At 40.8% G+C, this 115,343-nt stretch carries 98 protein-coding genes and 1 riboswitch (1 of these 99 running past the window's edge); of the genes, 39 read left to right on the plus strand and 59 right to left on the minus strand.

The features are described 5' to 3' along the window. Positions 1-677 precede the first annotated feature (677 nt). Positions 678-1,472, plus strand: coding sequence for a phage tail protein (locus tag Xvie_RS10385; protein ID WP_086109253.1), 795 nt, complete (start codon positions 678-680; stop codon positions 1,470-1,472). Between the two features lie 45 nt (positions 1,473-1,517). Here Xvie_RS10385 and Xvie_RS10390 read toward each other — a convergent pair whose 3' ends face one another. The 5 genes from Xvie_RS10390 to guaB all read right to left on the minus strand — a co-directional run bounded on the left by Xvie_RS10390 (position 1,518) and on the right by guaB (position 7,907). Continuing rightward, complete coding sequence (locus tag Xvie_RS10390) at positions 1,518-2,054, minus strand: phage tail fiber protein (RefSeq protein ID WP_244175575.1); 537 nt, start codon at positions 2,052-2,054, stop codon at positions 1,518-1,520. A gap of 38 nt (positions 2,055-2,092) precedes the next feature. Further along, entirely contained in the window at positions 2,093-2,701 is a 609-nt protein-coding gene (gene uhpA, locus Xvie_RS10395) for a response regulator transcription factor UhpA (protein WP_086109374.1), read from the minus strand. A gap of 177 nt (positions 2,702-2,878) precedes the next feature. Then, on the minus strand, positions 2,879-4,255 hold the full coding sequence (gene uhpT, locus Xvie_RS10400; protein WP_086109254.1) for a hexose-6-phosphate:phosphate antiporter: 1,377 nt from the start codon (positions 4,253-4,255) through the stop codon (positions 2,879-2,881). Positions 4,256-4,783: 528 nt separating this feature from the next. Then, positions 4,784-6,361 (minus strand): glutamine-hydrolyzing GMP synthase, encoded by a 1,578-nt coding sequence (gene guaA, locus Xvie_RS10405; RefSeq protein WP_086109255.1) that lies wholly within the window; start codon positions 6,359-6,361, stop codon positions 4,784-4,786. 79 nt (positions 6,362-6,440) lie between these two features. Next, positions 6,441-7,907 carry an IMP dehydrogenase gene (gene guaB / locus Xvie_RS10410; protein WP_086109256.1) on the minus strand — a complete coding sequence of 489 codons (1,467 nt, stop codon included), beginning with the start codon at positions 7,905-7,907 and terminating at the stop codon, positions 6,441-6,443. A gap of 172 nt (positions 7,908-8,079) precedes the next feature. On the opposite strand from guaB, the gene xseA reads away from it, so the two are divergent. Further along, the gene (gene xseA / locus Xvie_RS10415) at positions 8,080-9,447 is read left to right on the plus strand and encodes an exodeoxyribonuclease VII large subunit (protein ID WP_086109257.1); all 1,368 of its coding nucleotides are present in this window, start codon (positions 8,080-8,082) and stop codon (positions 9,445-9,447) included. 65 nt (positions 9,448-9,512) lie between these two features. On the opposite strand, the gene Xvie_RS10420 is transcribed toward xseA, so the two are convergent. The 5 genes from Xvie_RS10420 to maeB all read right to left on the minus strand — a co-directional run bounded on the left by Xvie_RS10420 (position 9,513) and on the right by maeB (position 18,371). Next, positions 9,513-11,780, minus strand: coding sequence for a TonB-dependent receptor domain-containing protein (locus Xvie_RS10420; RefSeq protein WP_086109258.1), 2,268 nt, complete (start codon positions 11,778-11,780; stop codon positions 9,513-9,515). A gap of 125 nt (positions 11,781-11,905) precedes the next feature. Continuing rightward, a complete protein-coding gene (locus Xvie_RS10425) occupies positions 11,906-13,975 on the minus strand; it encodes a S9 family peptidase (RefSeq protein WP_244175582.1) in 2,070 nt (689 codons plus the stop codon). Positions 13,976-14,122: 147 nt separating this feature from the next. Next, on the minus strand, positions 14,123-14,926 hold the full coding sequence (locus Xvie_RS10430) for an energy transducer TonB family protein (RefSeq protein WP_086109259.1): 804 nt from the start codon (positions 14,924-14,926) through the stop codon (positions 14,123-14,125). 111 nt (positions 14,927-15,037) lie between these two features. Beyond that, positions 15,038-15,940, minus strand: a complete 903-nt coding sequence (locus Xvie_RS10435) for a ChaN family lipoprotein (protein ID WP_086109260.1) — start codon at positions 15,938-15,940, stop codon at positions 15,038-15,040. A gap of 151 nt (positions 15,941-16,091) precedes the next feature. Next, a complete protein-coding gene (maeB, locus tag Xvie_RS10440) occupies positions 16,092-18,371 on the minus strand; it encodes an NADP-dependent oxaloacetate-decarboxylating malate dehydrogenase (protein WP_086109261.1) in 2,280 nt (759 codons plus the stop codon). Between the two features lie 553 nt (positions 18,372-18,924). Between maeB and Xvie_RS10445 the strand changes: the two genes are divergently transcribed. The 5 genes from Xvie_RS10445 to Xvie_RS10465 all read left to right on the plus strand — a co-directional run bounded on the left by Xvie_RS10445 (position 18,925) and on the right by Xvie_RS10465 (position 22,458). After that, positions 18,925-19,560: a response regulator gene (locus Xvie_RS10445; protein ID WP_086109262.1), complete on the plus strand. Its 636-nt coding sequence runs from the start codon at positions 18,925-18,927 to the stop codon at positions 19,558-19,560. A 326-nt stretch (positions 19,561-19,886) separates the two neighbouring features. Beyond that, positions 19,887-20,297 (plus strand): ArsC family reductase, encoded by a 411-nt coding sequence (locus Xvie_RS10450; RefSeq protein ID WP_086109376.1) that lies wholly within the window; start codon positions 19,887-19,889, stop codon positions 20,295-20,297. Between the two features lie 14 nt (positions 20,298-20,311). After that, positions 20,312-21,439 (plus strand): succinyl-diaminopimelate desuccinylase, encoded by a 1,128-nt coding sequence (gene dapE / locus Xvie_RS10455; protein ID WP_086109263.1) that lies wholly within the window; start codon positions 20,312-20,314, stop codon positions 21,437-21,439. Next, positions 21,436-22,104 (plus strand): M15 family metallopeptidase, encoded by a 669-nt coding sequence (locus Xvie_RS10460; RefSeq protein ID WP_086109264.1) that lies wholly within the window; start codon positions 21,436-21,438, stop codon positions 22,102-22,104. Before dapE ends, Xvie_RS10460 begins: the two co-directional genes overlap by 4 nt. A 159-nt stretch (positions 22,105-22,263) precedes the next feature. After that, a complete protein-coding gene (locus Xvie_RS10465) occupies positions 22,264-22,458 on the plus strand; it encodes a YpfN family protein (protein WP_086109265.1) in 195 nt (64 codons plus the stop codon). Here Xvie_RS10465 and Xvie_RS10470 read toward each other — a convergent pair. Continuing rightward, positions 22,403-24,595: a tRNA(Met) cytidine acetyltransferase TmcA gene (locus Xvie_RS10470; protein ID WP_086109377.1), complete on the minus strand. Its 2,193-nt coding sequence runs from the start codon at positions 24,593-24,595 to the stop codon at positions 22,403-22,405. The genes Xvie_RS10465 and Xvie_RS10470 overlap by 56 nt on opposite strands. 20 nt (positions 24,596-24,615) lie before the next feature. Beyond that, entirely contained in the window at positions 24,616-25,068 is a 453-nt protein-coding gene (locus tag Xvie_RS10475; protein WP_086109266.1) for a DUF441 domain-containing protein, read from the minus strand. Positions 25,069-25,518: 450 nt separating this feature from the next. On the opposite strand from Xvie_RS10475, the gene Xvie_RS10480 reads away from it, so the two are divergent. Further along, positions 25,519-25,914: a hypothetical protein gene (locus Xvie_RS10480; RefSeq protein WP_139838846.1), complete on the plus strand. Its 396-nt coding sequence runs from the start codon at positions 25,519-25,521 to the stop codon at positions 25,912-25,914. 93 nt (positions 25,915-26,007) lie between these two features. On the opposite strand, the gene purC is transcribed toward Xvie_RS10480, so the two are convergent. From purC to dapA, 3 genes are all read right to left on the minus strand, one after another. Continuing rightward, positions 26,008-26,721: a phosphoribosylaminoimidazolesuccinocarboxamide synthase gene (gene purC / locus Xvie_RS10485; RefSeq protein WP_086109268.1), complete on the minus strand. Its 714-nt coding sequence runs from the start codon at positions 26,719-26,721 to the stop codon at positions 26,008-26,010. A gap of 92 nt (positions 26,722-26,813) precedes the next feature. Further along, the gene (bamC, locus tag Xvie_RS10490; RefSeq protein WP_086109269.1) at positions 26,814-27,860 is read right to left on the minus strand and encodes an outer membrane protein assembly factor BamC; all 1,047 of its coding nucleotides are present in this window, start codon (positions 27,858-27,860) and stop codon (positions 26,814-26,816) included. A gap of 17 nt (positions 27,861-27,877) precedes the next feature. After that, entirely contained in the window at positions 27,878-28,777 is a 900-nt protein-coding gene (dapA, locus tag Xvie_RS10495) for a 4-hydroxy-tetrahydrodipicolinate synthase (protein ID WP_086109270.1), read from the minus strand. 254 nt (positions 28,778-29,031) lie between these two features. Here dapA and Xvie_RS10500 point away from each other — a divergent pair, with 254 nt between their 5' ends. After that, entirely contained in the window at positions 29,032-29,595 is a 564-nt protein-coding gene (locus Xvie_RS10500; RefSeq protein WP_086109271.1) for a glycine cleavage system transcriptional repressor, read from the plus strand. 151 nt (positions 29,596-29,746) lie between these two features. On the opposite strand, the gene Xvie_RS10505 is transcribed toward Xvie_RS10500, so the two are convergent. Continuing rightward, on the minus strand, positions 29,747-30,475 hold the full coding sequence (locus Xvie_RS10505) for a Thoeris anti-defense Tad2 family protein (protein ID WP_086109272.1): 729 nt from the start codon (positions 30,473-30,475) through the stop codon (positions 29,747-29,749). A gap of 502 nt (positions 30,476-30,977) precedes the next feature. On the opposite strand from Xvie_RS10505, the gene bcp reads away from it, so the two are divergent. Next, on the plus strand, positions 30,978-31,445 hold the full coding sequence (gene bcp, locus Xvie_RS10510; RefSeq protein ID WP_086109273.1) for a thioredoxin-dependent thiol peroxidase: 468 nt from the start codon (positions 30,978-30,980) through the stop codon (positions 31,443-31,445). A 126-nt stretch (positions 31,446-31,571) separates the two neighbouring features. On the opposite strand, the gene Xvie_RS10515 is transcribed toward bcp, so the two are convergent. Next, entirely contained in the window at positions 31,572-32,642 is a 1,071-nt protein-coding gene (locus tag Xvie_RS10515) for an AI-2E family transporter (protein WP_086109274.1), read from the minus strand. 146 nt (positions 32,643-32,788) lie between these two features. On the opposite strand from Xvie_RS10515, the gene bepA reads away from it, so the two are divergent. After that, the gene (bepA, locus tag Xvie_RS10520; protein WP_086109275.1) at positions 32,789-34,252 is read left to right on the plus strand and encodes a beta-barrel assembly-enhancing protease; all 1,464 of its coding nucleotides are present in this window, start codon (positions 32,789-32,791) and stop codon (positions 34,250-34,252) included. 12 nt (positions 34,253-34,264) lie between these two features. Continuing rightward, complete coding sequence (gene arsC, locus Xvie_RS10525; protein WP_086109276.1) at positions 34,265-34,621, plus strand: arsenate reductase (glutaredoxin); 357 nt, start codon at positions 34,265-34,267, stop codon at positions 34,619-34,621. 89 nt (positions 34,622-34,710) lie between these two features. Here arsC and hda read toward each other — a convergent pair whose 3' ends face one another. The 3 genes from hda to upp form a co-directional block, all read right to left on the minus strand. Next, the gene (hda, locus tag Xvie_RS10530; protein WP_167376264.1) at positions 34,711-35,418 is read right to left on the minus strand and encodes a DnaA inactivator Hda; all 708 of its coding nucleotides are present in this window, start codon (positions 35,416-35,418) and stop codon (positions 34,711-34,713) included. Between the two features lie 826 nt (positions 35,419-36,244). After that, positions 36,245-37,555, minus strand: a complete 1,311-nt coding sequence (uraA, locus tag Xvie_RS10535; RefSeq protein ID WP_086109278.1) for a uracil permease — start codon at positions 37,553-37,555, stop codon at positions 36,245-36,247. A gap of 69 nt (positions 37,556-37,624) precedes the next feature. Then, positions 37,625-38,251 carry a uracil phosphoribosyltransferase gene (gene upp / locus Xvie_RS10540; protein ID WP_086109279.1) on the minus strand — a complete coding sequence of 209 codons (627 nt, stop codon included), beginning with the start codon at positions 38,249-38,251 and terminating at the stop codon, positions 37,625-37,627. A 225-nt stretch (positions 38,252-38,476) separates the two neighbouring features. Here upp and purM point away from each other — a divergent pair, with 225 nt between their 5' ends. The 6 genes from purM to mgtE all read left to right on the plus strand — a co-directional run bounded on the left by purM (position 38,477) and on the right by mgtE (position 46,587). Continuing rightward, positions 38,477-39,520: a phosphoribosylformylglycinamidine cyclo-ligase gene (purM, locus tag Xvie_RS10545; protein WP_086109280.1), complete on the plus strand. Its 1,044-nt coding sequence runs from the start codon at positions 38,477-38,479 to the stop codon at positions 39,518-39,520. A 171-nt stretch (positions 39,521-39,691) separates the two neighbouring features. Next, on the plus strand, positions 39,692-40,330 hold the full coding sequence (purN, locus tag Xvie_RS10550) for a phosphoribosylglycinamide formyltransferase (protein ID WP_086109281.1): 639 nt from the start codon (positions 39,692-39,694) through the stop codon (positions 40,328-40,330). A gap of 410 nt (positions 40,331-40,740) precedes the next feature. After that, a complete protein-coding gene (gene speG, locus Xvie_RS10555; RefSeq protein ID WP_086109282.1) occupies positions 40,741-41,304 on the plus strand; it encodes a spermidine N1-acetyltransferase in 564 nt (187 codons plus the stop codon). A 52-nt stretch (positions 41,305-41,356) separates the two neighbouring features. Beyond that, positions 41,357-43,426, plus strand: coding sequence for a polyphosphate kinase 1 (gene ppk1 / locus Xvie_RS10560; protein ID WP_086109283.1), 2,070 nt, complete (start codon positions 41,357-41,359; stop codon positions 43,424-43,426). Between the two features lie 3 nt (positions 43,427-43,429). Beyond that, positions 43,430-44,962: an exopolyphosphatase gene (gene ppx / locus Xvie_RS10565; protein WP_086109284.1), complete on the plus strand. Its 1,533-nt coding sequence runs from the start codon at positions 43,430-43,432 to the stop codon at positions 44,960-44,962. Between the two features lie 161 nt (positions 44,963-45,123). Beyond that, positions 45,124-46,587 carry a magnesium transporter gene (gene mgtE, locus Xvie_RS10570; RefSeq protein ID WP_086109285.1) on the plus strand — a complete coding sequence of 488 codons (1,464 nt, stop codon included), beginning with the start codon at positions 45,124-45,126 and terminating at the stop codon, positions 46,585-46,587. Between the two features lie 66 nt (positions 46,588-46,653). On the opposite strand, the gene Xvie_RS10575 is transcribed toward mgtE, so the two are convergent. From Xvie_RS10575 to Xvie_RS10585, 3 genes are all read right to left on the minus strand, one after another. Beyond that, a complete protein-coding gene (locus tag Xvie_RS10575) occupies positions 46,654-47,133 on the minus strand; it encodes an Hcp family type VI secretion system effector (RefSeq protein WP_086109286.1) in 480 nt (159 codons plus the stop codon). Between the two features lie 179 nt (positions 47,134-47,312). Further along, positions 47,313-47,600 (minus strand): hypothetical protein, encoded by a 288-nt coding sequence (locus Xvie_RS10580; RefSeq protein WP_086109287.1) that lies wholly within the window; start codon positions 47,598-47,600, stop codon positions 47,313-47,315. Position 47,601: 1 nt separating this feature from the next. Then, complete coding sequence (locus Xvie_RS10585) at positions 47,602-48,162, minus strand: peptidoglycan-binding domain-containing protein (protein ID WP_086109288.1); 561 nt, start codon at positions 48,160-48,162, stop codon at positions 47,602-47,604. Positions 48,163-48,564: 402 nt separating this feature from the next. Here Xvie_RS10585 and Xvie_RS10590 point away from each other — a divergent pair, with 402 nt between their 5' ends. From Xvie_RS10590 to baeR, 5 genes are read left to right on the plus strand one after another with little or no spacing between them, the layout of a single operon-like run. Beyond that, positions 48,565-49,803 carry an MdtA/MuxA family multidrug efflux RND transporter periplasmic adaptor subunit gene (locus Xvie_RS10590; protein ID WP_086109289.1) on the plus strand — a complete coding sequence of 413 codons (1,239 nt, stop codon included), beginning with the start codon at positions 48,565-48,567 and terminating at the stop codon, positions 49,801-49,803. Next, on the plus strand, positions 49,803-52,973 hold the full coding sequence (locus Xvie_RS10595) for an MdtB/MuxB family multidrug efflux RND transporter permease subunit (protein WP_086109290.1): 3,171 nt from the start codon (positions 49,803-49,805) through the stop codon (positions 52,971-52,973). The genes Xvie_RS10590 and Xvie_RS10595 overlap by 1 nt, the downstream gene beginning before the upstream one ends. Next, positions 52,970-56,077, plus strand: a complete 3,108-nt coding sequence (mdtC, locus tag Xvie_RS10600; protein ID WP_086109291.1) for a multidrug efflux RND transporter permease subunit MdtC — start codon at positions 52,970-52,972, stop codon at positions 56,075-56,077. Before Xvie_RS10595 ends, mdtC begins: the two co-directional genes overlap by 4 nt. A gap of 8 nt (positions 56,078-56,085) precedes the next feature. Continuing rightward, positions 56,086-57,474, plus strand: coding sequence for an envelope stress sensor histidine kinase BaeS (baeS, locus tag Xvie_RS10605; RefSeq protein WP_208612555.1), 1,389 nt, complete (start codon positions 56,086-56,088; stop codon positions 57,472-57,474). Further along, positions 57,471-58,178 carry an envelope stress response regulator BaeR gene (gene baeR, locus Xvie_RS10610; protein WP_086109293.1) on the plus strand — a complete coding sequence of 236 codons (708 nt, stop codon included), beginning with the start codon at positions 57,471-57,473 and terminating at the stop codon, positions 58,176-58,178. The genes baeS and baeR overlap by 4 nt, the downstream gene beginning before the upstream one ends. Before the next feature lie 175 nt (positions 58,179-58,353). On the opposite strand, the gene Xvie_RS10615 is transcribed toward baeR, so the two are convergent. After that, on the minus strand, positions 58,354-59,520 hold the full coding sequence (locus Xvie_RS10615; protein WP_086109294.1) for an MFS transporter: 1,167 nt from the start codon (positions 59,518-59,520) through the stop codon (positions 58,354-58,356). A 372-nt stretch (positions 59,521-59,892) separates the two neighbouring features. On the opposite strand from Xvie_RS10615, the gene trhP reads away from it, so the two are divergent. After that, positions 59,893-61,269, plus strand: coding sequence for a prephenate-dependent tRNA uridine(34) hydroxylase TrhP (trhP, locus tag Xvie_RS10620; RefSeq protein ID WP_086109295.1), 1,377 nt, complete (start codon positions 59,893-59,895; stop codon positions 61,267-61,269). A 604-nt stretch (positions 61,270-61,873) separates the two neighbouring features. Next, complete coding sequence (gene fbaB / locus Xvie_RS10625; RefSeq protein WP_086109296.1) at positions 61,874-62,923, plus strand: class I fructose-bisphosphate aldolase; 1,050 nt, start codon at positions 61,874-61,876, stop codon at positions 62,921-62,923. A gap of 70 nt (positions 62,924-62,993) precedes the next feature. On the opposite strand, the gene thiD is transcribed toward fbaB, so the two are convergent. Both thiD and cspE read right to left on the minus strand, forming a co-directional pair. Beyond that, entirely contained in the window at positions 62,994-63,794 is an 801-nt protein-coding gene (gene thiD / locus Xvie_RS10630; protein ID WP_208612556.1) for a bifunctional hydroxymethylpyrimidine kinase/phosphomethylpyrimidine kinase, read from the minus strand. Positions 63,795-63,835: 41 nt separating this feature from the next. After that, positions 63,836-63,928: riboswitch (TPP riboswitch) on the minus strand. A gap of 124 nt (positions 63,929-64,052) precedes the next feature. After that, on the minus strand, positions 64,053-64,262 hold the full coding sequence (gene cspE / locus Xvie_RS10635) for a transcription antiterminator/RNA stability regulator CspE (RefSeq protein WP_047962061.1): 210 nt from the start codon (positions 64,260-64,262) through the stop codon (positions 64,053-64,055). Between the two features lie 583 nt (positions 64,263-64,845). On the opposite strand from cspE, the gene pagP reads away from it, so the two are divergent. Then, a complete protein-coding gene (gene pagP, locus Xvie_RS10640; protein WP_086109298.1) occupies positions 64,846-65,286 on the plus strand; it encodes a lipid IV(A) palmitoyltransferase PagP in 441 nt (146 codons plus the stop codon). A 68-nt stretch (positions 65,287-65,354) separates the two neighbouring features. Here the strand turns inward: pagP and Xvie_RS10645 are convergent, their stop codons facing one another. Beyond that, entirely contained in the window at positions 65,355-66,719 is a 1,365-nt protein-coding gene (locus tag Xvie_RS10645; protein ID WP_086109299.1) for an amino acid permease, read from the minus strand. Between the two features lie 308 nt (positions 66,720-67,027). Then, positions 67,028-67,153: a PhoP/PhoQ regulatory lipoprotein MgrB gene (gene mgrB, locus Xvie_RS24130; RefSeq protein ID WP_279625679.1), complete on the minus strand. Its 126-nt coding sequence runs from the start codon at positions 67,151-67,153 to the stop codon at positions 67,028-67,030. Between the two features lie 208 nt (positions 67,154-67,361). Here mgrB and Xvie_RS10655 point away from each other — a divergent pair, with 208 nt between their 5' ends. Then, positions 67,362-67,748 (plus strand): helix-turn-helix domain-containing protein, encoded by a 387-nt coding sequence (locus Xvie_RS10655; RefSeq protein WP_086109300.1) that lies wholly within the window; start codon positions 67,362-67,364, stop codon positions 67,746-67,748. A gap of 112 nt (positions 67,749-67,860) precedes the next feature. Here Xvie_RS10655 and Xvie_RS10660 read toward each other — a convergent pair whose 3' ends face one another. Next, the gene (locus Xvie_RS10660; protein WP_208612557.1) at positions 67,861-68,691 is read right to left on the minus strand and encodes an N-acetylmuramoyl-L-alanine amidase; all 831 of its coding nucleotides are present in this window, start codon (positions 68,689-68,691) and stop codon (positions 67,861-67,863) included. Between the two features lie 186 nt (positions 68,692-68,877). After that, complete coding sequence (locus tag Xvie_RS10665) at positions 68,878-70,332, minus strand: alanine/glycine:cation symporter family protein (RefSeq protein ID WP_086109302.1); 1,455 nt, start codon at positions 70,330-70,332, stop codon at positions 68,878-68,880. Between the two features lie 1,296 nt (positions 70,333-71,628). On the opposite strand from Xvie_RS10665, the gene Xvie_RS10670 reads away from it, so the two are divergent. Continuing rightward, a complete protein-coding gene (locus Xvie_RS10670) occupies positions 71,629-72,111 on the plus strand; it encodes a PliI family lysozyme inhibitor of I-type lysozyme (RefSeq protein WP_244175577.1) in 483 nt (160 codons plus the stop codon). A 133-nt stretch (positions 72,112-72,244) separates the two neighbouring features. Next, positions 72,245-72,616, plus strand: a complete 372-nt coding sequence (locus tag Xvie_RS10675; protein ID WP_086109303.1) for a hypothetical protein — start codon at positions 72,245-72,247, stop codon at positions 72,614-72,616. 123 nt (positions 72,617-72,739) lie between these two features. On the opposite strand, the gene prfH is transcribed toward Xvie_RS10675, so the two are convergent. The 6 genes from prfH to icd form a co-directional block, all read right to left on the minus strand. Next, complete coding sequence (gene prfH, locus Xvie_RS10680) at positions 72,740-73,357, minus strand: peptide chain release factor H (protein ID WP_086109304.1); 618 nt, start codon at positions 73,355-73,357, stop codon at positions 72,740-72,742. Then, positions 73,354-74,475 (minus strand): RNA ligase RtcB family protein, encoded by a 1,122-nt coding sequence (locus tag Xvie_RS10685; protein WP_086109305.1) that lies wholly within the window; start codon positions 74,473-74,475, stop codon positions 73,354-73,356. The genes prfH and Xvie_RS10685 overlap by 4 nt, the downstream gene beginning before the upstream one ends. Positions 74,476-74,853: 378 nt before the next feature. After that, positions 74,854-75,237, minus strand: a complete 384-nt coding sequence (locus tag Xvie_RS10690) for a putative signal transducing protein (RefSeq protein WP_086109306.1) — start codon at positions 75,235-75,237, stop codon at positions 74,854-74,856. 222 nt (positions 75,238-75,459) lie between these two features. Next, positions 75,460-76,194 (minus strand): ankyrin repeat domain-containing protein, encoded by a 735-nt coding sequence (locus Xvie_RS10695; protein WP_086109307.1) that lies wholly within the window; start codon positions 76,192-76,194, stop codon positions 75,460-75,462. A gap of 264 nt (positions 76,195-76,458) precedes the next feature. Continuing rightward, positions 76,459-76,803 carry a hypothetical protein gene (locus Xvie_RS10700; RefSeq protein ID WP_086109308.1) on the minus strand — a complete coding sequence of 115 codons (345 nt, stop codon included), beginning with the start codon at positions 76,801-76,803 and terminating at the stop codon, positions 76,459-76,461. Between the two features lie 319 nt (positions 76,804-77,122). After that, complete coding sequence (gene icd / locus Xvie_RS10705) at positions 77,123-78,376, minus strand: NADP-dependent isocitrate dehydrogenase (protein WP_086109309.1); 1,254 nt, start codon at positions 78,374-78,376, stop codon at positions 77,123-77,125. Positions 78,377-78,515: 139 nt separating this feature from the next. On the opposite strand from icd, the gene rluE reads away from it, so the two are divergent. The 8 genes from rluE (at position 78,516) to Xvie_RS10745 (ending at position 87,024) form a co-directional block, all read left to right on the plus strand. Next, on the plus strand, positions 78,516-79,145 hold the full coding sequence (rluE, locus tag Xvie_RS10710) for a 23S rRNA pseudouridine(2457) synthase RluE (RefSeq protein ID WP_086109310.1): 630 nt from the start codon (positions 78,516-78,518) through the stop codon (positions 79,143-79,145). Further along, a complete protein-coding gene (locus Xvie_RS10715; RefSeq protein ID WP_086109311.1) occupies positions 79,138-79,590 on the plus strand; it encodes an NUDIX hydrolase in 453 nt (150 codons plus the stop codon). The genes rluE and Xvie_RS10715 overlap by 8 nt, the downstream gene beginning before the upstream one ends. A 156-nt stretch (positions 79,591-79,746) precedes the next feature. Next, positions 79,747-80,850 carry a tRNA 2-thiouridine(34) synthase MnmA gene (gene mnmA / locus Xvie_RS10720; RefSeq protein ID WP_086109312.1) on the plus strand — a complete coding sequence of 368 codons (1,104 nt, stop codon included), beginning with the start codon at positions 79,747-79,749 and terminating at the stop codon, positions 80,848-80,850. A gap of 2 nt (positions 80,851-80,852) precedes the next feature. After that, entirely contained in the window at positions 80,853-81,479 is a 627-nt protein-coding gene (gene hflD / locus Xvie_RS10725; protein ID WP_086109313.1) for a high frequency lysogenization protein HflD, read from the plus strand. Positions 81,480-81,558: 79 nt separating this feature from the next. Then, positions 81,559-82,929, plus strand: a complete 1,371-nt coding sequence (gene purB / locus Xvie_RS10730; protein WP_086109314.1) for an adenylosuccinate lyase — start codon at positions 81,559-81,561, stop codon at positions 82,927-82,929. A 735-nt stretch (positions 82,930-83,664) separates the two neighbouring features. After that, entirely contained in the window at positions 83,665-84,363 is a 699-nt protein-coding gene (gene phoP, locus Xvie_RS10735) for a two-component system response regulator PhoP (RefSeq protein ID WP_086109315.1), read from the plus strand. Continuing rightward, a complete protein-coding gene (phoQ, locus tag Xvie_RS10740; protein WP_086109316.1) occupies positions 84,347-85,792 on the plus strand; it encodes a two-component system sensor histidine kinase PhoQ in 1,446 nt (481 codons plus the stop codon). The genes phoP and phoQ overlap by 17 nt, the downstream gene beginning before the upstream one ends. Before the next feature lie 110 nt (positions 85,793-85,902). Continuing rightward, positions 85,903-87,024, plus strand: coding sequence for a ribosomal protein uL16 3-hydroxylase (locus Xvie_RS10745; protein ID WP_086109317.1), 1,122 nt, complete (start codon positions 85,903-85,905; stop codon positions 87,022-87,024). A gap of 38 nt (positions 87,025-87,062) precedes the next feature. On the opposite strand, the gene pepT is transcribed toward Xvie_RS10745, so the two are convergent. The 5 genes from pepT to lolC form a co-directional block, all read right to left on the minus strand. After that, complete coding sequence (gene pepT, locus Xvie_RS10750) at positions 87,063-88,307, minus strand: peptidase T (RefSeq protein WP_086109318.1); 1,245 nt, start codon at positions 88,305-88,307, stop codon at positions 87,063-87,065. Positions 88,308-88,372: 65 nt separating this feature from the next. Next, the gene (gene cobB / locus Xvie_RS10755) at positions 88,373-89,152 is read right to left on the minus strand and encodes a Sir2 family NAD+-dependent deacetylase (protein WP_422645926.1); all 780 of its coding nucleotides are present in this window, start codon (positions 89,150-89,152) and stop codon (positions 88,373-88,375) included. Between the two features lie 92 nt (positions 89,153-89,244). Then, on the minus strand, positions 89,245-90,492 hold the full coding sequence (lolE, locus tag Xvie_RS10760; RefSeq protein ID WP_086109320.1) for a lipoprotein-releasing ABC transporter permease subunit LolE: 1,248 nt from the start codon (positions 90,490-90,492) through the stop codon (positions 89,245-89,247). Further along, entirely contained in the window at positions 90,492-91,193 is a 702-nt protein-coding gene (gene lolD / locus Xvie_RS10765; RefSeq protein WP_086109321.1) for a lipoprotein-releasing ABC transporter ATP-binding protein LolD, read from the minus strand. The genes lolE and lolD overlap by 1 nt, the downstream gene beginning before the upstream one ends. Next, the gene (gene lolC, locus Xvie_RS10770) at positions 91,186-92,388 is read right to left on the minus strand and encodes a lipoprotein-releasing ABC transporter permease subunit LolC (protein WP_086109322.1); all 1,203 of its coding nucleotides are present in this window, start codon (positions 92,386-92,388) and stop codon (positions 91,186-91,188) included. The genes lolD and lolC overlap by 8 nt, the downstream gene beginning before the upstream one ends. A 1,152-nt stretch (positions 92,389-93,540) precedes the next feature. Between lolC and Xvie_RS10775 the strand changes: the two genes are divergently transcribed. Together Xvie_RS10775 and mfd are read left to right on the plus strand one after the other, a co-directional pair. Next, complete coding sequence (locus Xvie_RS10775; protein WP_086109323.1) at positions 93,541-95,064, plus strand: adenosine deaminase family protein; 1,524 nt, start codon at positions 93,541-93,543, stop codon at positions 95,062-95,064. Positions 95,065-95,547: 483 nt separating this feature from the next. Further along, positions 95,548-98,994, plus strand: a complete 3,447-nt coding sequence (mfd, locus tag Xvie_RS10780; protein WP_086109324.1) for a transcription-repair coupling factor — start codon at positions 95,548-95,550, stop codon at positions 98,992-98,994. A 141-nt stretch (positions 98,995-99,135) separates the two neighbouring features. Here mfd and umoD read toward each other — a convergent pair whose 3' ends face one another. The 18 genes from umoD to rpmF all read right to left on the minus strand — a co-directional run. Further along, entirely contained in the window at positions 99,136-99,609 is a 474-nt protein-coding gene (gene umoD, locus Xvie_RS10785; protein ID WP_086109325.1) for a UmoD family flagellar biogenesis regulator, read from the minus strand. Positions 99,610-100,435: 826 nt separating this feature from the next. After that, complete coding sequence (locus Xvie_RS10790) at positions 100,436-101,740, minus strand: NAD(P)/FAD-dependent oxidoreductase (RefSeq protein ID WP_086109326.1); 1,305 nt, start codon at positions 101,738-101,740, stop codon at positions 100,436-100,438. Positions 101,741-102,202: 462 nt separating this feature from the next. Further along, positions 102,203-103,222, minus strand: coding sequence for a beta-N-acetylhexosaminidase (gene nagZ / locus Xvie_RS10795; protein WP_086109327.1), 1,020 nt, complete (start codon positions 103,220-103,222; stop codon positions 102,203-102,205). A 95-nt stretch (positions 103,223-103,317) separates the two neighbouring features. Beyond that, a complete protein-coding gene (locus Xvie_RS10800) occupies positions 103,318-104,196 on the minus strand; it encodes a phosphotransferase (protein WP_086109328.1) in 879 nt (292 codons plus the stop codon). Further along, positions 104,183-104,752 (minus strand): penicillin-binding protein activator LpoB, encoded by a 570-nt coding sequence (gene lpoB / locus Xvie_RS10805; RefSeq protein WP_086109329.1) that lies wholly within the window; start codon positions 104,750-104,752, stop codon positions 104,183-104,185. Before lpoB ends, Xvie_RS10800 begins: the two co-directional genes overlap by 14 nt. Positions 104,753-104,822: 70 nt before the next feature. Then, positions 104,823-105,173: a purine nucleoside phosphoramidase gene (hinT, locus tag Xvie_RS10810; protein WP_086109330.1), complete on the minus strand. Its 351-nt coding sequence runs from the start codon at positions 105,171-105,173 to the stop codon at positions 104,823-104,825. Positions 105,174-105,290: 117 nt separating this feature from the next. Further along, entirely contained in the window at positions 105,291-106,076 is a 786-nt protein-coding gene (locus Xvie_RS10815) for a metal-dependent hydrolase (protein ID WP_086109331.1), read from the minus strand. A 22-nt stretch (positions 106,077-106,098) separates the two neighbouring features. After that, positions 106,099-107,088, minus strand: a complete 990-nt coding sequence (holB, locus tag Xvie_RS10820) for a DNA polymerase III subunit delta' (RefSeq protein WP_086109332.1) — start codon at positions 107,086-107,088, stop codon at positions 106,099-106,101. After that, on the minus strand, positions 107,085-107,726 hold the full coding sequence (gene tmk, locus Xvie_RS10825; RefSeq protein ID WP_086109333.1) for a dTMP kinase: 642 nt from the start codon (positions 107,724-107,726) through the stop codon (positions 107,085-107,087). The genes holB and tmk overlap by 4 nt, the downstream gene beginning before the upstream one ends. Continuing rightward, positions 107,723-108,748, minus strand: coding sequence for an endolytic transglycosylase MltG (gene mltG / locus Xvie_RS10830; protein ID WP_086109334.1), 1,026 nt, complete (start codon positions 108,746-108,748; stop codon positions 107,723-107,725). The genes tmk and mltG overlap by 4 nt, the downstream gene beginning before the upstream one ends. A gap of 45 nt (positions 108,749-108,793) precedes the next feature. Next, positions 108,794-109,621 (minus strand): aminodeoxychorismate lyase, encoded by an 828-nt coding sequence (pabC, locus tag Xvie_RS10835; protein ID WP_086109335.1) that lies wholly within the window; start codon positions 109,619-109,621, stop codon positions 108,794-108,796. 170 nt (positions 109,622-109,791) lie between these two features. Continuing rightward, a complete protein-coding gene (gene fabF / locus Xvie_RS10840; protein ID WP_086109336.1) occupies positions 109,792-111,033 on the minus strand; it encodes a beta-ketoacyl-ACP synthase II in 1,242 nt (413 codons plus the stop codon). A gap of 74 nt (positions 111,034-111,107) precedes the next feature. Then, positions 111,108-111,344, minus strand: a complete 237-nt coding sequence (acpP, locus tag Xvie_RS10845; RefSeq protein WP_012989255.1) for an acyl carrier protein — start codon at positions 111,342-111,344, stop codon at positions 111,108-111,110. Between the two features lie 151 nt (positions 111,345-111,495). Continuing rightward, positions 111,496-112,230 (minus strand): 3-oxoacyl-ACP reductase FabG, encoded by a 735-nt coding sequence (gene fabG, locus Xvie_RS10850; RefSeq protein WP_086109379.1) that lies wholly within the window; start codon positions 112,228-112,230, stop codon positions 111,496-111,498. Positions 112,231-112,241: 11 nt separating this feature from the next. Next, complete coding sequence (fabD, locus tag Xvie_RS10855) at positions 112,242-113,171, minus strand: ACP S-malonyltransferase (protein WP_086109337.1); 930 nt, start codon at positions 113,169-113,171, stop codon at positions 112,242-112,244. Positions 113,172-113,189: 18 nt separating this feature from the next. After that, complete coding sequence (locus Xvie_RS10860) at positions 113,190-114,143, minus strand: beta-ketoacyl-ACP synthase III (protein WP_086109338.1); 954 nt, start codon at positions 114,141-114,143, stop codon at positions 113,190-113,192. A gap of 6 nt (positions 114,144-114,149) precedes the next feature. Continuing rightward, positions 114,150-115,202, minus strand: coding sequence for a phosphate acyltransferase PlsX (plsX, locus tag Xvie_RS10865; protein ID WP_086109339.1), 1,053 nt, complete (start codon positions 115,200-115,202; stop codon positions 114,150-114,152). A 29-nt stretch (positions 115,203-115,231) separates the two neighbouring features. Continuing rightward, positions 115,232-115,343, minus strand: the 3' portion of a protein-coding gene (gene rpmF, locus Xvie_RS10870; RefSeq protein WP_004247080.1) for a 50S ribosomal protein L32. Its footprint extends 59 nt past the window's final position; only the last 112 of its 171 coding nucleotides appear in the window; its start codon lies beyond the right edge, outside the window; the stop codon is at positions 115,232-115,234.

A 115,343-nucleotide genomic window follows, 5' to 3' on the forward strand; every position in this document is an offset into this window, starting at 1 on the left:
TTCATTATTGATTGCACCTAAAACTCACATATATTATGACAATAGAATTCCTATAAAGATTAATTTTTTAAAAAACACTCTCCCTCAAAATCAACATCAACCAAGTCGACTTATATAACAAACGAATTTATTCTAATAAGTAAAAAATTGGCCATAACAAATAACTTTATTAAAATATTTTTTAAAACTAGCAGAAAAATAAAACACTTTAATATAAGCACATGGATTGTTGTAATTTCGGAGTAAAAATATCAAATGACGGGAAGATAAACATTTATCATTATGAAATGATACGATTCGTCTTTTTAATATGTAGGATGAACCTGCATCATGCAGGAGTTAAAGGTGAGAAATCCCACCTTTTTCTAACTTGTTGATTTTGCCTATTTCCGTCAAAAGAGAAGAAATTAATAAAATCAATTGGTTAAGTTAAATCGACATCTTCTTTGGCGCATTATGTTTTGTCAGTAAAGGAGCTGATTTTATTGATCCCCCATTTGTTATTCTATGCCATCCTGTCATCAAAACATGCAGCTCACTTAAACGTTAAATCGAGCTTAGTCAAAACGCATTCTCCAGTATTGATGAACTTATTTTATTGATGTTCACTGGCGGAGAAATAACCCGCCTTCATGTTATTTAGCAATACACATTGTTGATTAAATGAGGGATTAAGTATGAGTATTCAAAATAATAAGCCTGATACACCATGCCCTTGTGACTGTGATCTTTTCGTGGTACCCAGTCGTAATTATGTAAAAGAATCTATTGAAGAACACGCCCAAAGCCGTAATCACCCCAATGCAACACTGCAAGATAAGGGATTTGTTGTCCTGAGCAATGATGTCGGTAGTGATAGTGAGACTATGGCGGCAACACCAAAAGCAGTGAAAGTGACGTATAATTTGGCTAATACAGCTAATCAGAATGCCAGTAATGCAAATGACAATGCCAATACTCGTTTAGCAAAAGATCGGAATGGAGCTGATATACCTGATAAAAAAGAGTTTGTTAAGAACCTTGGAATAGAGCCATTAATGGAAGGATTGTCCTTACCTGTCGGCGTTCCTGTTCCTTGGCCTACAGAAACACCGCCAGAAGGCTGGCTGATATGTAATGGTAACTCGTTTGATACAGTAAGATATCCGAAACTTGCTCTTGCTTATCCCTCTGGTGTGCTACCCGATTTGCGAGGGGAGTTTATTCGCGGTTGGGATAATGGACGAGGTATAGATCCCAGTCGACAGATTTTATCATGGCAAACTGATGCATTTGCAAGACATAACCACAACATCAAAACCACGCACAGTAATATAACTTCTAATGATGATGCTGATCCTGCTCGTGGCAGCATACCCGGTTCAGTCAATAATCTAGGTAACATCGGTGAAGGAAAATCTATTGGTATGACTGGTGATAATGAAACCCGCCCCCGCAACATAGCATTCAATTACATAGTAAAAGCAGCCTAATGAATTATAAGCCCTCCCCGCGAGGGCCTCTTATCTATCACAACCCTAACCTCCCCCTCCCTGCCCCAAATTCCACACCGAATCTGCCGGCATCTGGACACGGACATCTAGGCGGGTACCTGCGGGTAAGTCACACGGTTCATCATCCGCGAAAAACGTTTGTTCCTCCACGAACTTGATGCGCCGGTTCTGTAGTCTCGCGGGCATATGGGTATTCTGTCGGTAGATGATTTTGATGTCGATAGCCCCGTCCGGCAGCACTTTATCTTCGACATACACTAACTCATTACCGTTACTGTCACGGGGCACACTGAGTTTCCCATGCACTCCCCATGTGCCATCGGCGTTATAGCCCAGTACACCAGCGACCTGATAATGACCCGTGCCGAATTTGGAGACCGTCGCGCCTTCGGATTCGTCGTTCGTGGTAAATGAGCCGCCGGGGTGAATGATGATAATGAGCGAGGCTTTTTCAACATAACCATTGCCGTTGAAAGTGACCTTTCTTAATCCCGTAAACGCATCTGCCTTAATCAGACAAGACCACGAGGAAGTGACCCCACTTTTTTTATAATTCCTCACAAACGTATCGCTACTGTGTCCTGTCAGATATCAGCGCATTAGAGATCACTAGTGGCAAAATAATTCGCTAAACCAACGTTATTCGTTACCCCTAATTTACTCATCGCATTGGCTCGATGGACATGTACTGTTTTATGGCTTAATCCTAGTTCAGCCGCTACAGCTTTAACATCCATACCACTGGCCAGCATCTCTCCAACTTGTCGTTCTCTTTTAGTTAGCTGTTCCGATAAAGCCGGATGACTCTTTGATGACGTTAAATTAAGCATAATGTCCGGTGTGAGATAACAACCATTATTGGCTGTAGTGCGCACTGCTTGAACCAATTCATCCGGGCTACAACGTTTACTGAGATAACCACGTGCACCAGCCTTCAGAGCATTTTCCACCATAGTGGCAGAATCATGAACACTCAGCATAATGCAGGTAATACCTGAAGGGATATCTTTCAGTAGAGACAACCCACTTTCATCTTTCATCGAAATATCGAGAATGCAAACCGTTGCGCCCGATCTTGGTAATCCTTGCCTTGCTTCAGCGCATGAACTGAACTCACCCACAACTTCAATATCGGGTTCTAAATTCAGCAATTGAGCAAATCCCGAACGCACAACAACATGATCATCAACTAATGCTACTTTAATCATCATTATTTATTATCGAATTAAGAATCGACCTAAACTACTCTTATTGATACAACTTCGCAATAGTTCGAAATAGTCAATAGATTACGATAAATAGAAAGTGAGGCATCAGGGTAAAAAGTGACAGAAAGATGCTGCTGTGGATATACAGCAACATCAATACATTTTTTCATGTATGGCTTAGTATGCTTTTTTCGCTTTTCGAATTTTTCTCTCTTCCGCAATAGCTACGCAAGCAAGCAGGCTAAGACATATAAATGCTGAAGTATCAAGGGCAACAAACGTTCCTTTCCAACCAGTCAAACCAAAAATAGGCACTCCATCAGCAATCATCCCTAAACCAAGCTTGGCAAAGCTGTCACCGATTAAGTAGGCAAAAGTTCCTTTGACACCATCAGCCACACTGATTGCTTTTTTCGGGACAAAACCAACAGCAGCCACACCGATCAGCAATTGTGGGCCAAATACCAGAAAACCAAGTACAAATAGAGATCCCAAGTACATGTATTCACTGGTTGCGTGTTGATAGAATTCAAGACAGACAATAATCAAACTTAACGAAACACAGGCAACCAGAGCACGGCGACCATTCGCTAAATCTGACAAATACCCCCACATTAACGTACCTACCAACGCCCCTATTTCGAACATGGTAAAACCCGTTATGGCGGTTTCTTTTGACTGCCCCAATACCTGATACGCATACACCGTTGACCACTGGTCGATACCAATACGCACGATATAAAGGAAGATATTGGCAAAACAAAGGAGCCAAATAACTTTGTTTTTCAATATATATTCAACAAAGATTTCTCGTTTGGTCATCTGATTTTCTTCTGCCGCGAGATCTTCTTCGCTGACAACTTCATCAAATAATTCTTCTACCTTACCCAAGCCATAACTTTCCGGAGAATCGCTACCATAACGCAATCCAATAAAACCAATGATCAGCGCGATAATAGAAGGAAAAATAAACATCCCTATCACATGACCATTAAAGAAATATTGAGCACCAAAGAGAGCAACCCCAGCCGCAGCAGCGCCACCTACATTATGTGACATATTCCACAAGCCCAGATAGGTTCCACGCTTATTACGGGGAGTCCACTTCGTAATGGTAGAATAACTGGCAGGCCCACCTATACTTTGGAAAAAGCCACTTAACGCATAAAATGCCACCATCAGGAAAACACTAATGCTGGAACCTCCCATACTCATGCTAAACCCTAACATGGCAAGGCCAGATAGGATCAACATAAATGGCAGAAATTGCTTGGTATTTTTACCATCAGCATAGTAAGCAACGACAGTTTTACCAATACCGTAAGTAATAGAAAAACCTAGTCCTATCAACCCCAACTGCGTCATCGACAGACCATAAGTTGAGATCATATCATTTTGAGCTATGTTGAAGTTTTTACGCACCAAATACATAGCCATATAGCCGATAAAAACCACCAAATACGACTGCATAAAGGGTTTGAACCACATTTTACGGCGTACTTCCACTGGAAGATCCAGTGTTGGCTTACGAATTTGTTCTAAAATCTTAAGCATTTTAAATCCTTAGGTGACCACGAGAAAAAAGCCTTTTTGAAGCAGATAAAAATAAAAAGGCAAATCGCAAGAAAGCGAAAGTTTTCGTAGATATAGTTTTTGTGAATATAGTTTTTATAGATGCAATTTTTATAGGTATGGTTATTACCAAGCAGTTTAAAAAACTAGAGAAAGGTTGGCTTGAGCTATGGTCTTAATTGAATTAGGAATATTTCCTAGTTTTACCCTATTCGAGCATAAAGCGTGAAAGCAATCACACTCTTTACTTTTGTTAAGTAAAGAATTATTCCACATACTGATAATTTCAATCAAATGCTTTAATAAAAAGTGTTAATCAAAGAATAAGGTATTCAATTCTTATCCGGCCATCACCAGGCAGGTTCATCCAAAAAATACCGTCAAAAATACCGTCAGAAATTGTATGCTGATATGGTGTGATTTGGTGAGATATGGAAAGAAAAAGACCCTTAAATCAGGGTCTTAATAAGAAAATCATGATGATTTGGTGAGGCTTGGGAAGGCTCTAAATCATTCCCATTCAATTGTTGCTGGTGGCTTACCGCTAATGTCATAAACTACCCGCGAAATACCATCCACTTCATTAATGATTCTGTTTGATACACGTCCCAAGAAATCATATGGCAGATGCGCCCAATGAGCGGTCATAAAGTCGATAGTTTCTACCGCACGCAGAGACACAACCCAATCATATTTACGGCCATCGCCCATAACACCAACAGAACGAACTGGCAGGAATACGGTAAATGCCTGACTGACTTTATGGTACAGATCCGCTTTATGCAGTTCTTCAATAAAGATAGCATCAGCGCGGCGCAGCAAGTCACAATACTCTTTCTTCACTTCACCCAATACGCGAACACCAAGGCCCGGGCCTGGGAATGGATGGCGATACAGCATGTCATACGGCAGACCCAGTTCCAAACCGATACGACGAACTTCGTCTTTGAACAACTCTTTCAGCGGTTCAACCAGACCCAGTTTCATCTCTTCTGGCAAGCCACCCACATTGTGGTGAGATTTAATGACGTGAGCATTACCAGTCGCAGATGCCGCAGATTCGATAACATCCGGGTAAATCGTACCCTGTGCCAGCCACTTAACCTGAGTCTGTTTTGATGCTTCTTCATCAAATACATCAATAAAGGCATGACCAATAGCTTTACGTTTAGCTTCTGGATCATCAATTCCTGCCAGTGCAGACAAGAAGCGATCTTCCGCTTTAACATGGATGATATTCAGGTCAAATTTACCTGCAAACATCTCCATCACCTGATCCGCTTCGTTCAAACGCAGCAAGCCATTATCCACGAAAACGCAAGTCAGACGCTTACCAATCGCACGATTCAACAACAGTGCAGTAACAGAAGAATCTACACCGCCAGACAATGCCAGAATAACGTGATCATCACCAATCTGCGCACGCAAACGTTCGACGATATCGCCGATGATAGAAGCAGGTGTCCACAATGCTTCACATTGACAAATGTCCAATACGAAGCGTTTCAGGATATTTAAGCCTTGATGAGTATGAGTTACTTCCGGGTGGAATTGCACACCATAGAAACGTTTTTCATCGTTAGCCATGATAGCAAACGGACAAGTATCCGTGCTGGCAACAGTTGTGAAATCAGCTGGAATAGCTGTCACTTTATCACCATGACTCATCCATACATCCAGCAACGGTTTGCCGGCTTCGCTCAGAGCATCTTGAATATCACGGAACAGTTCACAATCATTCTTGATTTCAACCTGTGCATAGCCAAATTCACGCTCATCAGAGTTGGAAACTTGACCACCCAATTGCGTAGACATGGTTTGCATGCCATAGCAGATACCCAACACTGGCACACCTGCATTGAAAACATATTCCGGCGCACGTGGGCTATTGTGTTCAGTCGTGCTTTCTGGCCCACCAGAAAGGATAATACCATTCGGGTTAAATTCACGAATTTGCTCTTCAGTGACATTCCATGTCCAAAGTTCACAATAAACACCAATTTCACGAATGCGGCGAGCAATAAGCTGAGTATATTGCGAGCCAAAATCAAGGATTAAAATGCGATGCTGATGGATATTAGTTGTCATTTGAGGTGAGTTCCAAAAACAAGTGGCAATTAAAAAAATAAAAAAGTCAGTGGCCCGATTATGGGCCACCCTAAATAAATTACAGACCTAAACGATAGTTTGGTGATTCTTTAGTGATCGTCACATCATGAACGTGGCTTTCCTGAATACCTGCACCACTGATACGGACGAATTCTGCTTTAGTTCTCAGTTCATCAATGGTTGCACAACCAGTCAGCCCCATGCAGGAACGCAAACCGCCCATTTGCTGATGAACGATGCTTTTCAGCAGGCCTTTGTAAGCCACACGGCCTTCGATACCTTCAGGAACCAGTTTGTCAGCCGCATTATCAGTCTGGAAATAACGATCAGAAGAGCCTTTGGACATCGCGCCCAAAGAACCCATACCGCGGTAAGATTTGAATGAACGGCCTTGATAAAGTTCGATTTCACCCGGAGATTCCTCTGTCCCTGCCAACATGGAACCAACCATCACACATGATGCACCTGCGGCAATCGCTTTAGCGATGTCACCAGAGAAACGGATACCACCGTCCGCAATAACAGGAATGCCAGTCCCTTCCAATGCTTCAACCGCATCTGCAATGGCAGTTATTTGTGGAACACCCACACCAGTGACGATACGGGTAGTACAAATAGAACCAGGGCCGATACCCACTTTAACTGCGTTCACACCTGCTTCCATCAGTGCCTTGGCGCCTTCACCCGTCGCTACGTTACCACCGATGATTTGCAGATCAGGATATTTAGCACGGGTTTCACGAATACGCTGCAAAACACCTTCAGAATGACCATGGGAAGAATCAATCAGTAATACATCTACACCCGCAGCAACCAATGCATCAACACGTTCTTCATTGCCAGCACCAGCACCAACCGCAGCACCAACACGCAGACGGCCTTGTTCGTCTTTACATGCGTTTGGTTTGCGCTCTGCTTTCTGAAAATCTTTTACCGTAATCATGCCAAGCAGATGAAAATTATCATCAACAACCAGTGCTTTTTCTACACGTTGTTCGTGCATTTTCTGCAAAACGACTTCACGGGCTTCGCCTTCTTTTACCGTCACCAGACGTTCTTTAGGCGTCATTACCGCAGTTACAGGCTGATCCAAATCAGTAACGAAACGTACATCACGGCCAGTAATAATACCCACCAATTCATTCGCTTCTGTTACCACTGGGTAACCTGCAAAACCATTACGTTCTGTCAGTTCATGGACTTCGCGCAGAGTCGTCTGTGGCGTTACAGTAACAGGATCAGTCACGACACCGCTTTCATGCTTCTTCACGCGGCTGACTTCTTCAGCCTGACGTTCAATCGACATATTTTTATGAATGAAACCAACGCCCCCTTCCTGTGCCAGTGCAATTGCCAGTGAAGATTCTGTCACGGTATCCATAGCTGCGGAAAGCATAGGTACGTTCAAGCGAATGGTGGAAGTTAATTGGGTGGACAGATCAGCGGTGTTAGGCAGGACTGTTGAGTGGGCAGGAACCAACAATACATCGTCAAAAGTTAATGCTTCTTTTTTAATTCTTAACATGGGCAATATCTCACCAGGCTATGGGCAATAAGAGGGATAAAATATTGCCGCGGCATTATACAGGCCGAAATCGGTTGCCTCCAGCATTTTTTGAAAAAAATTCTTGATTAGTAATGCAATGCGATTAATATCGGTCAATTAAGTCATTGTTTTAAAATTTGATCTAGCTCACATGTTAATACCAACCAATACCGGAATTTTTTCTGTTAGCCGCCTGAATCAGACTGTTCGTCAGCTATTGGAGCTGGAAATGGGCAGAATTTGGTTATCCGCTGAAATGTCCAATTTTTCTCAGCCATCGTCAGGGCATTGGTATTTCACATTAAAAGATGAACGAGCACAAATCCGCGCCGCCATGTTTCGAAGCCACAATCTGAGGGCAACATTTCGTCCACAAAATGGTCAACAGGTATTGGTTCGGGCACAGATTACATTATATGAACCTCGGGGTGACTATCAGCTGGTTGTGGAAAGTATCCAACCTGCCGGAGATGGTTTGCTACAACAGCAATTTGAAGTTTTGAAGCAGAAACTCACCGCAGAAGGTTTGTTTGATCAAATTCATAAGAAATCGCTGCCCTCTCCAGCCAAACGACTCGGTGTCATTACTTCCGCCAGTGGCGCAGCACTGCACGATATTCTGAATATATTGAAACGCCGGGATCCTTCCTTACCGATTGTTGTTTATCCCACCGCGGTTCAGGGAACCGAAGCGCCATTACAGATTATTCGGGCGATCGAATTAGCAAATGCACGGCAAGAGTGCGATGTCCTGATTGTCGGACGTGGCGGAGGATCGCTGGAAGATTTATGGTGTTTCAATAATGAGCATGTTGCACGGGCAATATTCCAAAGCCAGATTCCTATTGTTAGCGCTGTCGGGCATGAAACTGATGTGACAATTGCAGATTTTATCGCTGATTTACGTGCTCCAACACCTTCCGCAGCAGCAGAATTGGTTAGCCGTAATCAGATCGAATTATTGCGGCAAATTCAATCTCTGCAACAACGTCAGGAAATGGCAATGGATTATTTCCTTGCCCAAAAACAACGGGTGTTTAGTGTATTATTGCACCGTCTCCAGCAACAACGTCCTGATTTACGTTTGGCACGTCAGCAAAATCATCTGACTGAATTACGGCAAAAGTTGACCGATAGCTTTTTACATTGTTTAAAGCAGAACTCAGTTGCATATGAGAAATTGAGTCAGCGGTTGTTGCAAATCCATCCTGAGCGGAAGATTCAGCGTTACAGTCAATCTATCCAACAATTTGATTTTCGTTTAAAACAGGCCGTTGAACGACAATTAGGACGTTATCGGGAAAAATTTGCCGTTTCCTGTTCACGAATGGAGGCAGTTAGCCCACTGGCAACATTAAGCCGTGGTTACAGCATTAGTGAAGTATCTGACGGAAAACTGCTAAAACAGGTTAAGCAAATAAAAACAGGCGATATGCTGAAAACACGGTTGCAGGATGGCTGGGTTGAGAGTCAGGTGACACAGGTCATAAAAGTAAGCAAGAGAAAGAAATTAAAGTAGATTTCACAAAATAGCGGTGAAGATTCACCGCTATCGTTATCTGGCTATTAAACGCTATTAGGGAATTAGAAGCGAATTTCTGCGCCCACGACGTAGGTTCTGCCACGGGCAGTTTGGGTTGTAGCATCATCTTCCGTCATTTTTACAGAAGAATTCATACGATTTAATGCATCAGCATAATTTCTATTAGTTAGATTTTGCACAGAAAACTTAATTAATACATTTTTATTAATCTGATAATCACTGTACAGATCAATAACTGTTGGAATTTTATCTGATTTTTCCATAACGATTCTATTATCATCATCTCGTTCATCATAAGGACTTTGATGATAAGATTGTCCAGTATATTTAGCGATAGCACCTATCCGAAGTTTTTCATCCAATAAACGAATGCCTGTATCCAATGTCAAATAACGTTCTGGTAATTGAGATTCTGGACTTCCGCCAAAATAATATGTTGCCAATGATGTTGGTTGTTGCGTTTTTTGCTGGCTATACGCTAATGAACTATAAAAAATACCCGCATCATAATTCGCAGAAAGTTCAAAACCTTTCATAGTTACTGGTGTCAAACTATTAGTATATACATATGCCGTAACATTTGTGTTAAGCGCCTTGTTCTCTTCAGCAGTTAAGGAACTATCCAATTTACAAAATTTCCTCCCAGTACAAAGCATATATTGATAGCTACTAATATGATTCTTAATTTTGGTATGGAATAACGTTGCTTTTAGGCGAAATGTATCTCCATCTACAATTAAATTCGGACGATAGCTATTAAATCCAATTTGATAGGTATCCGCTTTCTCTCCTTTCAAGAATGGATTAATAGAAGTACCACCATCATTGGAATGAAAGATTTCCTGAGCATTAGGAGCTCGCATTGAATGAGTGTAACTTACAAACGGTTGAAATTCAGGAATAATTTCTGCCGATAATAATATAGATGGATTAAATCCACGTTCTTTTAGGTTTAATTGTGCTTCCCCTTGTGGGAAACAATCTACACGTTTGTCACAGGCTGGTTTTAATCCTTTGACACTATAATCCTGATAATTTAACCCCAGATCAGCAGCATAAATACCACGTTCTATTTTTAATCTACTATAAATACTGGCAATATCTTGCTTACCACTTGGAGCAAAGGCATTGTTTTCCTGTATCTCACTATCTGTTTTTACATTCTCCGAGCTTTTATCTATTTTTTTACGATATTCAGTTCGCATCCATTTGCTGCCCAAAGTAAATGCAAAATCAGTGTCAGCATAATTGAACCGGCTGGTATTGCTAATATTGATAGAATCGGATCTACTTTTTGCTTCGCTCTTATCCAATACCCCCATTGACTTACTTTGAAAACTCTGTTGACCATTACTGGTACTAAGCATAACTTTGGTATCAACCAATTCAGTAAATGGCGTATAGTGATATTTTAAATAGTAATCATAATTATCAATATGACGACGATTGAATTTATTATGGTAAAGACGACTACTTAGTTCCAAGTCATGAAATTCATTAGGTTTAATATTTAGTTTCATCAATTGAGAATTTGGTTTTTGTTTGAATGTGTCGCTAGTACCAAATTCTTCACTACTGATACCATCAGCATTTCTATAGTGAGCTTCAATATTGTGTCCACTGACAGCGAATAAAGCACCCAAAGAGCCTTCTGAACTGAATGCCTGTGTTTTTCCTGCAAAAGCCATCATGCCACTTCGGCCAACACCATTGTTGCCATATGTCCACTTAGTACGAACTCCCAGATTATTGCCCTCAAATACAACATCATCAACGCCAATGGTACGGAAATTAGCACTTCCAACTAAGGCATTGATGGAATCAGCGTCATCAGCTTGCCCACGAGAAACATCGACACGGATAATAAAATTGGGATCAATTAATGCCCCAAACTGATTATAAGGTTGTGTGCCATGCGCAAATTCACTCGGTGCCGTACCATAAAAAGTCTGACTAACACCATCTACCATCATATTCACGCGGCCGAAGCCATTTAAGCCACGAATATTAACACTTACAATCCCTTGCCCCTGACTCGCATCCATTTGGGTATAAGTACCCGGCAAGCTACGTAATACGCTATCTACAGATTCTAATTTATTATCTTCACCCACAGAACTATAAGCACCCGGTTTTTCCATTGCTTCAATCTGAGGGGCGTTATTATTATCCTGAGCACCTGAAACTTTCAGACTACTGAACCGTATGACTTTTTCTTTTTTATTGTCATTTGTGTTTTCAGCATAAGCGATCCCCTGAAGCCCAATCAGCATTGCGCTGGCTCCAGCTATTTTTGCCACAGTTTTCATTATTATTACCCTAAATTTAAAAATATTTATTGCTGCTCACATTGCTTCGCAAATTCACGTATAAAATACCTACAACACCGATAAAAAAATTATCAGTGCCATAGGTAATAACTATATATTTTTTATTAGTCTTTTAATTCTGGAAAATATGTTTCAGCGTCATCTAACATTAATAAGAAACTATAATCAAAAGCAATGTCATTCAAACGATTAAAACGTCCGGGTTTACCACCATGACCAGTATCCATATTGGTTTCTAATAATAATAGACTACCACCTTGTTTCATTTCTCTTAATTTTGCCACCCATTTTGCCGGCTCCCAATATTGCACTTGAGAATCATGTAAACCTGTTGTAACTAACAAGTGAGGATAACGTTGATGTTTAATATTGTCATAAGGACTATAAGATTTAATACGGAAGTAATCTTCTTTATTATTTGGATTACCCCACTCTTCATATTCACCCGTTGTTAATGGAATGGATTCATCAAGCATGGTTGTCAAAGTATCCACAAAAGGCACTTTCGCAATTACTCCACGGTATAATTCTGGAGCCTGGTTAATAACCGTTCCCATTAATAAACCACCAGCACTGCCACCTTCAGCATAAACGCGTTTGCTGTCACCATAACTATCAGCAATCAAGGTCTTGGTTGCATCAATAAAATCGTGGAAGCTGTTCATCTTGTTTTCGATTTTACCTTGCAGATACCAGTTTTTGCCTAAATCACCACCACCGCGTACATGCACCAATGCATACACAAAACCACGATCCAACAAGCTCAGCAGGGCTGAACTAAAATAAGGATCCATGCTGATACCATAAGAACCATAGCCATAAACCAGAATCGGGTTTTCACCTTGTTTGAACAGGGATTTACGGTACACCAGAGAAACAGGGACTTCGACGCCATCACGGGCTTTTATCCAAATACGCTGGCTTTCATAGTTTTCTTTGTTAAATCCTTTGACTTCCTGTTGCTTCAACAATTCACTCTCGCCCGTCTGCATATTCCACTGGAATACTGAACTTGGTGTTGTCATGGAGGAATAGCTATAGCGCAAGAAATGGGTATTTGGTTCAGGGTTATAGCTCAATGATGCCATATAAGCCGGATCATCGAATTGAACACGCTTTTCCTGCTTGGTTTTCCAATCGATCTGGCGAATTGATGACAATCCTTTTGTACGTTCCTGCACAACCAGCCAATTGTCGAACAACGCAAAATCTTCCAGATCTGTATTTTCCTGTGGGGCAATCACGGTTTCCCACGGTTTATTGATGGCATCTGCCCGATATAAACCAAACAATGGGCTTTCATGATTGGAACGAATGTAGAATTGCCCGCGGAAGTGGTCTAGATCATATTCACGTCCCGCTTCACGAGCAGAAAAAACCTGTGGTTCTGATTGCGGGTTGTTGGCATCAATCAGTCGATACTCTGAACTCGAATAACTAGAACTCGAAACCAAAATGTAATTAAGCGAAGTACTTTCCGAAATTGACAAATAGAAGCGTTCATCTTCTTCCTGATAAACTTTTTGATCCCGCTTGCTATCAGTTCCATATTGATGGCGGAATAGCTGATAAGGCAGCAACGTTTGTGGATCTCTGCGTACATAAAACAGCGTCTCACCATCATTTGCCCACAAAATATTGCCGGAAGTGTTTTCTATGACATTATTCTGCCAGTTGGCATCATTGAAATTTTTAAATGAGATTTTGTAGTTACGACGCCCCTGAGTATCTTCCGCTACGGCGAAACGCTTGTTATCCAAGGTCACCGCAAATCCACCCAATTGATAAAACTTATGGCCTTTTGCCCGCTCGTTACCGTCAACCATTACCTGCCAATCTGTTGAACTATCGGCGGGCTTGCGCTGATAGATCGGGAAATCTTTTCCTGCTTCGTAAACGGTACGATAAATATACCCATTATAGGTATAAGGAACTGACTGATCTTCTTTACTCATTCTATCAGCCATTTCTTTATAAAGGGTTTCACGCAATTCTTGACCCGATTTCAGCATCTGCTCGGTATATTGATTCTCAGCCGTTAAGTAATCAATAACGTTTTTATCCTGACGGTTGTCATCGCGTAGCCAGTAATAGTTATCAACACGGACATCCCCGTGGATTTCCATTGTATGTGGCAGTTTTGTGGCCATAGGTGGCACCATATTTTCCTCCATTGCGGTAGTAGCAAAACTGTGACCGAATAAACTATAACCGAGCAAACCACCACCGAGCAAAAAACTAAGCATCACTCTTTTACCGCGCATAACCTTACCGCACGCTCTCTTTTTTTTATTTTGTGACATGCCATCAGTCCTGTATTTTTATTGAGATAAATAAAAATCTATCGGCAGTTCAACCGTGATCCTGCCATTATTTAAAATGACGTCGGGCGGCTTAGGTAAAGGCTGTGACCTTTCCAACACCATCCTTGCTTCCCTGTCTAGCGAGTTAGTTCCTGAACGTCGAGTCAATTCACTGTCAAGCACGGCTCCCAATTGGTTAACCGTAAATTTCACCATCGGACGCCCCGTCCGTTTTCTTCTCTGTGCATCTTCTGGATATTTTTTATAACGATTCAAATGTCCGGTAACCTCTGCCTGCCAAACCGCTTTAGCATCAGCAATGGCATTAGAGTTACTTTCATAGGATGCAGCAGTGCGAGCAGTTACGTTATTAGCCGTCGCACTACTTGTAGTTGGGGCGGAACTACTACGGGATTTTTCACTTTCTTGCTCTTCTGCTTTCACCCGCTTAACAGGCTGTGTTTTCTTCGGAGCATCTTGTTCTTTCTTTTTTTTCTTCTGCTTATCCACCAAAAGCAGAGCATTTTCATTTACATCCAATTTTGGCATGTTAATTTCGTCAACTTTACTTTCCTGTTGCTTACTGGCGACAGATAGTTGCTGCTCAATGCCAATTGGCTGTTTTGGAATTGTATGTATTGCTTCTGTCTGCGCTGACAGTTCCACCATTACCGCAGGCGGAGGAAGAAGTTCCTCAATATCTACATCTTTGGGTTTGCAGATCAGCCATCCTACGAACAAGACATGAAGTGTGATCGCAACGAGAAAGGATTTTGTCACATGACCTGTGTGAGCATTTTGATACGTAGTGTACGTCAACATCTCTATAGCACATTATGTCAATAATAAATTGATATGAATGATAATCAATTCAATATATAAATGAAAACTATTTTTATTTATTAATAATTCACATCCTTGTGATACTTACCATTATTTGGTTACATTTTCGCTCACTTTTGGCGTAAACCAGACGAAATCGGCATATTCGCCATTTAATGAAACCCCTTCTTCCGCAATCACAAATACGACCACTTTTTCATTTGGCGCTATTTTTTTCATATGCTGAGGAACACCCATCGCTTTTACCGCGTGATATCCCCCCGCAAATAACAATGCCGGTGATGGTGCTTTAATCAACTGTTCAGCCATTCGCTGGTCACGCATCTGCTGAATTTTGCTCATAGCAGAAAGATGTAGTTCATCTATATTTCCACCATGAGAATTTTTGATGGTTTCATCAATTCGTTTTTTAACATCATCAGAAACCAGTGAAGTTCTATCTCCAGCCCTGTGGCTCTTGTACGCTTGATCGATTTCATCGCGATCCAAGTTTGCCGCTAACAATGGATAAGGTGCTCTCATCAGTTCCATAACCAAATCACCATACCATTTCCACGGCCATCCCTGATTCCATGCCAATAAGTCCTGGACTCGTTCACTCCTGACAATCGGATTACCTTGCAACCAACTTTTCACTTTATTCACTTTTTCTTGCTGGTTTGGGTTAATCATTTCTAGTAATACAGAGCCATGAGGACGTTTCTTCTCTAGTTGTTGAACTAACCATAACTCGATTTGGTGATGATAAGAATTGTCATGTTTTTCACCAACAACAATGCGAGGATAGGTCGCCAATTGTTCAAGCAGTTCATCGGGGGTTATCGCCTTCCCTGTTTTCATATCAAGTACCGCACCGGATTGCATTAATTCGCCGGGAAGGACTTGAAATGCTATTTGAGAGGTATTCTGAGCATCATTTGGTGCTACGGCACAACCACCAAGTAACAGAGAACAAGCTAAAAAAGTCGATTTTATGCAGGGAGATGTTTTCATTCTTATTCATTATCAAAAGAAAAATTGCCCGCATATTATAGATAATGAGAATTATTTACAAATAAAAAACCCTGTTAAGCATAGGCTTAGCAGGGCAGCTCACAATTTTATCCCGATCTCACAGCGAAATCGGGACAATCAACAGAGATATTTAGAGAGGGTTGGTTTGCGCTTCAACAGCCGCCAATGCCACCATATTTACGATACGGCGTACAGATGCAATTGGTGTCAGAATATGAATAGGTTTCGCAACCCCCATCAACACAGGGCCAACGGTTACCCCATCTGAGCTGGTAACACGCAGCAAGTTATAACTGATACGAGCCGCCTCCATATTTGGCATAATTAACAGATTCGCAGAGCCTTTCAGAGGGCTGTCCGGCATGATATCACGGCGAATGCTTTCCATCAGAGCAGCATCACCATGCATTTCACCGTCAATCTCAAGTGATGGTGCCATTTGCTGAACCAATTCCAAAGTTTTACGCATTTTCCGCGCCGATTCACAATCAGCGGAACCAAAACTTGAGCGTGACAATAAAGCGACTTTAGGCTCGATGCCGAAACGACGAACGGTTTCAGCTGCCATCAGTGTGATTTCAGCCAATTCTTCCGGGCTTGGATCTTCATTGACATAAGTATCGGCAATAAAAGTATTCCCCATTGGCAACATCAAGGCATTCATGGCGCCTGCGGTATGTACTCCCTGACGGAAACCAAAAACATCTTTCACAATTTGGTAATGTTCATTGTAACTACCAACTGTGCCACAAATCAGGCCATCTGCTTCACCACGATGTACCATGATTGCGCCTATTAATGTAGGATCACCAATCACTGCGCGACGAGCCTGTTCCTGGGAAACACCACGTCGCTTCATCATTTGATAATATTCTTGCCAATATTCTTTAAAACGCGGGTCATTCTCGTTGTTCACAACTTCGAAATCTTTACCGGCTTCAATATGCAGACCTTGCTTTTTAATCCGCATTTCGATAACGCTAGGACGACCAATCAGAATAGGAAATGCCAGTCCCAAGGAGACAAGTTCTTGTGTAGCATGCAGAACACGAATATCTTCCCCTTCTGCCAATACAATACGTTTCTTCTCTTTCTTAGCTTGGGAGAAGATTGGTTTCATAAATAGGTTGGTCTTATAGACAAATTCACTGAGTTTCTCAATATATGCCCCGAAATCAGTAATAGGCCGGGTTGCTACACCTGATTCCATCGCAGCTTTTGCTACAGCTGGCGCAATTTTTACAATCAAGCGAGGGTCAAAAGGTTTCGGGATAATATAATCAGGGCCAAAGAATAGGTCTTGATCACCATAGGCAGAAGCAACTTCCTGACTTTGTTCAGCCAGCGCAAGATCAGCAATGGCACGCACACAAGCAAGTTTCATTTCTTCATTGATGGTTGTTGCCCCAACATCCAATGCGCCACGGAAGATGAACGGGAAGCAAAGAACATTATTCACCTGATTAGGAAAATCAGAACGGCCAGTACAGATAATTGCATCAGGACGCACTGCTTTTGCCAGCGGTGGCAAAATTTCCGGCTCAGGGTTGGCCAATGCCATAATCAGAGGACTTTTTGCCATGGTTTTCACCATGTCTTGTGTCAGAACTCCCGGCCCAGAGCAACCGAGGAAAATATCAGCATCAGGGATTACATCTGCCAGTGTACGGCTGCCGTTATCCTCAATGGCATAAGCCGCCTTAGTCTTCTCCATGTTCTCTTCGCGGCCACGATAGATAACCCCTTTTGAGTCACAAACGACAATATTTTCACGTTTCAGACCCAGTGCTACCAGCAAATTCATACAGGCAATCGAGGCAGCCCCAGCTCCCGATACAACCATGCGTACTTTACTAATGTCTTTGTCAACAACCCGCAATCCATTCAGCACTGCTGCGGTACAAATAATTGCCGTACCATGTTGATCATCATGGAATACCGGAATTTTCATGCGCTCACGGAGTTTCTGTTCAATATAGAAACACTCTGGTGCCTTGATATCTTCAAGGTTGATACCACCAAAAGTAGGCTCCAGAGCCGCGATGATATCAATCAATTTATCAGGATTGGATTCATCCACTTCTATATCAAAAACATCAATACCAGAGAATTTTTTGAACAAAACTCCCTTGCCTTCCATAACAGGCTTACCGGCTAATGCCCCAATGTTTCCCAATCCTAAAACCGCACTACCGTTGGAGATAACTGCAACAAGGTTGCCGCGTGCAGTATATTTATAGGCCGCCAAAGGATCTTTTGCTATTTCAAGACAAGGTGCAGCAACACCCGGTGAGTATGCTAATGCCAAATCACGTTGTGTTGTCAATGGCTTAGTCGGTGTAACTGCAATTTTCCCAGGTTGTGGAAACTCATGAAAATCGAGGGCACTTTGTTTTAATTTTTCATCCATCATCTGATCCTTTACACGTCATGTCTTAGTATGTCTTAGTGAAAATCTGCTCAGTATAATAGTTACAGAAGGTTAAATCATGATATCAACAGCATTTTGTTCATCACCTCCAAAATCAAGGCACAAAAAACAAGCAAAGAATGATTTCATGTTAATCAATATTATATAGATATTATCCCAATGATACCTATTAAGAGGTATTTAATCTAAAATTAATAACCTGATAAATTAATTAAAGTTGTATTTTAGAATTAACATTTAAAATAAGTTTACAAAAACAAAAATTAATCTATAAAATATTCATCCAAATTTATTTGGAAAATTACTAGCAATTAAGGAAACACATTTTCTTATGAAATTGAATTTATTTCACCCTGATGGTTAAACTTGTTTGCGATATTTCTATTTTTATATCAGGATATATTTTCAGAATCTCCTTAACGATGATTCAATATACTCCATAAAAATTACACAGCAATTTAACATAAAGCAGAATCCTATCTTTTATGTTTTATCAAACATAAAATCTGCATTTCTATATGGGAGAAAGAACATGCATAATCATTCAGTCATGATAGTTGATGATCATCCTATCATTCGTCACGGCTTAAAAGGGTTAATTGAACTAGAACGAGAACTCATTGTGACTGCTGAAACTGGCAATGGTGAAGATGCGATTAATATCGCTTGCCAAATAAAGCCTGACATTATTTTGATGGATTTAAAAATCCATGGTCTTTCAGGGATTGATACGATTAAATCTCTCCGCCGAAAAGGACTTGATTCCTATATCCTGATACTCTCTGATTCAGATCACAGAAGTGATATTTATGATGCGGTTGATGCTGGTGCGAATGGTTATTTATTAAAAGATATCGAGCTCACTCCTCTATTGAACAATATAAAAAAAGCCATAGATGGTCATGCTGTGTTCAGTGAAAGAGTCCACCAATATTTATCCACCCGCCATCTTTATGTTGATCCGTTATCAAAATTAACCAAACGTGAATTAGATGTCTTAAAAGAAATTGCCGAAGGAATGACAAATAAAGAAATTGCTGACTTCCTTTTTATTTCAGAAGAAACCGTGAAAGTTCACACTCGTAACTTATTGAAAAAACTCAAATCCCGCTCCCGTCTCGAAGCCACTATCATCTATCTAAAACATAGAAAAATAGATTTCATTTAACGTTAAATTATCTCTTAACGTCCCCAATATGAAACACAATTTCCCTAAGTTTTGCCAGTGGGGAAATTGTGAGTTATCAAGAATAATAAATTAATTAAAAATAAATCAATTTACAATGAAATAATAAGTATATTATCTATATAATTTATTACTTGATTTGAAGATAATCTAACTTTGCTTTTTGCTGATGTTTTAAACATCCATAACATAAATGTCTGGAAAAAAATGGGCAGAAAGTATGCACAAGCATGCGTTGTCTGGATAAAATGCCAAATTTCCCGCATTATGTCGGATATGTTAAACAAGACAAAACCAAGGCTTTCATTATGTCAGATACCACTTCTCATCAAGTATCTATTCTCTACGGTATCAAAAACTGCGATACCATAAAAAAAGCGCGTCGCTGGTTAGAAGATCAAGAAATTCCTTATCAATTTCATGATTATCGGGTTGATGGTCTATCCCCTGAGCTACTCCAATCATTCATTGACCAAGTTGGCTGGGAATCTCTCCTGAATACCCGTGGTACAACGTGGCGTAAATTATCTGACGAACAAAAAGCTACCGTTGACAATGCAGAGGCTGCCAAGGCACTAATGCTGGAACAACCATCAATCATAAAACGCCCTCTATTGGCCTCAAGCACAGGGGACTCAAAGAGCAAAGAAACAGAAGCAAAAAAGTATCTACTCGGTTTCAAGGCAGAACAATATGAACAATTTTTTTCCCATGGCTAGATAAGGATACCATCATGATTTGTCCAGTAACCGACCTTGCTCAACAGTTAATCAACCGTCCTTCTGTCAGTCCAGATGATCAAGGCTGTCAGGAACTTCTTATCCAGCGCCTGCAAGATATTGGCTTCACCATAGAACGGATGCCTTTCGGAGATACTTTGAATTTCTGGGCTTATCGTGGAACCGGAGTCACTTTTGCTCTTGCAGGACATACTGATGTCGTTCCTGCCGGAGATATCTCACAATGGCAAACTCCCCCTTTTGAAGCGTCTATTCGTGATGGGATGCTGTATGGTCGTGGCGCTGCCGATATGAAAAGCTCTCTAGCTGCAATGGTTGTTGCTGCTGAACGTTTTATCACAGAAAATCCTGAACATAAAGGCCGTCTGGCTTTTCTGATCACCTCCGACGAAGAAGCCAAAGCCACTAATGGTACAGTTAAGGTTGTTGAAGAGTTAATGTCTCGCCATGAACGTCTGGATTATTGTCTGGTCGGAGAACCATCCAGCCAGCAACGCCTTGGAGATATGATCAAAAATGGTCGTCGGGGTTCTCTGACTGCCAGTTTGACGATTTTTGGCACCCAGGGTCATGTTGCCTATCCACAATTGGCTGATAATCCTATTCATCGTGCTGTGCCTTTTCTTCAAGAACTCATCAATACTCAATGGGATAGTGGTAATGAATTTTTCCCTGCCACCAGTATGCAAATCGCCAATATTCAAGCAGGCACCGGCAGTAATAACATTATCCCTGGTAAATTGTGGGTTCAATTTAATTTCCGCTTCAGCACCGAGCTGACAGATGCTGAGATCCGCCAGCAGGTTGAAGATATGCTGAAAAAGCATCACCTCAAATACGAACTTGACTGGTGGCTATCAGGTCAACCTTTCCTGACTTGTAAGGGAGCTCTTGTTGATGCTGTGGTGGAATCCATTGAGCACTATTGTGGGTATAAGCCAGAACTATCAACCAATGGTGGTACATCAGATGGGCGCTTTATTGCCAAGATGGGAGCACAAGTCGTAGAGTTAGGGCCACTCAATGCGACAATCCATAAAACAAATGAATGTGTCAAAGTGTCTGATTTACAAGAATTGAGCTTGATTTATCAACGTATCATGGAGCAATTAATCAAATGATGACGCCTGAAACCCTGACCGGTCTGTCCACGGATCATCTCATCACCCTTACTGGCAATCATCGTTTGCAGTTTAATGCTACCAAGGCGTTTCTTGCCATGCAGAAAGAAGCAACTAAAGCAGGTTTTAAGCTAAAACCTGCCAGTTCGTTCCGCGATTTCGCGCGCCAGCAAACTATCTGGAATGAGAAATTCCGTGGTCAGCGTCCAGTATTAGATGACAACAGCCAACCTCTTGATATCTCGAAAATGAGTGAAGGTGAACGTTGTAAAGCTATTCTCCGTTGGTCAGCCCTGCCAGGAGCGAGTCGCCATCATTGGGGCACCGAGCTGGATATTTATGACCCCTTTCTGCTACCAGAAGGTAAACAATTGCAGCTGGAGCCGTGGGAATATGAGAATGGAGGGTACTTTGAGCCATTAACCCATTGGCTGACAGAAAACATGTCTCGCTATGATTTCTACCGTCCCTTTACTCATTATGACGCAGGTGTAGCCTATGAGCCATGGCATATCAGCTATTGGCCATTATCCCATGCAGCCGAAAATTTATTCGATGAGCAAGTTCTGCTGAGTGCTTGGGAAAATCGTGATATTGCTGGCATTGATTGGTTGAAATTCAATCTATCCTATATATTTGAAAAGTACATCAGGATAGTAGACTAAGAAAATCGTCATTCAGGAAAATAGCAGATCAGCAAAATAGCTGGCTATAATTATGGCAAGCTTTAAGAATATTAACTTGAAAATAGTTAATTATTAGAAATTGCATATGGGGCTCCTGAGCCTCATGAAAGAGGCTCTTAACATTCCGAGGAAAATACCATGCATTGGTTGATAGATTATTGGTGGATTGTTTTGTTAGTGCTTATCGGCATTATCATTAATGCGGTAAAAGCGCTAAATCGCGTCGACCCGAAATCATTCTTGGATAACAAACCTGAATTGCCCCCACATCGAGATCTTAACGCTCAATGGGACGATGAAGATGATCGGTCGCAGAATAATCGCAAGAAATAACCCAGTTTTTCCAATGATTGGCAAGCATTTCATCTATGTTTGCCAATGCATCAGCCGCCTCCTCCCGCCAATGTTTCAACAGTGCCTTACGGCCATTCAAAGATAAATCACTGACACATTGTTCGATACTTAATCGCTGTTGCAGATGCTTTCTCAACGCTGGCAAGGCCAAATGACTCATCAACAGTAATCTCTGTAATGCAAAATAAGATGCTGACAAAGGACGATGGGCAAATGCAAATCCAGCCAATTCCTGCCAATCACTGTCATTAATGTTTTCGTCACTGTCATGCTCAACTGGCAAGGCAAAACCCAGTAACGATTCCAATCCGCTGGCATCCCGGGATAATCGCTGCTGTGCGGATTGAGCAAACTGTTTCCCCTGTTCACTCAATGGCAAGACAGCCATCGCGGTATAGCAACCACTGCTCGCTTCCCGGTGGGTTCCCATCCTCACCAATTGAAAGCCACATTTTTGCCACATTGCCCAAAGTTCAGCGGCATAGCCAAAACTGACAGAGATAAAATCCAGCTTTTGTTTACTGGCTTCCCGACATTGCTGGATTATCAAATGTTGCGCGATACCACGACGGCGATATTGAGCTTGTACAGCAATGCGACTGACTCGCTGTGATCGCAAGGTTGCAGCCTGTGGAAAACCACTATGTGCCGCCAGGGATTGAGCTACCAAATTTCCCCTTGGCCGCCGACGACCTGCCCATATCTCATGTGCCAATGTCTGTGACAAACCACCTTCGTTCACCATCCACAAAGCGCCTATCAGCTGTGGTTTATGCTCTGAAGAACGGGAAATGGCGGCAAGGAATGTCATCCCGTTACCATCCATCAATCGACGCAAGTCAAGAGGAGATGTACGGTAATGTGCACTGGTTAATAGCCCATAAAATTGACGTAATAATGTGGAATTTTGTAACCATTCAGACTGATGAATCGGGTGAAAATACAACTTTTCTTCGCTCGGGCTTTTTTCACTCAAGAATGCTGCTTTACTTGATCGCTCTTCACTTAAGCATGTGTCATAAACCGACTGTTTATCATCAAATAACTGTCTATCATTAAATAACAGAGCATTATCCAGCCACGCTTCCAATGGTTCATTTTCAGCCCAGCGCATGGGAGTTTTCAATTCACGAATATGGCAATCAGGTAATGCGGCACAAAATTTCAACAAAAAACCACGGCCTGTTCCTTCATAACCTTGAACGGTAGAAGTCAACAATACTCGAGGAAAATGGCGGATCAATTCTGTCAACTGTGGCATTGGTATCGCCGCAGCTTCGTCAATCAATAACCAATCAATATCGCTTTTATTTTTCTGTCCACCATTTTTTGCATGGCAATATTTCAACAAACTGTCTACTGCCCAAAAAGGGGGGTCTTGTTGCAAAGATTTATGCTCAGCTAAATCTGAAATATCAGAGTAACGCCGAATAACTTCCGTCGTTATTTTCGCAGGTGCACATAGCCAGCATTTGCCTTGCCAATACCGCACCAACATGCCTGCCAGAGCAGATTTTCCCCGCCCCCGTGGTGCAGTGATCACCCAAACGCCTCGTGTAGCCTGTAATAATTCTTCAAGGATAGACTGCTGATTGGCTGTTGGGGTTCCATCAGGCATCTGCCATGCTCCGGTTTGGGGCAATGGCGGCATCTGAAGAGGTATTCCCTGACGCCATAATAATACTTCAGGGAACGCGAGGATTTGCTGCTGAATATGCCGAATAAAATTAGGCGTCAGAGTGGTGCCTGCCAATTCATTCCAACGCAAACTATCTTCATCAGGCTGTTCCGGCCATTGTGACCAAATGGGCACACGCATCACCAACCAGCTTCCCGCTTTTAGTGTGCCAGCCAATATTGCCAGTGCTTCAGCATTAAATCCCTTAGTTGCATCAAAAATACCATGCAAAAATTCACGTCCAAGCAAACTAACAGCTTTTGTTGGATCAATAGATTTTATTGGATCAATAGCATCAGATGTATGAGCAGAAACCGTTAACCAATCCCCTTGAAACTGTTTTATTAACTGTTTAACGATTAATGCACTCCATTGAGAGTCACCACTCAAAACCACTAAACGTCGCTGTCCCTGTTGTTGCATTTGTGCCTGCAACATTGCCCATGAGCTATACACAGTCACGACTTACCAATCATGAGCGATAAAATACCTGCGGCAATCAGTGGGCCTACAGGAACACCCCTGAATAGAGCCACTCCCAACACAGTACCAATCAATAGCCCCGCAACCGTAGAAGGCTGACCAGACATTAAAGCAACACCACGACTACCCAACCATGACACAAGGATACCCACAGCAATAGCCAACAGTGATTTCCAATTTAAGAAAGAGCTAAAAATTTCCTGTGCGGAAATTTTCCCACTTGCGATAGGTGCCATGACTCCGATAGTCAGAATCAGGACACCTATCGTCAAGCCATACTTTTCCACCCAAGGAAAAAGCTGATTCAATGGCGTGATACGGACTACCAACAGAAATAACATGGCAAGTGTAACTGTCATGTTATGGCTGATGATGCCAAGCCCTGCAAGCACGAGCAAAATAAGTAAAGTAGGATCAATATGGCTCATAAGTTTTTATTTCCTATAACACCCTATAAAAACTGTGTCTGATCATTTTAAAACCAAACAACATAAGTTTTGGTACGGGCAGGATAATAACTTAAAAATTTTTATACTTAATGAAAAATATTTGCATTCAGTAGGAGAATGGTTCTGAATAGCTATATTTATATATAAAACAATCAGTAATAAACATAGCATGAAACAGAGGTTCCTTATCCTTTCAGTACATTACCTAAATAGAGTGAGTCATATAGCGATTTGTAGTTTGGTAACACACTTGCTTTAATCAATAACATTGATAAATAATTACTCTTACAAATCAAGATGCTTCTTGTTTCTTGATAATGAAAAACATCACAACATGGCACTTTAGCCACAACGTCAGTAACCCGCCAGCTTTACCGCGCTTTACTGATAAACATTAAACTTTTACCAGGGTGAATGCGGAAAGATTGTGTGAGAAGCCTCAAGCAATCAGGATACATTCGTATAAGTAATATGAAGAAATTAACATCCTCCATCATAATTTGTATTTCCTTAGCTGGTTGCACCACGCAATGGGTACCTGCAACAAGTAACCCAGTCCCTTTCAATGAAGCAAAAGCTGTATGCAAGCAGTCGGCATTACAGCAGTTTCCTGTCAAAAATGAAGTAGGCCAAAGATCAACAATGAAAATGGTACAACAGCCTTGTATAAATAAAGATCAATGCGGAAAAAACGGTTACTACAGTCAGAATGTTCCCATGACCGAAAGTTATGTGATGGATGTTAACGAAGATTCCAGAAGAGAATCTTATCACGACTGTATGCATCAAAAAGGCTGGAAACAAATAACCAAGTCCCTGCTCTAAAGTTGACTCAGCGCACAAAATAAACGGATGCCCTTTTTCTTGTCGGGCATCCGTTTATTTTAAAACAAATTTTTTAAGTAATCGTTTGCGTCATTAGTCCAAAATAACGCCAATCCGGCGTGCAACTTCCTCATACGCTTCAATCAAGCCACCGAGACTTTGACGAAAACGATCTTTATCCATTTTATCCATCGTCTGTTTATCCCATAAGCGGCTGCCATCCGGTGAAAACTCGTCACCCAATATGACTTTGCCCTTGAACAAACCAAATTCCAACTTAAAATCCACCAGAATCAAGCCAGCATCATCAAACAATTTGCTCAATACTTCATTAGCTTTGTAGCTCAGGCGTTTCATTTCAGATAAATGCTCTTTGCTCACCCAACCGAATGTCTCACAGTAGGATTCATTAACCATAGGATCGTGTTTAGCATCATCTTTCAGAAACAGATCAAACAATGGCGGATTAAGCACCGTTCCCTCTTCTACCCCCAGACGCTTAACAAGAGATCCTGCGGCGCGGTTACGAATAACACACTCAACAGGAACCATATCGAGTTTTTTCACCAAGGATTCATTATCTGACAGCAGTTGTTCCATTTGCGTCGGAATGCCCGCTTCTTCCAGTTTGCTCATAATGAAATGATTGAATTTATTATTCACCATTCCCTTGCGATCGAACTGTTCAATGCGTTCACCATCCAATGCTGATGTATCATTACGGAATTCCAACACAAGTAAGTCAGCATTATCAGTGGCATACACTGTTTTTGCCTTTCCACGATACAACTCAGCTTTTTTCTGCATTTTACACTCCAGAAATATGACATCTTCAAACATAAAGAATTAAACAAAAAACTCATCCAAAATATAAAAGGGGCCTGAGCCCCTTTTATATATTACTTACCGTTGGATTGGCTAAATACAGCTTCCAGCACAGCCACCATTTGATCATTTTCAGATTGGGTCAGCGGCTTACCTTTTTCACTGATAAATTGCAGACTGCTTCGGTTATCCAAATCACCCACCTGTAATTTATAGTTTCCTTCGCTGATAGAAGGCGCTTCTACACCCAACGTTTTCCAATCAGAAGAACTGCGTCCTTTATAAGTCACTTCTATCGCTCCCTTAGAACGTGTACGATCAGTGACCTGCATACCAATACTTTCCAACGCGTGTGGCAACCTGTTCCAAACCACGTTATATGGTGCGCGTACAATTATTTGTGGCAGGCCGGTATTATCACTACCACTTTGTACAGACAATGCACCCGTGCTTTTAGCACTGCTCAGGCTCGCAGCGTCCTGTTGCTGACTTAAGTCACCCGCCAATTTATTAAGCATCATGACATTGTAATGCTGGATTTCGGCCGGAGCGGTAATTTCTTTCTCTCCATGTTTCAAACCTTCATTCGAAACAGATAGTGCTGTTTGATAACCTTGTTGGATAACCGAAATACGGTAACGCCCCTGATAAGGAACATTTTCATCAGCCCGTTGCCACGTAATCCAATCAGTCGTCAAAGTTTGTGCTGAATCATCTTTATGGCTGATATTGTAGCCATTTTTTTCCAACAGATTGTTTATCTGTGGCCATAATTTGCTGTATTCCGGGGTGTTTTCAAGCAACAACTTACTGCTGTTAGCACTATTTTCAACGCGGGAACCCGTCAATAACGCAAGAGCCTGCAATGGAGGACGTATATCCAAATCTTTACCCACTGCCCCTGTTGAATTCATTGCTGGAATATTATACTCACTATTTTGCAGCGGTAATATCATTCCTTCAGGGATATTCAATGTTTTCAGTGGTGGAGTGTCAAGATAGGATTGATCCCCGCTTACTTGACGTTTATAGCGCTGATCGCTGGAGCAGGCAGCCAAAAAAACTACCAACGACAGACCAGCAATCTTCATGACCTTCGATTTTTGCAATAATGTTGCCATTAAAATTCCCTAAAATTTTACAGTAATCCAGCTATTTTCAAGGCCTTACCAACTGGAATTTGCCCTTCCTGCGTTAGCGGAATCATTGGCAAACGCAGTGAATCATTGGCAATCAATCCCAATTGACGGCAAGCCCACTTAACTGGTGTCGGGCTAGGTTCAACAAATAATTGATGATGCAATTCCATCAGTCGGCTGTTCAGGCCGCGAGCCTTCAAAAATTCACCTTGTTCAGCCAATTCACACATCTGTGCCATTTCCGCTGCCGCAACGTTTGCAGTTACAGAAATAACACCTTTACCACCAAGCTGCATGAAATCGACAAAACTTGCATCATCACCACTCAGCAGAATGAAATTTTCATCATTAACCAATTCTTGGATCTGACTAACACGACTTAAGTTCCCCGTCGCTTCCTTAAGTGCAACAATATTTTTCAATTTCGCCAAACGAGCGACAGTCGGAGGCAATAAATCACACCCGGTACGAGATGGCACATTATACAGAATTTGTGGTAAGTCAGTATTCTCAGCTATTGCCTTATAGTGCAAATATAAACCTTCCTGCGATGGTCTATTATAATAAGGTGTCACTGACAGGCAACCCACAATACCCGTATTTTCGAAACAGTTGGTCAGAGAAATGGCTTCCGCCGTAGCATTCGCCCCTGTTCCTGCAATTACAGGAATGCGCCCATCAGCTATTTCTAATGTTGTCAGTACAACCTCAACGTGTTCGTCATGGTGAAGTGTTGCGCACTCGCCTGTTGTCCCAACAGACACAATCGCAGATGTCCCACTGGCGATGTGATATTCAACCAATTTTTTCAAACTAACCTTATCAATCTGACCAGCTGAGTCCAACGGAGTTATCAATGCAACTATACTGCCTGTAAAACCAGAATGATCACTTACCATTGCCATTTCCCCTTAGTTAAACCTTAAACTGCAAATGAGAAGTTCATGGTACTTTCTTGTTATACAGAAGAAAACTCCTTAAACACGCGATTTCAATGAATTTTGTTAATATCAAGTGTAGCGGATTAAACAGAAATTATAATCATGTTCCTTTTACAAATGCGATTGACCTTCTCTTGATCATTTTTTATGTTTAAACACAACATACACAACATACACAACAGACATCTATTAAAATTAAAAGGAAAATCGCTTTGCCAACATCAGAACAGCATTTTTTAGTGATTACAGCCTTGGGTACCGATCGTCCCGGCATCGTCAATACCATCACCCGCCTTGTCAGTACATGCGGTTGTAATATTGAGGACAGCCGTCTGGCAATGTTTGGCGAAGAATTTACTTTTATTATGTTGCTATCTGGAAGCTGGAACGCCATTACTTTGATCGAATCCACCCTGCCACAGAAGGGCGCGGAGCTTGAACTACTTATAGTAATGAAACGTACCCGATGCGGTGTTCAGAAAAAATTTCCTTCGACCATCACCGTTAAGGTAGATATAAATGATTCACCGGGAATTGTTGAACGTTTTACCAGTTTATTTACGGCTCAAGATTTTAATATTGCTGAGCTGGTATCAAAAACGCACCCAGCCGAGGAGAGCCAACCTGCTCGCCTTCAAATTCAAATTACAGGCCAAAACCCATCGGACGATAATGGAACGTTATTTAAAGAAACCTTTCATCACCTATGTACAGAATTAAATGCACAAGGCAGCATTAGCGTACAAAATCATTCAAAAATTGAAATTTTCAAATAAAAACAATAAGTTAAATAAAATATGATTTAATAACCCCAAAATACATATGCGTGTACAAAGATAAAATATACTCAGGGCCTTCAATTTGGAGGCTGATTCTTAAGAAAAAGCTACGCCGGAGCGCAGCTTCGAATTCAGAATATAAGCAGAATTAACTCCAATTGATACAGAACGTCTTGGTTTTATTTGTTTGTTTCAATACCTCACCTAGTTTACGTGCATCATTATTGCCATATTCAACGGTGTATGTACCATTGGTGTTATCTCCACTCGAAAGTGAGGTAGCGCCAAGATTATAGATTGTGTCATCAACAGTTACATAAATATTTTTCGTAAGTAGTCCTGCTATCTTCTCATGGCTCTCTTTCGAAGAAACTATCAAATGCAACCAATCACTCGTACCCCAATAGAACGCCAGAATGTTTGCGATATCTGTCTTATTTGAGGTTATGTTTAAAGTACCAAAAGTAGATTCACCTGTATTGAGATATCCTTCCTTGTCACTTATATATCCCCAGTCCTGACCATAATTAAATTTGCTCGTTCCTAATTTAAGATCAAAAGACAACATACAGTGAAATTTCCAATCACAAGCCATCATATCTTCTTGAGTTGGCTGCCAAATTGAACATTCACCATTTTCATTGGTCTTTTCAATTTGTGGCGAAAAATTCACCAACCCGGAGGCAAGACGAATATATTCGTTAGAAGCCTCCCAACCATCACGATTCACATGATTACCCAAGTAAACTTGAATTATTGCCCAAGGAAAAGAACCTGCTGGTGCTGCTACAGCACGAACCTTAATCTTGTATTGGTCTGGATCAAATGGGCATTTGAGATCAGGCTGTTGATTTTCTGGCTTATTAAATTCAGACATAAATTCCTCACTTATTATTTGTTAAAGTTCAAGGTAATTTCATCCTACTGCTAAACCACCAAAAAATTTTACTTAAGTAAAATCATTGATTCAATCAAATAACCTCGCGTAGCGAGACATATAATTTGACATATGATAAGCGATTTACTGAGTTATAAAACTCAAATATAGGCAAGTGCAATCGACTATTGACCAAAGCTGCTCAAATATGTACATATTTATCGTGAAACGAGACGAATACATATGAACTGTGTTGAATATAATAAAGTCAGGAGAAAAAATTTAACTTTAAATTCATATGAATGTATAACATATGATGTATAAATAAGCTCTCAAAATGCTAGATCACTTTCTTACACCTCGCACCGCGAGGCGTAAGGGAGCTTTAAGAGCTAAATGTATCACTATTATGAAAAAGCATTTATACGTATTAATGCAAAAATATATAGCCGTGTTAGCACACCAATCATTTAAATCAAAATGAACAAACGGAGAATGAGTGATGAGTTCACTGAAAGCCGGTGATAAGGCACCTCAATTCAGCCTTCCTGATCAAGATGGCGAAACTATTAATTTACTTGATTTCGAGGGACAGCGTGTTTTAGTTTATTTTTACCCCAAGGCAATGACACCAGGCTGCACAGTTCAAGCATGTAGCTTACGTGATTCGATGGATGAACTGAAAAACGCTAATGTTGAAGTATTAGGCATCAGCACCGATCTACCTGAAAAGCTATCCCGATTTGTAGAAAAAGAGATGCTGAATTTCACTCTACTTTCTGATGTTGACCACCAAGTTGCTGAGCAATTTGGTGTTTGGGGAGAAAAGCAGTTCATGGGGAAAACCTATAATGGTATTCACCGCATCAGTTTTTTAATTAACCCACAAGGATATATTGAACACGTTTTTGATAAATTCAAAACCAGTGATCATCATCAAGTTGTGCTGGATTACGTAAAACGACATTAATCTTGTGTCTATCATCTCATCATAGCCACAATAAATTTTGAGTTGCCGCTCCATCCATCAGGCGGCAACTTGTTTACTTTTTCACTCGCTATTTTTCACTGATTAATTCTGCAATATTAGCAATTGCTATTGTCTTTCCTTTTCTTCAAATTTCTCTTCCGGCAAAACGTGAATGACAGCTTTGATTAAAGTAGCCAGTGGAATGGCAAAGAAAACGCCCCAGAATCCCCATAATCCACCAAAAATAATGACAGAAAGGATGATGACAAGTGGATGAAGATTAACTGCTTCCGAGAACAAAATTGGCACAAGGAGGTTACCATCTAACCCCTGTACCACTAAATATGCGATGAACAAAGTCCAGAAATCAGCCCCAATTCCCCATTGAAACAAAGCCACGATAATAACTGGAATGGTGACAAGCACTGTACCGATATAAGGAACGAGCACAGATAAACCAACCAAAACCGCAAGTAACAAAGAATAATGCAATCCAAAGAAAGCAAATACAGCATACGTACAGATAGTCAATATAACCATTTCCGTTACTTTGCCACGGATATAATTGGTTATCTGCTGGTTCATTTCACGCCACACTTTACCAGCCAAACTGCGGTTACGTGGCAATATACGCTGTAATGCCACCACCATTTGTTTTTTATCTTTTAATAGAAAGAATACCATCAAGGGAACAAGGATCAGATAAATCGCTAGCGTCAGTAATCCGATCAAAGAAGCAACCGAAAACTTAAAAACGGATTCCCCTGCCAAAGAGAACTTGCTACGCAAATTATCAGCAACCATATCAATAATACCGGCATCAACCAGCGCAGGATAACGAGAAGGCAAAGTATGCGCGTACTCATTAAACCGGTTAATCATATTGGGAAGATCAGAAAATAAATTCAAGCCTTGCTGCCAGACAGTCGGGGCAACAATCAAGATAACTAACGCACTGATTCCCATAAACATTGTTAATACAATCGAAACAGAAAGTGTTCGGCTACACCCCAACCTTCCTAATTGTGTAGTGGGCCATTCCAACAAATAGGCCAATACAATGGCTGCAAGAACAGGCGCCAAAATCCCATTGAAAAAATAAATGATCCCAAAACCAGCCAACAAAATGACTGATAATGCAACAACTTGTGGATCAGTGAAACGGCGACGATACCATTGCATGATCATATCCAACATAAATACAACTCCTTAGCAGCAATATGTAATAATTATTTTTCACTAAAATTTATTATCATTAACGATTTTAGGGTAACCTTTTATCATAAACGTATTCATGAAATTGATAGCCAGAATGGAGCACACTGTTTTATGGGAATCGCTTTATGAAAAAAACGTCGAAAAAATCGCTGATAACTATCTTTATCAGCCTATTGTTATTGGGCAATACACCGGCATTATCCGCACTGGCTGAAGATTCACTACCTGATATTGGCACTACAGCGGGGGCAACCCTCAGCATCAATCAGGAAATGGCCATGGGTGACTTTTATATACGCTCAATACGAGCTCAGGCACCTCTGATTTATGACCCGCTACTGACTCAGTACATTAATAACCTAGGTCATAAATTAGTCAGCCATGCCGATTCAGTAAAAACTCCCTTCCATTTCTATCTAATCAATAATCCAAATATTAATGCTTACGCATTTTTCGGTGGCAATGTTGTTCTTCATTCAGCCTTATTGCACTATAGCCGTAATGAAAGCGAGCTGGCATCTGTCATGGCCCATGAAATTTCCCATGTAACACAACGACATCTGGCACGCCTAATAGAAGAACAAAAACGTACCAGCCCCATCGCATGGGCCGGCACTTTGGGTTCTATCCTGCTTATAATGGCCAACCCACAAGCAGGTATGGCTGCACTCAGTGGTACACTCGCAGGTTTCCAACAAAGCATGATCAGTTTTACCCAATCAAATGAACAAGAAGCCGATCGCATTGGAATGCAGACACTCAGTCGAGCAGGATTTGACCCGCGCGGTATGCCTAACTTCATGCAGATACTGGCAGATCAATCCCGCTACAGCTCCACGCTACCGGAAATGCTATATACTCATCCATTACCTGACAGCCGTTTGGCTGATGCCCGCAATAGGGCAAATCAATATTCAGCTAAAGCCGTTCCTCAGTCGCAAGATTTTCTGTTTGCCCGTGTTCGTATTTTAACAATGTATTCGACCAATCAACGCCCTTATATTGACGAGTTATTAAAAAAATATAGTCAAGGAACCACCAAAGAACAGCTTGCTGCTGCCTATGGACATGTTATTTTGCTTTCTCAGGATAAAAAATATACCGAAGCCAGAGCAATCCTCTCTCCATTGCTGGATAAGCAACCGGATAACATTTGGTTTATTGATGCAATGAATAATATTGATATCGGGCAAAAACAGTATACCAGTGCTATCAATCGATTGCAGGACGCCCTTAAAAAGCAAAAAAACAATCCGGTATTGCAATTTTCCCTCGCAAATGCTTACTTTCAGGACAAAAAGTATTCTCAAGCATCACAACTCCTGTTTCGTTATACCTTCAATCACCCAGACGATCTCAATGGTTGGGAACTGTTAAGAGACACGGTTGGAAAACAAGGAAAACACGATGAGGTACTCGCCGTCCAAGCAGAAATCATGGCATTAAAAGGTAAATTTGACTTAGCTATAGCACAACTTAGCGAAGCCAGTGCATTGGTAAAATTGGGTAGTTATGCTCAAAAGCGATATGATGCCCGCATTGATCAATTGCGCCAACTACAACAGAGTTACAGCCAATACAAAAAATGAAGGATTCTTTACATGCAAAAAGTTACTTTCTACCACAATTCCCGTTGCTCAAAGAGCCGTGAAACACTTAAGCTGGTTGAAGAACTCGGCATTGCGCCAGAAATCATTCACTATCTCGATACACCACCTACTGTAAAACAGCTTGCCATATTATTGAAACAACTCGGCTTCAAAGATGCCCGTCAATTGATGCGTACCAAAGAAGATCTCTATAAAGAATTAAATCTTGGTGATACCACATTATCCCAAGAGTCATTGCTTCAAGCTATGGCTGAACACCCCAAATTGATAGAACGCCCGATTGTTGTTGTTGGTGATAAGGCGCGTTTGGGACGTCCCCCTGAGCAAGTTAAAGAAATTTTGTTCTAAATATTTTTCAGGCAAAATAAATAAAAGTGATAGGAATACGCTCTCTATCACTTTCCTGCCCTGATCTTATTTCCTTTCGACTTTATTACTCAAAGTTCCAAGATATCTTTCACAAACGGGATCGTCAGTTTGCGTTGTGCCACAATGGAAGCACGATCAAGCTCATCCAACGTTTTAAACAACGTTTGCATTTCTCTATCGAGCCGTTTCAGCACAAATCGCCCGACATCCTCAGGTAATTCAAAACCGCGTAATTTTGCCCGGAGTTGCAATGCCTGAATTTTCTCATCATCAGACAAAGGCTGTAATTTGTAAATTTGCCCCCAATCCAGACGGGATGCCAAATCTGGCAGCGTCAGATTAATTTGCCGTGGGGGACGATCACCTGTGATTAAAAGACAAGTCCGGCCAATCTCTACAATTCGATTGTAAAGATTAAAAATAGCCATCTCCCATGCCTGATCACCGGCAATACACTCAATATTATCGATGCATACTAATGATAAATGCTCCATACCATCAAGGACTTCGGGAACAAAATAGGCACGTTTATCCAGTGGCACATACCCTACTGCTTCTTCCTGCAAGGACAATTCGGTACAAGCTGCGTGAAGCAAATGGCTCTTACCCCCGCCATCGCGGGACCAAAAATAGATATAACTGCCGTGTGAATGGCTAATAGCCAATTTTATTGCAGCTAATAAGGAAGTATTCTCACCTGCAAAGAAACTAGCAAAGGTTTCATCATCGGGCAAATATAACGGCAATGAAAGCTGCGACGGTGTATTCAGAAGCACCTCAGACAGAATGGATAACGAACAGTGCTAAGTCTACCACAAAAGGCCTCTATAAATGAAACGAATGCTTTGTTTAAAGCAGGAAGTTATTATTGAGGCACATCACTCATAAAATAGGGAGAATTTACAATTAATCGATAGTGAAAATTTACTTTTTTTGATGGGTATTATAATAAACATTCAGGTTAATATCAAAACATGCTTTCCATAACTACATAGCTGTAACAAAGCCAAATTTTTTTCGCAAACTAGATCTAGATATAGTCCTCTTAGAGAAAAAGCTCTTATATCTGAAAACCCTATGCTACCAATAATCAATATTGCCAATAGTAAAAATATGATACATAACCAGAGATTTTAACTTATCAATCTTAAATTATCTTCATTGGAAGTTAATATATTAATGGAAGCAATATTATGTAATGTGATAAAAAATTCAAAGCATTTTTATAGGTGGTTCTTCCAACAAATTTTATTTTGAAACCAAAGAAATTGATAAAGTTGGTGGACATAAATCTCCTATCATACATAAACTAATAAATACCATTGAACAAAAATAAGAAAAAATTTGTAATTTACGTACAAAAGAAAACCAAACCAGCTATTAGCCACTAAGGTTGCATAGTTTAAATAGTAATAGATCTTTAAATCCTCTTTTTCCAATAGATTATTGGATATCACAGATGAAAAACTAAGATAAAAATCACGTATAATATAGTTGATTAACTAAAATAGCCTTGAAAAAACATATTAAATTATCTGACTATTTTGAAAATAGAAAGGGTTTTAGGAAAAAGCCCTTTCTTACCAATTTAACTAACGTAATTTATTTCACTGCTTCACGCCTTTTGTCATGTTCAATTGATTCCAAAGACGAGTTAGTATATTGCTCTTCTGGACGAATAATATTGATCAACTTGAAAAGCAGACTCAGGCCAATACCCACAACCGTTGCAAGTGCCATACCCTTCAATTCTGCTGCACCAATCTGAATCTCCGCTCCGCTGACACCAATAATCAGAATAACAGATGTCAGAATTAAATTCTGCGCTTTGCTGTAATCAACTTTCGAATCAATTAAAACCCGAATACCTGACGCACCAATCACACCATATAGCAACAGAGAAACACCACCCATAACAGGAACAGGGATAATTTGAATCGCCGCCGCCAATTTACCGACACAAGAAAGCAATATTGCGATTATCGCAGCACCACCAATCACCCACGTGCTATATACACGGGTAAGCGCCATAACACCAATATTTTCCCCATAAGTCGTGTTAGGTGTTGAACCAAAAAAACCCGAAATCATCGTTGAAAAACCATTCGCAAACATTGAGCGATGCAGACCCGGATTTTTCAATAAATCTTTCTGCACAATATTTGCCGTTACCACCAAGTGCCCAACATGCTCCGCAATGACTACCAACGCCGCAGGTAAAATCGCCATGATGGCAAACCATTCAAAACGTGGAGTATAGAATGTTGGCAATGCAAACCATGGAGCTTCACGTACTGGCGTAAAATCTACAACCCCCATGAAGAATGACAGCGCATACCCCACCAAAACACCAATCAGAATCGGAATAATCGCCATAAAACCACGGAACATCACTGAACCTAAGATCGTTACGCCCAGCGTTACCATGGATATGGTCAGGTTGGTCGTATTAACCTCAGTGCCTGCTGCTGGACGCAAACCCGCCATATCAGCAGCAACACCTGCCAGCTCCAGCCCGATCACTGCAACAATAGCTCCCATCGCTGCAGGCGGAAACATCACATTGATCCATCCCCTTCCAGCAACTTTTACAATCAGGGCAACCAGGCAAAACAACAAACCACAGATAATGAATCCACCCAATGCCAACTCATATCCCAAAGGCAGCAACAACAATACAGGCGAGATAAAAGCAAAGCTGGAACCTAGATATGCCGGGATTCTTCCTTTACAAATCACCAAATACAGCAATGTTCCAATACCGTTGAATAACAAAATCGTCGCAGGATTAACTTTAAACAAAATAGGAACCAAAACGGTTGCGCCAAACATGGCAAACAGATGTTGTAAACTTAAAGGAATAGTCTGTGCCAAAGGCGGTTTTTCGTCTACCCCAATAGTCCGACGGGTCATTATTGATATCCTCTTATATCATCTTGCTAGAAACCAAAAAAAAGCCGACTTCTCAGCCGGCTATAAACGTTATTTAGTACCAAATATTTTATCACCTGCGTCCCCTAAACCAGGGACGATATATCCATGCTCATTGAGATATTCATCAATCGAGGCAGTATACAGCTCAACATCAGGATGAGCTTTCTCTAGTGCAGCAACCCCTTCCGGCGCAGCAACCAAAACCAGTACTTTAATTACAGGGCATCCCGCTTTTTTCAGCAAATCAATAGTGGCAATCACGGAGCCACCAGTCGCCAACATCGGATCAACAACCAATGCCATGCGTTCATTAATATCAGAAACTAATTTCTGAAAATAAGGCACAGGTTCAAGTGTTTCTTCATCACGATACACACCAACGACACTGATTCGCGCACTAGGAATATTTTCCAGTACACCATCCATCATACCCAAGCCCGCACGCAGAATAGGTACTACCGTAATTTTCTTCCCTTTAATTTGGTCTACTTCTACCGGACCACACCATCCATCAATGGTCACTTTCTCAACTTCTAAATCAGCAGTTGCTTCATATGTCAGAAGACTACCCACCTCTGAGGCCAGTTCACGAAAGCGTTTAGTGCTTATATCATGATCTCGCATCAGACCAAGTTTATGTCTAACTAGTGGGTGTTTAACCTCAACGATCTTCATGGGTTTCTCCTAATATAGCCGGCAGATAAAAAATCGCGGGATTATACCTTCTTTTCACCACCAAGCCACTACCAATCTATTGATTTTTATCAATCACAAGTGCTTTTCTTCTATTCTGCCCCGACAGGAAACCTATACAAAGCTATCGCAAACGTTTGCTTAGACTGTTAGAATTGTCGCCGTTCTGTTTTATTCATAAAAATGCAACCGCCTGGGAGCTACGCAGTGACCAACAAAACCTCTCTTAGCTATAAAGATGCTGGTGTCGATATTGATGCTGGTAATGCCTTAGTCAATCGTATCAAAGGTGTCGTAAAACAGACCCGTCGCCCCGAAGTGATGGGAGGATTAGGTGGTTTCGGTGCATTATGTGCCCTGCCACAGAAATATCGTGAGCCAGTATTGGTTTCCGGTACAGATGGCGTTGGCACCAAACTGCGTCTGGCCATGGACTTGAAGCGCCATGATACTATCGGAATTGATTTGGTTGCCATGTGTGTCAATGATTTGGTTGTTCAGGGAGCCGAACCTCTTTTCTTCCTTGATTACTATGCCACAGGTAAATTGGATGTTGATACAGCCGCCAGTGTTATTACTGGAATAGCAGAAGGCTGTAAACAAGCAGGCTGTGCATTGGTCGGTGGCGAAACAGCAGAAATGCCCGGTATGTATCACGGTGAAGACTATGATGTCGCTGGTTTTTGCGTCGGTGTTGTTGAAAAATCAGAAATTATTGATGGCAGTCAAGTACAGGCTGGCGATGCGTTGATTGCACTCGCATCCAGCGGGCCACACTCCAACGGCTATTCCCTGATCCGTAAAATCCTTGAAGTGAGTCAGGCAGACCCAGAGGTGACCCAGCTTGAAGAAAAATCACTTGCAGACCATTTACTTGCCCCAACCAAAATTTACGTTAAATCAGTCCTTGAGCTAATCGAAAAAGTTGAAGTTCATGCCATTTCACATCTGACAGGCGGTGGCTTCTGGGAAAATATTCCTCGCGTCCTGCCAGAAAACATGCAGGCCAGAATCAATGCTGGCAGTTGGAAATGGCCGGCAATTTTTACTTGGTTACAGCAAGCAGGTAATGTCAGCGAGCACGAAATGTACCGTACATTTAACTGCGGGGTCGGTATGATAATCGCCCTTCCCCAATCTCAGGCAGAACAGGCAATTTCATATCTGCAAGCATCAGGCGAAAATGCCTGGCAAATCGGTACAATTACCGAACTAAATGCAGGCGATCAGCCTGTTGTTATTACAATATAAAGTTACAACATAAAATTACCAAATAGATATTCTGCCAAATTGATTTCAGGTTACAGCCAATCAAGCTGTAGCCTGAAAAGAATGTATCTTGTGGCTTTAAAGTTGCAGTGAAGACAGGCTATTCAGCAAAAACAAATTATTAAGTGAAAAACTATTCAGCGAAAAAAAATCATGAAAAAAATTGTTGTTTTAGTATCCGGCAATGGTAGTAATCTGCAATCTATCATAGATGCCTGCCAACAAAACCGAATTAATGGGCGTATTGCTGCCGTTTTCAGTAATAATGATGGCGCATATGGCCTACGACGTGCTGAACAGGTAGATATTCCTGCCCATTTTATCAACCCGAAAGTCTATGGTGATCGTACAAGTTATGATATCGCCCTGCTTAAAGCCATTGATCAATATGATCCAGATTTAGTGGTTTTAGCAGGTTATATGAGAATTTTATCACCCGAATTTGTACAGCACTATTATGGACGCCTTATCAATATCCATCCTTCTCTTTTGCCCAAATATCCAGGCCTGCATACCCATAGGAAAGCCATCGAAAACGGTGATAAAGAACATGGCACCTCCATCCATTTCGTCACCGAAGAATTAGATGGCGGTCCCATTATTTTACAAGCGAAGGTGCCGATTTTTGCGGAAGATAAAGAAGAAGATGTCATCGGACGTGTGCAGACTCAGGAACACAGCATTTATCCTTTGGTCATCGGCTGGTTTTTAGATCAGCGGTTGGCAATGGAAGGAAATACCGCAATAATGGATGGCAAGGTTCTGCCACCACAAGGTTACGCATCGGAATAATCTATGCTAACAGATTTCAACTTACAGCTTTTTGTTAATGGATTCCGTATTAGAATATTTTTTTAAGTTCCATGTTTTATAAGTGCTATGTTTCATAAGTGCTATGCTTCAGTGATAATTTGCTATTTTGAGTTGGTTTATTTTTTTATGCACAAAATAATTGACTATTTATTAATCTAAAAATCAATCTAGCAATAATTATTTATTCGAACATTATTTAATATCAAATATATTTACACTCAATAGATTTCAATTTGATACGCAGTGGTGAGAGAACAAACTTCTGGAAGCATAGCGAATTATATGGCTTGGGCAAGTGGGTACCGCCAACAAAGCGGCGGCTTGAAATCTGAAAGGTGTAAACATAGTTTCAGTTCATACAATCCCTTAAAAAAACACTGAGGTATCCAATGTCCAATGGTGCAGAAAACCCATCTGTAAACTTGCGTCCCCTTGAACGGGAAGATCTCCCTTTTGTTCACCAGCTTGATAATAATGCCAGTGTCATGCGTTATTGGTTTGAAGAGCCTTATGAAGCTTTTGTTGAATTATGCGACCTCTATGACAAACATATTCATGATCAAAGTGAGCGCCGCTTTATCATCGCAAGCCTGAGTTCCAAAGTTGGACTGGTGGAATTAGTCGAGATTGATTATGTTCACCGTCGTGCCGAATTCCAGATTATCATCGCCCCGGCCTATCAAGGACAAGGTTACGCAACAATGGCAGCCAAGCTGGCGATGGAATATGCTTTTGCTGTCTTGAATCTTTACAAACTGTATTTGATTGTTGATAAAGAGAACACGAAAGCAATTCATATATACAATAAATTGGGATTCCATACTGAAGGTGAATTAATCGATGAATTTTTTGTGAACGGCTCTTATCATACCGCTATTAGAATGTGTACTTTCCAACACCACTATTTCGCCAATAAAGCCCGTGAAGCCCAGACCAGCACATCGGCTCATTAAACGCTAACCATTAAGCCAAATGGAAAACCAAATGGAGCAGTAAGGAGTAGTAATGTCCCACGATCGCCTTTATACCGAAAAAGAACTCAGCTGGCTCTCTTTCAACGAGCGTGTACTTCAGGAAGCTGCTGACAAAAATAATCCGCTGATTGAAAGAATGAGGTTTTTAGGGATCTACTCCAATAATTTGGATGAGTTTTATAAAGTTCGCTTTGCTGATGTAAAGCGACGTATTCTTATCAGTGAAGAACGGGGTTCAGCCACTGGTGCCCGCCAATTATTGAGAAAGATTCAGGCTAAAGTTGTCAAAATCGATCAAGAGTTCGATGCCCTCTACAACGATCTGTTGTTGGAAATGGCACGTAATCAGATTTTCTTGATCAACGAACGTCAGATATCCCCGAATCAACAAATCTGGCTGCGGCAATATTTTCGCCAGCTTTTACGACCACATATAACACCAATTGTCATCAACTCAGAAACCAATTTGGTTGAGTTTTTAAAGGATGATTATACCTATTTGGCCGTTGAAATTATCCGTGGACAAGAAACGCAATATGCTTTGTTGGAAATTCCATCCGATAAAGTCCCGCGTTTCGTCAACCTGCCCCCAGAGATGCCAAAAAAACGCAAATCAATGATATTACTTGATAATATTTTGCGTTACACGCTGGATGAAATTTTCAAGGGATTCTTCGATTACGATACCTTGAACGTCTATTCGATGAAAATGACCCGCGATTCCGAATATGATCTGGCAACAGAGATGGAATCCAGTCTGCTGGAACTTATGTCTTCCACGCTGAAACAAAGACTGACGGCGGAGCCTGTACGGTTTGTTTATCAGCGTGATATGCCTGATGAAATGGTAGAATTACTGCGCAGCAAACTGGGGCTATCCAATGATGACTCGGTGATTGCCGGTGGCCGCTATCATAACTTTAAAGATTTCATCAAATTTCCCAATGAAGGAAACCGGAATCTTCTGAATAAACCCATGCCACGATTGCGCCATACTTGGTTTGACCATTTCCGCAACGGATTTGACGCTATTCGTGAAAGGGATGTCCTGCTTTATTATCCCTACCACACATTCGAACATGTACTGGAATTACTGCGGCAAGCATCTTTCGATCCCAGCGTGCTCTCGATCAAGATCAATATCTACCGCGTCGCAAAAGACTCACGCATTATTGATTCCATGATTCATGCGGCACATAACGGAAAGAAAGTAACCGTCGTGGTGGAATTGCAAGCACGTTTTGACGAAGAAGCCAATATCCATTGGGCAAAACGTCTCACTGAAGCAGGTGTACATGTCATTTTTTCCGCCCTGGGCCTGAAAATTCACGCAAAGCTTTTCATCATTTCGCGACTGGAAGGTGAAGAAATAATCCGTTACGCCCATATAGGTACAGGAAATTTCAACGAAAAAACGGCACGTCTCTATACCGATTATTCTCTGCTGACTGCCAACCCCGAAGTCACCAATGAGGTTCGCCGGGTGTTTAACTTCATTGAAAACCCTTATCGGCCTGTCACATTTAATAATTTAATGGTATCCCCCCAAAATTCACGGGCCATGCTCAATCGACTGATTACTCAGGAAATCGAGAATACACAAGCCGGTGAATTGGCTGGAATTACTCTGAAAGTCAACAACCTTGTAGACAAGGAGTTAGTCGATCGCCTATATGATGCCTCTGAAGCTGGTGTCAAAATCCGCATTCTTGTACGTGGCATGTGCTCTTTGGTTCCGAATCAATCCGGCTTTAGTGAAAACATTCAAGTCACCAGTATTGTGGATCGTTTCCTTGAACACGATCGTGTTTATGTTTTCACCAACAAAGGCAATGAAAAAGTTTTCCTTTCTTCAGCTGACTGGATGACCCGCAATATTGATCATCGCATTGAAGTAGCTGTTTGCCTGCTCGATCCTCTTTTGAAACAAAAGGTTATGGATATCCTTGAATTGCAGTTCAGTGATACCGTCAAAGCACGATATATTGATAAGGAATTGAGCAATCACTATGTTCCACGAGGAAATAAGCGTAAAATCCGCGCGCAGCTTGCTGTTTATGAATATTTGAAAAACCTCGAACAACCGGAACCAAGGGCCTGATTTATGCCGTTAAAACACGACACCCCGATGCCCAAGCCCCAAGAAATTGCCACTATTGATTTGGGTTCCAATAGCTTCCACATGGTAATCGCCCGTATTGTTAACGGTGCATTACAAGTTATTGGGCGTTTAAAGAAGCGGGTTTATCTTGCCGATGGTTTAAACAGTAAAAATGAATTAAGCGAAGAAGCCATAAACCGTGGCCTGAATTGCCTTTCTCTGTTTGCAGAACGATTGCAGGGATTTTCCGCCGATAATGTCTGTTTAGTGGGAACACATAGCTTACGTGAAGCCACCAACGTACAAGAATTTTTGAAACGGGCAAAAGAAGTTATCCCCTATCCAATTGAAATCATCTCTGGTCATGAAGAAGCCCGCCTGATTTTTATGGGCGTTGAGCATACGCAACCAGAAAAAGGCCGGAAACTGGTGATTGATATTGGTGGAGGCTCCACTGAATTAGTCATCGGTGAAGACTTCGAACCTCTATTGATTGAAAGCCGGCGTATGGGCTGTGTCAGTTTTGCCCGTCAATTCTTCCCGGACGGTGTGATTAGTGAACATAATTTTCGCCGGGCACGGCTTCAGGCAGCACAAAAACTGGAAAATCTCGTCTGGCAATTTCGGACAAAAGGCTGGGATTTTGCCTTGGGCGCATCAGGAACTATCAAGGCAATACACGAACTGTTGGTGGAATTGGATGAGAAAGATGGCCTGATTACACCAGAGCGTCTAAACATGCTGGTAGAACGAGTCCTGAAATACAGGGATTTTAATACACTGGAATTGCCGGGATTATCCGATGACCGCAAACAAACTTTTGTTTCCGGGCTATCCATATTGTGCGGTATTTTCGATGCCTTAAATATTCACGAACTACGCTTGTCTCATGGAGCATTGCGGGAAGGTGTGCTTTACGAAATGGAGGACCGTTTCCGTCATCAGGATATTCGCCAGAGAACCGCCAAAAGCCTTGCTGAACACTATAATATCGATCGTGAACAGGCAGACCGAGTCTGGTGTACTGCCAAAAAACTTTATGACCAATGGGCAGCACAAAACCCCAAACGAGTGCACCCACAACTGGAGTCAATTCTACTTTGGGCAGCCATGCTGCATGAGGTGGGTTTAAGTATTAATCTGAGTGGCTTGCAACGGCATTCTGCTTATATCCTGCAAAATACCGATCTGCCTGGATTCAACCAAGAACAACAATCTTTGTTGGCAACATTGGTTCGCTATCATCGCAAAGCGGTTAAAATACATGAGCATACCCGCTTCTACCTGTACAAGAAAAAACAATATTTTCCCATGCTTAAGATATTGCGGTTGGCAACCTTGTTGAACAACCAACGGCAATCTACCACAACACCGGAGACATTAAGGCTGGAAACTGATCACGGTCATTGGATACTCTACCTGCCCAAAAACTATTTAGCACAAAATGCCCTCGTGTTGCTCGATCTGGAGAAAGAACAAAGCTACTGGAATGACGTGACTGGCTGGAATTTACACATTAAAGAAGAACCAGCTTAACGATATCGCGTTATGAAAAAGAACAGAAAACAGTTCAAATAATAAAATTAATACTGTTTGTCAGCTTTTCAATTTTGTTTGGGCGCTTTATCTATTCATTTATGGCGATATTATTGCGATCGCCTGATTTTTTGCCCTATTTTCTGCCTTAAAGGTGCTCCATGTCACAACCAACCTTTACACCTGATAATACAACTGTTGCCAGCCAATATTCCCAAAAACTGGCACATGTTCGTCAACGTCTGCTTTCACTATTCATCCACGATAAGCTATTTGTCGATACATTATTGGATCAAACTGATGAATATTCAGCGATCAGTGGCGAACAATTATTGGAGAAAATAGAAGAAGTCAGTACGCTGCTGACCAGCCTGCATGCTGCCGATATTGCTGATATTCTGGAAGCCTTGCCTTATGATGAACGTCTTGCTTTATGGCGTTTGATCGACAATGACCAGCGCGGTGAAGTTTTGGTGGAAACCTCTATTCCCGTTTGGGATAACCTGATCAAAGATACGTCTGACATTGCGCTGTTACGTACCATTGGTAAGCTACACGTAGATGAACAGGCCTATATTGTAGAACATCTTCCCCGTGATACTACTCGCCGTCTGCTGACCTATCTGGAACCGGGCCAACGCAATCGCATCCGGGAAGTATTGCAATACCATAAAGATAGTATCGGCCAAATGATGGATTTCGAGTTCGTAACAGTGCGGGGCAATGTTACACTCAGCACCGTTCAGCGTTTTTTACGTTCCAGAGGCTCAATTCCCAAAACAACAGATAAAATCTTTGTGATTGATCGCAAGAATCGTCTTCAAGGAGAGTTATTGCTTACAACCTTACTGCTCAATGCACCGGACAGATTGGTTTCCGAAGTCATGAATACGGATACCGTTACTTTCTCACCAGAGCAAAAAGGTGAAGATGCCGCCAGTGCTTTTGAACGTTACGATTTGATTTCCGCCGCCGTAGTGGACAATAACGGGCGCTTAATGGGACGCCTGACTGTTGAAGATATCGTTGATACCTTAAGTGAAGAGACTGACACCAATATTCGCCGCATGGGGGGCTTAAGCCGCGAAGAGGATGTCTTTGCTCCTGTTGGTCAGGCGGTAAAAACCCGTTGGACATGGCTCGCCATAAACTTATGTACCGCTTTTATTGCTTCACGCGTAATTGGCTTATTTGAACATACTATTTCCCAGCTAGTTGCCCTTGCAACCTTAATGCCCATCGTGGCAGGCATCGGCGGTAATACTGGCAACCAGACCATCACCATGATCGTCCGCGCGTTGGCACTTCATCAAATCCAAACCGGCAGCTTTTCTTACCTACTGTTGAGAGAACTTGGTGTTGCCTTTATCAATGGCATTATCTGGGGTGGGATAATGGGCGTTGTCACTTATTTACTCTATAGTGATCTTGCCATGGGAGGTGTCATGACGATGGCGATGATATTGAACTTATTGATGGCGGCGATGATGGGCGTATTAATACCCTTTATTATGATGAAATTGAGAAGAGATCCGGCAATTGGTTCCAGTGTGATGATTACCGCGATTACAGATACAGGTGGGTTCTTTATCTTTTTAGGATTAGCAACGTTATTTTTGGTTTAAATCTCTTTTTCTTAGCATAAGAGCCTATTAAATATAGGCTCTTAAACAATAAACCCTTTTTATCTATTAATACACTCTGTCGTCCCAAACACTATATCCAGACGTTCCCGCCATATGATGACGGCAAATAATGTCTTTATATTTGATGGAGACAATTTCTTCTGGTTGGGCTTCTGCATGGTTAACACTATGAGGATAATCCGGTGACAACTCAATAATAGTCGCCTCACGGCACTCTATGGAATAATATAATTCCTGTGCCCCAGATTGGGCAGTGCGATAAAAATCAAATTTCAGATTCAGTGTTTCATTATCTGAAATTGCCATCATTAATAACGGTGATGATTTATCTTGTGGTTTTATAAATACAATTGGACTATGGTTAACATTTTGTTCTCTGTGTATGGAATGATGTAACTTTAATATAAAGATTTCATTCTCATGACCCGCCTGATATTTATTGCCAATGGATTCAACAGAGGAGCATCCTTGTGAAATTAACCCTTGTTTGTCTCCCTGCAATGTTAAATAAATCATATTTGCCATAATAACATCCTGTTGTGGTTAAGGTTCATTAAGTACGATCAAACAGCGCTAATATATCTCTAAACACGACCATTTGGGTAGAAAAAAGTGTGATGTAACTCCCTATGTAATAAGGGATAAATAGAAAATCTCACACATCCACTCATTTTCACATGAAAATCAATATGATATTAACTTGGTTAAATATCATAATCATTTATTATTTCTATTTTTTTAGTGTCATTTTGATATTTTTCCTTAAGTTTTTTCTGTAACTCTTTTGCTTTTGTACAATATTTTTCAAGAGCATTTTCTACTTCTTTCTGCCTCTCATCAGGTAGTTCATTATCCCATTCACCTGCAAAATGCTGACAGTCTTCTGCATTATCTATATACTCTTGTAAATCTTTTGGAATATTATTTTCTGATGCCCAGGTATTTCCACATAAAAAGAAGAATATAATGCATATCATCGTTAGTTTTTTCATATTATCTACCATCGCTAGACCAATGTGGTCTGTCTTTTACACCACCGTGAAATTTTATCACTCCGTAACTTTTACCTATATTATGCAAATCCTTATTCATTCCATCCCTTGGAAGAGAATTGATTAACACAGATTTCCCCTGTTTATTTTTAATTTCTAAATTACCTGTCCATGTTATACTTATATCAATTGCATTGCCTTCAGTATGTCGACTTTTTAACGCTGGAGCAACTTTTAACCTTGTCATTCCATAAGCACTTACCATGGCTTCTGCTGCTTTAATGCTATCATCGTTATTTTTATGTACCCATTCTATATTCACACCCAATTTGCTTGGTACATCCTCTGGTTTTACTTGTTTTTTACTTATTTTCCATGCCCAATGCATTAAATAAGCTCTTTCTGGTGGCCTAAATGTTGCAGATATTGTTACTCTAGCCCCTGCTTTCTTTAATTGTGCAATAAAATCTTCTACACCTATTCTAAAGCTAAGCTTTAGATCTTTTGTGGAAGTACTTCCCGGATACTTAGATACCCATTTTTCACTACTAAGTTCTTTCATAAGACATCCTTTTTATTATTGTTTCTAAAATGTTGCTTGATGTATTTATTATTTTATACCTTAACCATAATAATAAACGCCTAATAACTCAGTAAAACCATGTCAGTATCTGCAGATTGCTTCATCTTCTAATCATCAATTGTTCTCTTAATGGCTTGTAATTAACCACAAAGCGGATACTCTATCTTTCATAACATAATTCTCTGTGCTTCATTGGATTACCCATCACAAATCCCATGAAAAATCACTACCAAAAACATTATCTTTTTGACATAACCTCCATATTTTCTTCATTATTGACTAATTCCCGTTGGTTACACTAATAATATATTCTTGCATCTATTTTGGCATAAGATGCTGCATGACTGATTACTGCCACAACATTAAGAGAATGTCGAGCAAATGAATAACAAAAGCCGTTCCTACTTTTTCCGTCTCGCTGCGGTGCTAGCCGTAATCGTCGCGGCAGTTTTCTTTACATGGAAACACTTCAACGTACCTTCATCATCAAACAACAGTCAGGATTCAGAATCAGAACAGAGTTTAAACAATCCGACTCATCCTCCCGTGCAAGTAGCAACGGCTGAAATCAAATCTGTACCTCATTACTTAGGTGGATTAGGAACGGTTATGGCAGCGAATACAGTGACTGTCATCAGCCAAGTAGAGGGGCAGTTAATCGCTTTGCATTTTGATGAAGGTCAATATGTCAAAAAAGGCGATTTGCTGGCAGAAATCGATCCTCGTCCCCTGAAAGTTAAACTGGCAAGGGCGCAAGGACAATATGCCAAAGATCAGGCAACGTTGACCAATGCTAAACAGGATTTGCTCCGCTTTCAGCAATTAGCGAAAAGTAAACATACCTCCCAGCAAGATCTGGATAAGCAAATCTCGTTGGTTCGTCAGAGCGAAGCCAGCTTGAAAACCACCCAATCCGATATTGATGAAGCCAAACTACAATTAATATACAGCCGTATCACGGCCCCTATTTCCGGTCGCGTTGGATTAAAACGCATTGATGTCGGCAACTATATATCTGGTGCTGGAGCAACTCCAATTGTGGTTATTACGCAAGTCGATCCCATTGATGTACTGTTTTCCTTACCTGAAAACGATATTGGTACTGTGTTAAAGGCTCAGAAAGATCACGAAAAGTTGGCTGTCATCGCGTGGGATCGCAATAATCAGCAGCAATTAGCACAAGGAAAACTATTCAGTATTGATAACCAGATTGATGTTGCTACCGGCACAATCAAGATGAAAGCTCAGTTTAATAATCAAGATAATGTGCTGTTCCCTAATCAATTCGTCAATATCCAGATGAAGGTCAATACATTAAGTAATGTCGTTGTTATTCCCACGGCTGGTTTACAAATGGGAAATAGCGGTAATTTCGTCTGGAAAGTAGATAAAGACAATAAAGTCAGCAAACAGAAGGTCATTTCAGGACTGCAAAATAATCAATTGGTGGTTATCAATAGTGGCCTGTCAACAGGCGAACGTGTCGTCACTGATGGTATTGACAGCCTGACCGAAGGTGCCAAGGTCGAGATTGTCAAACCCTTGAACGTTGAATCACTTGATGCAGATAAAGATAAAAAGAATTCAGGCCAATCAAACGGTAAAGCGGAGAATTCCTAATGCAATCTGATTCTTCAATGACAGGCGGAGGACCATCTCGTCTGTTTATCCTGCGTCCTGTTGCTACGACGTTGTTTATGGTTGCAATCTTGCTAGCCGGAATAATTGGTTATCGGATGCTGCCAGTTTCTGCATTACCACAAGTAGATTACCCAACGATTCAAGTAGTAACACTGTATCCCGGTGCCAATCCGGATGTGATGACATCCGCTGTAACAGCACCACTGGAACGCCAGTTTGGTCAGATGTCCGGCTTAAAACAGATGTCATCCAGAAGTTCTGGCGGGGCTTCTGTTATCACATTGGTATTCCAGCTCTCATTGCCCTTAGATGTGGCAGAGCAGGATGTGCAGGCAGCGATCAATTCAGCCAGTAATCTATTGCCAGAAGATCTGCCCTACCCGCCAATTTACAGCAAAGTCAACCCGGCTGATCCCCCCATATTGACGTTAGCCGTAACCTCCGATGCCCTACCGATGACTCAAGTACAAGATATGGTGGAAACCCGCGTAGCCCAGCGTGTTTCTCAGGTCAGTGGTGTCGGTCTGGTAACTTTGGCGGGCGGGCAACGCCCCGCTGTCCGCGTGAAATTGAATGCGCAGGCCGTGGCTGCACAAGGATTAGACAGCGATGCTATCCGTTCAGCCATCATGAAAGCCAACGTGAATTCGGCAAAAGGCAGTTTTGACGGGCCAACGCGCTCAATCACTATATCCTCCAACGACCAGATGAAATCTGTCGATGATTATCGCAATTTAATCGTCGCCTATAAAAATAATGCTCCGGTTCGCCTGCGTGATATCGCTACCATTGAACAGGGAGTGGAAAATAGTAAATTGGGTGCATGGGCAAATGAAAAGCCTGCCATTGTTATTAATGTTCAGCGCCAGCCCGGAGCTAACGTTATAGAGACCACAGATAATATTCGTACCATGCTGCCAGAATTAATCAGCAGCCTGCCCAAATCCGTTAATGTAGAGCTACTGACAGACCGTACGATTTCAATCCGCAATTCAGTCAAAGATGTTCAATTTGAATTGTTGTTGGCTATCGCACTGGTCGTCATGGTGATTTATCTCTTTTTGCGTAATGTCACTGCGACCTTGATCCCAAGTATTGCAGTACCGCTTTCACTGGTAGGTACATTTGCCGTTATGCATTTTTGCGGCTTTTCCGTCAATAACCTGACTTTAATGGCGTTAACCGTTGCAACCGGCTTTGTGGTGGATGATGCCATTGTCGTTATAGAAAATATTTCCCGTTACATTGAACGGGGAGAAAAGCCTCTGGCGGCTTCGCTGAAAGGGGCAGGAGAGATCGGCTTTACTATCATCTCCCTGACTTTTTCATTAATTGCCGTCTTGATCCCTCTGTTGTTTATGGGAGATATCGTCGGTCGGCTGTTCAGGGAGTTCGCCATTACCCTTGCTGTCGCCATTTTAATTTCTGCCGTTGTGTCATTGACGCTAACGCCGATGATGTGCGCAAGAATGCTGAAGCCCGAAGCCAATACTAAACACAATCGCTTCGAACAGGCATGCGAACGTTTTTTCGAACGCATGATTGAAATATATGCTGTTTTCCTGAAACGAGTGTTAAATCATCCTTGGATGACACTGGGTGTTGCATTCGGTACGTTGGTTCTGACCGCCCTGCTCTATATTATGATCCCCAAAGGATTCTTCCCATTGCAAGATAACGGGTTAATTCAGGGTACTCTGGAAGCACCACAATCTATTTCATTCAATGCAATGGCGGATAAACAGCGACAAGTTACAGCTCTGTTACTCAGAGATCCGGCGGTGGATAATGTCACGACATTTATCGGTGTTGATGGTAACAATCCAACATTAAATAATGCTCGTCTTCAAATCACTTTGAAACCACTCAGCCAACGTGACAACCACATCGACGAGGTGATCCCACGTTTACAGGCACGTATCGCTAAAGTTCCTGACGTCAAGTTGTACCTGCAACCAACACAGGATTTGACAATTGATACTCAGGTATCGCGCACACAGTATCAGTTTACATTGCAAGCCACTTCACTTGATGAACTCGCCGTCTGGGTGCCTAAATTGCAAAATGCCCTGAAACAACGACCAGAATTGGGGGATATTGGTAATAATTGGCAAGATCAGGGGTTAGTAGCTTACCTCAATGTGAATAGAGATATGGCCAGCCGATTTGGAATCTCTATGGCTGCGGTGGATAATGCTTTGTATAACGCTTTTGGCCAACGCCTGATTTCGACGATTTACACTCAATCAAACCAGTATCGCGTCATTCTTGAGCAAGATATGAAGAGTACTCAGGGGCTGGAAGCGCTGAACAACCTTTATCTGACCGGTAATGATGGAAAAATGGTACCACTCAATACCATTGCAACCGTCGAGCATCGGCTGGGGAACTTGTCTATCGATCATCTACAGCAATTTCCTTCTGCTACTTTTTCATTCAATGTTGCGAAAGACTCTTCCCTTGAACAAGCAGTCAATGCCGTCAATGAGGCAGAACGGGCGATCCAAATGCCAAAAGACATCATTACGCAATTTCAGGGAGCAACGCTGGCGTTTCAGGATGCGCTCAGTAATACCCTTTGGCTGATTCTGGCTGCTGTCGTCGCCATGTATATCGTACTTGGTATACTGTACGAAAGTTTTATTCATCCCGTAACCATCTTGTCAACCTTACCTACCGCAGGTGTTGGTGCATTGTTGGCTTTGATGATAGGTGGCTATGAGTTAGATATTATCGCCATCATTGGGATCATTCTCTTGATCGGCATTGTGAAGAAAAACGCCATCATGATGATCGATTTTGCTCTGGCAGCAGAGCGAGAAAAAGGAATGACGCCTTATGAGGCCATTTACCAAGCCTGTTTGTTGCGTTTCAGACCAATCCTGATGACAACAATGGCAGCACTGCTGGGGGCATTGCCACTGATGTTAAGCACCGGCATCGGTGCGGAGCTGCGCCGTCCTTTAGGCGCCAGCATGGTCGGGGGCCTGATCATGAGCCAGATTCTAACCTTGTTCACAACTCCTGTCATTTATCTGCTGTTTGATCAACTAGCATGCTATTACCGAAAAAATAATTACCGGAAAAATAAAAAAGATAAACCAATAAGGCTTGATAAATCCTCAGTTAATCATCAGGAGCCGCTGTGAAATTTTTCGCCCTATTTATCCGGCGGCCAGTTGCCACAACATTGCTGAGCTTAGCCATCACTCTTTGTGGTGCACTCAGTTTTGCCTTGCTGCCTGTGTCACCGCTGCCACAAGTAGATTTTCCCGTGATAACAGTTCACGCTTCCATGCCCGGTGCATCCCCAGAAACCATGGCATCCTCTGTGACGACGCCTCTGGAACGTGCATTAGGCCGGATTGCAGGGGTAAAAGAGATGGCTTCCACCAGCTCGCTGGGAACCTCTTCTATTTATCTGGAATTTGATCTCAATCGGGATATCAATGGCGCAGCACGGGATGTTCAAGCCGCCATCAATGCCGCACAAAGCTTATTACCTTCCGGTATGCCAAGCAAACCGGGATATTATAAAGCCAACTTGTCAGACGCCCCGATTATGATTTTAAACCTCACTTCAGACAATTATAGTGAGGGCCAACTGTATGATCTTGCTTCTACCAGACTGGCTCAAAAGATTTCCCAGATAGAAGGCGTCAGCAAAGTCAGTGTCGGCGGTAGTTCATTACCGGCAATACGCGTTGAATTAAACCCCAATGCACTCTTCAATCAAGGTGTTTCTCTCAACGATGTCGGTAATGCCATCAATAATGCTAATGTCCGGTTTCCTACAGGTCATGTTGATTCCGATAAACAGATTTGGCAGCTACGCACCAATGATGAACTGAAAACACCTGAAAGTTACCGTTCGATCATTGTGCATGATAATAATGGCTCACCTGTCAGATTGCAGGATGTCGCAAATGTTAAGAACTCGGTCGAGGATATTCGTGCAGCAGGCATGTCCGGAAATAAGTCAGCTATTGTTCTTATTATCCGTCGTGAAGCGGGTGCAAACATTATCTCGACCGTTCAACGCATTCGTGATCAGCTTCCTACTCTGCAAACATCCTTGCCTGCCAACATTCAGCTAAACGTTGCTCAGGATCGTTCACCAACTATTCACGCATCCCTGCAAGAAGTAAAACGTGCATTAGCGATTGCTGTCGCCTCAGTGATTTTAGTCGTATTCCTGTTTTTACGCTCTGGTCGAGCGACATTGATACCGGCAGTTGCTGTTCCGGTATCACTGATTGGTACCTTTACCGCCATGTATTTATGTGGTTTCAGTTTGAACAACCTCTCGTTGATGGCATTAACCATTGCCACTGGTTTTGTTGTCGATGATGCCATTGTGGTACTGGAGAACATTTCCCGCCACCTGAATGCTGGGTTGAAACCCATGCAAGCCGCCCTCAAAGGGGTCAGAGAAGTTGGATTCACTGTATTAGCCATGAGCCTGTCACTCGTTGCGGTATTTATTCCCCTCGTATTAATTGATGAGTTACTTGGCAGATTATTCCGGGATTTTGCGGTCACGCTTGCAACCGCCATTGGGATTTCTCTGTTCATTTCACTGACCCTGACCCCGATGATGTGTGCCTACTTGCTCAAATCCACACCAGAAAATACACAGAAGCAGATACGCGGGTTCGGGAAGGTATTGTTGAGAATTCAGCAAGGCTATGGCCGCTCATTGAAATGGATACTCAATCATACTCGTTGGGTATTGCTGACATTGCTTGGCATTATTGCCCTGAATATCTGGCTTTATATCAGTATTCCAAAAACCTTTTTTCCTCAACAAGATACTGGAAAAATGCTGGGTTTTGTGGTGGCTGACCAAAGTATTTCATTTCAGGCCATGCGTGAAAAAATGAAACGTTTTATGCAGATAGTCAATAACGATCCAACCGTGGATAATGTCGTGGGTTTTACTGGTGGTGACAGCATCAATACGGGCTTTATGTTTATTTCGTTGACGCCATTGAAAGAACGTACTGAAAGTATCCAGCAAGTTATTACCCGCTTAAGAAGCAAACTGACCAATGAAGCAGGAGCACGCTTATATTTAGTTCCTGTTCAGGATCTGAGAAGTGGGGGACGGGGGGGTAAATCGACTTATCAATTTAATCTGTTGTCTGATGATTTTGGCGAACTACGTAAATGGAGTCCTATTGTCAAAAAAGCATTGGAAAAAATGCCTCAATTGGTGGATGTGAATACCGATGACGATGAAGAGGCTAAAGGTGCTGAAATAGCGATTACTTATGATCGTGATATTATGGCTCGTTTAGGTATTAATGTTGCCGAAGCAAATAATCTGCTCAACAACGCTTTTGGGCAGAAGCAAGTTTCCACAATTTATGAACCTCTGAATCAATATAGAGTTGTAATGGAAGTTGCTCCGCAATATAACCAAGATCCCAGTGCGCTGGAGAAAATGTTTGTCATTAATGACAAGGGAGAACGCATTCCCCTCTCCTATTTTGCCCAATGGCATCCTGCCAATGCACCGTTGGACGTTTATCATCAAGGATTGTCTGCTTCTTCTACCATTGCATTTGATGTGGCACCGGGTTACACGTTATCCGATGCAATCAGTGCAATAGAAAGAACAATAACAGAATTGGGAGTACCGTCAGCAGTACGCAGCTCTTTCACAGGTACAGCCCAGGACTTTCAAGAAAGTGAACGCTCTCAATTATTGGTGATTATTGCCGCCATCGTCACTGTTTATCTGGTTCTGGGAGTGCTCTATGAAAGTTATATCCATCCCCTGACAATCCTTTCTACCCTGCCTTCTGCGGGAATAGGCGCTTTACTGGCTCTGGAGCTGTTCAATACTCCATTTAGCCTAATCGCTATGATTGGGATTATGTTGTTGGTTGGTATTGTCAAGAAAAACGCCATTATCATGGTGGATTTTGCCCTTGAAGCGCAACGAAACGGTAAGCTCAGTGCCCAGGAAGCGATTTTTCAGGCCAGTTTATTGCGATTCCGTCCGATCATGATGACGACGTTTTCTGCCCTGTGTGGTGCTTTACCTTTGGTACTGAGCAATGGGGATGGGGCAGAGTTACGCTTTCCACTGGGGATAACTATTGTTGGTGGTCTGGTGGTAAGCCAACTTCTCACTTTATATACCACCCCGGTTGTATATCTGTTTTTTGACCGACTGCGTGAAAAATGGCGTCATCGTCAGGCAATACGCAACATCATTCCATCTCAGATAACTGAGTCAGAATGAAATTCATGATAAAAATGGGTATCAGAAGTAAACTTTTTTTGGCAATTTTTGCTACTTGTATGCTGGTATTGGTCACAATGCATTGGGGAGTTCACCTCAGTTTTCAGCACGGTTTTATTGGTTATATCAAACAAAATAGCCAAATGCGGGCTAATAGGCTGGCAGAAGCATTGACAGAACAATATCAGCGATACGGAAACTGGAATTTTCTGACTCAAAATGATCGGACAATATTTCAGATTATTCGCACGATTGAACAGGATAACGATCCCCGCCAGAAAAACAAACATCATGGCTTGAATCCCCAATTTTGGATTGTGAACACTCAAATGAAGCGTTTGGTGGGGCACGAAAACAATATTCCTGTGGAGAGTTATCGCAAGCCAGTCACTTATAAAAACAATATTGTCGGTTGGGTAATTGTCAGTGCATCAGACAAAATTACCCGTCGGGCTGATATTAGTTTCGCCCGTCAGCAGCAATTCACTAGTTGGATTATTGTGGGTTTTTCAACGTTATTGGTACTGATCGCTACTTTTCTGCTTTCCCGTGGTCTGTTAAGACCTGTGAAGCGGCTCGTGGAAGGTACGCATCAGCTCACAGCAGGTAATTTCAGTGTGCGTGTCGTTCCATCCAGTAAAGATGAGATCGGTAAATTGGCATCAAATTTTAACCAACTTGCCAGCACGTTGGAAAAAAATGAACAAATGCGCCGTGATTATATGGCCGATATCTCCCATGAACTACGCACCCCACTTTCGGTTCTGCGTGGTGAGCTGGAAGCCTTGCAAGATGGTGTGCGAAAGCCAACACAAGAAACCATCCATTCTTTGCTCACAGAAGTGACTACCCTGACAAAATTGGTAGATGATCTGCATTTATTATCTCTTTCTAATCGTGGTTCACTAACCTATAGAAAAGAATCGGTTAATGTCAGTGAATTACTGCAAAGCTCCGTGGCAAGTTACCATGGTCGTTTTGCTGATAAACAAATCACATTGACACTGCATTTAAAAGAAAATATGACCCTGTTTGCAGATCCAAATCGGCTGACACAATTATTTCACAATTTGCTGGAAAATAGCCTGCGTTATACCAATGAGTGCGGAAAAGTGATTATTCGTGGATATCCAGATCAACAAAAATGGATATTGGATTTACAGGATAGCGCTCCCGGACTAACTGTTGAACAATGCCGACATGTTTTTGAGCGTTTTTACCGATGTGAATCTTCCCGTAATCGTGCAAGCGGAGGTTCAGGGCTTGGGTTGGCAATTTGCTATAATATCGTTGAAGCTCATGATGGAATAATTAGTGCGGAAATATCACCTTTAGGTGGTATCAAAATTCACGTAGAATTACCGCTGATTAAATCGTCTGAACTTGAAACGCAATGAGTACATATTCCACGCAACATACTGTTCTAATCGTTGAAGATGAACCAAAGTTGGGGCAATTGCTGGTTGATTATCTACAATCCGCGGATTACCAAACCCAATGGCTTACTCGTGGCGATAAAGTCATCGCCCATGTTCAAAAAAACCACCCTCATATTATCTTGCTTGATCTTATGCTGCCAGGGCTTGATGGATTGTCGATCTGCCGGGAAATCCGCAAATTTTCAGATATTCCGATTATAATGATGACCGCAAAAACAGAGGAAATTGACCGGCTACTCGGTTTAGAAATTGGTGCTGACGATTATATCTGCAAGCCTTATAGCCCAAGGGAAATGGTCGCCAGAGTAAAGACGATCTTGCGCCGTTGCTACCGCACAAATGATATTACCAGTGAACAAAATACACTGACTATTGATGAAAACCACTTTCAAGCACGTTATCTTGAGCGAGTACTTGAACTAACTCCTGTTGAATTTCGTTTGCTCAAAATGATGTCTAGTCAGCCAGGGCGTGTTTTTTCTCGTGATCAGTTATTGGATAATCTTTATAACGATCATCGTATTGTGAATGACCGTACTATTGATAGCCACATTAAAAATTTGCGCAGAAAATTGGAACAATTGGATGAGGATAAATCTTTTATTCGTTCCATTTATGGGCTGGGTTATCGGTGGGAAGCAGAAATCTGTCGCTTGATGTAAAAATATTTGCTGCAACTGCTTTTTATTGATCACATAACAATATGTTAGCTATATTCATTCGGTCTATCGTCCCTTCATCGAACCATCACCATTTTCAGTGCTGGCACAGTAACCGACATTGTTATTAATGTCAGTTACTGTTAAAACTATCACCACATATGGCAGCAGCCCTTTTTCACTGTTCTGACTTAATTTTTTTATGATCAAGAAAACCCGAAATGACAGCCAGCAACAGTGCCATCAAGGCCAATAAACCACCTGCCAGATTGAGAGTTGTGTAGCCATAATTAGATGCAATAATCACACCACCCAACCATGCACCGACAGCATTACCCAAGTTAAAAAATCCAATATTGACAGAAGAAACAAGATTAGGTGCACCGGCTTCCTGGGCTTTATCCATCACCAGACGCTGGATTGGCGATACTGTAGCAAAACCCAATGCCGCCATTAGAAATATACTCAAGCAGGCAATGAATTGATTAGTGCCATAAAACCAGAAAATAAATAAAACAAAGGATTGTAGCCCCAGAGTCCAATACAGCAATGGCATCAATGCCTTATCTGCAAGTTTCCCACCAACAATATTGCCAAAGAAAAATCCCAGCCCCAAAACCAGCAAAATCCATGTTATTGCACTCTCAGAAAACCCTGCAATATTGATCATCAATGGAGCAATATAGGTAATTGTTGTAAAAAATGCGGCAGGACCCAGAACGGTAATACCCATAGCCAGAAGGACATGGATATTAGTGAAAGCCAACAATTCCTTTCTGATACTGGTTGGTTCTTTTTGATCGAATTTAGGTAGTAACTTTAAAATCCCAAGTAATGCAATAATGCCAATGACAGTAATTATTGCAAAAGTAATACGCCAGGAAATTTCTTTCCCTATCCATGTTCCAAGCGGGATTCCAACTAGGTTGGCAAGAGTCATTCCGCTAAACATAAAGGCGATAGCAGTAGTTCTTTTATTTTCCGGTACCAGCTCAGCAGCAATAATCGCACCAATTCCCATAAAAGCACCGTGGGTCAAGGAAGCCACAATGCGGCCGATAATTGCCAGATAAAATGTCGGGGAAAAAGCAGTCAGAGCATTTCCGATAATAAATAATATCATTAACACAGAAAGCACTTTTTTCCTTTCTATACTCCTCCCCAATATTATTAGAACAGGTGCTCCAACAAATACACCCAGTGCATAACTGGTTACCATATACCCCGCAGTTGGTATTGAAATACTAAATTCGATTGCAATTTCAGGAAGTAAACCAGCGACAATAAATTCTGTCGTAGCGATCCCAAATGTCGCTATGGCTAGAGCCCAAATAGCTGCTGGCATGTAGAACTCCTAATGAGAAGCTGAATGAATCAGGTGATTATTGTAACAGCGTGTATTTATCTCTGAATGAGAGATAGTTTAATATATTCGTGCCACATCCAATTTGGAAGTAATTGTAAATAATCTACAAATACAAAATAGCCATCGTGCTCTATAAAATCACCAGAACCAAGTCAATGTGAGTATGTTCATAGTTGTATAGATGTTTTCAATCCGTTTTATGCGGGATGTAGCATCATCATATTTCCATAATATATTTGTGCTAATGATGGAATAAGCGCTAAAATCCCTCTCCTTTAAACCTTACCCTTAGTAATGATAATGCAGACTGGGTAAGGGCTGACTTGAACTCAGACCGAGAACGTTAAGAATATGTTTACTCCAGAATTACTTTCTCCTGCCGGCTCTTTGAAAAACATGCGTTACGCGTTCGCTTATGGCGCAGATGCTATTTATGCTGGACAACCCCGTTATAGCCTGCGTGTCCGCAACAATGAATTTAACCATGAAACATTGGCGCAAGGCATTAAGGAAGCTCACGAATTGGGTAAGCGTTTTTATGTCGTTGTCAATATTGCACCACATAACGCAAAGCTGAAAACTTTTATCCGTGATTTGAAACCTGTCGTGGAAATGGAACCTGATGCGTTGATTATGTCTGATCCGGGCCTGATTATGATGGTACGTGAAGCATTTCCTGAAATAGATATCCATCTTTCAGTCCAAGCCAATGCCGTTAACTGGGCCACTGTCAAATTCTGGAAACAGATGGGGCTGACTCGAGTCATTCTCTCCCGTGAACTCTCACTGGAGGAAATCGCTGAAATCCGCCAGCAAGTGCCTGATATGGAACTTGAGATTTTTGTGCATGGTGCACTGTGTATGGCTTATTCCGGTCGATGCCTGTTATCGGGTTATATCAACAAACGCGACCCCAATCAGGGTACTTGCACTAATGCCTGTCGCTGGGAATACAATATGCAGGAAGGTAAAGAAGACACTGTCGGCAATATTGTTCATATGCATGATCCTATCCCTGTCAAAAATGTTGAGCCAACACTGGGTCAAGGCGCGCCAACAGACAAAGTATTCATGATAGAAGAAGCCAAGCGTCCTGGCGAATATATGTCAGCGTTTGAAGATGAGCATGGTACTTATATTATGAATTCTAAGGACTTACGTGCCATTGAACATGTGGAAAGATTAACCAAGATGGGTGTTCACTCACTGAAAATTGAAGGCCGTACCAAATCTTTCTATTATTGTGCCCGCACCGCTCAAGTATATCGCCGTGCTATAGACGATGCTGTTGCCGGAAAGCCTTTTGACCCAACGTTAATGACTACACTGGAAGGTTTGGCACATCGTGGCTATACAGAAGGCTTTTTGCGCCGTCATACCCATGACGCCTACCAAACTTACGAATATGGTTATTCAGTATCAGACACTCAACAATTCGTTGGCGAGTTTACTGGCAAGCGAGTCAATGGCTTAGCCGAAGTTGCCGTGAAGAATAAATTTCTTGTTGGGGATCATCTGGAACTCATGACGCCATCAGGTAATATTAACTTTAAGTTAGAATCTATGGTAAATAAAAAAAATCAAGCCGTAGAAGTTGCACCGGGTGATGGGCATATCGTTTATCTTCCGATTCCTGAAGGAATAGAGTTAAATTATGCTTTACTTGTCCGAAACTTGAAAGGTAGCAATACCAGAACACCTCACCCACAAGAATTGCAAGTGAAATAATTAGAAATAGGGTTTTAAAGAAATTGATCTATTTTTTTAGAAACAGATCACATCAATGCTATTTTATTTCTCGTATTATCGGCACTGAAAAATAAAGAACTAAAAAAGCTTTACTGTAAGACTAGGAACCACCTCCTTGGCTAGCTCAATCTCCCTTGGGCTGGCCTTTTCTTTTAAATAAAAAATGGGAAAATTCAACGCACTAAAAACCATTGCTTTCATAAGACATGGATTAGTTTAATGATTCCTAATTCATATTGGCTATTTATTGAACTTTTTATGTTAGTAACATTTCTTATAATAACCAAAAAAACAGTATTTCAACAAATATTGTCAGTATTTATTCAATTTAATGAAGGAAATTTTAAGAAAAAATAATCAAAATTATTCAATCAATGAATGACTGCAATATTTATTTATTAACAATTCAAATAAATCAGCACAGATAAATATTATTTCTCTTAATTGTTATGCGAAATGGTTAAATTTTAGCAATATTTATATTAACTGAAGCGATCCACTGCCGCTTCCCTCTCTACTTACCTTGTGATCAGTTCAAATATAAACAACAATCAGTAGCGCCTTTTGCAAATTGGAGTTAATCATGACTGATATCGCTAAATTGTTAGGAAAAGACGCAAAAAGTTTATTGCAACATCAATGCAATACCATTCCACGTGAAAATCTCTATCTCCCGGGTTCTGATTTCGTCGATAGAGTAATGCTTGAAAATAACCGTCCCAATACTGTTCTTCGTTCCATGCAAACCTTACTGAATCATGGCCGTCTGGCAGGCACGGGTTATCTCTCAATTTTGCCAGTAGATCAGGGTGTGGAACATTCTGCCAGTGCTTCTTTTGCTGCTAATCCGCTCTATTTTGACCCCAAAAATATCGTTGAACTGGCAATTGAGGCTGGCTGTAACTGTATTGCTTCAACTTACGGTGTTCTGGCATCTGTTTCTCGCCACTATGCCCACAAAATTCCATTTCTGGTTAAGCTCAACCACAATGAAGCGTTGTCTTATCCGGCTCAATATGATCAAACTTTATATGCCAGTGTCGAGCAAGCATTTAATATGGGAGCAGTTGCGGTAGGTGCGACAATCTATTATGGCTCTCCCGAATCACGTCGCCAAATAGAAGAAATTTCAGCCGCTTTTGAACGTGCTCATGAACTAGGCATGGTTACTGTGTTATGGGCTTATCTGCGCAACTCAGCCTTCAAGAAAAATGGGGTTGATTACCACACCAGCGCCGATTTAACCGGTCAAGCAAACCATCTTGCAGCAACAATCGGAGCCGATATTGTTAAACAAAAAATGGCTGAAACGAATGGAGGCTATACTGCCATTGGATTTGGGCACACAGATAAACGCGTTTACAACAACTTGACCACTGAACATCCGATTGATCTCGTTCGCTATCAACTTGCTAACTGTTATATGGGACGTGCTGGATTAATTAATTCAGGCGGTGCTTCCGGAGATAATGATTTAAGTGACTCAGTCCGCACTGCTGTCATCAATAAGCGTGCCGGAGGAATGGGATTAATTCTTGGTCGTAAAGCATTCAAAAAATCAATGAAAGAAGGCGTTGAGTTGATTCATTCCGTGCAGGATGTTTATCTCGATAAGAAAATTACTATCGCCTAATAAAGATTGTCGGGCACGCTAGCTTCAAAATAGAATGGGGATCCGTGTATCCCCATTATTCAACCGTAATTCACCACCATTGATGAAAATGGTGTACTGGCCCAATTCCATGACCAACTTCTAAACTATCCGCTTGTACCAGAGCATCTTGTAAATATTTTTTTGCTATCGGTAGTGTATTTTGCCAATTAGAATAATGCGGTCGCAATGCTGCAAGTGCTGCGGACAAAGTACAACCAGTTCCATGAGTATGCTGCGTATTTACTCTTGGAGCAGTAAAACGCCACTCTCCTTCCGAGGTAAAAAGCCAATCTGGGCTTTCCGCATTATTCAAATGCCCACCTTTCAATAAAACTGCCTGACATCCCATTGCACGTAATGCGCGCCCCTGCTGTAACATTCCATTTTCAGTATTGGCAATATCACATTTTAATATGGCTGCCGCTTCCGGCAAGTTGGGAGTGATCAAAGAAACGATCGGCAATAATTGTTCTACCATCGCTGTAATGGCCTCCGGTGATAACAAGGGATCACCACTTTTCGCCACCATAACGGTATCCAACACAATGTAGGGAATAGGATAACGATGTAACGACTCTGCTACTACCTCAATATTGGCTGCATTCGACAACATGCCAATTTTGGCACTATCTATTCTGACATCTGAAAGTACTGATTCTAATTGAGCAGCAAGAAAGAGGGGATCAAGGTTATAAACTGATTGTACGCCCATTGTATTTTGAGCAACTAAAGCAGTTATAACTGCTGCACCGTAGGCACCAAGAGCAGAAAAGGTTTTTAAATCGGCCTGAATACCTGCACCACCGCTAGGATCCGTTCCTGCGATAGTCAGTGAATTAATTCTCATAATAGTGATTCCTACCACCAGCTAAAGAAAAGCGGGTATCGGAACTAAAGATACCATGACTTCCCTACGCTGGCATTATCCAGATCAGGTAATACGGGTACTTCTCAGTTCAATAAAGAACGCCCCGAGTCAAAATAAAAATCACTCTATTAGTATCTCAATAGAGTGATTTTTGCAATAGGTTACCATCAGATAATAAAACTAAACTGAAGATAAATATATTTAGCCAGTAATCAGATACCAACCAAATTAAATTTATTACTATAAAGCTGATACGTTTGCAGCAGCAGGACCTTTAGGACCATCCTGAATTTCAAACTCAACTTGTTGGCCTTCAGATAATGTTTTAAACCCATCTTTCATAATTGCAGAAAAATGTACAAATACATCTTTGCTACCATCAGCTGGAGTAATAAAACCAAAACCTTTAGACTCATTGAACCACTTCACAGTACCAGTGATTTTTGCCATTTCAAAAATTCCTTTGAATCACTTTATTAGCATAAAAATAAACAAACCAGTATTAGTTTCTGTTATTTATTAACAGAACAGTACTTCGTTTACCCACGTGTTTTATCACATACTCTTTATATAATCGCAAGCCATTTTTTTCAGGTGCTGGAGCCAACGCACATATTTGGAATTCTTAACCTCTATTCCAATTTGAAATTACCCAATAATTTTTAAGTCTTATAACCATATGAATCAATGAAAAAAGATAATTATACCCCAAAGAGATCACTTTAATAAATCTAATACAAAATACTATTTTTTACATCTGTTATGGTGTAGACCAGAAAGTTATAGTTATACAAAATCCATTTTAGATAACTATAAAAACCATGGTTAGTTTTAGTCATGCATTTTTAACGTCAAATATAATTGATTTACATGTAACCAACTTACTTTTTGTTTATCATTTATTAAATAATATTCAATTATAATGTTTATAAGACGTTTTTTACTATTCTCTCTATATGGTTATACTCATGATATAAACTGATTTCATAAAGTACATTGCTCTAGAGCAGTTGGAGTTTAAAATGAAGTCACATTGGCAGAAAAAGATTATAAATACACTTCTTCTGAGTTATGGGAAAATTTCAGACGTAATATTTTATCAACATGGGATTCGCCAGATAATAATATTTATTTACCCGTAATCACATGGCATAACCGTTTCACCTACGATAAAGATAACAATTGGCACTCTCTTTATGCTATGGCGTTTATGGACTCACATAATCGCCTTGAACCTATTGTTGGCTACGGATTTCAAAAAATGTGGACACCTAATGATCTCAATGATTCCAGAATAGGTGGGGGATTTACACTCAATATTACAGCACGCCATGATTATTATTATATTCCCCTGCCTTTACCCTTACCGATTTTTTCCATTGAATATAATTGGCTCGCTTTGCAAACCACTTATATTCCATGTAAATACAATAACGGCAATGTACTATTCAGCTGGCTACGTTGGCAATGGTAATTGCATACAAAATCAGCCGGGTACAATACCCGGCTGAAAAACACTGAATAGATTAACAACCAGTCTACTTATTTCTTCGTTTTCTTTGATTGAGCGATTAAGTATCCACCCCATAAGACAGCAATCCAAAACGGCATTAAGATAACCGAAATACGAATTGGTGGCATCATTAGAATAATGATGAGAATGAACGCAAGGAATGCCAGACATAAATAATTCCCAAACGGATACCACAGTGCCTGAAACTTCGTTTTGATACCTTCTTTATTCTTGGCTGCGCGGAATTTCAGGTGAGCAAAACAAATCATAATCCAGTTAATGACCAGAGTAGTTACCACTAATGCCATCAGTAGTTCAAATGCTTTACCAGGCATCACATAATTAACCAATACTCCAATTGATGTTACCAACGCGGATAAACCAATAGACAAGACCGGCACACTACGCTTGTTAACTTTTGTGAGTATACGAGGTGCATTACCTTGTTTAGCCAAACCATACAACATTCGACTATTACAATACACACCACTGTTATAAACAGATAATGCCGCCGTTAGTACCACCACATTCAGGACATTCGCTACCCAGAAACTATCCAGGTTATGAAAGATCAACACAAATGGGCTACCACCTTCTATCACATTCGCCCATGGATACAGCGACAGCAAAATAGCCAATGAACCGATATAAAACAGTAAGATTCGATAAACAACTTGGTTGGTTGCTTTTGGGATATTTTTCTCAGGATTTTCTGCTTCTGCTGCTGTAATGCCCACGGTTTCCAAACCACCAAATGAAAACATGATCACGGCCATCGCCATAATCAAGCCAGAAATTCCATTTGGCATAAAACCGCCCTGCTGCCATAAGTTCGTGATACTTGCCTGTGGACCACCATTACCGCTAATCAGTAAATAGCTCCCAAAAATAATCATCCCGATGATCGCACTGACTTTAATGAGAGAGAACCAAAATTCAGTTTCACCATATAACCGAACGTTAATTAGGTTGACGAGATTGATCAATACAAAGAATATTGCAGCAGAAACCCATGTTGGAACTTCCGGCCACCAATATTGGATATATATACCAACAGCCGTTAACTCAGCCATTCCAACCAAAATAAACATCGCCCAGTAATTCCAACCTGATAGGAAACCAGCAAAATTTCCCCAATATTTATAAGCAAAATGGCTAAATGACCCCGCTACAGGTTCCTCAACAACCATCTCACCTAATTGGCGCATAATCAAAAATGCAATAAACCCAGCAATTGCATATCCGAGGAGCACCGAAGGCCCAGCCATTTTGATGGTTTGAGCAATACCCAAAAATAACCCGGTTCCTACTGCGCCGCCAAGGGCAATAAGCTGAATATGCCTGTTCTTTAAACCACGCTTAAGCGTGGTTTGTTGTTCTTGTTGTTCTGCCATCTAGTCCTCTTTTTACGATGCTTAGAACCTGTCTCATTAAAAGCTATTTTATTTGTTGTTTTGAATCGTTAAACCTGAATAGAACCCAAAATTCTCCAATTTTTCCCAACTTATGCAAGATTTATTGAATTAAAATTCCCTCAGCATGATTCTCTCAACATATTGTAGTGATTGAGCTATCTACTCATTTAACGCAATATTGAGTGTGCTAATTCGTAGCAGGTGGATATTAAAACATCATTTACAAAGAATGAATACTGCAAATGCATGTGAACATGCATACCTGTGGACTAATAATTGAGTGAATATCAAGAAAGTAGGTATCGGGTGGTGGAACAAACACCTAATTCGAATGTACCATTACCTTGCTCACAAGGCACGTCTAGTACTAACAAAAACAAACATATCAATATTAAGCACAGAGATAAAAGCACTTTTTTAGTGTTCAATTAAACCACTTTATGATTATTTCATTGTTATTCACTTTCCAATAAAATATTATGAAAAGTTATCATATGATAGAGTGATGATAATCTGTTAAAGTTTTCATCTAGTCATTGTGATCCCTATAATCATGGATTTTGTCATCTTGAAAAGAAGTTGTGTATACTTCCCCCAACCTTCAACCAGTTTAAAATTGTAATGGCACAAGATAACCACTTAGCACTTGTATGCGCACTGAGTAAATGGATTGAAAACCATCTTGGCCGTGTCATTCATCTTGAAGAGCTTGCTGCTTACTCTGGCTATTCACTTTGGCACATGCAGAAAATATTCAAGGAAGTTACCGGCATATCTCTTGGGAAGTACATCCGCCAACGCCGCTTGGCTGGCGCAGTTTCTCTGTTGAGAAACAGTTCATTGCCTATTTTTGATATTGCACTGGATTTCGGCTTCGGATCTCAATCCCATTTCACCTATATGTTCCGTAAAGAATATGGCATTACACCTTATGATTTTCGCCAAAGTACAGATATTGAACTTGAAGTTAAAGTTCCATTACATCTAACTTACAATTGTGAATCATGAAATTGGCATCATCAGCGGCCATTCATCGGCCGCTATGCCTTAATTCCTTGGTTTCAACTCATAGCTAATTTCTTTTTCTGAAAGACACCATTCCATTTTTATATACTAAGCATTATCGGTATTTTTCGAGTAAAGCCAAAGCGATCGCCTCCGTTTCTGCATCGGGGATGCCACTAATGTCTGACGGACGAAAATGGATCTGAAAGGCTTGAATAGTTTTATAAGTGGCACTATCCAAGAAACCCGTTTGAGGAATACTATAGCCATAAAGAGCTAACGCTTTCTGAATTGCCATCACTGACACAGGAGTATTAGGTGCCCTACCAGCCAAATATTTATTCACTGTTGCATACTCAGGCCAAGCACCAATTCCTTGTTCATAAAGTTCACGCCACGGAAAAATAGGCCCGGGATCTTTTTTTCTCAATGGTGCTATGTCGCTATGACCCACAACATTCACGGCCTGAATTTTATACCTTAGGATAATATCCTTTACTAATCGAATGACTGTATCAATTTGTGATGGATGATATAAACACCATTCTTTTTTAATAAACTCTTGCTTAAATCCACAATTAACAATTTCTATACCAATAGAATAACGGTTTAAGTTTTGATATCCACTCCATTCGCTTTTTCCCGCATGCCATGCCCTTTCTTTCTCTGAAACCAGTTGAAAAATAATCGGTTCTTTATTTTTATACTTCAGCTGCGAGGGAATAAGATAATGAGCATTAACACGACCTCCCGTTAATGCCCGTAAAGATTTTTTATCATCCAACGCAGTATAGTGAAGAACAAGGAATTTAATTGAGTCAATATCTTGCTTGGTTGAATAAGGATAGGAATTGTCAACAATATACCCATTTCTACTTTCTTGTTCAGGGGAATAAGAACAACCACTCAACAAAGTGATAAACATACATATTATTAATCGCTTTATCATGATCGATCAGCTATTTTGCAAAAAAATGTGACATTGGATGATTATATATTAGATTAGACTAAATTTGGTGTTTTTAAGACCAAATAAAAGCAGAACATTCGCGGAATGAGCGAATACTCTGCTAATAAAATTATTTGATATGAGTAATATTAAGTTACTGATATCCTCTGAGATATTTCAGTATCAGTGCTTATTCTTCTCGCTATTATGCGAAATATCATTATCCCAAATACCTTTTTCAACTTGCTGTTGAATCTCAGGGTAGGCATTGATATCGAATGTTGGCAGCTTCCCTAACCTTCTCTGCCTGTTATAGTCTTTCGCCAGCTTTATTGCGATACCTGACAACATAAGTATGGCAATCAAGTTAACAATAGCCATACATGCCATTGATAGATTCGCCATACTCCAGACCAAGGGTACTTCTGCCAATGTACCAAACATCACCATACCTAACACAGCCAACCGCAAAAGAAATAAACCAGCAGTGTGGTTACGCTCCAAAAATATCATATTACTTTCAGCATAAGCGTAGTTGGCAATAATTGATGTGAAGGCAAAGAAGAAAATAGCAATCGCAATAAATGTCGTTCCCCAATGCCCAACGGCTGATGACAATGCTCTTTGAGTCAGTTCAATCCCGCTGATAGCAGTAACATTTTCGTTGAGAATTCCAGAAGAAAGGATAATAGCAGCCGTTGCACTACAGATAACGATCGTATCCATAAATACACCCAACATCTGCACATATCCCTGAGAAGCTGGATGAGGTGGATATGGAGAAGCGGATGCCGCAGCATTTGGTGCAGACCCCATCCCTGCTTCATTCGAAAATAATCCACGTTGAACACCCTGAGTCATTGCCTGCGAGATACCGTAGCCTAATGTTCCGGCTATCGCTTCCTGAAGGCCAAAGGCGCTCTTGATAATTAAAGCGAATACAGCTGGAATGCGTTCAATATTATGCCCGACAACCCAAAATGCCAATATTAAATAAGCGCACGCCATGAACGGTACAACTAATTCCGCTACTCGGGCAATGGAACGCAATCCACCGAAAATAATTACGCCACTGATAATGACTAAAACAATACCGACATAAAACGGTTTGACATTAAAAGCAAAGGCAGCCGCTTCCGCAATTGAGTTTGCCTGAACAGCATTAAATACAAGACCAAACGCGATAATAAGGAAGAATGAGAACAATACCCCCATCCATCGCTTCTTCAACCCTTTTTCCATGTAATAAGCCGGGCCACCGCGATAATTTCCTTGATCGTCTTTCGTCTTGTACAACTGGGCAAGCGTGCTTTCCACAAAGGAAGTTGCCATACCAATAAATGCCACTACCCACATCCAGAAAATAGCACCTGGCCCACCAGCTGTAATTGCAATGGCGACCCCTGCTAAGTTACCGGTCCCTACACGAGCAGCAAGACTGGTACATAAAGCTTGAAAAGATGAAATGCCAGAATTATCTGATTTATTACTATTTTTCAGAACTGAAAACATATGACCAAAATGACGCAGCTGTATAAAACCAGAACGCAGTGTGAAGTAAAGGCCAACCCCAAGAAGCAAGTATATAAGTACGTAGTCCCAGAGAATATTGTTAATGAAGTTAATCAGACCCGTCAAGATGTTTTCCCCTTACTAATTAGCAAACATTAGCTGATCGTAATGCCGTATCCGGCAAAATTTTATTGTGCTTAATTTCCTTTATAATTAACAAGTAACATAATTCTGTATACAAAAGCACAGAGATACTAGCCAGTAAAAACGGAAAGAATGTAACACAATATCTATTTCAATAGGTAACTTTTAATGAAATTTTTACATTTACTTTAGCATTATTAAACAGTCATGTGTTAGACACAAACGCTTTACTCCCTATCCCAAGCTTATTTAGTGTATTTTACGAACAATAATTGTGGTCTAATTTTCTTCTTTATATAAAAAATAAACACAGATCAGATCACAACTGAACTCAAATTACTAAACATACCACCAACAAAAATAAAACTTTTAAAAAACAACACCAATACAATAACCACATAAAAAGAGTGTGCTAATCAAAATCTGTTGATTCCATGACACACAAAATGCACAGAACAATTTATATAATAACGCACTGACATATTACTAATGTTGTAATCACCGAATTCATTAGAAAAAATGGGATGATTTCAAAATTTAATCTTGAATTTTCTAATATTTACGAAAACATATAGCAATATCTTTCTCAAAATGAGATTATTAAATTTTAATACTGTAATAGTTGGAAAAAGCCACCATCGCGTATTAAAATTTTTAATTGTTATTTTTACAGTAGGAAACAACAAAATTTTAATAATATGTTAATAATCTACTATCTGGTCATCAGATAATCTGCAAGTGAGGTTATAATTGATGTTAGAGCGAAAAAGGAAGCATCCCGCAGATAACATACTGCCCAAGAGGGTTTATAGGGGAAAATCAAAGTATGAATATCATCCTGCAACAGGTGGTTCAATCTCTATCTGCTGTCTAAACTCACCAGTATCCGTTGTTTGGAAAGAGTACAATAAGATTTTGAAAAAAACAGAAAAAAACAGCACATAGAGCTTATTATATGTTTAAATTAATAAAAAACGGGAGTTATCGCTCCCGTTGATTCAAATAACATAACCACTGTCTGAATAAAACTCAGTAATCACAGCAAAAATAATCTGTATTAGAAAATATTATTTCATTTTCTATCATAAAAATTGCCATTTATCCGACAAAAACAATAAGAAAAAATAACTTCTTAGAGCCGCACTATTATTGCATTACTAACATAAGCATTGAACTGCTCTTTAGCATTGGGAATATGGTCTTTCCAAATTCGTGCTACGATATAAATCTCACCTATAAATTTTTTAAAACAAGATAGCAAACAATGGAGCATGGCTTATGATGCATATAAGTAAGATTATAAAAACTATTGTTATTCCGACTCTAATAACTCTATTGTTATCAACTCCGGCTGGTGCAAGAGAGGGGAAAGTGATTAACTTACCCGATAAACGATTTGCTGTTATGTCAACTGGTGATCTGGAAAATGCATCAATTGGCAGCTATTCTATTGCTATTTTCAAAGATAAAGATCTTACAGACTTTGAAACTGGAGCTATCTTTGAACGTGATGGTTCAGTGTTTAAAGACAATGGAAATCCGCGGATTACATTTGCTGATATTAATGGCGATGGTTCCAAAGAACTAATCGTTTCCAAACTCACTGCTGGTTCTGGAAATTATCTTGAAGTTGATGCGCTCAAAATTACTAAAAAAAATGTCACACTTCTCACCCGCATCCATATAAATGGGAATAATGATCCCATAAAGTCACTCCGTGCAATATGTAAAAGGGGGAAATGCGTAGAGCAAAAAAATTAAATAAGTGCCTATTCAATGAAAATCGCTATGCACTGATATTCGGCGTAAACGTTGAATTATGTACTATTGTTAATGATGTCATTCCAGTTAAAGTTATCACCGCTATTATGGTATAGCTGATCGAGAGGAAGTTATGAAACGCCTTTTATTGCCGATTTTCCTTGCTCCATTCTTTTCATATGCCGCATATGCTAATGTAGATAAAACGGCAGAAACTTATTGTAAATTATTTGGAAAAGCCTCTATAGAAGCATTTAAAACCCAAGATTCCCCCGACACGATAGCCCAAAAGGCTTTCAAAGAATTAAGTAGTGAAGGATTTGATCTTAAAGAAATTCATAGCAATAAAGATGAATTTATTGCATCTATCAAACAAACAGTTTCAGAAATCAGAAAAAATAAACAAGTCTTTCCAAGCACTCGTCATTTTGATGAATTACTGGTTAAATCTATCGAAGCATGCAAAACACAAACAAAGCATGCCTTATCCGAAAAAATAAAATAAGAAACGTAGAGCGACTAACTTACGTTGTCGCTCTACTTATTAGCCCTTTTCACCACTTAAATTACAATTACTGAGAGTATTTAATTATTATCACCCTGCGATTTGGTATCTATTAGGCGTATATTAACTTAGTAGTGTAAATTTCATCCCAATAAAAGTACGCACTGCACTTCCCCTTTCAACCTGATGATGAAATAAACGTCGTTCAGCTTTTAGCTGTGCTTGCTGCATACTTTGTAGCTGCCGAATTCTATGCTCCAATAATAAACAAGCGAGTCGACGATTAGCGTGTTGGCTGCGTTCAGACTGCACTTTAACGCTGATTCCGCTAGCAATATGTACTGCCCTAACCGCTGATTCTGTTTTATTGACATGTTGACCTCCTGGCCCTGAGGCTCTTGACGTTTCAAATTTAATGTCGCCTTCCATCATTTCTTGCATAGGCTCAAATTGCGTCACACCAATAAACCAATTTTTGCGGCCTGCTCCTTTTCGCCACGGGCTTTCACAAATCCATTTGATAGTACCGTTCCAACGCTTAAGCAGCTGTAACTCTTTTTCTCCCTGAATGGCAATTAATACAGAGCGTAATGTGCCAACACGTTGCCCTCGTTCTTCTTCCAAAATATCTACAATAATATTTAATTCAGTGGCTTCTTGAATCAATCGCTCTAACGCTTTTTTGACCGCAAGCATGCATTCATCAGGTCCTTGAGCCGAGGAAATTTGCAACAAAATCATTCGTTGCCTCCTCGTGTTTTATATGTCAAAACAGGTTTTAATCGTGCTATCAACTTCACCAAGCCTGCTTGTAGCATAGCGTCCATCACACCACTGATAGGTTTATAAGCTTCTGGGGCTTCTTGAAAAATTAATTGCTTATCTAAACAAATGACACGGCTACCTAATGCTGTACGGGAAAGTTGAACAGCATTATAACGTCCGCTCAAACGCTCCTTACATTCCCCACGCATCCATTTCCGTCCTGCCCCATGAGCAAGAGAAAACAAACTACTTGCACTATTCAAAGGTTGAACCAAATAACTATAATCTCCACGAGATCCCGGAATAATCACAGGCCCTTGATCAGCTGGGGTTGCTCCCTTACGGTGCAACCAACCAGTGATACCATCAATAGTACATGGGGTAAGCAAATTATGAGAAACATCAAGTAGACGTTCTCCACTTACCCGCCAACGTTTTAACATTCTTTCTGCGATCAGCTGACGGTTAAAACAAGCATAATCCAACGCTTGTTGATGCTGTTGAAGGTAATTCAATGCCTGTGGGCTGGTTGCTATCAATCCATGGTGTCCATGTTCGCTAAGATGTTGTTCAAGGATCATTTGCCCCATACCACGTGAACCACTATGCACTAATAGCAAAAGTTGCTGTTTACTCAGTTGCCAAGTTTCAAGAATATCCGGTTGATAAATCTCATCTAATTGCTGTAGTTCAGCAAAATGATTGCCACCACCAATCGTTCCCGGCGAATAACAAAAATGTTCAGGAGTATTATCGGGTAAATCTTCTATATTTAAAGAGATATCAATGGAACCGAGTCGTTTTTCGAGTTTATCCAGTGACCATTTGCTCAACGTCAAATCTGTTCGCCACAACGCCATACCACAACCAATATCATTACCGATAAGAGCCGGATAAAAACGTGATTGAGAGAAAAATGCAGCGCCGACAGGGTACCCTCTGCCAGGATGCAGATCCGGTAGACCAACGACACGCACCATGTCAGGAAGTTGTGCTGTTATTTCAAGTTGCTGGATAGCCTTACCTTCCAGCCAGGTATTTTCTGCTACGATAAGCTGCACGTTTGGTGCAGCCGAATGCAAAGTATTGCCCATAGATCAACCTTAATGATCAGTAAAAATAAGGATGTGGTCAGGCCTTTCTAGCCAAGCAATACTGAAAATTTTGATTTAGTAATTAGCTAAGGGCTGGCCTGAAAAGAGTCATTGTTATTGTCATCATCGTGAATTTCTCCTTTTCAGTAGTTAATGTGGGTTTAGTGAGTAACTGCATTTTGCAGGAGCTGCATCATACTTCAAGCTTTATAGGTATTGCCAGTATTTTTTTAAATTAAACTATCCCAAGATACTTTAATTACATTTAGTTTTAATTTCACCAAGAAACAAATAATTACATTTCCCCTAACTGATAATTTCATTCTTATCAACAAAAAATAAAATCTATAGAATTAAGATCAAAAAAGAAAAGTGGCATTAATCCTTTAGCGGTAATGCTATCCCGAATATTAAAAACAATAAAAGCACTAAAAAAGTATTTTTTAACTCAGAAGAATGATATTGAGATAATAATTTTTCCTTATTATCCTGATTAGACTCTACTTTATCTAATGAAAACTTATTATCCTCAATTTCAGCAAGTATCGTTTTCGCACGCTCCATATCAGATTGATGGACAAGAAGTTTTACACCACCGAATGCTTGAGAATACATATAATTATTCCATACAATATCTTCATCTAGCACAACTGTATAAATATCTTCTGATAACATTCTGCCCAAAACAATGTGGGCATCTATCGGCGATAGAAAATTTGCCAATAACCGCATATTTCCTCTTTGAGGATGACTGTTCCACATAAGCACACCATGATCAGATGATTTATTAACCAGTATAACCCACCATTGCGCATCTTTTCCAATTTTCTCTAATTGACTGGGAAAATGATCGTTCTATCTGTGTTAAATTTCTATGAGTTAACCTTAGTAGATTCCAAGTTGCTGCTTCATTGACTATGCTGGAACTTGAAATTTGTTATATTTCATTCCAGAATTAATAATTAATGGGAAAGGTTAAACATACTAATCACATGATGATTTCTGAGTTTTATGATTTATAGCTCCATTATCAATCAATAATTTTTTCATTTCTTTTAAATTACGCTGACAAGCATATGATAATGCGCTTTGATCATAAGATGGCATATTTACATCATTTGTTATTGTAAATAAATCCAGATTCGCACCCTGTTCAATCAAATACTTTACAGTATTAATTCTATTATTACTGGCCGCAATCATGACAAGAGTTTCACCATCATCTTCAATAGTTTGATCATTTAAATCAAGATCATTCTTTATCAGATTGTGTATCTTCTTCACTATATTAGTATTTTTACCCAAAACAGCCGATTTCAATATATGATGAACATCTCCTTTATCCGTTGCCCATAAATTGGCTTTTTTCGATATTAAATAATCTACCACATCTTCATAACCAATAAAAGCAGCCCAACCTAGTGCTGTTTGGTCCAAACTTCCCGTATCCTTAGCTTCAATATTTTGACCTTGTTCAATCATTTCTTTAATTATTTCTATATCTCCTTGTTTAACAGCATCAAACCATTTCCTATTTTCTCCTGCAGATGGTTTTTCATAAAAAACTCTATGGGGTAATTTCTGCGGATTAGCTAAATCTACCATTTCGGTATAATCTAATCTAAATTTTTTATATCCATCTGGATTATTATTTAATGTTTTTGCATTAGTATTAACAGATACTAATAGTAACACAGAAAATGCCATTATCTTTCTCATACATCCCTCATTTCTTAATATAATCACAAAGTTAAAATAAACTCTTAACATTATATGCATTAAACACTTAGATCTCTTTTTTATTTTCTGTTCTATGCGTTAAAATTCATTAAAAGTATATTTATGCCAAAAAAATAATAAATATGCTGTAAGATAGAAGAGGATCTACATAAAATATGGTTAATATTTTCGAAAAAAAGCATGAAAATAAATAGTGAGATTACACAAGGCACATTCAAACATGAATGCGCCTTCGCTCAGTAACTAAATTTTTCCCATTTCCTTTAATCTTTTGAACATTTCTACATCTCTTCTAGTTTGTTCTAACATTCTGCTGGACTCACGAGCCCAGGCACTAGGATCACCAAAATTAGAGCCTCTTGTTCTTGCTGACATTTCAAGTGCATGACATTTTTCCATATCAATAGCATCTTTTCTGGATGTTATTTCATCTAAGATTCTGAGGGTAGTATTGCCATTATCTGAGTTTTCACCAAGAGCCGAACATAATTCATTACCACTGAGTGATGTTAAGTTATCTGTTGGTATTTTATTGAATACACAACCAGACATAGCAAGTGTAGATAATAATAGTAATTTTTTTAGCATTTAATTCTGAATCCATAAAAACGGGGCAGCAGTATATATACATAAGTAAATTAGGTAAATACAACATGAAGTACTCACCGGATATATGCTGTTGATGTCATTTAGAGGCTAATCTAATTTGTGCAAAAATCTGACGTAAAGTTAATCAGAGGAAAACTGACAAATGCCATGATGATAAGGATAAAAATTGGATTATTTGGCAGCGAATAATGGTTAAATTTAAACCGCCTTTGCAGGGGAGTTTTCAGAAGAATTTTAACACCCCAAAAAAACAAACGGGAACCATTAAGCCCCCGTTATATATTCCAATTAGTTATTATTACATATTACAAATAATTGCGTCACCGAACTCACTACATTTCAGTAGCTTAGCATCATCCATCAGGCGCTCAAAGTCGTAAGTGACGGTCTTGGCTGCAATTGCACCTTCCATTCCCTTAACGATTAGGTCTGCGGCTTCAAACCATCCCATGTGGCGCAACATCATTTCAGCGGAAAGGATTACAGAACCCGGGTTTACTTTGTCCTGACCTGCGTATTTAGGTGCAGTACCGTGTGTTGCTTCAAACAATGCACATTCGTCACCAATGTTTGCACCAGGAGCAATACCGATACCACCTACTTGCGCAGCCAAAGCATCAGAAATGTAGTCACCATTCAGGTTCATACAAGCGATAACATCATATTCTGCTGGACGCAGCAAAATTTGTTGCAAGAAAGCATCTGCGATTACATCCTTGATGATGATATCTTTACCGTTTTTAGGATTCTTGATCTTAACCCATGGACCACCATCCAGCAGTTCTCCGCCGAACTCCGTGCGAGACAGTTCGTAACCCCAATCTTTGAAAGCGCCTTCAGTGAATTTCATGATATTACCTTTATGAACCAGAGTTACTGATTCACGGTCATTATCAATCGCGTATTCAATAGCAGCGCGTACTAAACGTTTAGTGCCTTCTTCTGAGCAAGGTTTGATACCGATACCACACTGCTGAGGGAAACGGATCTTATTAACACCCATTTCATCCTGCAGGAATTTAATAACTTTGTCCGCTTCCGCTGAACCCGCTTTCCATTCAATACCCGCATAAATGTCTTCTGCGTTTTCACGGAAAATAACCATATCTGTTAGCTCAGGCTGTTTAACAGGGCTTGGCGTACCTTGATAGTAACGAACCGGACGCAGGCAGACATACAGATCTAACTGCTGACGCAGCGCTACGTTCAGAGAACGGATACCACCACCTACCGGAGTTGTCAGAGGACCTTTGATAGCAACACGGTATTCACGGATCAAATCCAGTGTCTCATCTGGCAACCAAACATCTTTGCCATAGACATGTGTGGATTTCTCGCCCGTGTAGATTTCCATCCAAGAAATTTTGCGCTCTCCGCTATAAGCTTTCTGAATCGCAGCATCAACAACTTTCAGCATGACCGGCGTAACATCAACACCAATGCCATCCCCTTCGATATAAGGGATTACAGGGTTATTCGGAACATTTAATTTACCTTTGGCATCAATAGTAATCTTTTTACCTTCCGCCGGAACAACTACTTTGCTTTCCATTAACCTCTCCTTTCAAATAAGCGCATGCCTTGTTAATTTTTTGTAAGGGACGTGTCAATACTACTTGAATATTCTGCAAACGCCAATGGTCACAGATTTAAGGTATAATACGCACCCTAATTTTTCACAATGGCTTATCATGACAAATATCTCTTTTAAAAAACGCCAACTTAACCGATTCAGCCAAAGAAAAAATAACAAAATCATAAAAAAACTAACAGGCACTCGTCGGGTATTGATTTTTAACAAACCTTATGATGTTCTGCCCCAATTTACTGATGAAATGGGAAGATCAACGTTAAAAAACTTTATCCCGTTTACTGATGTTTATGCCGCTGGTCGTCTGGATCGTGATAGTGAAGGGTTATTGGTGTTGACCAACGACGGAAAATTGCAGGCCAAATTAACTCAGCCTCATAAAAAAACCGCTAAAGTTTATTATGTTCAAGTAGAAGGCATTCCTGATGAAACTGCACTGAATAAACTCCGCAATGGTGTCACATTAAAAGATGGCCCAACTTTGCCAGCCGGAGCTGAATTAGTGGAAGAACCTGAATGGGTTTGGGAGCGAACGCCGCCCATACGGGAACGGAAAAGCATTCCAGTAAGTTGGCTTAAAATTACGCTATATGAAGGCCGCAACCGGCAAGTACGTAGAATGACCGCTCATGTGGGTTACCCTACACTGCGCCTAATCCGTTTCAGTATGGGATCCATACAGTTATGTTCATTATCCCCCGGAGAATGGAGAGAAATTAATCTTGTTTAGTCCACATATTACTGTTGCCTGTATTGTTTATGCAGAAAATAAATTTCTGGTTGTCGAAGAGTTGATTAACGATAAACCTTTCTGGAATCAACCAGCAGGTCATCTTGAAGCTAATGAAACATTACTAGAGGCCGCTGAACGAGAATTATGGGAAGAAACAGGAATTCGGGCACAGCCACAAGCATTTTTAAAGCTGCACCAATGGGTCGCACCTGACGGAACGCCATTTATCCGTTTTCTATTCTTAGTTGAAATGAAAAAAATCATGGACACGAATCCACAAGATAACGATATCCACTGCTGCCACTGGTTAAGCGCAGAAGAAATACTTAATAGCCCACAGTTACGTTCTCCTCTGGTTGCCGAAAGTATTCTCTGCTACTTAGAGCACAAAGTTTATCCACTATCGATGCTGGGTTGTTATGGTTTACCTTTTGTTAAATGATCGTAATAAACAGTTGATCGCAATAAACAATATTGAATAAAAACAATAACTGGACAAAAAATAGTTGGACAAAAAAGAGCATGAGACGTTTGGTGCACCTTGAATGCCAACGTGCTAAAGTATCGCGTTTGTTTTTTTCCGCAGTGAGATATATCCATGTCAGATAACAGCCAGAAAAAAGTCATTGTCGGAATGTCCGGCGGTGTTGATTCATCCGTTTCCGCCTACCTTCTGCAACAACAGGGCTACCAGGTCGCTGGCCTGTTCATGAAAAACTGGGAAGAAGACGATGATAAAGAATATTGCTCGGCTGCCGCCGATCTTGCCGATGCCCAAGCAGTTTGTGACAAACTGGGCATAGAGTTGCACACCATCAATTTTGCAACCGAGTATTGGGATAATGTTTTCGAACATTTTCTTGCTGAATATAAAGCAGGCAGGACTCCGAATCCGGATATTCTTTGCAATAAAGAAATCAAATTCAAAGCATTTCTAGAGTTTGCCGCAGAGGATTTAGGGGCTGACTATATCGCAACCGGGCATTATGTCCGTCGTCGGGATGTGGACGGCACCAGCCAATTGCTCCGTGGTCTGGATAGCAATAAAGATCAAAGCTATTTCTTATATACCTTAAGCCACCAGCAAATTGCCAAAAGCCTGTTTCCGGTCGGTGAGTTGGAAAAACCCGAAGTACGCCGTATTGCCGAAGAAATTGGTCTAGTCACAGCAAAGAAAAAAGATTCGACTGGTATTTGCTTTATTGGTGAGCGTAAGTTCCGTGATTTCCTTGGGCGCTATTTACCCGCCCAACCAGGTCCAGTTATAACGGTGGATGGACAGACTATCGGCCAACATACGGGCTTGATGTACCATACACTTGGTCAACGCAAAGGTCTGGGGATCGGGGGTACGAAAGATGGCAATGAAGAGCCATGGTATGTTGTTGATAAAGATGTCGAAAACAATATACTGATTGTCGCCCAAGGCTATGAGCATCCTCGCCTGATGTCTGTCGGTTTGATTGCACAGCAACTGCATTGGGTTGATCGCCAACCGTTAAAGGCAGAAACGCGCTGTGTAGTAAAAACACGCTACCGTCAGCATGATATTCCCTGCACTGTCGTTCCTTTGAGCGAAGATAAAATTGAAGTTCGTTTTGATAGCCCTGTTGCCGCTGTCACCCCAGGTCAATCAGCTGTGTTTTACCAAGGTGAAGTCTGTCTCGGTGGTGGTGTGATCGAACAACGTATACAGGAGTAGTTGTGGCTAAAAATTATTACGACATCACACTGGCTCTGGCAGGTATCTTCCAGTCAGGCCGTCTGGTGCAAAAACTTGCTAATGAAGGCCATTGTGATACTGATGCTTTTGAAATCATGATCAACAGTATCCTGAATATGAACCCAGCATCCACTCTGGATGTCTTTGGTAATAATGCCTGTAATCTGCGTATTGGTCTTGATGCCATGTTGGGCATGTTCAACGGTTCACATAGTGGGGTCTCTGCCGATCTTACCCGCTATACGCTGAGTTTGGTGGCACTGGAGCGTCGTTTGAATAAAAATCAATCCGCCACCAATGAATTGTCAAATCGCATTGGGCAATTAGAACGTCAGCAAGCTTATTTTGAACCTATGTCAGAAGGAATACTCAACGCTTTGGCAGGAATTTATGTCGATGTTATCAGTCCATTAGGGCCACGCATTCAAGTAACAGGTTCACCTGACATATTGCGCAATACACTGATTCAGGCAAAAGTCAGAGCTACATTACTGGCTGGCATCCGCAGCGCAGTCCTATGGCAACAAGTTGGTGGTAGCCGCCTGCAAATCATGTTTTCTCGTCAACGCCTGATCCGACAGGCAAAAGATATCCTTGCTAGCTGTTAAATAAAAACAATTAGCTAAAAACTGTTAAACCTAAGTTGTTAAACATAAATTGTTAAATAAAATCCGGGAGTTGCTACCAATGGAATTATCCTCACTGACCGCTGTTTCTCCAATTGATGGCCGTTACGGCGATAAAGTCAGCGCACTACGCGCTATTTTTAGTGAGTTCGGCTTACTAAAATTCCGAGTGCAAGTCGAAGTACGTTGGCTGCAAAAACTGGCCGCAACAACAGAAATCAAAGAAGTTCCTGCTTTTGATGTAGACGCAAACGCTTACCTTGATGAAATTATTGTAAATTTCAGTGAACAGGATGCACTGCGTATCAAAGAAATTGAACGTACAACCAATCATGATGTTAAAGCTGTCGAATATTTTTTGAAGGAAAAAGTTGCTCATATCCCTGCCCTACATCAAGTTGCAGAGTTTATCCACTTTGCCTGCACATCAGAAGATATTAATAACCTGTCGCATGCATTAATGCTTAAAACGGCTCGCGAGGAAGTTTTGCTACCTCAATGGCGTCAATTAATCGATGCCATCACACGTATGGCACACGACTATCGCGATCTGCCATTGCTGTCCCGCACACACGGCCAACCAGCCACACCTTCCACTGTAGGAAAGGAATTTGCCAATGTAGTCTATCGTATGGAACGCCAATTCCGTCAGCTTGGACAAGTAGACATTCTAGGAAAAATCAACGGGGCTGTTGGTAACTACAATGCCCACTTGTCGGCCTATCCACAAGTTGATTGGCACCAATTCAGTGAATCATTTGTGACCTCGTTAGGTATTCAGTGGAATCCGTATACCACTCAGATTGAACCTCATGACTACATAGCGGAACTGTTTGATTGTGTAGCGCGTTTCAATACTATCCTAATCGATTTTGATCGCGACATCTGGGGCTATATTGCCTTGAACCATTTCAAACAAAAAACCGTCGCCGGGGAAATTGGTTCTTCTACTATGCCACATAAAGTCAATCCGATTGATTTTGAAAATTCTGAAGGAAACCTGGGATTGGCAAATGCAGTTATGGGACATCTTTCCAGCAAACTGCCCGTCTCTCGTTGGCAGCGTGACCTGACAGATTCAACCGTACTACGCAATTTGGGAGTAGGCCTGGGATATGCATTGATTGCTTATCAATCCACGATGAAAGGATTGAATAAACTAGAAGTCAATGAACAACATTTGCTAGATGAGCTGGATAATAATTGGGAAGTATTGGCAGAACCTATCCAGACTGTTATGCGCCGTTATGGCATTGAAAAACCGTATGAAAAACTGAAAGAACTGACTCGTGGTAAACGCGTTGATGCTGAAGGCATGAAAGCATTCATTGATGGGCTTGAACTTCCCGAAACGGAAAAAGAACGTCTCAAATCCATGACGCCAACAAACTACATAGGCTATGCCACTTCGCTGGTTGATCAGTTAAAATAATCTCCTTTTATTCATGCCAAATGGGCGGATTTTATTCCGCCTATAATCTAACGTTTCGAAAAAAACAGTCAAGAAAAACCTTTTAAAAGGAGAAAAAAGAGCTAACACTAACACAACTAAAATACCCTATTCATTTTTCAAATTACTACTTTGTTAGACACATTTGTTCATTCCAATCACGTAACTATAAATAAACAGAGAAATAGCTATACTCCTAAAAATTCGTATCCATGTCAGGCACACTGAAATTTAAATTTGTTAACTATTTGAATTCTAATAGACCATAAAGAGATCTTTAATTTATTTTACATTGAAGCACAAGAAATTACATTTAATAATACCTACCATTAACATATTAAAAAAGAAAAATTTTTATATACTTAGCCCACTCTAATAAATAGGTTTTAAGTTTATTTAATATCACAGAACAATCATTCACTTTATTGAAATCATTATTAACATATTAAAAAAATACATAACACCTATATATTTCAATTACTATTTCAGATAGATTTTGAATCTTACCCCATATTTCAATGCAATCATTTGTTTTTTAAATACATCCATCAATAATATACCAAAAATATATAAATGGTTATATACTTTGGTTACTATATAGATATATTAATAACCAGATTGTAAATTTACTTGGTTTCATTGATGGAATTAATTAATTATCTATTTTAAATTTATTTTTTAACTTATAAACCTTACTGATTAGCATAAGGAATCATTATGCGGATATTGATTGTTGAAGATAATTACACACTTCGCCATCACTACGCCACGCAACTAGGGAATATGGGGTATGCAGTTCATTGTGCAGAAAATACCAAAGAAGCTGATTATTACCTTAAAGAATTTCACCCTGACGTTGCTATCGTTGATCTAGGACTCCCAGAAGAAGATGGGCTTAGTATGATACGACGCTGGCGCAGTAAGAACATTAATTTACCTATTCTTGTCGTCACTGTGCGTGAAACCTGGCAAGAAAAAGTCATTGTGCTAAATGCCGGTGCAGATGATTATGTTACTAAGCCCTGTCAACCGGAAGAAATTAGCGCTCGCATACAGGCTTTAATGCGACGCAAAAATGGTCTGGCATCACAACTAATTGAAATATTACCATTTTCAATTGACCTTTCGAGAAAGGAGTTCTTTATCAATGATATCTATATCAAATTGACCGCCTTTGAATTTATTATTATGGCAACCTTAATACGTAATAATGGCAAGGTTGTCAGTAAAGAGACGCTAATGCGCGAATTATATATAAAGGATAAAGATGAACCACGTGAAAGTCATACAATTGATGTATTAATCGGACGTTTGAGGAAAAAGATATTAAATCAATGCCCCGGAGAAGTAATTATTACTGTTCGTGGTCAAGGATATATCTTCGATGTGAAACCTCATAATGCTCAGGTTCTCTAGAAAATATCTTTCTCTTAGGATTCGGTTTCTCATGGCTACGGCAGCTATTATCCTAGCATTAACACTATCATATGGAATTGTTGCTATTGCCGGGTACTTAGTGAGTTTTGATAAAACAATCTATTCTATACTCCGTAGCCAAAGTAATCTATTTCACACATTGGCTCAGTGGAAAAACAACGAGCTAAATATTACTGTTCCCCCAAATTATACTTTGAATTGTAGTTCATTAACACTAATCTATGATAATAATGGAAATCTTCTTTGGCCCAAGAATGGTGGATCTGAATTCAAAAATGAGATTAAACCTGATTGGTTGAAAAAAGATGGAGTTTATACACTAGAATTAAAAACGAATATGAATGAAAAAGATAATTGTTTATATAATACGAAAGATAAAACAAAAAATGATAACACAAAGTTATTAACCTACTCGGTTGCGGTAAATATTTATCCCGCCACTGACAAACTACCTGAAATGGTCATTGTTACCATTGACACCATTCCACAAGATGTAGAAAACTCAGCAAAAGTATGGAAATGGTTTGGATATGTTTTAATGGCCAACCTACTTCTGGTCATTCCATTAATCTTGCTTGCCGCTGGCTGGAGCCTTAAACCAATTAATGCCTTAATTACACAGATCAAATCACTAGAAAATGGAGAAAGAGAAAAGTTGGACGAAAATCCTCGCTCTGAGTTAAAAGTACTGGTCAATAATTTAAATAAATTACTATCCAATGAACGTGAACGTTATACAAAATATCAAACAACTCTCACAGATTTGGCACATAGTCTGAAAACACCTTTAGCAGTACTGCAATCGACTCTGCGCCCTCCTCAAAACCAGACCATTGAACAAACTGAATCCATTATGTTTGAACAAATTGAGCTGATATCTCAACAGATTAAATACTCTCTGCACAGAGCCAATATAACCAGTGACCATAGTTTTCTTCTGAATCAGCTTTTTTCAGTCCCAATTTTACTGAATAAACTCGTCAGTGCGCTAAGAAAGGTGTATCAACATAAAGACGTCATAATTACGCTAGATTCCCCCCCTAAAGTGATATTACTGGGAAAAGAGCGTGACTTTTGGGAAGCGATGGGAAACATTCTGGATAATGCTTGTAAATATTGCCGGAAACTTGTCAAAATCACTGTCACAACAAGAGACAACGAGATCATTATTGTTGTCGATAATGATGGATTGGGTGTCCCTCTTAATAAGCGAGAAATGATTTTTCAGCGTGGCTTACGAGCAAATACATTGCGACCAGGCCAAGGTCTCGGTTTATCGATAGCCTCTGAAATTATCGAGCAACAATATGGAGGTGACATCAACATTGATGATAGCCCGCTTGGGGGCGCGAGAGTGCGTGTAACATTCCGCTCACCAAAAGGAACACAAAACAACCATAATGATTAGATGATTGCTAGCCATTAGCCCAATCTCGAAATATTTCAACCAAATCTGATATCGCCATCGACTATTCGTTATAATAGCGTGAAATTCACTTCTCACTTCAGGATGTCATCATGGATTATCAGCTGAATCTGGACTGGCAGGCGTTTTTGCAAAACAATTGGCAAAAGCGACCATTGCTGATTAAACAGGGTTTCCATCAGTTTATTGATCCCCTTTCCGCCGATGAACTGGCGGGACTGGCGATGGAAAATGAAATCGATAGTCGTTTGGTCAGTCAGAAAAATGGACGCTGGGAAGTTTCCCATGGACCATTTGAAACCTACGACCATTTAGGCGAAAAAGATTGGTCTTTGCTTGTACAAGCAGTTGACCATTGGCATCTCCCCTCCTCTGCACTCATGAAGCCATTCCGCGTACTGTCTGATTGGCGTATGGATGACTTGATGATCTCTTTCTCGGTACCCGGCGGCGGTGTAGGCCCTCATCTTGACCAATATGATGTTTTTATCATTCAAGGAAAAGGCCGCAGACGCTGGCGTGTAGGTGAAAAAATCCCTATGAAACAACATTGCCCTCATCCTGATTTATTACAGGTTGATCCCTTTGAGGCAATTATTGATGAAGAGATGCTACCGGGCGATATACTCTATATTCCACCGGGTTTCCCGCATGAAGGCTACGCTATTGAGGATTCACTGAACTATTCAGTAGGATTCCGTGCACCTAATGCCCGTGAATTATTCAGTGGATTTGCTGATTATATTCTGGCAAACGAACTAGGAAGCTATCGTTACAGCGATCCTGATCTGACATTCCGTGATAACCCAGCCCTGATTCAGGCAAACGAGCTGGGTACACTACGTTCAATGATGCGTGATTTGTTGGAACAACCAGAAACTTTCCAAAATTGGTTTGGTGAATTCATCTCTCAGTCGCGCCATGAGCTGGATCTAGCGTCACCTGAACCACCTTATGAAAGCGACGAGATTTATGATTTGCTGAAACAAGGCGAAGAATTAAATCGATTGAGTGGCTTGCGCGTCTTACGTGTTGGTGATCAATGTTTCGTTAATGGAGAATTGATGGATACAACTCATATCCATGCCGCTGATGCTCTTTGCCAATATGACAAAGTCAATGCTGAGCTTCTGGGTAATGCTATCGATGATGTTCGATTTATCAGCCTGCTTACAGCTTTGGTCAATAGTGGTTATTGGTATTTTAATGATTAACCTGAAAGGGGCAAAATTGCCCCTTGGTTTTTTCTTGATTACTCAAGAAGCACATTATTTTCGTGACTTACAGTCAATTCAGCAATCCGCACAATAACATTAACCGCCTGTTCCATACCTTCCAGCGATATAAATTCATATTTGCTGTGATAATTATATCCGCCAGTGAAAATATTCGGACAAGGTAGACCACGATGAGATAATTGTGCACCATCAGTACCACCACGAATCGGCTGAATTATCGGTTCAATACTACAATCCAACATCGCTTGTTTGGCAATGGCAATAACATGTGGATATTTGCGCACCTCACTGTACATATTGTAATAATTGTCATCAATCGCCAACTCAATATAGCAGTCTGGATGCAACCCTTTTCCTACATTTTTCGCAATAGCAAAGATATCTTTTTTGCGCTTTTCAAAATTAGCACGCTCAAAATCTCGGATAATGTAGTGCATCTCTGCACGTTCGACGGTGCCTTTCATACTTTGCAAATGATAAAAACCTTCATGGCCTTCCGTCTTTTCAGGTGTTTCTTCAGGAGGCAAAGCGTGATGAATTCTCATTGCCAGTGTCAACGCATTAACCATTACTCCCTTGGCATTTCCGGAATGAACTATATTGCCCACAATCTTGATTGTCACTGATGCAGCATTGAAATTTTCAAATTCCAATTCTCCTACACCACCGCCGTCAACGGTGTAGGCCCACTCTGTGCCGAAAGCGTCTATATCAAAATAGCGTGCTCCCCTACCGATTTCTTCATCTGGTGTAAACGCAATCCGAATATCACCATGTGGGATATTTTTTTGTTTTAAGCGAACCATGGCAGTAATGACTTCAGCAATCCCGGCTTTATCATCAGCACCCAATAGCGTTTTCCCATCAGTCGTAATTAATGTTTTGCCCAACAAACTATGTAATACAGGGAACATAACCGGAGACAATACTTCATCCCCCATCCCTAATGCGATATCACCACCACGATAGTTTTCAACAACTTGAGGATTAATATGCTTACCAGAAAAATCCGGTGAAGTATCGAGATGTGCAATAAAACCAATGGTTGGAACTGGTTTTGCAATATTTGATGGTAATGTTGCCATAACACATCCCTGTTCGTTGAGTATAATATCAGCAAAACCAAGTTGGATTAATTCTTCATATAATGCCTTGGCAAGAGCCAATTGACCGTCACTACTGGGAATATTTTTAGCGGATGGTTTTGATTGAGTATTAAATGCAATATATTTAAAAAAACGCTCCAATAATCTATCCATTTTCTCCCCCTAAATCATTGTGAATTCATTATGAAGAAGATGGATAGAGTAAGTATTGCGTCAAATCAGCTTTTATTTGTCTTCATCTGCTGAATTAAGGATTCAGCATATTGAGGAACAATTTTACTGGCATGACCATAATGCTTTTCATCAAATAAATTTTCGACCTGACTGGGCTCAAGATTTAACTCAACAGTATGTGCGCCAGACAATTTAGCTTCATGTACAAAACCAGCAGCGGGATAAACGTGACCAGACGTTCCGATAGCAATAAAAATATCGGCTTCTGCTAAAGCTAAATAAATCTGTTCCATACCCAATGGCATTTCCCCAAACCACACGACATGAGGACGCAGTAGCGACGGGAATTGGCAACAATGGCAACGATCTTCCATGGTTAGTTCCGTTGTCCATTCAATCACCTGCCCAGACTGACAACATCGGACTTTCAGTAATTCACCGTGCATATGCAGAACACGATGACTTCCCGCACGTTCATGCAGATCATCAATATTTTGAGTTACCAACAAAAAACGGTCACCAAGCTGATGCTCAAGTTCCACCAGTGCATAATGCGCAGCATTGGGCTGGATTTCCGGTTGCTGGAGCTGTTCTCGGCGTGCATTGTAAAATGCCTGAACAATTTCAGGATCACGCTGGAAACCTTCCGGAGTCGCAACATCTTCAACGCGATGTTCTTCCCACAGACCATCGGAAGAACGAAATGTTCGAATGCCTGACTCAGCAGAAATTCCAGCTCCCGTCAGCACTACCACATAAGGTTTTTCTATTTTATTTGCCAATCGGATATCCCTGTAAAAGTTTTGTCTATAGTAATCACTGATGCTGTAATAGCCTAAATTGGTAAAATTTACTGCGCCGATAAAGAACCCGCCATACCATAGCGTGCTTAAACACGCTTTGGTACTTTGGCATACTATTGGCCACTCAAAATTCGCGCCGGATCAAGTTTACTGGCCCGACGAGCAGGATACCAACTAGCCAATAAACTTAATACCAATGCTGTAAACAGAACATAAACAACATCAATAAAATGTAATTCTGATGGCAAAAAATCGATAAAATAGATATCTCCTGAAAGGAGTTGATGTCCGAGCAGCTTTTCTAATCCTTTAATAATAGCCGTCAGATTTAATGATATAAAAACTCCAACCACTACACCAATCATGCTGCCTATCATGCCTGTCAGTAATCCATACCATAAAAATATTCTCCTGATATGGTTATCTTTAGCACCCAACGTACGTAAAATAGCGATGTCGCTGCTTTTATCCTTCACAGCCATAATCAGCGTTGAAATAATATTAAAGCAAGCAACACCAATAACCAGAACCATAGCTAAGTACATAATGCCACGTATCATCTGGATATCGTTGTACATATAACCGTAATCTTTTATCCATGTGCTGATATACACGTATTTTCCCGTAGCATTGCCTGCGTCCCATACACGTTTCTCTGCTGCAAAAACATCATCCGCTTTGATAGCAATACCTGTGATTGCATCACCGTAATCCAGATAGTTCTGGGCATCGGACACAGGAACAAGAGCCAAACTGTGATCTAACATCCCACTAAGCTGGAAAATACCCGCAACTTGTAAACGGATGCGTTTAGGCTGTAAGAGTTTCAGACTAGGGTCATTATTGGGAATCATGACAGTCAGCCAATCACCTTGTTTCACGTGTAATGAATTGGCTAAACCCTGCCCTAAAATCACCTGATTTTTATTTGCCCTAAACGTTTTCCATGCCTCATTACGCACAAACTGAGGTAAAGTACTAACATTCGTCTCGGTATCTAGATCTACGCCACGCACCTGTACAGCCTTGAGTTTTTCTCCACGCTCCATCAGGCCAGTAAACTCAACATAAGGGGAAGCCCCGACAATGCCCGGTGTCTGTTTTACCCGTTTAAGTGCAGTTTGCCAATCCTGAAAAGGTTGCTCCACCGTATAAATTTGCCCATGTGGAACAACGGAAAGCACCCGGTTTTTCAGTTCCCGTTCAAAACCGTTCATGGCACTCAGACCAATAATCAGCACCGCGACACCCAGCATGATGCCCAGCATCGAAATAACAGAGATTAGGGAAACCATGCCTGAACGACGTCGGCCACGGCTGAATCGTAACGCGGTAAATAATGCAAGAGGCAGATTTACCATTACATCTCCCCCGTTAGGGTTAATTCATCCTGTAAATATCCATCACGCATTTCTACCTGACGTGCCAGTTGTCTGGCTAATTTCAGATCATGGGTTACAACTAGAAATGCTGTACCTTGCTGTTGATTCAATTCTTGCAAAAGCTCAAATACACTGTCTGCATTCCGTTGATCAAGGTTACCGGTTGGTTCATCCGCCAATACCAATGAAGGTTCATTTACCAGTGCCCGCGCAATCGCGACACGTTGACGTTCTCCCCCTGATAATTCAGATGGCCGATGATGCGCCCGATTTTCCAACCCAACCGCTGCCAGCATACCCAGCGCTTTTTGTTGAGCGTGACGTTTTTGCCCCCCAATCAGAAGTGGCATCGCAACATTTTCCAACGCAGTAAAATCAGGCAATAAATGATGAAACTGATAAATAAAACCAATTTCTCTGTTACGTAGTTCTGCCCGCGCAGACGAAGACATTTGGTTAAGCAATTGTCCCTTGAAAAAAACTTCACCTGTCGTTGGTGAATCCAAGCCACCAAGCAAATGCAAAAGCGTACTTTTACCAGAACCTGAACTGCCGACAATTGCCATTATTTCTCTCTGTTGCATGGAAAAAGTGACATTTCTCAACACTTCTGTAGAGACTTTTCCTTCCTGATATTTTTTACACAGATGATGACACAGCAATAAAGGATGATTACTCATAACGTAAAGCCTCAGCAGGTTGGATGGCAGCCGCGCGCCAGGAAGGGTATAAAGTCGATATTAAAGAGATCAGCATGGCACTGATAGCAATCATCATCACTTGCATAGTATCAATTGCAACAGGTAATTGAATGCCTTCAGTCAATAGACCAATAATTGGCATGAAATTATTTAACTGGCTGGAAAGCAGCACGCCCAATCCTGTTCCCAATAAAGCACCGATGATACCTGCTCCCGCGCCTTGGATCATAAAGATTGTCATTACCTGACGGCGAGTCAGTCCTTGCGTCTGCAAGATAGCGATCTCACCTTGCTTTTCCATTACCAGCAAAGAGAGAGAAGTAATAATATTAAAAGCAGCTACAGCAATGATTAGGCTCAGCAATAACCCCATCATATTTTTTTCCATGCGAACTGCCTGAAAAAATTCCCCTTTGCGTTCACGCCAATCTTTCCATATCAGCCCTTCAGGAAGAGTCTGATGACTCAACTTATCAACTGATAGTGGCTCATTGAGATACAAACGCCAACCTGTAATATTGCCAACGGGATAGCGTAACAATCTGGCCGCATCCTGTTGATTAACCAGCATTTCTGTGCTATCGACTTCACTATTGGCAAAAAATGTACCCGCTACGGTGAATAAACGTTGGCTAGGAATTCTGCCCATCGGCGTTAACTGGCTGGCACTCGGTACAATGATGCGGATCTGATCACCTCGTTTCACCCCCAATTTTATCGCCAATTTTTCACCCAGAATGACAAAATAACGACCAGGTTGTAGTTGGCTTCGATCAACATTGACAAGATGTTCTGCCAATGGCGCATATTCATCATGGTTAATGCCCAACATGACGCCAACACCAACATTGTGAGGACTCTGTAGTACTACATCCCCTTGTACGATGGAGGTAATGCGATTAACACTTTTTAATCCTGTAAGCTGACTACTCGGATACTCAACTGGGTTAATAGAGCCTTTTTCCGATGTAATGATAGCCTGCGGCATGAAACCTAAGATGCTATTTTCCAACGAACGTTCAAAGCCGTTCATCACTGACAATACCGTAATCAATGCTGCCACCCCTAACGTAATGCCGATAGCTGACAACCATGAAACAAAACGGCCAAATTTATCGACCGCTCGTCCGCGCATATAGCGCAATCCTATAAATAATGAGACAGATTGGAACATGAAATCCGCCGTATCAAAGAAGTTTGTTTAGAAACAATAGATTAATGAAAAATTCCATTTTCTATCTCTATTTATGAACGTACGTTATGTATAAACTAAAATCTATCTTAGTTGACTTCACTACTGACTACATACTATCACCGTTTTACCGAATTTTGCTTACTCCCCTTTCAAGTTGAAGATAAAAATACCATTCAATTCCAACTTTTTACCTATGGCTTCTTATTTCGGTTACCTATTGATGACTGGAGATATAAAATAACTGAATAGATTTCACACAGTTCAGATTATAACTTTGAAAATTCGATACCAAGGGAGTGAGAAAGCACATTTAAAGCATTTAATATTTAAAGAGCTTGAGAAAGAAATCAAAAAAATAGTTTAACTCATCAATAATATAATTAATATTGCAGAACCACCTATTATAATAATTTTAAATACAGAATAGATAACCCACAAAATTATTATTTATTATCGTAAATATACAATGTGTTAACATGAATAATTAGCAAATGAATAATATACAAAAACAAACTAAAAGATAAAAACACAATAATATTTAGCTATAAAACAATCATTATAAAACTCAAATTTATTTGAAATAGTTAAAGTTAAATATAATAAGAAAAATCATCATAAATCTCTTTTTATAATAGTGATACATTTAGTTCTTGAAGCCTCTTACTCCCCGCTGTGCGGGGAGTAAGAAAGTGATCTGGCATTTTGAGAACTTATTTATAATATGGCGGAAATACTTCATACTTTATGATAAGCGAACAGTAGAAATATAGTTAATTTCATTAGCTTAGGAGAATTTATGCAGGAATGACAAAGATGCCAAAATGTAGCAATAGTATTGTTGTTTATTCATCATTCAATAATTAGTGATTTAATTATTAATTATTGGTTACGTATTTTGATATTGAATAGGTTATTGCTAAAGGCATGATGTATGGCATCGGCATAAATAATAAACAATTTAAAACATAATATGGGGAGAAATTAAAAATGACGACAAAAAAGTTATAAAAAATTACCGATAATTGCGGTAATAGACAAGCAAAGCAACTTAACATTTCACTGCAAGTACCAATTATTCCGGTCACTGGCATCTATAAAGCATTCACAAACATCTAAACCAGGAAAAAAGTTATGAATGCCTCAACCATTATAGTTATTTTATTGATGTTATTTCCTTGTCTAGCCAATGCTGGCGATTTAGCCAAGGAAAATGAAACAGCAACTGCACGCTTCTTCAGTAACCTGCTTGAAACCGATGATCCGGATATTGCAGAGCTAACTATGGCAATGAAAATGATGCCTAAAGGCGCAGATATCCATATTCACTATTCTGGCGCAATATACGCAGAGACTTATCTTGATTGGGTCGGTGATAAAGGATATTGCATTTATGATCGCTCTGACCCGAAACTTAAAATCGAAGCCTACCGAATAGAAATGCGTCAAAAGAATCAACTTCCATGGGAGAGTCAGCAATTTTGTCTCGAGAAGAATGAGGTCATCGCAAACAATGTTTTCTACCGAAAATTATTGGAGGCATGGTCAGACAGAGATTTCCATAACTATTATCATACTGAGAAAGCTCCGGATCAGCAGTTTTTTGACACCTTTGGTTATTTCGGCCAGTTATCCAATCAAAATTTAGCAGCAGGGCTTGATAAATTAAAAATTCGGGCTAAACATGAAAATGTTCAGTATCTGGAAATAATGTTAAAAAAAGCGCCTTCTTTTGAATACCCAGATCTTGCTAAAGCGCTGGATGAGTTAGATCCAGATGCCGATGAAAATATCGTTTTCTCAGCGCTAACACCCTATGTGGACTTCATGGCTAATGATCCACTTGTTATTAAAGGAATATCTGATTATATCCAAACTGAAGAAGCAGCGATCTCAGGGATGGACGATGATGAATTTCGTATTCGGCTCCAATCCTATGCCTCTCGTAGTGCGCCACGCTCCACTGTATTCTCAAGTTTATATTCGGCATTCTCAGCAGCACATGCCAGCAAAAAAATTGTCGGTGTAAATATTGTTGGACCAGAAAACAATTACATCTCAACTCGTGACTATAAGTTGCATATGCTGATGTTCCTATATCTAAAAAAACTTTTCCCCGATGTTCAGTTATCCCTGCATGCAGGTGAGTTAGCTAACGGAATGGTTCCACCAGAGCAGCTAGAAAATCATATCCGATATGCTGTAAATATCGCAGGAGCAAATCGGATAGGCCACGGCGTTGACATTGCCAAGGAGATAAATGCATTGGCATTACTCCAATTACTGAAAGACAAGGACATTCCTGTCGAAATTAACCTGACTAGTAATGATTTTATTCTTGGAGTCAAGGGGAATGAACATCCGATAAAACTTTATCAACGTTATGGAATACCTTTCGTGATATCAAGCGATGATCCGGGCGTTTCGCGCATTGATTTAACTCATGAATTTGTAATTTTTGCCACAAACTACAAACCATCATATGCAGATATCAAAAAAGCCGTATTTAATAGCATCCGATACTCTTTCCTATCTTCAGAAGAGAAATTGACAGAGCTGAAAAAACTGCAATCCAGATTTTTGATTTACGAATCAGAGATTGCGAAAATAGAAAAAACGGTGCACAAAGATATGCATACGCAGGTAGAGCCGGATTAATGGCCTCAGTGTACTTTTTGTTCCACTGGAATGAACTTAAGCCTCGATCACATACTTGTGAGACACTATAGCCTGCCGTGTCTGCGACAAGATGGTTACATGAGATGGATTCGTAATTTAAGATGATTTCCAGTGGAACACTTAAGCGTACAGTAGTGTTTCTTCACAAAAGGCTTATTCCCTTCTAGTTTTTAGAATATTCGGAAAATTGATCGACTTATTGTCTCGTTTTGCAGTTTCTTAAATCCTCATTATAGAAATCGAACAATTATCAACCTAACATATTGTATAAAATCTGCTACTCTCCTGTTGCCAAAGCAAAGTGTACGAGGATAATAAAGGGCAGTTGTACTTTATGGAGCCATTCACATTCCGGTTCTATTTTTTTACTTTCTCTCAACCTGCCAGCTTATTTTTTACCAGGCTACTAGATCAAAAGTGTGTTGGGAATGAACTGAATCTTAGAGAACACGTCAAACACTTATGTCAGCAAAATATCGTTATCAACTTCCTGAACGTCGCGGTGATATCCGCCAATTAGGCCATTTGACCGGTGCTGCCTGTGCTGTTGAATGCGCCGCAATTATTGAACGTCACTCAGGGCCAATACTGCTAGTGACAAAAGATATGCAGAATGCCCTTCGACTGCGTGATGAAATCCAGCAATTCACTCACGTACCGATCAATCTGATGTCGGATTGGGAAACCTTACCCTATGATAGTTTTTCCCCCCATCAAGAAATCATTTCCAACCGCCTATCCACGCTGTATCACTTACCATTCATGACGAGAGGAGCCTTAATCCTCCCTGTCAATACACTGATGCAACGTGTCTGCCCACATGAGTATCTAAAAGGACACGCTTTGGTCATGCACAAAGGCCAGTTCCTTTCCCGTGGTAAATTGCGGGCAGAATTAGAACACGCTGGTTATCGCAGCGTTGAACAGGTGCTTGAACATGGTGAATTTGCTACTCGTGGAGCCTTGTTTGACCTATTTCCAATGGGGAGTGAATATCCTTATCGCATTGATTTTTTTGATGATGAAATCGATAGTCTGCGCACCTTTGATGTAGATACCCAACGAACGCTGGAAGAAGTGGAAAAAATCAGTTTATTGCCTGCCCATGAATTTCCAACTAACCAAGATGCAATTGAACTATTTCGTAGCCAATGGCGTGAACAATTTGAAGTCCGTCGTGATCCTGAACACATTTATCAGCAAGTCAGTAAAAAAGTATTACCTGCCGGCATTGAATATTGGCAGCCTCTATTTTTTGAACATCCCTTGCCTACTATCTTTGATTACCTGCCTGAAAATACACTGCTAATCACGCAGGATTTCGTCAGTGCTGCAGAGCGTTTTTGGCAGGATACAAAACTGAGATTTGAAAGCCGCAAAGTTGATCCCATGCGTCCGCTACTTTCTCCTGAGCGGATTTGGTTACCAGTCAATAAGCTATTTTCAGAATTAAAAAACTGGCCTCGTATTCAAGTTGATAACGAAACACTCCCCCAAAAAGCAGGAAATATCAATCTTGCTTATCAAGTTTTGCCTGATCTATCGGTTTCTGTACAGCAAAAAAACCCTTTGGATAAATTACGCCGTTTTATGGAACAGTTTAGCGGTAAGATTGTGTTCTCTGTGGAAAGTGAGGGACGTCGTGAATCTGTACAAGAGCTGTTATCACGAATCAAAGTCAATCTAATAAAAATAAACCAACTAACAGATGCCGATAAACCCGGTCATTTCTTGATGATTGGGGCATCAGAGAACGGTTTTATTGATGAAGACAATAAACTCGCGCTTATTTGTGAAAGTGACATGCTCGGAGTACGGGTCAGCCGTCGCCGACAGGATAATCGGCGTACTATCAATACCGATACGCTGATCCGAAATCTCGCGGAGCTACGGCACGGCCAACCTGTCGTACACCTTGAACACGGTGTTGGGCGTTATCAGGGGCTAACAACGCTGGAAGCAGGTAGCATTAAGGCAGAATACCTAATCCTTATCTATGCCGGAGAAGACAAGCTGTATGTGCCGATCTCCTCTCTTCACCTCATCAGCCGCTATGCTGGTGGTGCAGAAGAAAGTGCACCGTTGCATAAGCTGGGTGGAGAAGCATGGAATAAGGCTCGCCAGAAAGCTGCTGAAAAAGTACGTGATGTTGCCGCGGAATTATTGGATGTTTATGCACAACGTGCTGTGAAGTCCGGTTTTGCATTCAAGCAAGATCGTGAACAGTACCAGCTGTTCTGCCAAAGTTTTCCGTTTGATACAACTCCTGATCAAGAGCAAGCTATTAACGCTGTACTTGATGATATGTGCCAGCCTATTGCCATGGATAGGCTGGTATGTGGCGATGTCGGGTTTGGGAAAACAGAAGTAGCGATGCGAGCTGCATTCCTGTCCATCACCAATAATAAGCAAGTCGCAGTTCTTGTGCCAACAACCCTATTGGCGCAGCAACATTACGATAATTTTCGTGATCGCTTTGCTAACTGGCCTGTACACATTGAAGTTATGTCACGTTTTCGTAGTGCAAAAGAACAACAGCAGGTCATTGATATGGCTGCGGAAGGAAAAGTAGATATCATTATCGGTACCCATAAACTCCTGCAAAGTGAGCTGTGCTGGAAAGATCTGGGTTTGTTGGTCGTTGATGAAGAACATCGCTTCGGAGTCCGCCATAAAGAACGTATCAAAGCTATTCGGGCAGATGTCGACGTCCTGACGCTTACTGCAACACCAATCCCTCGTACGCTCAATATGGCGATGAGTGGTATGCGCGATCTATCCATTATCGCTACGCCCCCTGCCCGTCGCTTGGCTGTAAAAACCTTTGTGCGCGAATATGATAGCCTCGTAGTACGTGAATCTATCCTGCGCGAAATTCTGCGTGGTGGGCAGGTTTACTACCTGTACAACGATGTTGAAAACATTGAAAAGGCAAAAGCTCGGCTAGAAGAATTAGTTCCCGAAGCCAGAATCGTTGTAGGCCATGGGCAAATGCGTGAACGTGATTTAGAACGCGTTATGACAGATTTCCATCACCAGCGGTTTAATGTGCTGATATGCACCACTATTATTGAAACAGGTATTGATATTCCCAGTGCTAATACCATCATCATTGAACGCGCCGATCATTTTGGCTTAGCTCAATTACACCAATTGCGTGGGCGGGTCGGACGCTCTCACCATCAGGCTTATGCTTATTTGCTGACACCACATCCAAAAGCCATGACCAGCGATGCAAAAAAACGTCTGGAAGCTATTGCATCTCTCGAAGATCTGGGGGCTGGTTTTGCACTGGCTACTCACGATTTGGAAATTAGGGGAGCGGGTGAATTACTGGGTGAAGACCAAAGTGGGCAGATGGCCAGCATCGGTTTTACTCTCTATATGGAATTATTGGAAAGTGCTGTTGATGCCCTCAAAAATGGGCGAGAACCTTCGCTTGAAGATCTCACCAATAACCAGACTGAGATAGAATTGCGTATGCCTGTGCTTTTACCTGATGATTATATTCCCGATGTCAACATACGCTTGTCTTTCTATAAACGCATCGCTAGCGCACAAGATAATGCTGAATTGGATGAACTGAAAGTTGAACTTATTGATCGATTTGGTTTTTTGCCCGATCCGGGACGCCAGTTGTTGCAATCTGCTTCCATTCGTCTAAGCGCTCAAAAGCTCGGTATCAAACGTCTCGAAGCACATGAAAAAGGCGGTTTCATTGAATTTAGCGGTAACAATAAGGTCGATCCGCACTATCTAATCGACTTGTTACAAACACAACCCAATGTTTATCGATTGGATGGGCCGTTTAAATTGAAATTTATTACAGACTTAACTGAAAGGATCACCCGTTTATCTTTCATCCAGCAATTATTAGAAAACTTCGATCAACACAAAATCAACGTCTGATAGAGTTTAATCAGCTGTTTAAAAGATGAAAATGAAATGAAAAGATGATGTCATGATTGCACTGTATTGGCAAAACAGTGCAATCTTTTTTACTTCACCTTCAACCTCTTACTCAACATAACACTAAAAGATAAAAGAAGGTCATTGTTGTGAATGTGATTTCAGAATTAACTGACCTTTCTCATTTAAAGGGATAGTATCATCAGGTTTATACTCCATCCTGACTTTTCCTGGCTCCTCTCCAATGAAATAATTTACATCATATGCGACAACTCTATGTTTCTTAAAGCTAAATTCCGTGCAATTTTTCAACACTGAATGGGTTAAAACGGGATATTCTCTTCTGACTTTCAAATGATCAAGAAGAGTTAAAATACGATACTCATATTCAATCGAATTGTTTCCTAAAATATCTTTTACTGTAGCTGGGATGGGAAACACTGCGATATGACAATAAGATTGACTAACAACAACTGTTGATCTGATAGGATTCGAAGATAATACTTGTGCAAATTTGGGAGGTGGCGATTCAAAACAAAATGTTACAGTTGCCCCAAAGATAGCAGTAGTAATTATAGAACCAATTATGTATAGCCTTTTCTTTGATTTAACCACATAGCACCTTGATATATTAATAATTTTCCACATAGTTCGATTAGATAAATATTTTCCAACTATTTTAAGTAAGCTAAAAATACGCCAAATTCATTATTTAAGAAAATTCCTATTCCATTAATTTAATAAAATCATGGGGTATTTTTCCACATGGTTTTTTATTTATTATGTTGAAAAAATTCAGTATTGACTATACGAGAAATACTGTTCATATACCTATTTCATTAAGACTTATAACATGAAGATTAAATTGATATTTTACACTTTACTCCACATGAAAACGGACATATAAAAATGTTCATTAAAGCTATACCTCCTCTGTTTAGATACTTACCGCCAAGACGCATCTTGAAATCCATTGGGTATAGGCCAGAGCCAAAATGGTAAATAATAGGTAAAAAAGACAGCCAATATAGAAGAAACATAAAAAATAAAAGATACACACTATTCTTAATATCTCTGATCCTACAGATTAAGAAAAATTTTTATATTACAGTAACCTGACTAAAATTCACCTTATTGGAATGATTAACTCAATCTACTGAAAATTATTAAATAAATCTGTATGACTAAATCAGTTACATACCTCTTTTATACCATACCTATATAATTACAATCCATCCCTTTAAAAATAAATTACATATAACAATAATTAGTTAATTAAAGCAATATCTGTATTTAAATCGAATACATTTTCATTCATTATAATAAGTAACTAAGATAAATTTAGAGAAGAATAATTATGATATGTGTAACAATTAATATAATGTAAAAATAAATGGCCCATCGTCATTACTTGCTTTTAGATGAGCCATTTTTCAATTTATTAGTGCAACTTCAGTCGTGGACGAATAACGCGGTTAATTCCTCCAACCAACATCATCAAGCCGGTTTTAATATATCCATGCAAAGCTACCTGATGCATACGATATAAAGAGATATAAACAATGCGAGCAATACGGCCTTCAACCATCATTGAACCACGCATCAAGTTCCCCATCAGGCTACCAACAGTACTAAATTTGGATAATGAAACCAATGAACCATGATCTTTGTAAGTATACTCTTTCAATGGTTTTCCATTCAGCAATGCCAAGATGTTGTCATAGCAACGACTTGCCATCTGATGAGCAGATTGGGCACGAGGAGGAACAAAACCCCCCTCTTTTTTCGGACATGATGCACAGTCCCCAATAGCGAAAATACGATCATCCTGTGTGGTTTGCAAAGTCGGTTTCACAACTAATTGATTGATACGGTTTGTTTCCAATCCACCAATATCTTTCATAAAGTCAGGTGCTTTAATTCCCGCGGCCCAAACCATTAGGGAAGCTTTGATCTGCTCACCATCTTTTGTGTTCAACCCATGCTCATCAGCACTGGTCACCATGGTCTTGGTTAATACCTTAACACCCAATTTAGTCAATTCTTGATGAGCTGCGCTGGAAATACGTGTTGGCAATGCAGGCAAGATCCGCTCTCCCGCCTCAACCAAAGTCACATTCAAGGCATCTGAATTCAGACTTTCAAAACCATAGCTGTTAAATTGCTTAACCGCATTATATAGCTCTGCGGAAAGCTCTACACCGGTCGCACCACCACCAACAATCGCGATATTCACTTTTTCTTCTGCACATTGGTTTGCAGAATATTTTAAGAACAGGTTTAGCATCTCATTGTGGAAACGATGTGCCTGTTGTGGGTTATCAAGGAAAATACAGTTTTCCTTCACTCCAGCCGTACCAAAATCATTAGACTGACTGCCCAGTGCCATGACAAGAATGTCGTAAGCCAGCTCACGCTCTGGTACCAACACATCACTGTCTTCATCACGGATTTCAGCCAGAGTAATTTTTTTCTCATCACGATCGATATTCGTGAGTGTACCTAGCTGGAAATTGAAATAATGGTTACTTGCATGAGCCAAATAACTCAATGCATCAACACCATCATCAAGAGACCCCGTTGCTACTTCATGTAATAATGGTTTCCATAAGTGACTGTTATTACGATCTACTAAAGTAATTTTGGCTTTTTTCTTACGCCCTAATTTATGTCCCAAACGCGTTGCCAGCTCTAAACCACCAGCGCCCCCACCAATGATGACAATTTTTGTCTCTGGCGTTGTCATGACTACCCCACTGAAAATACAACTAATGTTATGTAAAGTGCTAAACTCGCTTCTTTGAGTAAAAAACCTTGAATAACGTCCTTAAATAACACCAAGTGAAACAAATTTTATACTGTAAATATCTCCAGAATATCATGGCAGGCCAGTTGGTCATACCAAAAATAGTCACGATCAAATTCTTTTGATTAATTAGACACCAATCACAAAAATTACACACTGATTTTCAATTAATTGGATATAAATCAGATTTATGAAAAATTAATATTTACAGTGTTAATGTTATGTGAATAAAAACTTTTGAGTGATTCAAACCACATTATCAAGAAATATTGAGGATGAAATATAGAGATAAAGTTGGAAGAAAATTGAACATATTGAGAAAAAAGGAATAGAAACACCAACGGTGATCCCATTCCTGTTTTATTGAGGCAAATTTTGCCTCAACATTAAATAATCGAATGATTATTCACATCTTAGCCACTTTTCACACAAACTATGTAATGCTTGATTTGCTTTTTGCCAACGTTCAGATTTCTGTAAGTCTTCCAAACTAAATTGCTTGCCTTGATGATATAATCGTTTGACTTTCGGTGAGTCAATCATCGGAAGGTTATCCAGCACACTGACTGCCCCTTCTCGGTTATTGCACACCAATATCATGTCACAGCCTGCATCCAATGACGCCTTAGCCCTTTCTGCATAACTTCCCATCACGGCTGCACCTTCCATGGATAAATCATCGGAAAAAATGACGCCTTCAAATCCTAGCTGTTCACGAAGTACAAATTTCAACCAATATGGTGAGCCACTCGCAGGGCGGTGATCTATCTGAGGATAAATAACGTGAGCAGGCATAATAGCATCCAGCAATTTGCGTTGAATGAAATCACGGAAAATCACCATATCATGGCAACTAATTGCATCCATTGAGCGATTATCCCTTGGCGTTTCTTTATGGGAGTCAGCTGTCACAGCCCCATGTCCCGGAAAATGTTTCCCCGTCGATTTCATTCCTGCAGAATGCATACCTTTGATAAATTTCTCTGCCATTACCATTGCTGGCTCAGGCTCTTCGTGAAATGAGCGTTCACCAATTGCTGTACACTTATGCCCCAAATCCAATACTGGTGCGAAACTGATATCAATATCCATTGCGATCATTTCTGATGCCATCAACCAGCCAGATTCTTCTGCCAGATGTGCTCCCATAAGCATGTCATGTACACGAGCAAAAGATTGTGCTGCAGGCAGGCGTGTAAAACCCTCATGAAAACGCTGAACACGCCCTCCTTCCTGATCAACCGCCACCACCAGACGGTGGTGGGAAGCTGTGCGAATTTGGCGAACCAACTCACGTAGTTGCTTTGTATCGTGGAAGTTGCGGGTAAACAAAATTAAACCGCCTACTAATGGATGCTGTAGAATTTCGCGTTCCTCGCTATCCAATTCATAGCCAACAACATCTAACATTACTGGCCCCATAGCATTCCTCACTTCTCTTTATTATTGGTTACCATTTGTGATTAATTATCGTTAATTGAAAATTAGTTCCACCAACGCACAGTGCCAGCTTAAATTCATTGCGACAGTTTAAAAGCTTGGCGCAAAGGATGCGCCAGCAATAAAAATTGTTGTTCTTTGGTTTGCTGCCAGCGAATTTCATACCACATCAACATCATATAGTTGACCCACGATTCCCATCGCTTAATTTGTTGCTGCAATAATGAGATATCTGAATACCCTGATGCTTGGGTACAATAATAATCCAAAAAAATTTGTTGCTGTATCTCATTCCATTGATTTCCTTTGAATAATACAGCTAATGAAAATCCGATATCGACATCCGCTGCATACTCCCAATCAATCAATTTTAATCCTTCTTCGGTCATTAACAAATTATCAGAGTGAACATCCATATGAGCTGGAGCCATCTTTAAAACAGCGGGCATTCTGGTTGCCATAAAAAATTTATGTAAGCGCAACCAGCGGGGAGATAAGCGTTTTCTGTCAATCTGCTGCCACTGGAATGCAATTTGTTTTTTTAATTGAAGCGGATAACCCACTAAAGAATGTCTATGAAGAATAGCAAGTGTGTGAGCCAATTGTTGCTGCAAAGCAGGCTGCCCCAACATATCAGCTTCTACTTGTGCTCCTGTGAGCCACTCAAGCAATAGCCAAGTTCCATGTGCAGCTACTACTTTAGGCACAATACCTGTGGAGGATAATCGACGTAAGATCTGTTTTTCTCGTTGACGATCCACGCCAAGGATCCCACTCTGCAATGTTTGTATGCGTCCAACCATCTGACGCATACCATTCGTAATATAACCATTAGTAATGTAGTAACTTTCCTGCGTCAGCCCCGTTAATGGCCTAACTTCCCAAGATTCTGCCGGAATATCAGGCCATAACTGCCACAACATTCTTAACAAAGAGCGGACATTAGTTAACGTCACTACGACCTGACCAAAGTATCTCGCCAGTTTTCACCAACATTAACTGCATTTCCAGATTACGCTGGCCGTGATTATTAGAGACAAAAGAATAGAGAATATAATCGGCATTTAAATAACGCGCCAATCCAACAGACTTACTGCGCAACCCCAAACTATCTTCCGATGATAACCCCAGAGCCTGTCTGGCTACATGGACTCGAGATTTCGGTACAATCTGAAAAATCTGTTTATTGCTGATTGCGTCCGTAATTGCATCTGTGGCTTGCAAAGTTCGCAATGAGCCATTAGTGTTGTTCTTAACAGAGTCAACAAGCAATACTTTCCCCAACTCTAAACCATTAGCACTAAGCATCTGATCGACTAATGGCTGAACAATATTATTCCAATTAAGAGACTGAATTTTAGGAGGTTGGGGAACCTTTTCTGATGGCTCTACCGGCGGCTCCGGTTTTTTCTCTGGCTCCGTCGGTGTAATAGGAGCAGGTTGCTGTGTTACTGGCATTACACAGCTTGCCAGCAACACTGCTGATAACATAACAAAGAGAATTCTTTTCATTAATCTACCCTAGTTACATCGCTACCTTGTACCGATACTCATAAATTAAATTATTCGCCAATTTAATTTGTTATTTTGCTAATAGCGGCCCCAATGGACGACCACCAACCAAATGCATATGAATATGGAAAACTTCCTGTCCTGAATGACGATTACAGTTCATGATCAGACGGTAACCATCTTCTGCAATTCCTTCCTCTTTTGCTATTTTCGCCGCTACTGTAAATAGGCGCCCCAAAGCTAGCTCATGATCAGCAGTAACATCATTAACCGTTGGGATCAATATATTAGGAATGATCAGAATATGTGTTGGTGTCTGAGGGGAAATATCACGGAATGCTGTTACTAAATCATCCTGGTAAATAATATCCGCAGGAATTTCTCGGCGAATAATTTTACTGAAAATAGTTTCTTCTGCCATCTTACTTCTCCTTTTTATCATCACAGATGAACAATTATTAAAGCCGGGTACAAAGTCCAAATGTTAAACCCTAAACCCGAATACTGATACCTAAAAACACAGCATGTCATAGCTAATTTAGTTTTCTTTAATATCGATATGAAACAGTTCACAAAAATTTCTTGTTGTCACCGCAGCCAATTCATCAATACTGACCCCTTTTAATACTGCCATATATTCAGCAACATCACGTACATAAGCAGGCTGATTCTGTTTGCCGCGGTGAGGGATTGGTGCCAGATAAGGTGAATCAGTTTCTACTAGAATACGATCAAGTGGCACAAATCTTGCCGCATCACGGATCTGCTCAGCATTACGGAAAGTAACAATGCCAGAAAAAGAGATATAAAAACCCAAATCCAACAAAGCCCTCGCTGTTTCTTTATCTTCCGTGAAGCAGTGCAACACACCACCACACTCTTGTACTTTTTCTTCCCGCAATACTATCAATGTATCATCCCTTGCTTCACGGGTATGCACAATCACTGGCTTATTTAATTCACGACCAATACGGATATGTTCACGAAATGAGGTTCTCTGGAGTTCGGCATTTTCTTTCTGATAATAATAATCCAGACCTGTTTCCCCCATTGCGATAACATCTTCATCCGCAGCCAATCGGGCAAGTTCTTCGAAATCATAACCTTCATCCAAATTCAATGGATGAATACCACAGGAATACGCCACGTTTTCGCGTTTACCAATCAAACCCTTCATTTGCTGGAAGCCCGGTAGCGTCGTTGCTACTGCCAACATATATTTCACATCCCGCTCTGCGGCTTTCGCCACAACATCATCTACACTTTTGTGCAGCGTTTCATAATCAAGGCAATCGAGATGACAATGTGAATCAACTAAAAACATAATATGCTCGTATCTAAATAAGTTACTGCGCAGGACAAAACTGTCTTTCCCAATTGAGTAATTGTTCCGTTAGCAACAATTCCCGATTGACTCCCACAACAGATAATAATTGATGACGGCAATGTACCCAATCATCAACTGAATTTAATAGTGTTTCCACACTTTGAGAAGAAGCAAGATAATGAATCAGAGCCTGCTGATCTTGGTTAACACAATAATTCTGTGCCTGCTGCTGCCATTTTACTGCATCGGATAATAAGCTAATCAACCAATGCAAAGATTGCTGCATATCATCACGATTCAGCAATGGTAAAATCGACAGGGTATCACATTTATGCAGTGCCTGTTCAATCGCCTGACAAAGCGAATTTCTTTGTTGCCATTTTTCAGTCTGAAGCAGTTGCTGCGCTGCTAATGGCGCTCCTTCGGAAAGCTTTAATGCTGTTTGTATATCCAAAAAGGATATAGATGGAAGCTGATTTTGTAGCCAATAAAGCCCTATTGAGGATTCAGGTACTGGAATAAAATAGTAAAAACAACGGCTACGTAATGTTGCCAGCAAATTCACAGGATTCTGGCACTGCAATAAGAAATACGTGTCTTGGGGCGGCTCTTCCAATGTCTTCAGTAAAGCGTTCGAAGCAGCCTCCGTCAGGGATTCTGCAGATGGTATCCAAGCAATTTTAGCTCCTCCTTGCTGAGAATATTCATAGAGCTTCTCGCTGAGCTGGCGCACAGCATCAACTCCAATAATAGTTTTTCCTTTTTCAGGAGCAAGGGCATGCCAGTCAGAATGAGTTTCCGCCAACATTAAATGGCAGCCATGGCATTTGCCACAGCTTTTAATACCCTGTTTATTCTGGCACATTAACCAGCGACTCAAGCCATACAACAATGCATCAGCCCCCGTTCCGGCATGAGCGTGAAGCAAAATAGCATGATGCCCGCGCCCCTGTTGATGGAATTCAACTAACTGACGGTATGCATGATTGAGCCACGGATACCAATTCATGCCTGTATTTCCTGTTCTTTTAACCAATTAAGTAAGGTATTGCGGATATTTTCCTGTACTTTTTCCAGTGGCTGAGTTGCATCGATCGTTTTAATGCTATCATCTTTCGCCACAAGCTCGAGATACCTTGTACGAGTACGATGGAAGAAATCTAAGGATTCTTTTTCAATGCGATCTAATTCACCACGCTCACAAGCACGTTGTAAGCCCACTTCTGGTGGCAAATCAAGATAGAGAGTCAAATCTGGATGAAAATCACCCAATGCAGCTTCGCGTAATGACTCCATCAAGTGTTGATCAATCCCTCGTCCCCCACCTTGGTAAGCCTGAGAAGAAAGATCATGACGATCACCAACAACCCAAATTCCCTGCGATAAAGCTGGCTTGATAATATTTTCCACCAATTGAACTCTGGCAGCATATAACATCAATACTTCTGCTTTATCTGTCAGTGGTTCTCCTCCAATTCCTTGTTTAATCAGCTCACGCAACTTTTCTGCCAATGGTGTCCCACCCGGTTCACGGGTAAGCGTCAAATCAGAAATGCCATGTTGCTTCAAGGCATTAACCACTGTCTGGATTGCTGTAGTTTTTCCCGCGCCCTCGAGACCTTCAATTACAATAAATTTACTGTTCATTTATCCTGCTTTAATTTTTGGCGATAAAGACTGACTGCCTTATTATGCTCTACCAGATTGATGGTAAATGTGTGGCCACCATTGCCATTCGCAACAAAATATAAGTATTTTGTGACAGCAGGATGTGCCGCCGCCTTAATCGAAGCTAAACCTGGCATGGCGATGGGGGTTGGTGGCAACCCATCAATCATATAAGTATTGTATGGTGTAAGGGTGCTGAGATTGCTGCGGAAAATCGTGCCCGTATATTTATCCCCCAATCCATAAATAACTGTCGGATCAGTTTGTAATCTCATCTTTAACCGTAGACGATTCACGAATACAGAAGCAACTTTGGTACGCTCTGATTCAATTGCAGTCTCTTTTTCAATGATAGAGGCCATGATCAACATTTCATAGGCGCTTTTATATGGTAGATTGTTTTCTCTGTTTTCCCACTCCAGCCCTACTGCCGTTTTCATTTTGTTATAGGCTCGTTTGAGTAATTCCACATCACTCGTGCCCGCTGTATACATATAGGTATCAGGGTAAAACCAACCTTCCAGCGATTCCGCTTCTTTCATACCCAAAGCACCAAACAGTTCTTGCGGTGTTTTACGTTCTATTTCATGTTTTAAATATGGTGCGTTTTGCAAAATTTTTGACCAATCAGAAAGACGACTGCCTTCAATAAAGCGAATAGTAAATTGGGTTTCTTTACCGTCGGCAAATAGTTGCAAGACAGACCTTAAAGACATACCTTTTTGCAAACGGTAAGTTCCGGCCTTAAACTTTGCCAGCTCTGGCTTAAATCGAAATAACCATGGCAATAATTGATTATCTTTAATTAATTTATGCTGAATCAGTAAAGATTCCAGGCCTGTACGCCCAGTTCCTGCTGGCACAGTAAATATAATCTCTTGGCTGAGATTAATATCCTGATCAGCAAAGTTCTCTATTTTCTTCATGAAAAAAAAGAATACGATCGCAGCGATCGCGATAATCAATCCGGGCAGAATGAAAATGCATTTTTTTAGTTTCATTCGATAATCACTTTTGTTTATACATCAATGATGAGCACTAAATAGCTAAGATTTTAAACACTCAGTTAATAAATACTCATGCAATTCTCTTGATTGATATTTCCACGCCGGTTGATTTTTATGCGCTTGAATCTGATCTACGGGAACAACTGGCATTAAGGAATTGCATATAATCACTTCATCTGCATGAGCCAAAGCTTCAGGATAACGCATGACACACAATAAGTTATAATCACTTTCTACCAACAATTCGATTATCTTTTGCCTCATCACTCCTTCCACACCACACTGGCTGAGATCCGGCGTATAAACATTTTTTCCTTTTCGCCAGAAAATATTGGCAGTACAACACTCAACCAATAGGCCATCACTATCAAGTACCAGAGCTTCATCTGCTTTGGATTGTTCAATGAACCGTTTGATCAAGACTTGCTCCAAACGATTTAAGTGTTTTATGCCAGCTAAATAAGGATTAATTCCCATTGAAATGGGACTAAGAACCAATGAAACACCTTTCTGACGCTGAGTAATATATCGCTCAGGGTATGCACTCAAAGACAGGAGCTGGGTAGGCTCAATCGTGTCATCAAAACTATAGCCACGGCCTCCCGTACCTCTGGAAAGAATGACTTTCAAAACACCTGATTCACATCCTCTTACGACCTGTTTAATATGACTCTCCAACTGAGACCAATCCAGTGCTGGCATAAATAATTTTTCAACGCCTTTTTGCAACCGTTTTATGTGTAAAGGTAGCAAGGCTGGTAATCCTTGCTCAACTCTGATTGTGGTAAAACAGCCATCACCAAATTGTACAGCGCGATCACTAACAGGTAAGTGATCACACTGATTACCATTAATCCAATACGTCATTTTCATTTCTTATTTTTGATAAAAAAGCGTGATAATCTCAGCTAATAAGGGGCGTTATAATAGTATAGGAGCCTCTACAGTGCAAAAAACCCCATACAAAAACAATTCATAAAAACAGGCATAAAAAAACCTCAACGAATGTTGAGGCTTTTCATAAACACAAAGTGATTTTAGATCTTGCGGAAAATCAATGAACCATTGGTGCCACCGAAACCAAAAGAGTTACACAATGCGTATTCCATTCCTTCAACTTTACGCGCTTCACCCGGAACTAGATCCAAGTGACAGTTCTCATCCTGATTATCCAGATTAATGGTTGGAGGAACAATCTGATCACGCAGAGAAAGAATAGTAAAAATAGATTCAACCGCTCCAGCAGCACCCAACAAGTGGCCTGTCATTGATTTGGTTGAACTCACCAATACTTTAGTGCCTTCACCAAAAACAGACTCCACCGCACGCGCTTCTGCAATATCACCAACTGATGTTGAAGTACCATGGGCATTGATGTAACCCACCTGCTCTGGTGAAACTCCCGCATCTTTCAGGGCATTTTGCATCGCTAAAGCAGCACCAGCCCCATCTTCGGGAGGTGATGTCATGTGGTAAGCATCACTACTCATGCCAAAGCCAACAACTTCAGCATAAATTTTTGCACCACGTTTTTTCGCATGTTCGTATTCTTCAAGGACGACAACACCTGCGCCATCGCCCAGAACAAAACCATCACGATCTTTATCCCAAGGACGACTTGCGCCTTGAGGATCGTCATTACGGGTTGATAATGCACGTGCAGCACCAAATCCGGCAACACCGAACTCCGTGCTGGCTTTTTCTGCACCACCTGCCAGCATAATGTCAGCATCATTGTAAGCAATGATACGAGCCGCATGGCCAATATTATGTACGCCAGAAGTGCAAGCTGTTGCAATGGAAATGCTCGGACCACGAAGACCGTACAGGATGCTCAAATGGCCTGCCACCATATTGATGATGGTCGAAGGTACAAAGAATGGGCTGACCTTGCGAGGCCCTGCCGATAACAATGTACTGTGATTTTCTTCAATCAGGCCCAAACCACCAATACCAGAACCAATAGCAGCACCAAAGCGGCTAGCATTGGCTTCTGTTACTTCGATTCCTGCATCTTCAATAGCTTGTTTGCCCGCAGCAATACCATACTGAATGAAGAGATCCATTTTCCGTGCTTCTTTGCGCGAAATATTGAAATCTTCATGATTAAAATTTTTCACCACACCTGCAAACTTAGTTGCATGGTTAGCGGTGTCAAAATGTTCGATAAGGCCGATACCACTCTGTCCTGCACAAACAGCGTTCCAAGAAGACTCTACTGTATTGCCGACAGGAGACAACATGCCTAGTCCGGTCACGACTACTCGACGCTTAGACACGGTTATCCTCCAGGGAGGGAAAAAATTTAGGACGAAAAACATAGGCGGTCGAACGACCGCCTAGGTATGTGTGCTTATTTACCTGCGTTCTCAACGTAGTCAATAGCAGCTTGAACTGTAGTGATTTTTTCAGCTTCTTCGTCTGGGATCTCGATATCGAACTCTTCTTCCAGAGCCATTACCAGTTCAACTGTGTCAAGAGAATCAGCGCCCAAGTCATCAACAAATGAAGCTGTGTTCACAACTTCTTCCTCTTTAACACCCAGTTGTTCAACGATGATTTTCTTAACGCGTTCGTCGATAGTGCTCATACTATTAAATTTCCTATCAAAACTCGCTTCTGCGATGGTTTTCGTAGTTTATAAAATACAGGAAAAGATGCAACCAAATCCCGGCTGGTCGAACCACAATCTGTCTTTTTTGTTCAAAAAATACATCAAAAACAGAGAGTTCGCTCATTTTTTAGATCATGTACATGCCACCATTGACATGCAGTGTTTCACCCGTGATGTAAGCGGCCTCGTCAGAAGCAAGAAACGCTACAGCACTGGCAATTTCCTTTGCATCACCGAGACGATTAGCAGGGATTCCAGCAGAAATACCTGCACGCTGCTCGTCTGTCAACGCTCTGGTCATATCAGTTTCAATAAAACCAGGTGCAACAACGTTAACAGTGATGCCACGAGAAGCGACTTCACGAGCCAGTGATTTACTAAAACCAATAACTCCTGCTTTCGCTGCCGTGTAATTCGCCTGCCCTGCATTTCCCATCGTTCCAACAACAGAGCCAATGGAAATAATACGCCCATAACGTTTTTTCATCATAGAGCGCATCACTGCTTTTGACAGACGAAAAATCGAAGAAAGATTAGTGTCAATAATATCTTGCCACTCATCATCTTTCATGCGCATCAACAAGTTATCACGAGTGATGCCCGCATTATTAACTAAAATGTCTATTTCACCAAATTCAGCACGAATATTCGATAGTGCATTCTCAATGGATTCAGAATCTGTGACATTCAGTACAAAACCTTTGCCTTTATTACCAAGGAAGGCACTGATTGCTTCAGCTCCCTTTTCACTGGTTGCAGTGCCAACAACACATGCACCACGCTCAACCAATAATTCTGCAATCGCGCGACCTATGCCACGGCTAGCACCAGTGACCAGTGCAATTTTTCCATCAAAGCTCATGTTTTCCTCGGTCATTTATCCAGAGCAACTGTGAGTGATGATACATCATTTACTGCTACAGCACTTAAAGTATCAACAATACGTTTCGTTAACCCAGTGAGTACCTTACCTGGTCCGATCTCCAATAATTGTTCAACACCTTGCTCAGCAATATACTCAACTGATTCTGTCCAACGTACAGGATTATACAACTGACGAACCAAAGCGTCTCGAATGGCATCAGCAGATTTTTCTACTTTTACATCGGCATTATTCACGACAGGAAATTGTGGCTGGTTAAACACAACTTCTTGCAGTGCAACCGCCAGTTGCTCGGCTGCAGATTTCATAAGTGCGCAGTGCGAAGGCACACTAACAGATAACGGCAATGCACGTTTTGCGCCTGCTGCCTTACATGCCGCTCCCGCACGCTCTACAGCATCTTTTTCACCTGCGATAACAACCTGCCCAGGTGAATTGAAATTAACAGGTGAAACAACCTGACCTTGTGCTGATTCTTCACATGCCTTTACAATGGACTCATTATCTAAACCAATAATGGCATACATTGCCCCTTGCCCTTCTGGTACGGCTTCCTGCATCAATTTTCCACGTAATTCAACGAGTTTAATTGCTTGCTGGAATTCAATCACACCAGCACAGACCAGCGCAGAATATTCGCCAAGACTATGACCGGCCATCATGGAAGGCACCTTACCGCCTTTTTCCTGCCATACTCGCCAAATCGCGACTGAAGCTGCCAGCAAAGCAGGTTGAGTTTTCCAAGTTTTGTTCAGTTCTTCTACGGGCCCTTGCTGAACTAATGTCCATAAATCATATCCCAAAACCACAGAAGCTTCTGCAAACGTTTGTTCAACCAGTGGATACTCTGAGGCTAAATCTGCCAACATTCCCAAAGATTGGGAACCTTGACCGGGAAACACCATTGCAAAATCAGACATGTTTATTTTCCTGTTGAATTAAAAACGTACTAGCGCTGAGCCCCAGGTAAAGCCACCGCCGAATGCTTCAAGTAAAACAAGTTGGCCGCGTTGGATTCTTCCATCACGCACCGCTTCATCGAACGCTGTCGGAACAGATGCTGCCGAGGTATTGCCATGACGATCCAGAGTCACGACCACTTTATCCATTGTCATATCTAATTTCTTGGCCGTTGCCGAAATGATACGCAAATTTGCCTGATGAGGTACCAACCAATCAAGCTGAGAATGAGCCAAATTGTTGGCTTCTAATGTTTCATCAACAATGTTAGCTAGTTCACGAACAGCAACTTTAAAGACTTCATTGCCAGCCATAGTCACGTATTCTGGTGTATCACGCTTCACTCGACTTTGATGAGACAATGACAACAAATCACCATACTGACCATCAGCATGAAGATGAGTGGATAAAATACCTGGTTCCTCTGAAACCCCGACTACCATTGCTCCTGCCGCATCTCCGAAAAGAATAACTGTACTGCGGTCTTCAGGATCTACAACTCTTGAAATAATATCAGAACCGATTACCAATGCATGTTTAGCAGCACCAGTTTTAATAAACTTATCTACAACACTCAGCGCGTAAGTAAAGCCAGCACACGCTGCTGCAACATCAAAAGCCGCAATTCCTTGAATTCCCAACAACTGCTGAATTTGACAAGCCGCACTTGGAAAGGCGTGCGTCGAGCTTGTTGTTGCGACAACGATTAGGTCAATTTGTGCCTTATCGATGCCCGCCATTTCAATGGCTTTTTCAGCGGCTTTGAACCCCAAAATTGCAACATTTTCATCTTCAGCTGCGATACGACGTTCACGAATGCCTGTCCGAGTCACAATCCACTCGTCTGACGTATCTACTATTTTTTCTAAATCTGCGTTAGTACGCACCTGAGCAGGCAAATAACTGCCCGTACCTAAGATTTTTGTATACATTTGTGCTTATTCACTCTTGGGTAATACTGCATCCAGCCGGGCAGCGATTCTGTCAGGAACCTGCTTCTCTATAGCTTGAATGGCTTGATCAATAGCAGCCTTAAAAGCTCGTTCATTAGCAGCACCGTGGCTTTTGATGACGATGCCACGTAAGCCTAATAACGTTGCTCCGTTATACTGGTCAGGGTTTAGATGGCCAAACCGCTTAGTTACCTGTTTTAGCAACCATTTTTTAAATATCTTCATTTTGAAGAGCTTCATCAACCAAGATGATTTTTTTTGCTGACCATCCGGTGACTTTATCAGAGACAAAATTATTCTGATCGCACCTTCCATCGTCTTCAGCGTAACATTACCTGCGAAGCCGTCACATACAAGCACATCCGTTTTTCCCGTCAGTAACTCATTTCCTTCCACATACCCAATGTAATTAATTGCAGGGGCATTGCGTAAGGTTATAGCGGCTTCGCGGATATTATCCAGCCCTTTGGACTCTTCTTCCCCGATATTGAGTAATGCAACGCGTGGATTATCCACACCAACAACATACTCCGCCATTACGGCACCCATAATCGCAAACTGGACTAACATGCTGCTATTACAATTAATATTAGCGCCTAAATCTAATACAACTGTCTTGCTCTGTTTTAGATTAGGTATCACTGTCATCAACGCAGGTCGCTCAATCCCTTCAATGGATTTCAGCATCAATTTGGCCAACCCCATCAAGACACCTGTATTTCCTGCACTGACACAAGCCCGTGCTTCTCCCGACTTGACTAAATTTAATGCTATACGCATTGAAGTGCCGTGACTGGAACGAATAGCCTGAGATGGCCTTGCATCGTTGGAAACGACATGTTCCGCAGGGACAATTTGCAAGCGACTGAGCAGCTCAGCATTTTGATTTGCAAGCAAAGGAGAGATGGTTTCGGGGTTACCGACCAACAATAGTTTCAGTTGTGAATTAGACGCCAGTGCCTGCAATGCAGCAGGCACCGTAACGCGAGGACCGAAGTCCCCGCCCATAGCATCTAACGCTAAGGTTAGATTAGCCAAGATATCAACTTGCTAATAATTAGCTGAAATTACTTGTTGATTACCTTGCGGCCACGGTAGTAGCCATCAGCAGTCACGTGATGGCGCAGGTGAGTTTCACCAGAAGTTTTGTCTACAGAGACATGTGTTGCAGTCAGTGCG

It is taken from the genome of Xenorhabdus vietnamensis (genome assembly GCF_002127535.1).
Taxonomy (GTDB): domain Bacteria; phylum Pseudomonadota; class Gammaproteobacteria; order Enterobacterales; family Enterobacteriaceae; genus Xenorhabdus; species Xenorhabdus vietnamensis.

Excerpts from the sequence above, each read along its gene's own strand:
- Xvie_RS10385 (WP_086109253.1), top strand. The coding sequence starts at position 678 with ATGAGTATTCAAAATAATAAGCCTGATACACCATGCCCTTGTGACTGT.
- uhpA (WP_086109374.1), bottom strand. The coding sequence starts at position 2,701 with ATGATTAAAGTAGCATTAGTTGATGATCATGTTGTTGTGCGTTCGGGA.
- uhpT (WP_086109254.1), bottom strand. The coding sequence starts at position 4,255 with ATGCTTAAGATTTTAGAACAAATTCGTAAGCCAACACTGGATCTTCCA.
- guaA (WP_086109255.1), bottom strand. The coding sequence starts at position 6,361 with ATGACAACTAATATCCATCAGCATCGCATTTTAATCCTTGATTTTGGC.
- guaB (WP_086109256.1), bottom strand. The coding sequence starts at position 7,907 with ATGTTAAGAATTAAAAAAGAAGCATTAACTTTTGACGATGTATTGTTG.
- xseA (WP_086109257.1), top strand. The coding sequence starts at position 8,080 with ATGTTAATACCAACCAATACCGGAATTTTTTCTGTTAGCCGCCTGAAT.
- Xvie_RS10420 (WP_086109258.1), bottom strand. The coding sequence starts at position 11,780 with ATGAAAACTGTGGCAAAAATAGCTGGAGCCAGCGCAATGCTGATTGGG.
- Xvie_RS10425 (WP_244175582.1), bottom strand. The coding sequence starts at position 13,975 with ATGGAGGAAAATATGGTGCCACCTATGGCCACAAAACTGCCACATACA.
- Xvie_RS10430 (WP_086109259.1), bottom strand. The coding sequence starts at position 14,926 with ATGTTGACGTACACTACGTATCAAAATGCTCACACAGGTCATGTGACA.
- Xvie_RS10435 (WP_086109260.1), bottom strand. The coding sequence starts at position 15,940 with ATGAAAACATCTCCCTGCATAAAATCGACTTTTTTAGCTTGTTCTCTG.
- maeB (WP_086109261.1), bottom strand. The coding sequence starts at position 18,371 with ATGGATGAAAAATTAAAACAAAGTGCCCTCGATTTTCATGAGTTTCCA.
- Xvie_RS10445 (WP_086109262.1), top strand. The coding sequence starts at position 18,925 with ATGCATAATCATTCAGTCATGATAGTTGATGATCATCCTATCATTCGT.
- Xvie_RS10450 (WP_086109376.1), top strand. The coding sequence starts at position 19,887 with ATGTCAGATACCACTTCTCATCAAGTATCTATTCTCTACGGTATCAAA.
- dapE (WP_086109263.1), top strand. The coding sequence starts at position 20,312 with ATGATTTGTCCAGTAACCGACCTTGCTCAACAGTTAATCAACCGTCCT.
- Xvie_RS10460 (WP_086109264.1), top strand. The coding sequence starts at position 21,436 with ATGATGACGCCTGAAACCCTGACCGGTCTGTCCACGGATCATCTCATC.
- Xvie_RS10465 (WP_086109265.1), top strand. The coding sequence starts at position 22,264 with ATGCATTGGTTGATAGATTATTGGTGGATTGTTTTGTTAGTGCTTATC.
- Xvie_RS10470 (WP_086109377.1), bottom strand. The coding sequence starts at position 24,595 with ATGTTGCAGGCACAAATGCAACAACAGGGACAGCGACGTTTAGTGGTT.
- Xvie_RS10475 (WP_086109266.1), bottom strand. The coding sequence starts at position 25,068 with ATGAGCCATATTGATCCTACTTTACTTATTTTGCTCGTGCTTGCAGGG.
- purC (WP_086109268.1), bottom strand. The coding sequence starts at position 26,721 with ATGCAGAAAAAAGCTGAGTTGTATCGTGGAAAGGCAAAAACAGTGTAT.
- bamC (WP_086109269.1), bottom strand. The coding sequence starts at position 27,860 with ATGGCAACATTATTGCAAAAATCGAAGGTCATGAAGATTGCTGGTCTG.
- dapA (WP_086109270.1), bottom strand. The coding sequence starts at position 28,777 with ATGGTAAGTGATCATTCTGGTTTTACAGGCAGTATAGTTGCATTGATA.
- Xvie_RS10505 (WP_086109272.1), bottom strand. The coding sequence starts at position 30,475 with ATGTCTGAATTTAATAAGCCAGAAAATCAACAGCCTGATCTCAAATGC.
- bcp (WP_086109273.1), top strand. The coding sequence starts at position 30,978 with ATGAGTTCACTGAAAGCCGGTGATAAGGCACCTCAATTCAGCCTTCCT.
- Xvie_RS10515 (WP_086109274.1), bottom strand. The coding sequence starts at position 32,642 with ATGTTGGATATGATCATGCAATGGTATCGTCGCCGTTTCACTGATCCA.
- bepA (WP_086109275.1), top strand. The coding sequence starts at position 32,789 with ATGAAAAAAACGTCGAAAAAATCGCTGATAACTATCTTTATCAGCCTA.
- arsC (WP_086109276.1), top strand. The coding sequence starts at position 34,265 with ATGCAAAAAGTTACTTTCTACCACAATTCCCGTTGCTCAAAGAGCCGT.
- uraA (WP_086109278.1), bottom strand. The coding sequence starts at position 37,555 with ATGACCCGTCGGACTATTGGGGTAGACGAAAAACCGCCTTTGGCACAG.
- upp (WP_086109279.1), bottom strand. The coding sequence starts at position 38,251 with ATGAAGATCGTTGAGGTTAAACACCCACTAGTTAGACATAAACTTGGT.
- purN (WP_086109281.1), top strand. The coding sequence starts at position 39,692 with ATGAAAAAAATTGTTGTTTTAGTATCCGGCAATGGTAGTAATCTGCAA.
- speG (WP_086109282.1), top strand. The coding sequence starts at position 40,741 with ATGTCCAATGGTGCAGAAAACCCATCTGTAAACTTGCGTCCCCTTGAA.
- ppk1 (WP_086109283.1), top strand. The coding sequence starts at position 41,357 with ATGTCCCACGATCGCCTTTATACCGAAAAAGAACTCAGCTGGCTCTCT.
- ppx (WP_086109284.1), top strand. The coding sequence starts at position 43,430 with ATGCCGTTAAAACACGACACCCCGATGCCCAAGCCCCAAGAAATTGCC.
- mgtE (WP_086109285.1), top strand. The coding sequence starts at position 45,124 with ATGTCACAACCAACCTTTACACCTGATAATACAACTGTTGCCAGCCAA.
- Xvie_RS10575 (WP_086109286.1), bottom strand. The coding sequence starts at position 47,133 with ATGGCAAATATGATTTATTTAACATTGCAGGGAGACAAACAAGGGTTA.
- Xvie_RS10580 (WP_086109287.1), bottom strand. The coding sequence starts at position 47,600 with ATGAAAAAACTAACGATGATATGCATTATATTCTTCTTTTTATGTGGA.
- Xvie_RS10585 (WP_086109288.1), bottom strand. The coding sequence starts at position 48,162 with ATGAAAGAACTTAGTAGTGAAAAATGGGTATCTAAGTATCCGGGAAGT.
- Xvie_RS10590 (WP_086109289.1), top strand. The coding sequence starts at position 48,565 with ATGAATAACAAAAGCCGTTCCTACTTTTTCCGTCTCGCTGCGGTGCTA.
- Xvie_RS10595 (WP_086109290.1), top strand. The coding sequence starts at position 49,803 with ATGCAATCTGATTCTTCAATGACAGGCGGAGGACCATCTCGTCTGTTT.
- baeR (WP_086109293.1), top strand. The coding sequence starts at position 57,471 with ATGAGTACATATTCCACGCAACATACTGTTCTAATCGTTGAAGATGAA.
- Xvie_RS10615 (WP_086109294.1), bottom strand. The coding sequence starts at position 59,520 with ATGCCAGCAGCTATTTGGGCTCTAGCCATAGCGACATTTGGGATCGCT.
- trhP (WP_086109295.1), top strand. The coding sequence starts at position 59,893 with ATGTTTACTCCAGAATTACTTTCTCCTGCCGGCTCTTTGAAAAACATG.
- fbaB (WP_086109296.1), top strand. The coding sequence starts at position 61,874 with ATGACTGATATCGCTAAATTGTTAGGAAAAGACGCAAAAAGTTTATTG.
- cspE (WP_047962061.1), bottom strand. The coding sequence starts at position 64,262 with ATGGCAAAAATCACTGGTACTGTGAAGTGGTTCAATGAGTCTAAAGGT.
- Xvie_RS10645 (WP_086109299.1), bottom strand. The coding sequence starts at position 66,719 with ATGGCAGAACAACAAGAACAACAAACCACGCTTAAGCGTGGTTTAAAG.
- Xvie_RS10655 (WP_086109300.1), top strand. The coding sequence starts at position 67,362 with ATGGCACAAGATAACCACTTAGCACTTGTATGCGCACTGAGTAAATGG.
- Xvie_RS10670 (WP_244175577.1), top strand. The coding sequence starts at position 71,629 with ATGATGCATATAAGTAAGATTATAAAAACTATTGTTATTCCGACTCTA.
- Xvie_RS10675 (WP_086109303.1), top strand. The coding sequence starts at position 72,245 with ATGAAACGCCTTTTATTGCCGATTTTCCTTGCTCCATTCTTTTCATAT.
- prfH (WP_086109304.1), bottom strand. The coding sequence starts at position 73,357 with ATGATTTTGTTGCAAATTTCCTCGGCTCAAGGACCTGATGAATGCATG.
- Xvie_RS10685 (WP_086109305.1), bottom strand. The coding sequence starts at position 74,475 with ATGGGCAATACTTTGCATTCGGCTGCACCAAACGTGCAGCTTATCGTA.
- Xvie_RS10690 (WP_086109306.1), bottom strand. The coding sequence starts at position 75,237 with ATGTGGAACAGTCATCCTCAAAGAGGAAATATGCGGTTATTGGCAAAT.
- Xvie_RS10695 (WP_086109307.1), bottom strand. The coding sequence starts at position 76,194 with ATGAGAAAGATAATGGCATTTTCTGTGTTACTATTAGTATCTGTTAAT.
- Xvie_RS10700 (WP_086109308.1), bottom strand. The coding sequence starts at position 76,803 with ATGCTAAAAAAATTACTATTATTATCTACACTTGCTATGTCTGGTTGT.
- icd (WP_086109309.1), bottom strand. The coding sequence starts at position 78,376 with ATGGAAAGCAAAGTAGTTGTTCCGGCGGAAGGTAAAAAGATTACTATT.
- rluE (WP_086109310.1), top strand. The coding sequence starts at position 78,516 with ATGACAAATATCTCTTTTAAAAAACGCCAACTTAACCGATTCAGCCAA.
- mnmA (WP_086109312.1), top strand. The coding sequence starts at position 79,747 with ATGTCAGATAACAGCCAGAAAAAAGTCATTGTCGGAATGTCCGGCGGT.
- purB (WP_086109314.1), top strand. The coding sequence starts at position 81,559 with ATGGAATTATCCTCACTGACCGCTGTTTCTCCAATTGATGGCCGTTAC.
- phoP (WP_086109315.1), top strand. The coding sequence starts at position 83,665 with ATGCGGATATTGATTGTTGAAGATAATTACACACTTCGCCATCACTAC.
- phoQ (WP_086109316.1), top strand. The coding sequence starts at position 84,347 with ATGCTCAGGTTCTCTAGAAAATATCTTTCTCTTAGGATTCGGTTTCTC.
- Xvie_RS10745 (WP_086109317.1), top strand. The coding sequence starts at position 85,903 with ATGGATTATCAGCTGAATCTGGACTGGCAGGCGTTTTTGCAAAACAAT.
- pepT (WP_086109318.1), bottom strand. The coding sequence starts at position 88,307 with ATGGATAGATTATTGGAGCGTTTTTTTAAATATATTGCATTTAATACT.
- lolE (WP_086109320.1), bottom strand. The coding sequence starts at position 90,492 with ATGGTAAATCTGCCTCTTGCATTATTTACCGCGTTACGATTCAGCCGT.
- lolD (WP_086109321.1), bottom strand. The coding sequence starts at position 91,193 with ATGAGTAATCATCCTTTATTGCTGTGTCATCATCTGTGTAAAAAATAT.
- lolC (WP_086109322.1), bottom strand. The coding sequence starts at position 92,388 with ATGTTCCAATCTGTCTCATTATTTATAGGATTGCGCTATATGCGCGGA.
- Xvie_RS10775 (WP_086109323.1), top strand. The coding sequence starts at position 93,541 with ATGAATGCCTCAACCATTATAGTTATTTTATTGATGTTATTTCCTTGT.
- mfd (WP_086109324.1), top strand. The coding sequence starts at position 95,548 with ATGTCAGCAAAATATCGTTATCAACTTCCTGAACGTCGCGGTGATATC.
- Xvie_RS10790 (WP_086109326.1), bottom strand. The coding sequence starts at position 101,740 with ATGACAACGCCAGAGACAAAAATTGTCATCATTGGTGGGGGCGCTGGT.
- nagZ (WP_086109327.1), bottom strand. The coding sequence starts at position 103,222 with ATGGGGCCAGTAATGTTAGATGTTGTTGGCTATGAATTGGATAGCGAG.
- lpoB (WP_086109329.1), bottom strand. The coding sequence starts at position 104,752 with ATGAAAAGAATTCTCTTTGTTATGTTATCAGCAGTGTTGCTGGCAAGC.
- hinT (WP_086109330.1), bottom strand. The coding sequence starts at position 105,173 with ATGGCAGAAGAAACTATTTTCAGTAAAATTATTCGCCGAGAAATTCCT.
- Xvie_RS10815 (WP_086109331.1), bottom strand. The coding sequence starts at position 106,076 with ATGTTTTTAGTTGATTCACATTGTCATCTCGATTGCCTTGATTATGAA.
- holB (WP_086109332.1), bottom strand. The coding sequence starts at position 107,088 with ATGAATTGGTATCCGTGGCTCAATCATGCATACCGTCAGTTAGTTGAA.
- tmk (WP_086109333.1), bottom strand. The coding sequence starts at position 107,726 with ATGAACAGTAAATTTATTGTAATTGAAGGTCTCGAGGGCGCGGGAAAA.
- mltG (WP_086109334.1), bottom strand. The coding sequence starts at position 108,748 with ATGAAACTAAAAAAATGCATTTTCATTCTGCCCGGATTGATTATCGCG.
- pabC (WP_086109335.1), bottom strand. The coding sequence starts at position 109,621 with ATGACGTATTGGATTAATGGTAATCAGTGTGATCACTTACCTGTTAGT.
- acpP (WP_012989255.1), bottom strand. The coding sequence starts at position 111,344 with ATGAGCACTATCGACGAACGCGTTAAGAAAATCATCGTTGAACAACTG.
- fabG (WP_086109379.1), bottom strand. The coding sequence starts at position 112,230 with ATGAGCTTTGATGGAAAAATTGCACTGGTCACTGGTGCTAGCCGTGGC.
- fabD (WP_086109337.1), bottom strand. The coding sequence starts at position 113,171 with ATGTCTGATTTTGCAATGGTGTTTCCCGGTCAAGGTTCCCAATCTTTG.
- Xvie_RS10860 (WP_086109338.1), bottom strand. The coding sequence starts at position 114,143 with ATGTATACAAAAATCTTAGGTACGGGCAGTTATTTGCCTGCTCAGGTG.